Origin of the sequence: Halomonas sp. 11-S5 (genome assembly GCF_029889825.1) — a bacterium.
Classification (GTDB): domain Bacteria; phylum Pseudomonadota; class Gammaproteobacteria; order Pseudomonadales; family Halomonadaceae; genus Halomonas.
Genome location: NZ_JARANW010000001.1, coordinates 57,672 through 169,923, shown reverse-complemented (window position 1 = coordinate 169,923; position 112,252 = coordinate 57,672). Strand labels below are relative to the sequence as shown.

Genomic DNA, 112,252 nt, shown 5'->3' with positions numbered 1-112,252 from the left:
TCCAGACCACCCTGATCACCGGGCTGATCGGTTTTCTGCTGGTGGTGGCCGTGGGACTGGTGATCCGCAACTATCTCTCCTACCTGAACCTGCTGCTGGTGGCGCGAGTGACGGCGGTGATCATCACGGTCATCGCCATCATCTCGGTGTTCTCGGTGCTCTCCTACCGCTTCGGGCTCAACGCCGGCCTGACCATCACTTTCTTCCCGATGATCATCCTCTCCTGGACCATCGAGCGGATGTCGATCCTCTGGGAGGAGGAAGGTCCCAAGCAGGTGCTGATCCAGGGTGGCGGCAGCCTGCTCACCGCGGTACTGGCCTACCTGGCGATGAACAACCCCTGGATCCGCCACATCACCTTCAACTTCCTCGGCGTCCAGCTGATCCTGATGGCGCTGATCCTGCTGCTCGGCAACTACACCGGCTATCGCCTGCTCGAGCTGCGCCGCTTCAAGCCGGTCACGGAGGACTGACACCATGTGGACGACCCCTGCCCGCCTGCATGCCAAGGGAATCATTGGCATGAACCGGCGCAACATCCGCTACATCGGCCGCTACAACAACCGTCGGCTCTACCCGCTGGTGGACGACAAGCTCAAGACCAAGCTGCTGGCCCAGGAGTACGGCATCACCACACCGGCGTTGATCGGCACCGTGACCACCCAGTTCGGCGTCAAGCATATCGGTCCCATGCTCGTCGGCCACCACGGGTTCGTGATCAAGCCGGCCAAGGGCAGCGGTGGCAAGGGCATCCTGGTCATCGAGCGGATCGAAGGCGATCGCTACATTAAGCCTAGCGGCGCCCAGCTGACCCTCGGCGACGTCGAGCGCCATGTCTCCAATATCCTCTCCGGGCTCTATTCCCTGGGGGGGTCGCCTGACGTGGCCCTGATCGAGGCACTGATCAACTTCGACGCATCTTTCTCCGAGTATACCTACGAGGGGGTGCCGGACATCCGGGTCATCGTCTTCAAGGGCTACCCGGTGATGGCGATGATGCGCCTCTCCACTGCCGCCTCGGACGGCAAGGCCAACCTGCACCAGGGGGCCGTGGGCGTGGGCATCGACATCGCCAGCGGCACCGCGATCCGCGGGGTGCAGTTCGACCGCACCCGCCACGACCACCCCGACACCGGGCACGAGCTCGCCAGTCTGCAGATCAGCGACTGGGGCACCCTGCTGCGGCTGGCCGCCGGCTGTTTCGAGATGACCGGGCTCGGGTATCTCGGCACCGACATGGTGCTCGACCGGGACCATGGTCCCATGCTGCTGGAACTCAACGCCCGTCCGGGGCTGGCGATCCAGATGGCCAACGGCGAGGGGCTGCGCTCCCGGCTCGACCTGATCGAACGCCAGTCCGAGGGGGTCGCGCCCGAGGAAAGGGTTGCCTTCTCCCAGCATCATTTCGCCCGCTCCAGCGAGCTGCGCGAGACGGCCTGAAAGGCGTGAGGGTATTGCAGATTGCAGAATTGCTTGGGCTGATCCGGCGGCTTGCCCCCGGCGCCCCACAGTGCGGACGGCTGGCCCCTCGCCGGCCCGGCGCGTAGAATGTTGCATCCTCCCCGCCATCGCCCCGGGTGCCATGACCGATCCCCGCGACATGATCCGACAGGCCGAACGGCAGTGCCAGCAGCGCGGCGCGCGCTTCACGCCGATCCGTCGACGGGTGCTGGAGATGATCGCCGCTGCCCCCGGCAGCCTGAAGGCCTATGACCTGCTCGACCGTCTGGCGGCGGAACACGCGGCGGCACGGCCGCCTACCGTGTATCGCGCCCTGGAGTTTCTCATCGACCAGGGCCTGGTGCATCGCATCGAGTCCCTCAATGCCTATGTGGCCTGCCCCTGCCCCGAGCATGCCCACGGCTTCCAGCTGCTGATCTGCCGCCTCTGTGGCCGGGTCGAGGAGCTGCACCTGGACGAGATCAACGACCACCTGGCGCGTCGCGCCAGGGAGCTGGGCTTCGCGGTCCAGCGCCAGACCATCGAGCTGCTGGGCCAGTGTGACGCCTGCCGACAGGCAACCGAGCACCCCGCCGCCCCTGCGGAGATTTCATGAGCGACACCTTCAAGGCCCTCGAGCGGGCCGCCGGCGACAGCCGCTTCCCCCTGGCCGGGATCCTCGACGCCATCCGCTTCAACGCCGACGGCCTGATCCCGGCTATCGCCCAGCAGCACGACAGTGGCGAGGTGCTGATGATGGCCTGGATGAACCGCGAGGCCCTGGAGGAGACCCTGCGTACCGGCCGGGTCTGCTACTGGTCGCGCTCGCGGGGCAAGCTGTGGCGCAAGGGCGAGAGCTCCGGCCAGCAGCAGCACCTGAAGGGCGCGGCGCTGGACTGCGACGGCGACACCCTGCTGCTGCAGGTGGCGCAGACGGGGCCTGCCTGTCACAGCGGCAGGCTCAGCTGCTTCTACGTGGCGCTGGAGGGTGACGAGGCACGCATCGCCAGTGACCCCTTGATCGACCCCGACGCTCTCTACGGCAAGGGCTGAGACGTGCCCTGCCTGGTCGCCGGGATCCATCGCCTGCTGCGCTGGCTGGGCCGGGCCCTCGGCTGGCTGATGATCGCTGCGGTGAGGCTCTACCAGTTCACGCTGAGCCCCCTGCTGGGCCCGCGCTGCCGCTACTGGCCAAGCTGCTCGAGCTATACGGTGGAGGCGCTGCGGGTGCATGGCCCGTTCAAGGGCGGGATCCTGGCGGTGCGGCGAATCGCCCGCTGTCATCCGGGCTGCGAGGGCGGCATCGACCCGGTCCCGGGCGGACCCAGCGAGCGGCTCTGTCGGGAGGATCCGGAGCTTGACGAGCAGTTCCGCTGCCGGACGGACGACCGGCCGCCAGGCGGCCGCTGATCAGGCGGCCGCTTCCGCCTCGGCCACGCGGTAGATCCGCTCCAGCATGGCGTTGAGGCCGTTGCTGCGGGTCGGCGAGAGGTGCTTGTCGAGCCCCAGGTCCTTCATGAAGTGGGGGCTGGTGGTGCGGATATCCGCCGGGTGACGGTCGTTGTAGATGCGCATCAGCACGGCGATCAGCCCGGAGACGATAGCGGCATCGGAGACCGCATCGAAGTGCAGGGTCTCGCCGTCGCGGCGGTGGTGCATCCACACATTGGACTGGCAGCCCTGGATCTTCAGCTCGTCGACCTTCCACTCCTCGGGAAAGGCCGGCAGCTGCTTGCCCATGTCGATGAGGTACTGGTAGCGATCCATCCAGTTGTCGAACATCTCGAACTCGTCGAGAAGCTCCTGCTGGGCCTGTTCGGCGGTGGTCTCGGCAGTCATGGTCTCTCCTGGAAAAGGCGTGTGCCATTATAACGGCTCACGGCCGTCATCTCGATCATCGGTGTGTGCTGCCCTCGCCCGTCCGACCCCCAGTCCGTGCCGCGCCTGCTGGCGATGCCACTCCTCGTCCTCGGCATGCAGGTAGCGCACCGTGGTGTCGAGACGCGAGTGGCGAGCCGTCGCGGCCAGATAGCGCAGTTCCACCCCGGCCTGGGCCTGATGGGTCAGGGCCGTATGACGCAGCCAGTGCGGTGTCGCCCGACGCAGGCGCAGCACCTCACCCTGCGCCGCCTCGCCCGCCTCCCGCTCGAGCGCCTCGGCCGCCTCCCGGAAGCCATCACGGACCAGCCGATAGAGGCGGTTGTCGCCCAGCCCCCGCCGGCCGTCCAGGGCCCGCAGCAGAGGTGAGGCGTCATCCGGCGATGGTTTTCCCACCAGGCCCAGCGACCGGCGCCACGCACCCAGCAGTTCCATCATGTCCGGCGGCACCGGGATACGCGCCACCTTGTCGCCCTTCCCCACTACGTTCCACCACCAGCGCCCCTCGCGGCGCTGGAAGTCGTTCATGCGCGCCGCGCTCATCTCGCCGATCCGTGGGGCCAGCAGGTAGGCAAAGCCGAACACCAGCCGCAGCCGGGTCAGCTCGTAATGCCGCCGGGGCGAGGCGTCCTCCTCCGCCGGCCGGTTGAGCCAGTCCCATAGCCAGTCCCACAGGGGGCGCTCCAGGTAGCGCTCGATGCTCCCCTGGCGGTTGTCCAGGCGCCGGCGCTTGTCGCGCATTAGGCGGAAGGGATTGTGGCGGACCCAGCCCGCCTCCACCAGCCAGGCGAACATGCCCTGCAGGATCACCAGGCTCTGGCGGCGGCTGGCGGGCGACAGCGGTCCGCGGAAGGGACGCCAGCGCGGGTCGCGACGCGGGCGCACCGGCCCGATCCAGCGCTCGGCGGGTCGCGGATCGGCCAGGAAGGCCTCGAAGAGGTCCAGGTCTTCCCGGCGCAGCGCATCGAGCCCCCTGCCCTGCTCTGCCAGCCACAGCAGCAGGCGCTGCGCCTCGCGGCGATAGGCACGCAGGGTCCGGGGGCTGGCCCGGTATTCGTCGAGCCACTGCGCCACGGCTTCGGCATCGCTGCCGGCGGTGATGTGCAGGCCTTGCCGCTCTCCCGTCTCACCGGGCGACAGCGCGAGTCGCTCGAGCGCCGTCGATGTCGCCTCGCGCCTCTCGCCGGGCGCTGCCGGCCACGTCTCACTGTCCATATCCGCTCCTTGCGCCTTGCGCCTTGCCGCTCAGTATCCGGCCTTCCAGGCATGAAAATCAAGATAAGCCGCGTAATCTTGATTTTCTTCTGCATACCGTAAATAAAATTACATCGAACATAAAACGTAATTACCTTCAATATCGAACCGCCCGCGGGTACACTGCCCACGAAAGCCCAGGGGCAGCCCCGGCAGACAACCACGAGGACACGACCATGGCGCGCAGCGGCGTGCGTTACGAGGATGTTCAGCGGGCCATCGATGCCCTGCTGGAGAAGGGAGAGGCGCCCAGCGTGCACAAGGTGCGCGAGGTGCTGGGCACCGGCAGCTTCACGACCATCAGCGAGCACCTGCGGGAGTGGCGGACACGGCGGGAGGAGAACCGCGACCTGCCCCCGCCGCGGGGCATGCCCGAGGCCCTGCAGGAACTCGCCGAATCGCTGTGGGCGAAGGCCCAGGTGTCCGCCAACGAGGCCCTCGCCCACTACCGGCAGGAGGCAGAGGGCCGGGTGGAGACGGCGCGGGAGGAAGCCGGCGAGGCCCTGCGCCGGGCCGAGGACGCCGAACAGCGGGAGTCGGCGCTGGCCGCCCACCTGGCGCGAACCGAGCAGCGCCTCGAGGAGCAGAGCGGCGAACTGGCGCGCCGCGAGTCAGAGCGCGATGTCCTGGCGGAGCGCGAGGCGAAGCTCGCCACCCGGCAGACTCGCCTGGAGGCGCAGCTGGCGAGCCTGCAGCAGGAGCACGAGCGGCAGCAGGCCCTCAGCGAGCAGGCCGCGCACCACCAGGAGCGCCTGGCCCGGGAGGAAAAGCGTCACGAGAGCAGCGAGGCGCGGCTGATGGGGCTGCTCGACGAGGCGCGCCAGGAGCGACAGACCGCCGAGAAACGCCATGCTCAGAGGCTGCAGCAGCTCGAGGCGCGACTGGAGCGGGCTCAGCAGGTCGCGCAGGAGGCACGCGGCGCCCTGGCCGAGGAAGAGAAGCGTCACCGCGAGACCGAGTGGGCGCGCCTCCAGGCCGAGGAGCGAACCCGGACCCTGCAGCATGAGCAGGCCCTGATGCAGGCGCGCATCGACGAGCAGAAGCAGCTGCTGGAGGAGCAGGTGCGTCGCTTGCGCGACCTGGAGACCCAGCTCCATCGCTGCCTCTGGCAGGCGCCGGTGCCTGCCCGGAATCGCGAGGAGGTGCCCGAGAACGACGAAGGCCCCGCGGATGCGGGGCCTTCGGGGGCAAGATGAAAGGGTAAAAAGGACAACGAGTTTCGTGGGAGCGATCTTCAGATCGCGATGGAGGCCGAAGGCTTCCTGAAAGCGGGCGCCTAGGCCAGCAATCGCGCCATGAATTGTGCTCCCGGATGGGAGTCCGAGCGGCCTAGCGGTAGTAGGCGTTTGTGGTGTCCGTATGGTCGGTCACGTCGCGGATCCCGGCGAGCTCCGGGATGCGCTCCAGCAGGGTCCTCTCCACGCCGTCCTTGAGGGTGAGGTCCACCGCGGCGCAGCCCTGGCAGCCGCCGCCGAAGGCCAGCACCGCGAACTGGTCATCGGTGAGTTCGACCAGTTTGATCTCGCCACCGTGGGAGGCCAGTCCCGGGTTGATCTCGCTATAGAGGATGTAGTTGACGCGATCCTCGAGTGGGCTGTCGGCATTGACCTTGGGCATCTTGGCGTTGGGCGCCTTGATGGTCAACTGCCCGCCCATGCGATCGGCGTTGAAGTCGACCACGGCCTCCTCAAGGAAGGCCAGGCTGTTCTTGTCCAGGTAGACACGGATCTTCTCGAGCTCTAGCAGCTGATCGCTGGGCTCTTCTTCGCCGGGCCGGCAGTAGGCCAGGCAGGTCTCGGCGTAGGGGGTGCCCGGCTGGGTAATGAAGATGCGGACTGCAATGCCCTCGACGCTCTGCTTCTCGAGCAGTTCGGCAAGGTAGTCCTGGGCGCTGTCGGTGATCTGGATGCTGTCGCTCATGGTGCTCTCGCTATCGTGACATGTCGCGCCGGGGTGGCGTCGCGACAGGTACAGAAAGTGTGCTGCCCTCAATGGTAAGCGACCCGCGCGGCTGACACAATCCCGACTGAATTGCTGGGTTTTAGCCTGCCCCCTGCCGCAGCGCCGTGGCGTTTGCTAAGATGAGCGCCTTTCCCGGCGGCCTGCCGATGTCCCGGAGTCCGGCAGGACCGCCCCTGGCCCGCAGCGCCTACCTTCGACAAGACGCCCCAGGCGCCCCGCTGCCGGCTCGACCCTTGCCCCACGCTGGAGATTGATTCGACCCATGGCCGCCGCTCCTACCACCCTGACCGCCACGCTCCATGACAGCCTCGCGCGACGCATCCTGATGCTCGATGGTGGCATGGGCACCATGCTGCAGAATGCCGGGCTTTCCGAGCAGGAATTTCGTGGTGAACGCTTCACCGACTGGTCGAGCGACCTCAAGGGCAACAATGACCTGCTGGCCCTGACCTGTCCCGACCTGGTGACGCGCATCCACCGTCAGTACCTGGAGGCCGGCGCCGACATCGTCGAGACCAACACCTTCAACAGCACGCGTCTCTCCCAGTCCGACTACGGCATGGAAGACCTGGTGCCCGAGCTTAATCGGGAATCGGCGCGTCTGGCCCGTGCAGTCTGTGACGCCGTCGCCGAGGAGACCGGCGTGCCGCGCTACGTGGCCGGCGTGCTGGGGCCCACCTCGCGTACGGCTTCCCTGTCGCCGGACGTCAACGACCCGTCCAAGCGCAATGTCACCTTCGACGCCCTGCGCGAGAACTACTACGAGGCTGCCGAGGCGCTGATCGGGGGCGGCGCCGACCTCATCCTGATCGAGACCATCTTCGACACCCTCAATGCCAAGGCGGCGATCTATGCCCTGGAGGAGCTGTTCGAGGCACGCGGCGAACGGCTGCCGGTGATGATCTCCGGGACCATCACCGACGCCTCGGGACGCACCCTGTCGGGCCAGACCACCGAGGCCTTCTGGAACTCGGTACGCCATGCCCGCCCGCTCTCCGTCGGGCTCAACTGCGCCCTGGGGGCGGCGGAGCTGCGGCCCTATGTCGAGGAGCTCGCCACCAAGGCCGACACCTTCGTCTCGGCCCACCCCAACGCCGGCCTGCCCAACGAGTTTGGCGAGTACGACCAGACCACGGAGGAGATGGCGGCGATCGTCGCCGAGTTCGCCCAGAGTGGCCTGGTCAACATCATCGGCGGCTGCTGTGGCTCCACCCCCGAGCACATCGCGGCGATCCACGCCGCCATCCAGGGGCTGGCGCCGCGCCGGGTGCCCGAGCGGGCGCGCGCCTGCCGCCTCTCCGGGCTCGAGCCCTTCAACATCGAGGCCGATGCGCTGTTCGTCAACGTCGGCGAGCGTACCAATGTCACCGGCTCGGCGCGCTTCAAGCGGCTGATCGTCGAGGAGGACTTCACCACCGCGCTGGAAGTGGCCCTGGAGCAAGTGGAGAACGGCGCCCAGATCATCGACATCAACATGGACGAGGGGATGCTCGAGTCCGAGGAGGCCATGGTGCGCTTCCTCAACCTGATCGCCGGGGAGCCCGACATCTCCCGGGTGCCGATCATGATCGACTCCTCCAAGTGGGCGATCATCGAGGCGGGGCTCAAGTGCGTCCAGGGCAAGTCCATCGTCAACTCCATCTCGATGAAGGAGGGCGAGGACGCCTTCCGGGAGCAGGCCACCGCCTGTCGGCGGTACGGCGCCGCCATCATCGTCATGGCCTTCGATGAACAGGGTCAGGCCGATACCTTCGCCCGCAAGACCGAGATCTGCCAGCGTGCCTATCGGATCCTGGTCGACGAGCTGGACTTCCCGCCGGAAGACATCATCTTCGACCCCAACATCTTCGCCATCGGCACCGGCATCGAGGAGCACAACAACTACGCCGTTGACTTCATCGAGGCCACCCGCTGGATCCGTGAGCACCTGCCCCATGCCCTGGTCTCCGGTGGCGTGTCCAACGTGTCGTTCTCCTTCCGTGGCAATAACCCGGTGCGCGAGGCCATCCACTCGGCCTTCCTCTACCACGCCATCCGCGCGGGCCTGACCATGGGCATCGTCAACGCCGGCCAACTGGCCGTCTACGACGATCTGCCGGCGGAATTGCGCGAGGCCGTAGAAGATGTGGTGCTCAATCGCCGCGCCGATTCCACGGAACGGCTGCTGGAACTGGCCGACAAGTACCAGGGCGATGGCAGCGGCCCGGCCAGGAAGGAGGACCTGGAGTGGCGCTCCTGGGAGGTCGAGAAGCGCATCGCCCACTCCCTGGTCAAGGGAATCACCGCCTACATCGAGGAAGACACCGAGCTCGCCCGGCAGCGGGCCGAGCGGCCCATCGAGGTGATCGAGGGGCCGCTGATGGACGGCATGAACGTGGTCGGTGACCTGTTCGGCGCCGGCAAGATGTTCCTGCCCCAGGTGGTCAAGTCGGCCCGGGTCATGAAGCAGGCGGTGGCCTATTTGTTGCCCTACATCGAGGCGGAAAAGAGCGAGCTCTCTACAGAAGGTCAGCAGGCCAAGGGCAAGATCGTCATGGCCACGGTCAAGGGCGACGTCCACGACATCGGCAAGAACATCGTCGGCGTCGTGCTCCAGTGCAACAACTACGAGGTCATCGACCTCGGGGTGATGGTGCCCGCCGAGAAGATCCTGCAGACCGCCCGCGACGAGAACGCCGACATCATTGGCCTCTCCGGCCTGATCACCCCGTCGCTGGACGAGATGGTCCATGTGGCCAAGGAGATGCAGCGGCAGGGCTTCACCCTGCCGCTGCTGATCGGCGGCGCCACCACCTCCAAGGCCCACACCGCGGTGAAGATCGAGCCCGGCTATGAGCATCCGGTGATCTACGTCACCGATGCCTCGCGCGCCGTGGGCGTGGCCGGCAAGCTGCTCTCGCCGACTCTGAAGCCGGCCTACATCGACGAGATCCACGCCGAGTACCAGACGGTGCGGGAACGCAACGCCAAGCGTCGCCCCAAGGCGGCCGATCTCTCCTACGCCGAGGCCCGCCAGCGCAAGCCGGCCATGGACTGGGACGGCTACTCGCCACCGCGACCTGCCATCACCGGGCTCAAGGTGTTCGACGACTATGACATCGAGGAGCTGGTGGAGCGCATCGACTGGACCCCCTTTTTCATGAGCTGGCAGCTGGCCGGCAAGTATCCGAAGATCCTCGACGATGCCAAGGTCGGCGAGGCGGCCCGCCAGCTGTTCGCCGATGCCCGGACGATGCTGCGCAAGTTGATCGACGAGAAGCGCATCCAGGCCCGTGGCGTGATCGGCCTGTGGCCGGCCAACAGCGTCGACGACGACGTCATCGAGGTCTATGCCGACGAGTCGCGCAGCGCGGTGATCGAGCGACTTCACCACATCCGCCAGCAGACCACCAAGAACCGCGACGGTGTTTGCCACAGCCTGGCCGACTTCATCGCGCCTCGCTATGACGCCAACGGAGAACCGAGCGGCACGCCCGACTGGATCGGCGGCTTCGCCGTCACCACCGGGCATGGCGTGGAGGCCCTGGCCGAGCAGTACAAGGCCACCGGCGACGACTACAACGCCATCCTGGTCCAGTCGCTCACCGACCGCCTGGCCGAGGCGTTCGCCGAGCGCCTGCACGAGCGGGTGCGCAAGGAGTTCTGGGGCTACGTGCCGGACGAGACCCTGGGCAACGACGCCCTGATCGCCGAGAAGTACCAGGGCATCCGCCCGGCACCGGGCTACCCGGCCTGTCCCGACCACACCGAGAAGGCGACCCTGTTCCGCCTGCTCCAGGCCACCGACAACGCCGGTATCGACCTCACCGAGAACTTCGCCATGTGGCCCGCCGCCGCGGTGGCCGGCTGGTACTTCTCGCACCCCCGCTCGAAGTACTTTTCCACCGGCAAGATCACCCGGGACCAGGTCGAGGCGCTGGCCAGCCGCAAGGGCATGACCGTCGAGGCGCTCGAGCGCTGGCTCGCGCCGGTGCTCTCCTACGACCCGGCCTGACCCATCTGGTCCGCTGCGGCGGGCCGCCTGCCCTCACCTACCCGGAACACGGATGCTGCCCGAGTCCACCCGACGCCAGACGATCCAGCGCCTCGCCCTGCCGATCATCGCCGGCATGCTCACCCAGAGCCTGCTCAACCTGATCGATGCGGCCCTGGTGGGCTCGCTCGGCGAAGTGCCGCTGGCCGGCGTGGGCATCGGCGGCTACGCCATGTTCCTGATCACCGCCGTGGTCTTCGGGCTCTCCTCCGGCGTCCAGGCGCAGACGGCGCGTCGCCACGGCGAACAGGACTGGGCGCGGTGTGCCATGGCGCTCAACGCCGGCCTGGCGATCGCCCTGACGCTGGCCCTGCCCCTGACCCTGCTCTGCCTGTGGCAGGCGCCGCGCCTGCTGGCGCTGATCAACCAGGACCCGGCGGTCACTGTCGAGGCGGTGGAATACTTTCGCTGGCGGGTCGTCTCGCTGCTCCCGGTGGCGATGATCTTCTGCTTCCGTGGCTACTGGAACGGCATCCAGCAGACCGGCCTCTACCTGCGCATCATCCTGGTGATGCATGCCATCAACGTGGTGGCGAGCATCGTCCTGATCTTCGGGCATCTCGGCCTGCCGGCCATGGGCGCGGCCGGCGCCGGGGCTGGCACTACGCTGTCGCTCTTCGTGGGGCTCGCCATCTGGGCCGGGCTCAGCCTGCGCCACGCCACCGCCAGCGGCTTCCTGGCCGGCCTGCCCCGGCGGCCTACCCTTGCCACCACCCTGCGCCTGGCCACGCCCCACTCCTTCCAGCAGGTCTGGTTTGCCGCCGGCTATGCCGTGCTGTTCTGGATCCTGGGTCAGATCGGGACCGCCAGCGTTGCCGTCGGCCACGTGCTGGTCAACCTCTCGCTGCTGCTGATCCTGCCCGGCGTGGGGCTCGGCATGGCGGCGATGAGCCTGGTGGGCCAGGCGCTGGGCCGCCATGCCCATGGTGAGGCCCATCGCTGGGGATGGGACGTGGTGCGGCTCGCCTGGCCCTGCCTGGCGGTGCTGGCCCTGCCGATGGGACTGTTTCCCGAAGCGGTACTGGGCCTCTTCCTGCATGACCCCGAACTCGTCACCATGGGCACGTTGCCCCTGCGCCTGACCGCCGCGATGATCGTGCTGGATGCCGCGGCACTGGTGTTCGCCCAGGCCCTGCTCGGCGCCGGTGCCCACCGCACGGTGATGGCGACCACCCTCACCCTGCAGTGGCTGCTCTTCCTGCCGCTGGCCTGGTGGGTCGGGGTGGTGCATGACCAGGGGCTGGTCGGCATCTGGTGGGTGCAGCTTGGCTATCGCGTCCTGAACTCGGCCGGCTTCATGCTGATCTGGCAACGGCGGCGCTGGCAGGTGCTGGTCATCTGAGCCGCCGTCATTCCATTTTGCATATAAACTATAAACATTTATTCTTTTCTAGAATAAAAGACAGGCGGTAAGGTAGCGCCATAGTCCGCCACTTCCCAGCATCAGGAATGCGCTGAATGTATCGTTACGACACCCACGACCAGACCCTGGTCGATGAACGCGTCGCCCAGTTCCGCGACCAGATGCGCCGCTATCTCGCGGGCCGGATCAGCGAGGAGGAGTTCCTGCCGCTGCGCGTGCAGAACGGCCTCTACATCCAGCGCTATGCCCCCATGCTGCGCATCGCCATTCCCTACGGCATGCTGGCGTCCTATCAGCTGCGCAAGCTGGGCGAGATCGCCGCCCGCTACGATCGCGGCTATGGCCACTTCACCACCCGCACCAACCTGCAGCTGAACTGGCCGAAGCTCGAGGACGTACCGGATATCCTCGCCGATCTTGCCAGCGTGCAGATGCACGCCATCCAGACCAGCGGTAACGACATCCGCAACACCACCACCGACCAGTTCTCCGGCGTGGCGGCCGACGAGGAGGTCGACCCGCGCCCCTGGTGCGAGCTGATCCGCCAGTGGTCGACCTTTCACCCCGAGTTCGCCTATCTGCCACGCAAGTTCAAGATCGCCGTGACCGGCGCCGTCGAGGACCGCGCCGCCATCCAGGTCCACGACGTGGGCCTGCGCCTGTGGCGCGATCACGATGGCGAGGTGCGCGTCAGGGTGCTGGCCGGCGGCGGGCTGGGCCGCACGCCGATGATCGGCGAGGTGGTTCGCGATGACCTGCCCTGGCAGCACCTGCTGACCTACCTGGAGGCCCTGGTCCGGGTCTACAACCAGTTCGGTCGCCGCGATAACAAGTTCAAGGCGCGCATCAAGATCCTGGTCAAGGCACTCGGCGTCGACGAGTTCCGTCGCCGCGTCGAGGAGGAGTGGGCCCACCTCAAGGATGGCCCCCAGACCCTGACCACCGGCGCCGTCGAGTCCGTGGCGGCACACTTCGTCGAGCCGCCGCGCCGTGAAGTGCCGGCCGAGGCCATTGCGGCCTTCGAGGGGCTGCGCGGCGAGAACCGCGCCTTCGCCCGCTTCGTCACCAACAACGTTAGTGACCACAAGGTGTCCGGCTACAAGGCCGTGACCCTGTCGCTCAAGCGTCGCGAGCACTCGCCCGGGGACGTCACCTCGGAGCAGATGGTGGCCATCGCCGACCTGGCCGACGAGTTCGGCCACGGCGAGCTGCGGGTCACCCACGAGCAGAACCTGGTGCTCACCGACGTGCCGGTGGACCGCCTGGAGGAACTCTGGCAGCGGCTGGAGGCCCTGGGCATGGCCAACCCCACGGTGGGCACCCTGGCCGACCTGATCTGCTGCCCCGGCGGCGACTACTGCGGCCTGGCCAATGCCAAGTCGATCCCGGTCGCCCATGCCATCCAGGAGCGCTTCGAGGATCTCGACTTCCTCTACGACCTGGGACCCCTGGAGCTCAACATCTCCGGCTGCATGAACGCCTGCGGCCACCATCATGTCGGCCACATCGGCATCCTCGGCGTCGACAAGAAGGGCGAGGAGTACTACCAGATCTCGCTGGGCGGTAGTCAGGGCAACGGCACCTCCCTGGGCAAGATCCTGGGGCCCTCGTTCTTCCGCGAGGACGTGCCGGAGGTGATCGACAAGCTGCTGCAGGTCTATGTCGGCAGCCGCCAGCCCGACGAGACCTTCCTCGATACCTATCGCCGCATCGGCCTCAAACCCTTCAAGGAGCGTGTCTATGCCTGAGCAGACCGTCACCCGCCCGCTGATCGTCAAGCGCCGCCTGGTCGAGGACCACTGGATCCGCCACGACGGGGAGACCGCCCCGGCGCAGGGCCCCGCCCTGGTCCCCCTGGCGGTGTGGCAGGCCGCCGGCCGGCGCGAGGACCTGGCCCCCTGGCTGCCCAGCGACACCGAGCTCACGCCGGCGCTGGCCGACGAGCTGATGGCGGCCCCGCTGGTCGGCATCGACTTCCCGAAGTTCACCGATGGGCGGGGCTACAGCATCGCCCGGCTGCTGCGCGAGCGGCATGGCTACCGGGGCCAGATCCGCGCCCTGGGCGACGTGCTGATCGACCAGCTGTTCTACATGTCCCGCTGCGGCTTCGATGCCTTCTCGCTGCGCGAGGACCAGGTCGTCGAGGATGCCCTGCGCGCCCTGGATACCTTCAGTCGCGGCTACCAGCCGGGCACCGACGACCCCGAGCCGCTGTTCCGTCGTCGCCTGCGCGAACTCGGGCAGCAACGCGCGCAACCCGCGCTGGCCTGACGCCCCCTGCCCGTGCGGAGCACGCTGCCGGCCCTCGGGCCGGCAGCGTCGTTTTCCCGAGGACCTCAGCCCCGCCGCTTCTGCTGCCGCTCCCGGTTCGCGGACCTCGCCCGCTCGCTCTTGCGCAGCATCACCCAGGTCGCGCTCAAGCCGCCGTCTGCCTGGCCCGCCGAGACGTAGGCCTGGACCTCGTCGAAGGCGCCGAGCCACTTCGCCAAGTAGGAACGCAGCACGTTGGGCGGGCTGTCGATCTCGCGCCCGCGGCCATGGACGATCAACACCGAGCGCAGGTCGTGGGCGTAGGCCTCGCGGATGAAGGGCGGCAGCAGGCGCCGACACTCCTCCAGCGGCCGACGCAGCAGGTGCAGGCTGGCCTGCACCGGGTAGCCGCCGTGGCGCAGGCGGTCGACCACCGCCTGCTGGATGCCGTCCCGGTGGAAGGCCAGGGGGTCGAAGGGCGGCACAAGGTCGACGAAGTCATCGGAGAGGAAGTCGCGGCCCGCCGCCTCGGCCGCGGCACTCTCGCGCCGAGCCCGCTGGGCCTCGTTGGGCTCGCCACGTGTTCGCCCGGGATCGGCCCGGTTGATGGCGTGGTTCAAGGGCCGCACATCCTCCATCAGTGCCCGGAAATCCACGTCGTCGCGATTCGCCTGGCTCATGGGCACCTCCTCCTGGACGTCATGGGGAGATCCCATCCTAGCAGAGCCGCCCCGGCGGCTTAAGTCGACAGCCCGATCATGGCAGGATGACCCCTTGCCCCATGACAAGGATGCCCCATGCGACCCCTCAAGTGGCTGGGAGCCCTGGCCCTCGGTACTCCGCTGGCGATGGCCGGCTGGCTATGGCTCTCCCTGCTCAGCCCCTGGACCTACGATCGCCCCGACCAGTTGTCCCCCATCCAGCAAGGCCCCCACCGGGTCTTCGTCTATGGCACCCTGACCCATGCACCGGTCCGCTGGCTGGTCTACGGCCGAGTCGGCGACCCCGAGCCCGCCGTGCTGGAGGGCTACCGACGCGTCGACCTCGATCTGCAGGAGGCCCCTCGGGGGCAGGTGGAAGGCCTGGTGCTGACCGTCGATGCCAGAGAGCTGGCCCGCCTGGATCGCTACGAGAGACTTGGCATTCGCTATGATCGCGTCCGGGTGACGCTGGCGGATGGCCGCCGCGTCTGGGCCTATCGACGACGCGATTAGGCGGCTGCACCCGTCGCCCCCCCCGACCCTCGGAAATCGTTTCGGCTCAAGGAGGTGGCATGGAAAGCGAGATCTCGCTGTTCGATATGTTCGCCCGGTTGTGGCGAGATTCGGCCGCAGCCTACAATGAGCCCCTTCACTTCTCTTCTCGACTGATTTCCATCCGCTCGCGGCCCTGCCTCCTCAGTCCCTCAGGAACCCCCATGACCGAACACCGCCCCTATGTGCTGATCCTCTTCTACTCACGTCATGGCGCCACCCGCGCCATGGCCGAGCACCTGGCTGCCGGCGTCGAGTCCTGCCCGGGCATCGAGGCCCGCCTGCGGACCGTGCCACCGGTCTCGGCCAGCTGCGAGGCCGTCGACCCCGAGATTCCCGAGGCGGGCGCCGTCTATGCCAGCCTCGATGACCTGCGCCACTGCGCGGGCCTGGCCATCGGCAGCCCGACCCGCTTCGGCAACATGGCCGCCCCTCTCAAGTACTTCATCGACGGCACCAGCGAGCTATGGCTCGGCGGGGCCCTGATCGACAAGCCGGCCACCGCCTTCACCTCGACCTCCAGCCTGCATGGTGGCCAGGAGACCACGCTGGTCTCGATGCTGTTACCGCTGCTGCACCATGGCATGGTCTATGCCGGCCTGCCCTACAGCGAGATCGAGCTGATGGAGACCACCACCGGCGGCACGCCCTACGGGGCGAGTCACCTCGCCGGCAAGCGCAGCGACCGGCCGCTGGATGAGCATGAGCGCCACCTGGTCTTCGCCCAGGGCAAGCGTCTGGCACGGCTGACCCTGGCCCTCGAGGCCTCGCGCCGGGAGGTCTCATGAGACAGTGGCTGGAAGGACTGGAAGCCCGCAAGGGACTCGACCGGCTGACCGATGGCTCGCGACGGCTGGTACTCGGCAGCTACGGACTGCTGCTGGTGCTGATGATCTATCGTGGCGTGATCGTCACTACCGACGGCAACCCCCTGGTGCCCCTGGTGGCCTTCGTGTTGCCGCTGGTGCTCTTCCTGCCCTCGATCCTCACGCGCCGCCCCCGCGGCCATGCTTGGCTGGCCTTTGTCAGCCTGCTCTACTTCACCCAGGGGGTGATGGTGGCCACCCTCCCCGGCCAGGGACTTCGCGGCAGTGCCGAGGCCCTGGTCGCCCTGGCTCTGTTCGTCGGCTGCACGGCCTATGCTCGCTTTCGCAGCCGGCAACAGCGTGCCGACTAATGTTACGACAAGGAGGTCGACGTTGCGTCACTCTCACGCCTGGCGGGAGGCGGGTGTCACCACCCTGCCCGTGATGTTCGGCTACCTGCCGCTGGGGGCGGCCTTCGGCATCCTCGCCATCGAGGTGGGCATCCCGGCCTGGGGAGCGCTGCTGATGTCGCTGCTCATCTATGCCGGGGCCGGGCAGTTCCTGGCGGTCACGTTGCTGGCCGCCGGCGCCGGCCTGGTGGAGGTGGCCGTGGCCACCCTGATGCTGAACTCCCGCCACCTCTTCTATGGGCTCTCCCTGCTGCGCCGCTTCCAGGGCGCCGGCTGGCGCAAGCCCTACCTGGTCTTCGCCCTTACCGACGAGACCTACTCGCTGCTCACCACCCACGCCAGTGATGCCGGTCTGGACCATGCCCAGGCCTTTCGCGTCAGCCTGCTCAACCAGCTCTGGTGGGTGCTGGGCTCGATGGCGGGGGTGCTGGTCGGCACGACCCTGGCGTTCGACAGCCGTGGTATCGAGTTCGCCCTCACGGCGCTGTTCATCGTCCTGACTCTGGAGCAGGCGCGGCGGCTACGCCAGTGGCTGCCCTTCACCATCGCCCTGGCCACCGGCTTCGGGGCCATGCTGCTGTTGCCGGATCGCCATCTGCTGCTTGGGGCCATCGGAGCGGCCAGCCTGGTGCTGTTGGCCGACTACCGCCATCGACACAACCGGCAGCCCGGAGGTTGCCCATGAACGGCCTCGAACTGCTGGGTTTCATCATGGTCTGTGCCGCGGCGACTCTCGCCACCCGAGTGGTGCCCTTCGTGGCGCTGGCGCGCCAGGCAGAGCACCCGCTGATCCTCCACCTGGGTCGCTACCTGCCGCCGGCGGTGATGATGATCCTGGTGCTTTACGCCCTGCGCGACTTTCAACCACTGGCCGACGGCCACCTTAATGCCGCGGCCGACGGCTGGCCGATGATTCTCGCCTCCCTGGCGGTGGTGGGCCTGCACCTGTGGCAGCGCAACGCCCTGCTGTCGATCATCGGCGGTACCGGCGCCTACATGGCGATGGTGCAACTGGGCTGGGCACCATAAGCTTAGCCGAGAATATCTACCGCCCGCCCTGCCCGGGGTATTGAGCTCGACACGGCGAGCGGCGACCATGGCACAAAATCCGAGGAGAAGGTCATGACACGCAAGATTGCCGACATCCGGCGCGACTATGAAGGCGGCCAACTCGACGAATCCGCCACCCCCGACGAGCCCATGGCGCTGTTCGACGAGTGGCTGACCCTGGCGCTGGAGGCCGAGGGGGACGACGGCAATGCCATGACCCTGGCCACCGCGGACAGCCAGGGCCGCCCTCATGCCCGCATCCTGCTGCTCAAGGGCATCGACGACAAGGGGTTGGTCTTCTACACCAACTACCACAGCCACAAGGGCAGTGAACTGACCAACGTGCCTCATGCGGCCCTGGTCTTCTGGTGGCCGTCGCTCTCCCGCCAGGTGCGGGTCGAGGGGCGTGTGGAGCAGGTCGCCCCCGAGGAGTCGGATGCCTACTTCGCCACCCGCCCGCGCGGCAACCAGCTGGGCGCCTGGGTGGCCACTCAGAGCGTGGTGATCCCGGATCGCACCTGGCTCGCAGAGCGCGAACAGCGCTTCGAGCGCGCCTACGAGGGACAGGATATCCCCCGGCCCATCCACTGGGGCGGCTACCGGGTCGTTCCTGACATGATCGAGTTCTGGCAGGGCCAGCCGAGCCGGCTGCACGACCGCATCCGCTACGAGCGGCGCGATGGCAGCTGGCACCGCTTCCGCCTGGCGCCCTGATCGCGAGCACTAGCCCTCGACGGACGGCCCCGCCGAGTTGCGGGACCGTCGTCCTTCCGACGGCTGGCTCAGTCCGGCAGGCTCTCCAGGCGATGCCGCTGCCAGTCGCTCTCCGGCTCGTTGAGCCGCAGTACCGCATCGACCACCTGCTCCTCCATGTTGTAGCGCAGCTTGAAGCCCAGGTGTTTCATCAGCGCCCGCATCGGGTGGTTGTCGACCATGATCTTGCCGATCATCTCCAGGGTCCCCACGCTCCTGCAGTAGCTGATCATCTTCTTCATCAGCAGGCTGCCGATGCCCAGTCCCTGGAGGTCATCGCGGATGATGACTGAAAATTCCGTGCGAATGTTATCCGGGTCGTTCCATACGCGGGCCACCCCGAGCATCTCCTTGCTGCCGTCATCGCGGAGGTGCTCGGCGATGAAGGCCATCTGCCGGTCGTAGTTGATGTGCGAGAGATTCGACAGATCCCGCTGGGTCAGGTCGGCCTTGTTGTGGAAGTAGCGGAAACGGATACTCTCCTCGGAGAGCTGCTCGTGGAAACGGGTGATCAGCGGCGCATCCTCGGCGCGGATCGGGCGAACCTCGACCCGCCAGCCGTTGTTGAGCGTTACCCACTCGCGAAGCTCCTCGGGATAGGGCATGATCGCGAAACGCGCGGGGGTGCCGAGGTCCATGGCGAAATCCACCGCCACCACCCCATCGCGGTTGAGCAGCAGCGGATTGAGCTCCAGGCCGCGCAGCTGCGGCAGGTCGCTGGCCATCTGTGACAACTTCACCAGCAGCTCGCAGAGCCGTTCCAGGTCGCGTTCGGGATAGCTGGAGTGTTCGCGGATCAGTCGTGCGGCATGGGTGCGCCCTACCACGTCCGCGGCTAGGCTCATGTTGAGCGGTGGCAGCGCCACCTGGCGGTCGGCCAGGATATTGACCTTGTAGCCGCCGATACCGAACACGATCACCGGGCCGAAGACCGGATCACGGGTGATGCCGGCGCACAGCTGCATGGAGTGCTTGCCACGCTGCATGGCTTGCAGGCAGTACTCGCGGACCGCGATGTCCGGAAACTTCTCCTTCACTTTGTCGCCCAGACGGCCCACGGCCTCGGCGACCTGTTCCGGGCTCGCCAGGTCCTGGATCAGGCCGGCGGAGATCTTGTGCGGATGCTGGCGGTAGCGGAAGGGGCGGCAGTTGCCCTCGTGGATCACCTTGAGGGCCATGGGCCCCTCGAAGTCAGCCGCCGCCTCGGCGGCCTCCGCGGCGGTCTGGGGGTAGCGGCTCGGCGCCACCGGGAGCCCGTAGGCCTCCAGCACTCGGGCCGTCTCGGAGTGCGTCAGGCATTCGCGCCCCGCCTCGCGGGCCTCCTCGATCAGCGACCGGCAGTGCCGGCGGATCTCCGGGGTGGTGGCGAAGGGCAGGCTCGGCGGGATTTCCTGGAGCAGTGCCTGCACCCGCTGATAATCGACCATGTGCATGAAGGCCTTCACCGCCTTCTCCGGGGAGATGTAGGTGGGAATGCCGGCCAGGTTGCACTCGTGGCGCGCCGAGAGGGCCTCCTCCAGGCCCATCCAGCTGGTCAAGAGGTTGCGCCGGAAGCGCTTGCGTGCGGCGATGATCGCCTGGGCGGTCACCTTCGACGGGGCCTGGCGGGTCGGGGCATGGACGACCAGCACGGCATCCGCCCCCGGGTCGGCCGCCACGATCTCCAAGGCCTCCACGAGTCGCTCCGGCGTGGCATTGCCGCCCAGGTCCACCGGGTTCTCGCCGGGCTTGCTCATGTCGAAGCCGTCGCGGCGCAGGGCCTCGCGGGTCGCCTCGCTGAAGTGTGCCAGCTTGCCCCCGGCGTTGATCAGTTTGTCGATGGCCAGCATCGCCGGCCCCAGGCCATTGGACACGATGGCCAGGCGGTCCCCTTTCAGGGGCTTCATGCGCGAGAGTGTCTCCAGGGCATCGAACAGCTCGTCGGAATCATCGACCCTCACGACCCCCGCCCGGGCGAAGGCCGCATCGAAGACCTGGTCACGATTGGCGACACCGGGCGTCGGCGGCAGGCCGGAAATATCGGATTCCGCGGTGCGGCCGCTCTTGATGGCCAGCACCAGGCGATTGCGCGAGGCATCGCGCAGCGCGGTCATGAAATGCTGGGCATCCATGATGCGCTCGAGGTGAAGCAGGATCGCCTGGGCGGGCGAAAACTGGTTGATGTAGTCCATCAGGTCGGGCAGCAGGACGTCGACGCTATCCCCCACCGTGAGCAGGTGGGAGAAGCCGATGCCGCGGCCGGCGGCCCAGTCGATCATGGCATTGCCGAGCATTCCCGACTGGCCGAGATAGGCCACGCGACCGGCCTTCACCGGCTGGCTGGCATAGGAGGCGTTGAGCTTGCGTCCCGGGACGATCAGCCCCATGCACTCGGGCCCGAGAACGCGGATGCCCGATGCCCTGGCGGCGCCGAGCATGCGGCTACGCAGCGAGCCCTTGTCGTCACGCTCCTCGTCGAGATGGGCACCACCGGACAGCACCAGCGCGGCCTTGACGCCGAAGCGCCCGAGCGTGTCGATCAGGCCCGGTACCGTCTCCACCGGCGAGCAGATCACCGCCAGGTCCGGCACCTGGGGCAGTTGCGAGACCCGGCTGACACAGGGCATCGCGAAGACCGCGTCGTAGCCCTTGGGGTTGACCGCCCAGACGCTGCCGGCAAAGCCGCCTTCCCGGAGGTTGCGGATCACCTGGCCGCCCATGGAGTGGGGCTTCTCGGACGCCCCGATCACCGCGATGGTGCCAGGCTCGAAGAAGTGGCGCAGGAAGCGGGTGCTCAAGCAGGATCCTCCCTGAAGGGTCGTTGCCCTTCATTGTGTAAGACTTATTGACACTGGCCCGCAAGCGGGCGTCACGATTAAGGTGACCTCAGTCATTTCGGAGCCAGTGCATGATCACCGCTTACATTACTCACCCCGACTGCCACTTGCACCACATGGGCCCCGAACATCCCGAAAGCCCGCTGCGCCTGGATGCCATCCGGGCGAGGTTGATGCTGTCTGGCGTGCTGCAGCAGACCATGCAGTCCGACGCGCGAGAGGCCACCGAGGAGCAGCTGGCCCGGGTCCACCCCCTTCGCCACCTGCGGGCCCTGGACAAGTGCGTGCCGCAGCACGGCATCGTCACCCTCGACAGTGACACCATGATGAACCCGGACAGCCTCAAGGCGGCACGGGTGGCAGCGGGGGCGGTAGTGCGTGGCGTTGACCAGGTATTCCGACACCAGGCCGACAACGTCTTCTGCGCGGTGCGCCCCCCGGGGCACCATGCCGAGGCCAGCGACGCCATGGGCTTCTGCTTCTACAATAACGTGGCGGTGGGCGCGGCCCATGCCAGGGCCAAGTACGGGGCTCGCCGGATCGCCATCCTCGACTTCGACGTCCACCAGTGCAACGGCACCATCGATATCTTCAAGGATGATCCCGAGGTGCTGGTCTGCACCAGCTTCCAGTTTCCATTCTACCCCTGGCGCTACCTGCGCAGCGAATGGCACAACGTGGTCAATACGCCCTTGCCCGCCGGCACCGACAGCGCGGCCTTCCGCCAGGCGATCGAGGACGACTGGCTCCCTGCCCTGCATGCCTTCAAGCCGGAGATCGTGCTCGTCTCGGCGGGCTTCGACGCTCACCGTGATGACCCCCTGGCAGAGCTCTGCCTGGAGGACGAGGACTACCACTGGATCACCCACATGTCGCTGGAGATCGCCGCGCTCTATGCCGATGGCCGCCTGGTGTCGGTATTGGAAGGCGGCTATGACCTGGACTCCCTGGGGCGTTGTGCCGAGGCACACCTCAAGGCCCTGCTCGGGCTGCCCTTCGGCAATTGACCCGATTGTTTCTCGATGCCGGGAAACGGGTGAGCTTGCCACCGGTTACCCCGCTCTCCCGTCGCCCTTTGGCATGACGGGGGCGCTGGCGTGGGGCCGCGTGCGGAGACTGTGGTAGGCTGGGGGAAACCTCGTTTCCGATAGTGAACAGCGCATGACCGCCACCACCGATCAGGACGCCGCCCTGCGCATCGCCGCCGGCCGCAAGCCCTTCGTCGAACCGCTGCGCCTCGGCGAGCGCCTCAAGGAGATTCGCCTGGCCCACCGGTGGACGCTGGAGGACGTTAGCCAGCGTACCGGCCTGGCTCGCTCCACCCTCTCCAAGATCGAGAACGATCAGATCTCCCCCACCTTCACGGCGGTACAGAAGCTGATCAATGGCCTGGGCATCGACCTGCCCCAGCTGCTCTCGCCCCCCCGGGTCCAGCCCCTCACCCTGGGGCGACGCGACCTCACCCGCCAGGGCGAGGGCCAGCGCCACCCCACCCCGACCTACGAGCACGAGCTGCTCAGCTGCGAGCTCGCCCAGAAGCGCATGATCCCCTTCAAGACCATCGTGCGGGCGCGGGCCTTCGAGGAGTTCAGCGAATGGGTGCGCCACGACGGCGAGGAGTTCCTGATGGTGCTCGACGGCGAGATCCTGCTCTACACCGAGTACTACGAGCCGCTGGCCTTGGGCAGCGGCGACAGCATCTACTTCGACAGCGCCATGGGCCATGCCCTGGTCTCGGTCAGCGACGCCGATGCCGTGGTGCTGTCGGTCTGTACACGGGGCGACAGCAGCGCCTGAGACTCACGCCCGCGCCCGGTCCCCCGGGCGCTGCGCGGGAATGGCATCGAGCTCGAGCCGCCCCGCGCCATGGATCGCCTGGAAGTGGCGCCCCTTGGCCCGGGCGATCAGCAGCACGCCGAAGCGCTCGGCCAGCTCCACGCCCTTCTGGGTCACGCCAGACCGCGACACCAGCACCCCGATCCCCATCTGCGCCACCTTGAGCACCATCTCCGAGGTCAGCCGCCCGGTGGTGTAGAAGATGTCGGCATCGCTGCTCTCCGCCTCCGCCAGCCACTGGCGGCCGGCCAGGGTGTCCACGGCATTGTGCCGCCCCACGTCCTCGACGAAGTCCAGCACCGACGCCTGGCGACACAGCGCGCAACCATGCACGGCGCCGGCACTGCGATAGGTCTCGTTATAGGCGCCGAGGTTGTCGAGCAGCCGGTAGAGTACCGACTGGCGCATCACGGTGGCCGGCAACGGGTGCAGCGAGGTCGCCTCGAGCAGCCGGCCGAAGACCGTCCCCTGGCCGCAGCCGGTGGTCACCGTGCGCTGGCCCAACCGCTCCTCCAGGTCCTCCGGCAGGTGGCGGGTGACCACCGCGGCCGCCTCCACCTCCCAGTCCACGTGCACCGCCTGGAGGTCCCGCTGGTCGATGAGCAGCCCCTGATTGCGCAGGTAGCCGACCACCAGGGCCTCGGGGTCGGCGCCCAGGGTCATCAGGGTGACGATCTCCCGCTTGTTGAGGTAGACGGTCAGGGCCCGTTCCGCGGCGATGGCTTGCTGCTTCGCCGCGCCGAACTCGTCGAGCACCTCGATCTCCAGGGTGGCAGGCAGGCGCGCCCGGCTCAGGCTGATGTCGTGCATCCACGGCTCCTCGACACAACGTTGATTGATAATGATGGCATTGTCCTCCCCCTATTGTCTTTACTACAGGGGCACAAGGCCGGAGCACGTCACATGTCGCCAATCAGCAGCTCTCGCTCCCTCAGCTTCGATGTCGTCGGCGAGCCGCTCTCCATCAAGGGCTTCACCACGACCCGCTGGAGGATCATCGACCTCGCCCCCGGGCACGCGGGTCCCTGGACACTCGACCTGCAACTCTACATGACCGAGCGGGCCGCCTACCGTTTCAACCTGACCAGTGCCACCCCCCGCCTGTTCGTGCGGGCCGGTGAGGCTGGCGCCAGGCCGTCACCCACCGCCATCACCGCCAGCCAGGAGGTGGCCGCGGGCTGGCTCGATGGCGAGCATCGGGTGCTGGACGTCGACATGCCGCTGGCGATACAGGCCTGGCTCGAGGGCTACCTCGCCCATCATGGCGAGGCCCCGGCGGAGGGGCGCAAGAAGAAGCGCAAGGGTGCCGGGCGCGCCCGGGAGATCCAGACATGAGCCGATTCGAACGATGGTCCCGTCTCAAGCGCGGCGAGCTTCCGGCGTCACCGGAGGCGCCGTTGCCGCCACGCAGGGCCGAGGCGCAGGAGGGCGATGAGCCAGGCCGGGAGCCGCTGGAAACTGACCTTCTCGAACGGGATGCCGCGCCGTCCGGCTCTCCTGCGCCCGGCAGTCTCGATTATACCCTGCCCGACCCGGACACCCTGCCCGCCGGCAGCGACATCAAGGCCTACCTGGCCTCCGGGGTCAGTAGCGGCCTGCGCAAGCGCGCCCTGCGGCGTCTCTTTGCCGCAGACCATTACGGCATCCGTGACGGTCTCGACGACTACGACGATGACTATCGGAAGAAGCTCCAGCCCCTGGCCGGCGAGGTGGCCGAGCGGCTGCGCAGCTGGACCCGGCGGCAGCCGGACGATGACCAGGCCCCGGAAGCCCCTGCCAGCGAGACATCACGCCCCGATGCCGAGCCGGCTGCCACCGAACAGGCAGTCTCCGAACACGCAGTCTCCGAAGACGATCCGGTCATGGCCTCACCAGACTCTCCAGAGCAAGCCGAGGACAAGGGCCCCGAGGAGCTGGCGGACGACGCCGCTCGCCCGCCCGCCCGGTGCACCTTAGACCAAGGGAGCGTTTGCGCGTGGCGCCGATTCGACCAACACTGATAAATTAGCACTTCACAACAAGAACACGTTCAACCTACGCAACCCGACCGTGAGACTGCATGAACCAGCGAATCGATATCATGCCGGTGGATAACGACCGCAACCGGCAGGCGCGGGAGGCGGCCCGTCAGCGTGTCTCCTGGCCGGTCAATCTCACCCCGGCCAGTGTCGGCTACCACAGCGAGGGGCATGCCCTGGTGCTCGGCAACGAGCGCGATGTCCGGCGTGCCGCCCGGGCGCTGCACGACCGGGGCCTGCCTCTTCCGACCCTGCTCTTCACCGAACCGATGGCCGACGGCGAGACGCACGAGGACGACGAGGCGCTGTTCACCGACACCGTCGACATGACCCACCAGCGGCTATCCCGGGCCCAGTCCCGTACGCTCGAGATCGAGGGCTACCTGGGGCACTTCTCGCTCCGCCTGGCTGGCGAGGATGACACGCTCGACCTGGCACGGGCACTGGCCGATCGCGAGCACTTCGACCTGGTGCTCGACCTGGGCGAAACCCCGGTGCTGGCCCTCGAACTGCCCCCGCCCGGTTATGTCGCCCTCTCCTGGCATGACCCGCAGCGCGACGAGCAGCTGGCGGTGCTCGCCGGCCTGGTCGGCGAGTTCGACAAGCCGCGCTACTTCCAGATCGACAATGCGCTCTGCGCCCACTCTGCCAGCGGCTACACGGGCTGCACTCGCTGCCTGGAGGTCTGCCCGGCCGATGCCGTCACGAGCCACCAGGGGCGTATCGAGGCGTGGATCGAGATCGACCCCTTCCGTTGCCATGGCGTCGGCAGTTGCAGCAGCGCCTGCCCGACCGGGGCGATCCAGTTCCGCCTCCCGGAGACCGCCCGCCAGCAGGAGACCCTGCTGGCCTGGCTCGCCGCCTACCGGGACGCCGGCGGCACGGCACCGGTGGTGCGCTTCGCCGAGGCCGGCGACCTGGCCGCGGAAGGCGACGCCGCGGGCCATGTCCTCGATATTCCCCTCGAGGAGCTGGGGGCCGCCGGTCATGACCAGTGGCTGACCGCCCTGGCCGGCGGTGCCGCCGAGGTGCGCATCCAGTGCCGCCCCGGCATGCCCGACCGCCTGACGGCCTTCATCGACGATCAGCTCGCCCAGGCGCATGCACTGCTGAACGCCCTTGGCCATTCGCCGTCGCGGGTGACGCGCCTGATGGCCGGCGACGAGATTGCCCGTGACGCCCTGCCGGGCGAAGCGCCGCTGGAGGGCACTCCCCTGGCGCTCACCGGCAGCGACAAGCGCGACCGCCTCGATGGCGTGCTGGCCCATCTGGAGCGTCTCGGCACCCCCGATGGCCAGCGCCACGCGATGCCGGCCGGCGCCGCCTATGGCGGCCTGGCGGTCGACGGCGAGGCCTGCACCCTGTGCCTCTCCTGCGTGTCCAACTGCCCCACCCCGGCACTGGCCGCCGGCGACGACCGCCCCCTGCTGAGCCTGCGCGAGGCGGACTGCGTGCAGTGCGGGCTCTGCGCCGAGGCCTGCCCCGAGGATGCCATCACCCTGGTGCCCGGCTTCCTGGCCGACGCAATGCGACGCGAACGCCGGGTCCAGCACGAGGAGGCGGCCTTCCCGTGCATTCGCTGCGGCAAGCCCTTCGCCACCGCGAGTACCGTCGCCACCCTCAAGGCCAAGCTCGCCGACCATCCCTACTTCGCCGGCGATGCCCTGGCACGCCTGGAGATGTGCGAGGACTGCCGGGTCAAGGATGTCTGGCAGGCCATGGCCCGTGACCCCGAAGCGCAGCTGAAGGTATGAGCCCCATGAACGAGTTGAACGAGCGCGACGCCCTGCGAGCCGATGTCTACCGGCTGCTGGCGCGGCTGCTGCGCGAGGCTCCCGATGCCTCGTTGCTCGAGTGGCTGGCCGGGCTGGAGGTCGAGCAGGACGGCACCCTGCTCGCCGAACGCTGGGCGTCGCTGGTCGCCGCCGCGGGCGCGGCCACGGCCGAGGCCCTCCAGCGGGCTCACTTTCGTCACCTGGTCGGGGTGGTGCAGGGCGAGATCACGCCCTACGCTTCCTGGTACCGCAACGGCGAGCTGATGGACGCGGCGCTGGTCGCCCTGCGCCGTGACCTCAAGGCGCTGGGCTTCCAGCGTGCCGAGCACAGTCGGGACCCGGAGGATCACCTGGCCGCCCTCTGCGAGGTGATGGCCATGCTGATCGAGGCCCGCGCCCGGGACGAGGCACGGTTCTTCATGACGCACCTTGCGCCCTGGGCCGCGGACTGCCTGGCGGATCTCGGCCGGGTCGACACCCCCTTCCACGCGCAGCTTGGCCGGCTCGGCCAGGCCTTCATCGAGGAGGAGTCCCGGCGACTCGAGGCCGAGTCGCGCGAGGATCCCGTCAGGATCGTCGAACCCTGACGCCCCACACCGGACCGTGATGCCACCAACACAAAGACCATCACAACAAGGGCCCGGCTAGGGCCACAGACAGCATGAGTAGAGGAGACATCCCCATGCCCAACACACGCAACCCGGAGCGCCGGCGCTTCCTCAAGACGCTCGGTATCGGTACCGCCGCCGCCGGCGCGGCGGCGGCCGTCGGCCACGTGACCCTGGCCCAGGCCGACGCCAAGCCGACGACGAAGGAGGCCAAACCCTCCGGCGAGTATCGGGAAACCCCCCACATCCGTGCCTTCTACGCCACGCTGCGTGACTGACGGCCCCGAGCCAGGAGAGCGATACCATGCGTCTGACACCTAGATCCGATACCCCGAGGGCCGGTGGACTGGGCATTTCCCGCCGCCAGTTCCTCAAGCGCAGCGGGGCCACCACCGGCGGGCTGGCCGCCGCAGGCTTTATGGGCGCCCCCATGATGCAGCGCGCCGAGGCCGCCGAGAAGACTGCCATCTCCGACGCCCCGGTCGAGACCAAGCGGACCGTCTGCTCCCACTGCTCGGTGGGTTGCGGCGTCTATGCCGAGGTCCAGGAAGGCGTCTGGACCAAGCAGGAACCCGCCTTCGACCACCCCATCAACCGCGGTGCCCACTGCGCCAAGGGCGCCTCGCTGCGTCAGCACGGCCACTCGAGCCGCCGCCTCAAGTACCCCATGAAGCTGGTGGGCGGCGAGTGGCAGCGGCTGAGCTGGAATGAGGCCATCGAGGAGATCGGCAGCAAGGTGCTGGAACTGACCGAGGCGCACGGCCCGGACAGCATCTACTGGCTGGGTTCGGCCAAGTTCAACAACGAACAGGCCTACCTGATGCGCAAGTTCGCGGCCCTGGCCGGAACCAACAACACCGACCACCAGGCGCGCATCTGCCACTCCACCACCGTGGCCGGGGTCGCCAACACCTGGGGCTACGGGGCGATGACCAACTCGCTCAACGACATCCAGCACAGCAAATCGATCATGTTCATCGGCTCCAACCCGTCCGAGGCGCACCCGGTGGCCATGCAGCACATCCTGCTGGCCAAGGAAAGGAGCCAGGCGCAGATCATCGTCGTGGACCCGCGCTTCACCCGCACCGCGGCCAAGGCCGACAGCTATGTGCGGATTCGCCCCGGGTCTGACGTCGCCTTCATCTGGGGCCTGCTGTGGCACATCTTCGAGAATGGCTGGGAGGATCAGGAGTACATCGACCAGCGCGTCTACGCCATGGACGACGTGCGCGACGAGGTGGCCCAGTTCCCGCCCAGCGAGGTGGAGCGCATCACCGGCGTCTCCGAGGAGGCGATGCGTGACACCGCTCGGCGCATTTCCGAGAATCGCCCCGGCTGCGTGGTGTGGTGCATGGGCGGGACCCAGCACACCACCGGCAACAACAATACCCGTGCCTACTGCATCCTCGAGCTGGCCCTGGGCAACATCGGCAAGTCCGGCGGCGGGGCGAACATCTTCCGCGGCCACGACAACGTCCAGGGCGCCACCGACCTGGGCCTGATGTCCCACTCCCTGCCCGGCTACTACGGCCTCTCCGAGGGCGCCTGGAAGCACTGGGGCCGCGTCTGGGATCTGGACTACGAGTGGCTGAAGAGCCGTTTCGATCAGGCCGAGTACACTGACGGCCAGCCGATGTATTCCAGCGGCATCACCGTCTCGCGCTGGATCGACGGCGTGCTCGAGCAGGAGGAGGACATCTCCCAGCGTACCCGGCTCAAGGCGATGTTCTACTGGGGCCACGCGGTCAACTCCCAGACGCGCGGTCCCGAGATGCAGAAGGCCATGAAGCAGCTCGAGATGATGGTCATCGTCGACCCCTATCCCACCGTGGCGGGGGTCATGCACGACCGCCAGGACGGCGTCTACCTGCTGCCGGCGGCCACCCAGTTCGAGACCTACGGCAGCGTCACCGCCACCAACCGCTCCATCCAGTGGCGCGACCAGGTGATCGAGCCGCTGTTCGAATCCAAGCCCGACCACGAGATCATGTACCTGCTGGCCAGGAAGCTGGGCTTCGGTGAGGAGCTCGTCAAGAACTACCAGATGAATGGCGACGAACCGCTGATCGAGGACATCACCCGGGAGTTCAACGCCGGCATGTGGACGGTGGGCTACACCGGCCAGAGCCCGGAGCGCCTCAAGGCCCACCAACAGAACTGGCACACCTTCAGCTTCCGTGACCTCAAGGCCGAGGGCGGGCCCGCCGACGGCGACTACTACGGCCTGCCCTGGCCCTGCTGGGGCACCGCCGAGATGGGCCACCCCGGCACGCCGATCCTCTACGACACCAGCAAGAAGGTATCCGAGGGCGGCCTGACCTTCCGCGCCCGCTTCGGCATCGAGCGCAACGGCGAGAACCTCCTCGCCGACAGTTCGTTCAGTGAAGGCTCAGAGCTCGAGGACGGCTATCCCGAGTTCACCGACGCCATGCTCAAGGACCTCGGCTGGTGGGACGACCTGACCGAAGCGGAGAAGGCCGAGGCGGAAGGCAAGAACTGGAAGACTGACCTCTCCGGCGGCATCCAGCGGGTGGCGATCGCCCACGAGTGCGCCCCGTTCGGCAATGCCAAGGCGCGCTGCAACGTCTGGACCTTCCCCGACCCCATCCCCAAGCACCGCGAGCCGCTCTATACCAGTCGCCGCGACCTGGTGGCCGACTACCCGACCTGGGACGACGTGGCCTCCCACTACCGCCTGCCCACCCTCTACAAGACCATCCAGGACAAGGACGTCACCGGGGAGTACCCGATCATCCTCACCTCCGGGCGCCTGGTGGAGTACGAGGGCGGCGGCGAGGAGACCCGCTCCATGTCCTGGCTCGCCGAGCTGCAGCAGGAGATGTTCGTCGAGATCAATCCGGCCCTCGCCAACGACCTGGCCATCGCCGAGGGCGACATGGTGTGGGTCGAGGGCGCCGAGGGTGGCCGCGTGAAGGTCAAGGCGCTGGTCACCCCGCGGGTCGCCCGCGAGGTGGTCTTCATGCCCTTCCACTTCGGCGGCATGTTCCAGGGCGAGAGCCTGCATGACCGCTATCCGGAAGGCTCGGCACCCTATGTGCTCGGCGAGGCGGCCAACACCGCCACCACCTACGGCTATGACTCGGTGACCCAGATGCAGGAAACCAAGTGCACACTGTGTCGCATCGAGAAGGCAAGCTGAGGAGAACACCATGGCCACTATGAAGTTCATGTGCGACGCGGAGCGCTGCATCGAGTGCAACGGCTGCGTCACCGCCTGCAAGAACGCCAACGAGGTGGAATGGGGCGTCCAGCGCCGTCGCGTGGTGACCCTCAACGACGGCGAGCCCAGCGAGGTCTCCATTTCGGTGGCCTGCATGCACTGTGACGATGCGCCCTGCATCGCCGTCTGCCCCACCGAAACCCTGTTCCAGCGCGATGACGGCATCGTGCTGCACGACAAGGACCTGTGCATCGGCTGTGGCTACTGCCTCTACGCCTGTCCCTTCGGCGCCCCGCAGTTCCCGAAGCAGAACGCCTTCGGCGAGCGGGGCAAGATGGACAAGTGCACCTTCTGCGCCGGCGGTCCGGCGGAGACCAAGGAGGAGGAGTACCAGAAGTACGGGGCCAACCGCATCGCCGAGGGCAAGCTGCCGCTGTGTGCCGAGATGTGCTCGACCAAGGCACTGCTGGCCGGCGATGCCCAGGAGGTCGCCGATATCTTCCGCCAGCGGGTCGTCCAGCGGGGACACAAGGATGGCGGCTGGTCGGGGAACCCCAGGGCCGACGCCGATTCGCTGGCCTACGACGCCACCCAGCAGGGGTAAGGAGGTCATATCATGAGCAAATCCACACCCTGGCGGGCGCTGTGGCAACTGCCCCTGCTGGTGCTGGCCCTGGTGGCCAGCCTGGGGCTTGCCCAGTTCGCCCTGGCCCAGGCCGACCCCGATCGCGAGGCGGCCACGGCGGTTCCCGCCCTGGATGCCGATGCCTGGCGGCAGATCAAGAGCGGCGAGACCGGGCCCAACTACCGGGACAGCCGTTTCGACTCCAACTACAACCTGATCAACGCCAGTGGCGAGACCTGGCGGCAGCTCCGTGAGCGTTGGGTCTCCCCCTTCGGCGTGATTGTCGTGGTGGGCATGATCGTAGTGATCGCCGTCTTCTACCTGGTGGTCGGCCGCAAGAAGCTCGACGAGCCGCTAACGGGCCGCAAGCTGCTGCGCTGGTCCTTGGTGGTCAGGTCCCTGCACTGGACGGTGGCGACCCTGTTCATCCTGCTCGCCCTCACCGGACTCAACCTGGCCTATGGCAAGGCCGTCTTCCGCCCGCTGTTCGGTGACGGCTTCTGGGCGGCCATGATGTCCGGCACCAAGCTGATCCACAACTACCTGGGGCCCCTGTTCGGCGTCCTGCTGGTGATCCTGCTGCTGCGCCTGCTGGCCCACAACATTCCGCGCAAGCATGATCTGGCCTGGTTCGCCAAGGGCGGCGGCCTGGTCGGCAAGGAGCATCCGGATGCGGGCTTCGCCAATGCCGGCGAGAAGCTGTGGTACTGGCTGCTCGCCACCGCCGGCATCGCGGTGATCGCCAGCGGCCTGGTGATGGACTTTCCCAACTATGGCCAGGTCCGCGACACCATGCAGTGGGCCAACATCATCCATGCCGTGGGTGCCTTCGGCCTGACGGCGGTAGCGCTGGGCCACATCTACATCGGCACGCTCGGTACCGAGGGCTCCTTCGAGGGCATGGCCAGCGGCTATGTGGACGCGACCTGGGCCAAGGAGCATCACAACCTCTGGTACGAGGAGGTCAAGGACCAGGCCGTTCCCGAGGAGCAGCTGGCCGAGAGCCGCCCGACATCCGAGGGCGACGCACCGGCGCCGCGCTCCGGCTGAGCGTTGGCAGGGAGCCGCCCACTGACACCGCCTACGGGCGGTGTCTTTTGTTAAGCTGGTGCGACAGACGCAATCGCCACCCCGAGGAGACCTCCATGCAGCATCTCGACGACGCCACTCGCACCGAGCTTGAGGCAGCCGCCTTTCGCCGCCTGCTCCGCCACCTGGATGAGCACAAGGAGGTGCAAAACATCGACCTGATGATCCTCGCCGACTTCTGCCGCAACTGCCTCTCCAAGTGGCTGGTGGCCGCCGCCGACGAGCGCGGTGTCGACTTCGACTACGACAGCGCCCGGGAGCACGTCTACGGCATGCCGTACGCGGAGTGGAAGACCAGGTACCAGCAGGAGGCCACCCCCGAGCAGATGGCCGCCTTCGAGGCGCGCCAGGCCGCCAAGCAGGAGCAGAAGGACGGATGAGCGAGCCGATGACTCCCCTCTCCATTGCGGTGCTGACCATCACCGATACCCGCAGCGAGGAGACCGACCGCAGCGGCCAGGCACTGGTCGAGCGCCTGACCGCCGCCGGCCATCGCCTGCACGAGAAGCGCATCGTGCCCGACGACGTCTATCGCATCCGCGCCGTGGTGGCCGGCTGGATCGCCGATCCCGACGCCCAGGTGATCCTGACCACCGGCGGCACCGGCTTCACCGGCCGTGACTCCACGCCCGAGGCGATCTCGGTGCTGCTCGACAAGCAGATCGAAGGGTTCGGCGAGCTCTTCCGACACCTTTCCTGGCAGGAGATCGGCAGTTCCACCGTGCAGAGCCGCTGCCTCGGCGGACTGGCCAACGCCACCGTGGTGTTCTGCCTGCCCGGCTCCACCGGCGCCTGCCGTACCGCCTGGGACGGCATCCTGGTCGAGCAGCTCGACAGTCGGCACAAGCCCTGTAACTTCGCTAACCTGGTGATCCCCGAGCGAGGCCAGCATGGCTGAGCTGCAATCGATCGAGGTGGCACTGGCGGCGCTGCTGCGTGATGTGGCCACCACACCGCCGGAATCCCTGCCCTGTGACGAGGCGGCGGGCCGCGTGCTCGCCGAGGCCATCGAGGCCCGGCTCGACGTGCCCGCCTTCGATAACAGCGCCATGGACGGCTATGCCCTCCACCACCGGGATGCCGGCAAGTGGCTGCCCATCGCCCAGCGCATCGCCGCAGGCTCACCGGCCGCGCCCCTGGCGCCCGGCACCTGTGCGCGCATCTTCACCGGGGGCGAGATTCCCCCGGGGGCCGACTGCGTGGTGATGCAGGAGCGCGTCGAGGTGGCGGCCGGACTGGCCGCGATACCGCCCGACATCCCGGCCGGCGACAATATCCGCCGCCGCGGGCGTGACGTCGCGGCGGGCGCCCCCCTGCTGCCGGCCGGCGAGCGGCTGGAGGCCGCGGCGCTGGGCCACCTGGCCGGTCAGGGCATCACCGAGGTGGTGGTCCGACGTCGGCCGCGGGTGGCGCTGCTCTCCACCGGCGACGAGATCGTCGACCCGGGCCAACCCCTTGCCGCGGGCCAGATCTACAACTCCAACCGGGCGATGCTCAGGCGGTTGCTCGAACGCTTCGGCGCGGAACTGACGCTGGTCACCTCGATTCCCGATGACCCGGCGGGCACCCGCGAGACGTTGAGCGCCGCCGCCCAGGAGGCCGACCTGGTGATCAGCACCGGCGGCGTCAGTGTCGGCGAGGAGGATCACGTCAAGGCGGCGCTGGAGTCGCTGGGCCGGCTGGACCTGTGGCGACTGGCGATCCGACCCGGAAAGCCCCTCGCCCTGGGCCGCCTGCCGGGACCTGCGGGCCAGGACGTGCGCTTCGTCGGCCTGCCTGGCAACCCCGTCTCCTGCTTCGTCGGGGCGTGGCTGTTCCTGCGTCCGCTGCTGGGTGCCCTGCAGGGGTGCCCGGCACTCGCGCAGCTGCCCTGCCTGCGGGCCCGGGCGGATTTCTCCACGCAAACCGGCCCGCGGCGCCATTACATGCGCGTGATGCTCGAGTTCGGCAGCGACGGGATCCTGGCCCGGGCCTTCCGAGATCAGAATTCCGGCGTGCTCTCCTCCTGCATCAGCGCTGATGCGCTGGCGGTGATCCCCGCCGAGAGCCGAATCGAGCCGGGTGATCCGGTCGACTGCCTGTGGCTCAGGGTCGAGTGACCCCTCCCTGGGGTGAGGCAATCCCCAGGGCATCATTGACCGCGGGCCAGAGCCTTTCGAAGTCCACGGCGAGTCGCTCGTAGTCCTCCTCCAGCCAGGGCACCAGCTCGGCCAGGCGGTTGGGACCGGACAGCCGCCGGCCGATGCCCTCGATGGCCCGGCAGGTGAAGGCAAAATCGGCGTAGCGGTTGAGCCAATCCTGCTCCACCAGGACCGGCATCATCGCCGCCAGCCGCGCCGGGGCGGGTTGCGTCCCCAGTACCCGGTAGCAGCGATGAACCAGCCGGCGCCGCTCATCGCCAGGAAGCGACCGAGCCGCGAAGTGGTCCCAGACCAGGTCCAGGGCGATGCCGGCATAGCGGCGTTGCCTGCGAGGGGATCGTGCGAGCACGCCCGAGACCACCGGATGGCCATCGACGAAGGCGTCTACCCGCCGATGGTGGCGCATGCCGGCGGCCTGCTCGGCATTCCAGGCCGACAGGTCCGAGCCCTTGACCCCATCGGCGATCAGGTTGCCGTAGAGGAAGTCATCGTGGCCGCCCCGGGCGAGCCAGCCATGCGCAAGGAAGTTCATGATCGGCGGGTCACAGGCAATGGGTGGGCTTGGGCAGGCCGGCCAGGCGGGCGGCGACCTTGGCCGGGCTGCCCGGGAAGAGTCGCATCAGGTGGATGGAGCGCCCCTTCTCGGGGCCAAGGGCCCGCCCCACCGCCTTGACCAGGGGGCGCATGGCGGGCGCCATCTCATAGCGCGCATAGAAGTCGCGCAGCACCTGGAGGATCTCCCATTGCTCCGGTGTCAGTTCAATGCCCTCTTCTTGCGCCAGGGCCTCGGCGACCTCCGGCGACCAGTCATTCATGTCGACGAGATAGCCTTCCGGATCCAGGCCATATCGCCGTGATCCAACAGGAAGATAACGGTATATTTCTGTCGTTGCCATCAGTACCAGCTCACCGTACGCTCGGCTTCCTCGGTCAGCTCCACGAAACCATCCACATCGACCACCTGCACGCTGGCATCGCAGCGCCCCAGCAGCCCGCGGGACTCCAGGTCCTCCTTCAGGGCAAACAGGCGACCCTCCAGGCCCGTGTAATACCGCACCAGCTGAGGGAGCGCCCCCTGGACCCCATCCTCGATCAACAGCAGGCGATCGTCCGGCGACATGCCGGCCAGGGCCTGCTGATAGACCCGGCTGGTCGCCGGAGAACGGTTCACGACATGCAGCAGCATTGGCGCACTCCTTGCGACAGGCTAGAAGGTCAACACCAGGCGATGTCCGCAGAGGACACGCGCCAGTGCCATGGGCGACAAACACGCCACCTCGAGCATCAAGTCGTCGCTCGAGAGGCCGAGACACGATAGCCCCTGCTCTTCCACCAGCAGGGTCTCGATATCATACATCTCCAGCATCTCCAGCGTTGCGGCCGTGCCCTTCTGCCCCAGGGGGCCCACCTGCTGCCCCGGCAGCAGTGCCGTCACCCCCTCGCCCATGAACAGCAGGGAGACGCGGCGCCCGAAGGCGGCGGCGACCAGGGCGGCATCCAGGCCCTCCCTCAGCCAGCTGCTGCCGTGGGGACCGTGGCGCAGGATGACCAGCAGGTCACTGTCGTCGTGGTGTTCTTGCATCGGGACTCCGTCGAATGCCCTCAGGGGCCGAAGGTGACCAGGCGGTCGCAGCGGGTGCCGAGATCGACCAGTTGGCCCAGCCCGGTCAGCTCGAAGGGCGCCTGAACGCTGACGCCGTCCTTGCCATGCCTTGCCGCTTCCCGTTCGTCCAGCAGGCCGCGGCGCAGCGCGGCGGCGATGCAGACCTGCAACGCGACCCGATGCTCGTTGGCGAGCGCCGCCCATGCATCGACCAGGTGTGGCTCGTCCTGGGGGGGAGCGGCCAGCCGGGCGGCATTGTGCACCCCATCATGGTAGAAGAACACCGCCTCGAGACGGTGGCCCCGTGCCACCAGGGCACGGGCGAAGCGCAGGGCGGAGTGGCTCGCCTGGTCACTGTAGGGGGCACCCATCAGCAGGATGGCATAGCGCATGGGGGTCCTCCTGAAACAGCCTGGCCCCGCCGGAAGGCGGGGCCAGGGATCCGTGATGTGGCGGTGGCCGTCAGTCCTGGCTCATGATCCCCAGGATGGAGAGCAGGCTGATGAACAGGTTGTAGATCGAGACGTAGAGGGTAATGGTGGCGAGGATGTAGTTGGTCTCGCCGGCCCGATGGATAATCTCGCTGGTCTGGTAGAGGATCGCGGCCGAGGCAAACAGCACGAAGCCAGCCGAGACCATCAGCGACAGTGCGGGGATCTGCAGGAAGATGCCCGCCACCATGGCAATGATCAGCACGATGGCACCGGCCATCAGGAAGTTCGCCAGGAAGCTGAAGTCCTTGCGCGTGATCAGCGCCACGACCGAGAGGCCGACGAAGGTCACCCCGGTCATGCCCAGCGCGGTCATGATCAGCTGGGCACCGTTGGGCAGGGTGAGGTAGGCGCTGAGGATCGGCCCCAGGGTGAAGCCCATGAAGCCGGTGAAGGCGAAGGTGGAAAGCAGGCCGAGCGCCGAGTTGGCGGTCTTGTGCACCAGGAACATCAGGCCATAGGCGCCGATGAAGAACACCAGGATGTTCATTCTCTCGATGCCCATCGACATGGCGGCACCGGCCGTCACGGCGGAGAACAGCAGGGTCATCGCCAGCAGGCCATAGGTATTGCGCAGGACCTTGCTGGTACCGACGGCCTGGGTCTGCTGCCGTGTCATCTGCGTGTCTTGGTAAGCCATGGATCCGAAGCTCCCTGTGTGGTTGATCTAGTCACTTGACCTAGCATGCCGCCAGAAGGTTCCCGACGCAAGAGACTGGCTAGTCTGGCTTCAACGCGCTTTCTGCGGACATCGCCTCGGCCAGCACCCGGCGCGCCACGCGAGCGGCCGAGTCACAGACCTCCCCATCGTCCTGCTCGAGTGCCGCGAGGTCCATCCAGCGCAGCTCGGTGGCATCGTCGGCAGCCGCCTCCACCCCGCCCTGCCACTCAAGCTGCACCACCACGATGACGAAATGCATCCTCAGCAAGCCCGCCTCGTCGTGGTCGAACAGGTCGATGGCTGTCAGGATGCGTCGGGGCGCCGCGAGCACACCGGTCTCTTCCATCAACTCCCTCGCCGCCGCCTGCTGGAGACTCTCGCCCGCCTCCACCTTGCCGCCGGGCAGGGCCAGCATACCCACGCTGGGCGGGTTGCGTCGTCGCACCATGAGGATGCGGTCACCCTTGATCACGGCGGCCGAGACGGCAGGGACCGGACGAACCCCGGCGCTCACTGTGGGCTCAAGCATGATGCTCTCCTGCCGTTACTGATTTCTTCATTGTGCCTCACCTCGCCATGAGAGGCCTAACATCTTGATCCCTAGGCGCTCTTGACCCGGCGGGGAAAGCTGGTAGTATACCCACCGGTAAGCCGGAGGGATGGCAGAGCGGTTGAATGCACCGGTCTTGAAAACCGGCGAAGGTGAGAGCCTTCCCAGGGTTCGAATCCCTGTCCCTCCGCCACTTCTTATTAAGAATCAGGCGCCTACGGGCGCCTTTTTCATGGGGCGGACATCCTGCCCATTACCCGGGCAACGCTTGTCATTGTCGTCGCCCTCCTCACCTCAGCAACTCGCGTGCATCGACCAGCGTCAGGCGGCCGGTGCTGAAGGCGCCGGTGTCGAGGTAATGGACGTTGCCCAGGGTCAGCGGCCGCTCCACGATGGTGTGGCCGACGACGACGGCGTCGATCCCCGCCACCGGCGTCGCGTCGCCCCGCTGGATACGCGAGCGCCCCCAGACCAGCGTTTGCGGGTCGGCCGCCTCGATACACGTCCAGTCGGCCGGCGGCTCGGCGTGCACCATGCCGACGCGCTTGCCCATGACCGCGACCTCGCGCGCCAGGGGCAGATGGCGAAGCGCCGCCTGCAGGACCCTTCGCGTCTCGCTCACGCCGCTCTCGACGACCCAGCCACCGCCATTGATCATCCACAACGCCCAGGCACTGCTGCCCTCGCCGTCCCACAGCGCGTTGTGGGCCAGTTCCTCATGGTTGCCGCGCACGGCGTGACACCACGGCATGAAGGCGAGCTTCAGACAGTCGAGCGAATCAGCACCTCGGTCGATGAGGTCGCCAACGCAGAACAGACGGTCCTCCGAGTGGCTGAAGGCGACGCCCTGCAAGGCTTCCTGCAGCAGGCGGTACTGGCCGTGAATGTCACCCACGAAGAAATCGCGGCCCCTGATGTTCGCTGCGTGCTTGGTCAGCATGGTACGACCTCCTTCCCCCGACGACGGCGACCAGGTCATATGTCATGATGGCAGGCCCTATTTCCCAGAAGGGCGAGCGGCTTAGCCACATGGCACTGAAGGCAATGATCCACAAGGTCCAGTTGCAGATCGCCGACATGGACCGGCACTACTATGCAGACCACACCCTGACCGTGGCTCGCCATCCGTCGGAAACCGATGCGCGCATGATGGCCAGGCTGCTGGCCTTCGCCCTGAACGCCGATGAGTCGCTCGCCTTCGGGCGTGGCGTGAGCACCGAGAACGAACCCGACCTCTGGCGCAAGGACCTGACCGGCGACATCGAGCTCTGGATCCAGCTGGGCCAGCCCGACGAGAAGTCCGTTCGCCGCGCCTGTGCCCGCGCCAAGCGAGTGGTTCTGTATACCTACAGCGGCCAAGGCGCCGCGATCTGGTGGGACTCGCTTGCTGGCAAGCTCGCCACCCTCGACAACCTGACGGTGGTCGACGTCTCACCGGTATCGGTCGAGGCGCTGAGCGGGCTGGCGGCGAAAAGCATGACGCTAAGCTGCATCATCGAGGATGGCGGTGTCTGGCTGACCAGTCCAGAGCGAGGGGCTGTCGAGGTGCAACTCGAGGTGCTCAAGGACGCGCGCGCCGGTTGATGCCCGGGATGGCCACGGGTCAGTAGAGCCTGAGCCCCACACGGGTGACCTTGTTGCCGTCCATCTCGCTGACCACCCAGTGGATGCCGTGCCAGTCCACGTCATCGCCCACCACCGGGTGACCACCGACCCGCAGGGAGATGAACTCGGCCAGCGTCATGTCCTGCTCGCCGGGGCTCAGCGTCAGGCCATAGGCATCGGCGATGTCGCGCATCTGGGCCTCGCCGTCGAAGGTGAAGGTACCGAAGAAGGCCCGCTCGCGCTTGAGCTTGGCATCCCCGTTGAACAGGCGGTTGAGCGCCGGCAGATCGTCGGTGCGACCGATCACGCAGATCACGTCACCCAGCCGCAGCCGGGTGCTGCCCTTGGGGTGCAGCATGGCATGCTCGCGGAAGAGCGCCGAGATCAGCGCCCCGGAGGGAAAGCGCAGCAGCCGGATCGGCACGTCCTCGAGGTCGGCGTTCTCGACCTCGTAGACGAACATCTCGTAGTCGTTCTCGGGCAGGATGCCCAGTGGCCCGCGCCGGTTAGGCGTCACGCTGGGTGGCAGCTCGACCCTCATGCGACGCGCCATCCACGGCAGAGTGCCGCCCTGGATCAGCAGCGACAGCAGCACCACGGCGAAGGCGACGTTGAAGTAGAGCGAGGCATTCTCCACCCCGCCGATGACCGGGAAGATCGCCAGCACGATGGGGACCGCCCCGCGCAGGCCCACCCAGGCGATGAAGCCGGTCTCCCGCCAGCGGAACTTGAAGAAGGGCTTGACGGCGACCAGCACCGCCAGCGGCCTGGCGACGAAGATCAGCGCCAGGGCCACCAGCAGTGCCGGCAGCGCGTAATCCAGCATCTCGCTGGGGGTGACCAGCAGGCCCAGCACCAGGAAGAGGCCGATCTGGGAGAGCCAGGCCAGGCCATCGTGTACCGGCAGAATGAAGGCGAGGTGGCGCCCCGGCCGGTTGCCGATCATCAGGCCGGCCAGGTAAATGGCCAGGAAGCCACTGCCGCCCAGCGCACTGGTCAGGCCGAAGATGCAGAAACCCAGGCCCAGTGCCAGCAGCGAATAGAGCCCCGGGGCCAAGTCCAGCCAGCTGAGCAGGCGCGCACTCAGCCAGCCGAAGCCCACGCCGATGACGATGCCCAGGCCGAACTGCTGCACGAGGAACAGCAGGGTCTCGCCTACCCCGCCGATATCGCCGACCAGCACGTCCACCAGCATCACCGTGAGAAATATCGCCATGGGATCGTTGGTCCCGGACTCGATCTCCAGCGTCGCCCCGACCCGCTCGTTGAGATTGACGCCCCGGCCACTGAGCATGGAGAACACCGCCGCGGCATCGGTGGAGCCCACGATGGCCCCCACCAACAGCCCCTGCACCAGGCTCAGGTCGAACAGCCACATGGCAAACACGCCCACCAGCGAGCTGGTGATGAAGACCCCCAGGGTGGCCAGGGAAAGCGCCGGCCGGAAGCCGACGCGGAAGGTCTTGAGGCGAGTTCTCAGGCCACCGTCGAGCAGGATCATGGCGAGCGCCAGGTGGCCGATCAGAAACGCCAGCGAATAGTCATCGAACTGGATGCCGAGCAGGCCCTCCTCCCCGGCCAGCATGCCCAGGCCCAGGAAAATCAGCAGCAGGGGGACCCCGGCCATCGAGGAGAGCCGGCTGGCAAGAATGCTCAGGGCCAGCAGGAAGCCGCTGAGCAGGAAGAGGGTATTGATCGAATCCATGGCATCCTGCCTCGGCTGCGAGAGAACGGATTATCGCATGCCGCGCCGGTCACGGCGATTTGCGTTTGTGGTCATGACTGGCCGCGGCCCGTGGGCAGCGGTTAAGGTTGTGCGGCACCAACGCAAGACCGGATAGCGCGCATGGCAGGAGACCCGTTCCGATGATCACATCCGTTTTTCGGCGGTCTCTTTGCTGGAGCCTGCTGCTGTCGGCAACCGCCCTGCTGGCGACGCTACCCGTCGCAGCCGACCCACCGGCCGCCGCCGTGGAACCGCAGGAGGGCTACCCGCCGCTGGGCACCGAGGTGATGGTGCCCGACCTCAAGGCCCTTGCCGACGAGGCGGCAAGGGCCGCCGCCGAGGCCGCGGCCTGGGCCGAGACCCGCCGTCGCTACCGAGAGGCCCCGACCGGGCCCAGCGTCGACACGCCCTCGCGCCCCAGCGTCCCGGCCATCGCCCTGCGCCCGGCGGAACCGATCGAGCCGCCGCCGGTCACCTCGCTACGCATCATGCTGGACGGCTATCCCAGCCCTCGTCATGCCGCCCTGTTCGTCGCCCGGGAGAGAGGCCTGTTCGCCAGCCGCGGACTCGAGGTGACCCTCGCGACACCGGCCGATCCGGATGTGCCCAGCAAGCTGCTGGCGGCGTCACGGATCGAGCTGGCGGTGGCCCGCCAGCCACTGTTGCACCTCGAGGTCGATCGCGGCATACCGCTGGTCCGCATCGCCACCTTGGTCGCCATGCCCTTGAGCGCCCTGGTAGTGCGCGAGGACGGGGCCATCGAGACCCCTGCCCAACTGGCCGGTTCGCGCATCGGCCATGCCAATATCGACAGCCGTGACGTGCTGCTGGCGGCCCTGCTGCGCGGCGCGGCGATCCGCGACGACGAGATCGAGACCGTGGCGCTGCACTTCCGGCTCGACGATGCCCTGCGTGAGGGGCGCGTGGATGGCGTGATCGGCGCCATGCGCCATCTGCTGCCCCGCCAGCTCGCCGACGAGGGGCTGGCCACCCGGGTAATGCGCGTCGAGGAGTTGGGCATCCCGCTCCATGATGGCCTGGTGCTGCTCGCCAATCGCGACCACCTGGCACCGCAGCGGGACGCCATCCGCCGCCTGGTGGCGGCCATCGAGACGGCCACGGCCTGGATCGCCAACCACCCGGACGAGGCCTGGACGCTGATCGCGAACGCGGAGCCGGCCCTGAACACCGCGGTCAACCGCGAGGCCTGGGAGATGGTCCGCTCGCGCCTGAGCCTCAGCCCGGCGGCCCTGGACCAGGGCCGCTACCGCCGCTTCGAGGACTACCTCTTCGAGGCCGGCCTGATCCGGGAGCGCCACCCGGTATCGCGACTGGCCATCGACCCCGGAGCGCCGCCCCGCTAGCCCTCCACGCGCTCGAGGAAGGCGTTGACCGCCGCCTGAAAGGCCTTGGGCTGCTCGGCATGCAGCCAGTGGCCCGCCTCCAGGGTCTCGATCTCGGCCCGCGGCAGCACCTCGCGCAGCGCCGGCAGCATCTCGTCGGTCACGTAGCGTGAGCGGGCACCGCGCAGCACCAGGGTCGGCCCGTCGAAGGCGCCCTCTCCCGCCGGCTCTCCCATGATCGTCTCGTAGTCGTCCTGGATCGCGTCGAGGCCGATGCGCAGCCGCAGGATGCCCTCGTCGTCGCGCTCCAGGTTGGTGGCCAGGAAGAGGCGCACCGCGGACTCCTCGACATGCTCGGCGAGCAGCGCGTCGGCCTCGCGGCGATTGGTGGGCTGACCCGTCTCGACGCGGCGCAGGGCGGCGAAGACGCTGTCGTGGTCGTGCCCGTAGGCGAGCGGCGCGATATCGGCGACGATCAGCGAGGCCAGGCGGGACGGGGCCAGCCTGGCCAGGCTGATCGCCACCTTGCCGCCCATGGAGTGACCCAGCAGGTGGGCCTTGGCCACGCCGAGCCGATCCAGCAGGGCGAGGAGGTCCTCGGCCATGGCGTCGTAGCCCATCCCCGCGACATGCGGCGAACGACCATGGTTACGCAGGTCGACGGCTATCACCCGATGCCGGCGCTGCCACTGCTTGAGGTGGGAGCGCCAGTTGTCGGCACTGCCGAGCAGGCCGTGGACGACCACCAGCGGGGTCTCGTCGCCCCCGGTATCGATGTAGTGAAGTGCGATGGGCATCTCAGTCTCCTCGGCTGGGGGTAGAGTCAGATTCGGGCCCGTGCCGCGCCGGGCATCAGGTCGGGGCTGCCCGTCACGGCCACCAGGCGGCGGCTGAGCCAGGCCAGCAGCACGCCATACAGGGGCAGGAAGAACGCCAGGCTGATGCCGAGCTTGATGACGTAGTCGACCCAGGCGATCTCCGGCCAGTTGGCGGCCATGAAGGGATCGGGGCTCTCGTGGAAGGCAATGGAGAAGAAGGCGAAGGTATCGACCAGGTTGCCGAGCACCGTGGAGACCGCCGGCGCCACCCACCAGGCCTTCAGGGTGCGCAGGCGGTCGAAGACCTGCACGTCCAGCAACTGGCCCAGCACGTAGGCCATGAAGCTTGCCAGCGCGATCCGCGCGACGAAGAGATTCCCCTCGCCCAGCCCCTCGAGACCGGCAAAGCCGCCGCGCGGAAAGACCACCGAGACGACATAGGAGATCACCAGCGCCGGCAGCATGACCCTCAGCACGATGGCTCGCGCCGGCTCCTTGCCGAACAGGCGCACGGTGAGATCGGTGGCCAGGAAGATAAAGGGGAAGCTGAAGGCGCCCCAGGTGGTATGGAACCCGAACAGGGTGAAGGGCAGCTGGACCAGGTAGTTGCTGGCGGCGATGACCAGGATATGGAAGGCGACCAGCAGCGCCAGGCAGCGCCGATACTGGGCATCGGAAAGCACGAACATCACGGCATCCTTTTTTGGGGAGGGGTGAGGGAACCCTCGTGTCACGGGAGCCGCCCGTGGGGCGGACGGGCCGGGCATTATACGGCCTGACCCGGCGCCTGGCCATGGCTCGCCCTGCCCCGGAGACGCCGCCGCCCTTCAAGGGCGGCGGCGTCTTGCGGTCGAGGTCAGGCGTCGGCGCGGCTGGCGTCAGATCGGGCGGGCCTCGTGGGCGGTACCCACCGAGCGATCCTTCATGGCCTCGTGCACGTCCTGCAGGCTCGCCGGGTCGTCGATGGTCGAGGGCACGCCGAACTCCTTGCCGTCGGCGATGTTGCGCAGCAACTTGCGCAGGATCTTGCCGGAACGGGTCTTGGGCAGGCGGTCGACCACCAGCACCTGCTTGAAGCAGGCGACGGGCCCGATCTTCTCGCGCACCAGGGCGATCAGCTCCTCCTCGAGCGCGACCTCGTCACCGTCGAAGCCATCCTTGGGAATCACCAGCCCCACCGGCAGCTGGCCCTTGAGGGCATCGTGAATGCCGATCACCGCGCATTCGGCCACGGCGGGATGGGCGCCGACGACTTCTTCCATCTCGCCGGTGGAGAGCCGGTGGCCGGCGATGTTGATGACATCATCGGTGCGCCCCATGATGAACAGGTAGCCATCCTCGTCGAAGTAGCCACCGTCACCGGTCAGGTAGTAGCCGGGGAAGGCCGCCATGTAGGCGCTGTGGAAGCGCTTCGGGTCACCCCAGATACCGCTCAGACAGCCAGGCGGCATCGGCTGCTTGATCACCACGCTGCCCTGCTCCATGGCGCCGACCGGCTCTCCTTCGCGATCCAGGACCTGGACGTTGAAACCGGGCACCGGCACCGTCGCACTCCCCGCCTTGGTGGGCATCGGCTCCAGGCCCTGGAGGTTGGCGGCAATCGGCCAGCCGGTCTCGGTCTGCCACCAGTGGTCGATCACCGGCACGTCCATCAGGTCGTCCAGCCAGTGGAAGGTCGGTGGATCCAGGCGCTCACCGGCCAGGAACAGCGCCTTGAGGCAGGAGAGATCGTACTGGGCCATCAGCCTGGCGTCCGGGTCTTCCTTCTTCATGGCGCGGAAGGCCGTGGGCGCGGTGAAGAAGCTCTTGACCCGGTACTCGCTGATCAGCCGCCAGAAGGCCCCGGCATCCGGGGTCTTCACCGGTTTGCCCTCGTAGACCACGGTGGTGCAGCCGCGCAGCAGGGGGGCATAGACGATGTAGGAATGGCCGACCACCCAGCCCACGTCGGAGGCCGAGAAGAAGACGTCGCCGGGAGCCACGTCGTAGATGGTGTCCATGGAATAGCTCAGTGCCACGGCATAGCCGCCGGTATCGCGCACGACCCCCTTGGGCTTGCCGGTGGTCCCGGAGGTGTAGAGGACATACAGCGGATCGCTGCCCTTGACCGGCACGCAGTCGGCCGGTTCGGCCTTCTCGACCAGGGTTGCCCAGTCGTGGTCGATCGCCCCCAGTTCAACGCGATGCTGGTCGCGCTGGAACACCACGCAGGCCTCGGGCTTGTAGCGGCTCTGCTCGATGGCCGCGTCGATGATCGGCTTGTAGGGCAGCACCCGGTCGACCTCGACCCCGCAGGAGGCGGCGACGACGACCTTGGGCTCGGCATCCTCGATGCGCACGGCCAGCTCGTGGGGGGCAAAGCCGCCGAACACCACCGAGTGCACGGCGCCCAGGCGCGCGCAGGCGTACATGGCGACCAGCGCCTCGGGCACCATGGGCATGTAGATCACCACCCGGTCGCCCTTCTCCACGCCCAGCGCCTTCAAGGCCCCGGCGAAGCGGGCCACCTGGTCACGTAGCTCGGCGAAGGTGAGGGTCCGCTTGCTGTCGGTGACCGGGGAGTCCCAGAAGATGGCCGGCTGATCGCCACGGCCCTGCTCGACATGATGATCGAGGGCGGCATGGCAGATATTGAGCTCGCCATCCACGAACCAGCGAGCATGGCCCGCCGCGTCGTATTCGAGAATGGTCGTGGGCGGGGTGAACCAGGGAATGCGCCTGGCCTGCTCGGCCCAGAAGGCCTCGGGGTGATCAATGGAGCGGCGAAACTCGTCTTGGTACATGCTCATCTGCATCCTGTCAGCAATCGAAGGGGCGTTAATTGTTGACACTCTAGAGCAACTTCGCGGTCCTAACCTCATACCATCGGCTAATCATCGACAAAAGTGCAAGGCATCCGGGCTCAATTGTCGACAACAAGGCGGGCGACGCAGCGGATTCGCCATTGATCCAGCGTTGACTCGGCGACAGACGCCAAGCTGGACTATTATTGAGGATAAGCTGAATCAGGATATGCACGAGCAACTGACGCCACCCGCGAACGGCGGGCTCATGGGAAGGCACTCAACAGCGCAGGCAACCGGCAACCGGGATGCCGGACCTGCCCGGCAGGGGACAGATCATGGGCAATACCAGCGGCGCTGCAGCACGCCTCCTGGAAGGCGGCACAGCGGTTATCGACGAGGCCAGCGCCCTGCTCAAGGCGATGGCCAACGACAACCGGTTGCGGATACTCTGCCTGCTCGACGGCACCGAGCTGTCGGTGACCGAGCTCAACCAGCGACTCTCGCTCAGCCAGTCGGCGCTCTCCCAGCACCTGGCGATCCTGCGTCGCGAGAACCTGGTCAGTACCCGCCGCGAGTCCCAGACCATCTACTACTCCTTGCATGGCAAGCGGGCGAGAACCCTCATCGAGGCCCTCGGCAGCCTGGAATTGGGCGGCAGGCCTTAGGAGCCTGCCGATCAGCGCTTCTGCCAACGCCCGGCATCGAGCATCTCCAGCCCCCGCTCGATGCTCTGCTCCACGCCCCGCGAGACCGCCAGGCCCAGACGGTCGCCGAGGCTGTGCTTCTGTTCCAGCTTCAGGCTGATCACCTGCGCCTGCTGCATGCGCTCGACCAGGTAGGCCTCGCTGGTACCCAGGGCATCCACCAGGCCTCTGGCCAGGGCATCACTGCCGTACCAGATCTCGCCGGTGGCCACCGCCTCGATGTCGAGCCCCGGACGCCGCTCGGCCACATGGCGCTTGAAGAGCTGGTGGGTGGTCTCGAGGTCCTCGAGGAACTTCTCGCGGCCCTCCTCGGTATTCTCACCGAAGACCGTGAGGGTGCGCTTGTAGCGCCCCGCCGTGAGCAACTCCACGTCGATGTCGTGGCGCTTGAGCAGGCGATACAGGTTGGGCAGCTGGGCGACCACCCCGATGGAGCCGATCACCGCGAAGGGGGCGGCTCGCAGCTGGTCGGCCGCGCAGGCCATCAGGTAACCGCCGCTGGCGGCCACCTTGTCGACACACACCGTGCTGGAGAGGCCCGCCTGGCGCAGGCGATCCAGCTCGGCGGCCGCCAGGCCGTAGCCATGCACCAGGCCGCCGGCCGACTCCAGGCGGATCACCACCTCGTCCCCCTGGCTGGCCACCGCCAGCACCGCCGAGACCTCCTCGGCCAGCTGCCCGGTGCCACTGGCCTTGATGTCACCATGGAAATCGAGCACCCAGACCGTCGGCGAGGCCTCCCCTTCCTCCTTGCGACCGCGACGCTCATGTTTCTTGTCATCGCGCCGGAAGGCCTTGGTCAGCCGTTTGCGCGCCCCCGGCTGGCTGGCCGCCAGCTGCATGCGCCGACGGCGGTAACGGCGCGTGCCGTTGAGCTCCTCGAGTCGCAGTCGGGTGCGCTCCCCGGTCTCGCCCCTGACCCGCAGGATCACCGCCACCGCCAGGCCGATGACCACCACCAGGGTCAACAGCTGCGCCACGAACATGCCGAATTCCGTCAGCCACTCGTTCACCGTTTTCTCCTCTGTCCTCGCTGTCCCGACATCCTGCCCGCGGCCTTCCCGCCGGCACAAGGGCGCTTGATTAAAACGATCGTTTCAAATACGCTCTGACACCGGACACCCTCCCCTGCGATCAAGGATCCCCATGTCAGACGCCACCATCGACAAGCTCCAGCGTCGCTTCGACGCCGAGGCCGCCAGCGGCATGCATGAAGTCTTCCAGTTCCACTTCTCCGATGCCGACGACCATTATCTGGTCGTGGACGACGGCACGCTGGACGTCCACGAGGGCGAGCACGACGACCCTTCGGTCAGCCTGAGCATGAGCCGCGAGACCCTCATGGGGGTGATGAACGGCGAGATCAACGGCATGAACGCCTTCATGACCGGCAAGCTCAAGGCCACCGGCAACGTCATGCTGGCCACACAGCTGACCCGCCTGTTCCCCGGCCACTGAGCACTCATCCTGGGGTCAGACCCTTCAGCATCCTAGCCCCGAGGCTCGACCTCCCTGAGGTGGGTCTCGATCAGCGCCCGGGAGATGGAGTAGAGCGGCGGCAGCTGGGGCAGGCGCCGCGGGCTGAACCAGGCGGCATCGGCGATCTCGACGCCGTCGATGCGGATGCGCCGGCTGGCCGCCTCGGCAAAGAACCCCAGCATCAGCGAGTGGGGGAAGGGCCAGGCCTGGCTCTTGTAGTAACTGACGCGCCCCACGCTGAGCCCCACCTCCTCGAAGATCTCGCGGCGCACGGCCTCCTCGGCCGATTCGCCGGGCTCAATGAACCCGGCCAGGGTCGAGTAACGCCCCGGCGGGAAGCGCGGACTACGGGCCAGCAGCAGCGACTCGCCATGGGTGACCAGGGTGATGATGCAGGGCGAGATGCGCGGGTAGTTGCGATGGCCGCACTGCTCGCAATGCATGGCGAACTCGGCATCGAGGCGCCTCGTCGGCGCACCGCAGCGGCCACAGAAGCGGTGGTTGTCGAGCCAGGCCGCCACCTGGAGCGCCGTGGAGACCAGTGGGTACCAGGATTCCGGCAGGCGGGCCAGCCAGGCCCGGGCGTCGAGCCAGTCTTCCCCGGGCTGTGCCTCCAGCGAGAGCGCCACCGGCTCCTCCTGCCACCAGCACAGCGGCTGCATCCGCTCATGCCAGGGCTGGAAGGCTTGCAGCGGACCCTCGTCGACCCCGGGCGCGATGCGCCCCCCGGCCAGGCGAATGACCCGCCCGGCCGCCTCTTCGCTGGGCAGTTCTCGCCGCAGCATCAGGGTGACGGCTCACCGACGGGCAGGCCGGGGTGAGCATCCCAGCGACACTCGCCGGCCGCATCGCGGATACGTTCCAGCTTGGCCCGATGGGCCGCCAGTTCCGCCTCGTCGGGTGGCACCACCCGCAGCTGGCCCGGGGAAAGGGACAGCCGGCGGATGGCTAGCCCCTGCGGCTCACCGGCACGCCCTTGCGAGGTCGCCGAGGCGTCCAGGGAGAGCAGGGTCTGCCCCCCGGTCATGGCCAGGTAGACGTCGGCGAGGATCTCGGCGTCGAGCAGAGCGCCGTGCAGGACACGATGCCCGTTGTCGATCTCGTAGCGCTTGCACAGGGCGTCCAGGCTATTGCGCTGGCCGGGATGCTTGTCGCGCGCCAGGGTCAGGGTATCGAGGATCCGGCAGTGGTCGGCCACCGGACCGAGCCGTGGCTCGCCGCGCCGCGTGTTGAGCCTGCCGAGCTCATGATCGATGAAGCCCACGTCGAAGGGGGCGTTATGGATCACCAGTTCGGCCCCCTCGATGAAGGCCCAGAAGGCATCGGCGACCTCGGCGAAGACCGGCTCCTCGGCCACCCGCTCGTTGGTGATGCCGTGCACGCCCACGGCCTCGGCCTCGATCTTGCGCTCGGGGTTGATGTACTGGTGATAGCGATTGCCGGTAAGGCGGCGGTTGACCATCTCCACCGCCCCGATCTCGATCAGGCGATGGCCGTCACGGGGATCGATGCCGGTGGTCTCGGTATCCAGAATGATCTGACGCATGGCAGTCTCTCGTCGGGTCGCAAGGGAAAAGCGGGACGTCAGGCGCGGGCCCGGTGTTCGTCGATGGCCTGGTTGGCCAGCTCGTCGGCCCGCTCGTTGCCGGGATGGCCACTGTGCCCCTTGACCCAGTGCCACTCGATCGCGTGGCGATGGGTCTCCTCGTGGAGCTCTCGCCATAGCTCGGCATTCTTGACCGGCTGGCGGGAGGCGGTCTTCCAGCCACGCTTGATCCAGTTGTGGATCCACTCGGTGATGCCCTTGCGCAGGTACTCCGAGTCGGTCCACAGCGCCACCCGACAGGGGCACTTGAGCTCGCGCAGCGCCATGATCGCCGCCATCAGCTCCATGCGGTTGTTGGTGGTCTCCGCCTCGTAGCCCTTGAGCGCCTTCTCGTGGTGACCACTGACCAGCAGGGCCCCCCATCCGCCGGGGCCGGGATTACCGCGGCAGGCCCCGTCGGTATAGATCGTCACTGTCTGCGGGGGCTCGGCGTGGCGTCTGTCAGTCACCCTTGCGGTTCCTTTCCGGTTGTGGCCCGACCCGCGTGGCGCTGCCCAGCGCCGGCCCGACCAGGGGGCGGGCCAGCTCGAAGTGCGAGCGCTGCGACTGGGCGAGTTGCGCCCGGCGGCGGGCATGAATCATGTAGCTGTCACCCAGCGGCAAATTGTGGCGCCGCCCGAGGGTCTCCAGTACGGTATTGCGCGGCAGGCTGCCGGGCAGATGAAAACCGCAATAGTCTACCCGCTCTATCTCGAAGTCGACAAACGCCAGCCAGTCGCCAAGCCGCCCGGGAGAGCGCCAGTGGCCTCGCCAGGGCATGCGACGTCGTCTGCCCGGCCAGGCCCGCGAGAGCCCACCGGCGCTCAGCGGACACCAGCCGAAGATGATCAGTCGTCCATTGTCGGCGGTGACACGCGCCGCCTCCTGCAGCATGTGGTGCGGTTCGTCCACCACCTCAAGCAGATGGTGGACCACCACCAGGCTCAGGCTATCATCGGGGAGAGGCAGGGCATCCGGGGGGCACACCAGGGTCGCGTCATGGTCGGCCATCTCGCGGCTCGGTGACCAGCCCAGGGCATGGCGGATCGGGCAGATGTCGCTGAGCACGGGGGCCATGCCCAGCTCCAGACTGTGCTGCCCGACGAGGCGTTCGCAGACCGGCCCCAGGCAGGCGCGCTCGGCCCGCCACAGCGCCTGACCGGCCGTTGAGGCCCAGTAAAGCCGTCCCTCACGGACCAGTCGCGTCAGGGTGTGGGGATCCCGCGAATTTGACATAGTGCCGTTTTCCCTCCACAGTGCCGGATTTTGTAAACCCTATCGCAACGAATCGCGGCAGCGTCTGGCAACGCCTCCGTCAAGGACCCCAAGCCCATGTTGAGCGTGACACCGATACCCGCCTTTAGCGACAACTATATCTGGTTGCTGCGCCAGGACACGAGCCAGGCAGTCTGCGTGGTGGACCCCGGCGATGCAACGCCGGTGATCGAGTGGCTGGAGCGCGAGGGGCTGAAGCTGGGCAGCGTGCTGATTACCCACCATCATCACGACCACACCGGCGGCCTGGCGGAGCTGATCAAGCGCTATTCGCCGCGGGTGATCGGCCCGGACAACCCCGAGATCGAAGGCATCGACGAGCGGGTCGGCGACGGCGACGAAGTACGGGTAATGGGCCGGCTGTTCGAGGTGTACGCCCTGCCCGGCCACACCCTGGATCATATCGGCTTCTTCACGCCGGGCATCCCGCCGCTGCTGTTCAGCGGCGACGTGCTGTTCAGTGCCGGCTGCGGCCGGCTCTTCGAGGGCACCCCGGCACAGCTGCATGCGTCGCTGTCGCGCCTCGAATCCCTGCCCGAGGACACCCTGGTGTTCGCCGCCCACGAGTACACCCTGGCCAACCTGGCGTTCGCCCGCGCCGCCGACCCGGACAACCCCGATGTCGAGGCCGCCGTGGCGGAGTGCCAGCGCGCCCGTGAACTCGACCGCCCCACCCTGCCCACCACCCTGGGTCGCGAACGGCGCATCAATCCCTTCCTGCGCTGCGCCTCGGCCGGCGTGCGCCAGGCCGCGGCGGCGCATGGCGACACCGACAGCGATCTGGCGACCTTCACCACGCTGCGCGCCTGGAAGGATGCCTTCTGAACACGCCGTTGTTGGACGACACGAAGCCTGCCCGTGGCGGCAGGCCCCTGCATGACCAGGAGATCACCTTTCGATGACCTACCACACGACACGTCGACGGATCCTGGGCTTCACCAGCTGTCTCGCGCTGATGGGTTCACTGATGGCCACCACCGGCAACAGCCAGGCCTCACCGACACCCCAGCGCGTATTCAAGGACGATTCGGCCAGCCACACGGCCCAGCCTACCCCGCTTCCTCCGAACCAGAGCTTCTGGGATGCCCTGGCCCTCGAGCCCGGGGATGCCTGGTCGCGCCTCGCCGAGGCCTTCCAGTGGCAGGAGGACGCCGATCAGGCACGCGTGCAGCAGTGGATCGACCACTACCGCCAGAGCCCCCACAACATCGTCGAGATCACCGAGCGCGCCCGGCCCTGGCTCGCCTGGATCACCGCGCGGGTGGAAGAGCGCGGCTTGCCCGGCGAGATCGCCCTGATCCCCTTCATCGAGAGTTCCTTCGACCCCACCGCCCGTAGCCACCGCGGCGCGGCAGGCCTCTGGCAGTTCATGCCCGGCACCGGCAACGCCCTGGGGCTGCGCCGCGGCGGCGGCTACGATGGCCGCCTGGATGTAGCGCGCTCCACCCGTGCCGCCCTGGACTACATCGAGATGCAGGCCGAGCAGTGGTACGAGGGTGACATCGCGCTCTCCCTGGCCGCCTACAATGCCGGTGCCGGCACCGTGAACCGTGCCCGCAGCGCCGCGCTCTCCCGAGGGCAGGCCGGCAGCTATTGGGACCTCGATCTGCCGCGAGAGACCATGGCCTACGTCCCCAAGCTGATTGCCATCTCGGCGATCATCGCCGAACCGGAACGCTACGACGTCGAACTGCCCCAGATCGACGCCGCGCCGGCCGTCGCCGAGGTCCCGGTGACCCGGACGCTGAAACTCGGCGAGGCGGCCCGCCTGGCGGGCGTCTCACGCACAGCGCTGGCCGACCTCAATCCCGGCCTGCTCGGTAACCGGGCCGACCCCCGCCACGTCAAGCGGCTGCTGGTGCCCGCCGACAGTGCCACGCGCATGGTGGCCCGCCTGCGCAGCGATACCCCCGGGCGCACGACTGTCGACGACGAGGTCTACGTGGTCCGCCGCGGAGACAGCCTCTCCGCCATCGCCTCGCGCCACGCCGTGGCGCTGGCTGACCTGGCTCGCTGGAACAGCATCGAGCGGCCCGACGCTTTACAACCGGGCCAACAGCTGACACTTTCCGGTAGTTGATGATCGGGGCCACGCCCCCGCCTGCTACAAGGAACCTGATCGATGCGACACGCTGCCCCTGGCCTGGGCCTGCTGCTGGGCACGTTGCTCGGCGGACCGGCCCTGGCGGCCGCCCCGGCCGATGTACCGACCGTGCACGGACTGGCCCTCTATGGCGACCCGCGCCTGCCGGCGGACTTCGCGCACTTTCCCCATGCGAACCCCGACGCCCCCAGGGGGGGCAGCCTGGTGCGCTCAGCCATCGGTAGTTTCGATTCCACCAACCCCTTCATCATCCGCGGCACCCCGGCCACGGGGCTGACCGAGATCTACGATACACTGCTGACCCAGAACCCCGACGAGCCCTTCTCGATGTATGGCCTGCTCGCCGAGGGCGTACGGCTGGATCCCGAGCGGCAGTGGATCGAATTCGACCTGCACCCCGAAGCACGCTTCCATGACGGCGAGCCGGTCACCGCCGAGGACGTGGTGTTCAGCTTCGAGACCCTGACGGAGAAGGGCCAGCCCTTCTACGGCGCCTACTATGCGGACGTCGCGGGAGTTCGCGCCGTGGATGAGGACACGGTGCACTTCGACCTGGCCGACAGCGAGTCCCGTGAGCTGCCGCTGATCATCGGCCAGCTGCCGATCCTGCCGGCCCACTTCTGGCAGGAGCGTGACTTCGAAGCCACCACCCGCGATGCCCTGCTCGGCTCCGGCCCCTACCGCATCGGCGAGGTGGAGCCGGGACGGCGCATCGTCTACCAGCGCGTCGACGACTACTGGGGACGGGACCTCCCGGTGAACCGGGGCCGCCACAACGTCGAACGGCTGGTCTACGACTACTACCGCGACCAGACGGTGGCCCTCGAGGCCTTCAAGGCCGGCAACCTCGACATGCGCATCGAGACCAGTGCGCGGAACTGGGCCACCGCCTATGACTTCCCGGCCCTGGCAGAGGGGTTCGTCAAACGGCTCGAGGTGCCGGACGGCCAGCCCGCCGGGATGCAGGCCTACGTGATGAATCTGCGCCGCGACAAGTTCCAGGACGTTCGGGTCCGCGAGGCCCTCAACCTGGCCTTCAACTTCGAGTGGCTCAACCGCAATCTCTTCTACGGCGCCTACCAGCGCACCGAGAGCTACTTCGCCAACTCCGAGATGGCCGCCGAGGGCCTGCCGAGCGAGGCCGAGCTGGCCCTGCTCGAGCCTCACCGCGAGGCCCTGCCCGAGCGGGTCTTCGCAGAACCCTTGCCCATCGAGCATCCCGAGCAGATGCGTCCACGGCTCGCCAGGGCATTGGAGCTGCTGAACGAGGCAGGCTACGTGGTGCGTGATGGCGTCATGACCCACCTCGATTCCGGTGCGCCGCTGAAGCTGGAGGTACTGCTCTTCGACACCCAGTTCGAGCGGGTCGTGCAGCCGCTGCTGCAGAACCTGGCCAAGATCGGCATCCAGGGTGATATTCGCATCGTCGACGTCAACCAGTACCTCAACCGGCTGCGCAGCTTCGACTTCGACATCATCGTCGGCAGCTTCCCCCAGTCGGCCAACCCCGGCAACGAGCAGCGCGACTTCTGGACCAGCGAATATGCCGAGGTTCCCCAGAGCCGCAACCTGATCGGGCTCAGCAACCCGGTGGTCGACGACCTGGTCGACACCCTGATCGCCGCCGACTCCCGGGAGGCGCTGGACACCGCCGCCCGAGCGCTGGACCGGGTGCTGCGCTGGGGCTTCTACGTGATTCCCCAGTGGCACCTCGGGAAGACACGCATCGCCCTGTGGGACAAGTTCGGCTGGAAGGAGCCCTTCCCCGCGTACAACCTGGACCTGGCCGCCTGGTGGGTGGATCCCGAGCGCGGCGCCGAGATCGAGACCCGTCAGCGCAACCGCTGAAGGTGCATGACCGGTGGCCGGTTCGCCGGCTGCCATCATCCGTGGAGTAAGGATACGCTGTGGCCCGCTATGTACTGCGCCGCCTGCTGCTGATGATCCCCACCCTGCTGGGGATCATGCTGCTCAACTTCATCATCGTCCAGGCCGCCCCGGGCGGTCCCATCGACCAGGTGCTGGCCCGCTTCCAGGGGCTCTCGAGCCAGGCGAGCACCCGCATGGAAGGGGGTGGCGGAGACGTCGCGTCGGGCGGCGAGTCGCGAGGCGCCCGGGGCATTCCGCCCGCCTTCATCGAGAAGCTCGAGGCCCAGTTCGGGTTCGACCAGCCCGCCCATGAGCGCTTCCTCGGCATGATCGCCGACTACGCCACCTTCGATTTCGGCGAGAGCTTCTTCCGCGACGAGCAGGTCACCACCCTGATGCTCGAGCGGCTTCCCGTATCGATCTCGCTGGGGCTGTGGACCACGCTGGTGGTCTATCTGGTATCGATCCCGCTGGGCATTCGCAAGGCGCTGCAACATGGTTCACGCTTCGACGTCTGGAGCTCGGGACTGGTGATCGTCGGCTATGCCATCCCCGGCTTCCTGTTCGCCATCCTGCTGATCGTGCTGTTCGCCGGCGGCAGCTACTGGGACCTGTTTCCGCTGCGCGGCCTCACCTCCCCGGACTTCGGCGAGCTCTCCGCCTGGGGCAAGGTCAAGGACTACCTCTGGCACATCACCCTGCCGGTGATCGCCTCGGCGATCGGCAGCTTCGCGACCCTGACCATGCTGACCAAGAACAGCTTCCTCGACGAGGTCCACAAGCAATATGTGCTCACCGCGCGTGCCAAGGGGGCCAGCGACCGACGAGTGCTCTACGGCCACGTCTTCCGCAACGCCATGCTGATCATCATCGCCGGGCTGCCGGCCGCCCTGGTCGGCATCTTCTTCACCGGCTCGCTGCTGATCGAGGTCATCTTCTCGCTCAACGGCCTGGGCCTGTTGGGCTTCGAGGCGGTAATGCAGCGCGACTACCCGGTGATCTTCGGCACCCTCTACCTCTATACCCTGATCGGCCTGGTCCTGAAGCTGATCTCCGACCTGACCTATGTGTGGGTGGACCCGCGCATCGACTTCGAGACACGGGAGTCCTGATTCGATGTCACTGATCTCGCGCGATCTCTCACCCATCACGCGTCGTCGCCTGGCGGTGTTCCGCGACAACCGCCGGGCCCGGCTCTCGCTGTGGGTCTTCGCGGTTCTCTTCGTCGTCAGCCTGGTGGCCGAGATAATCGCCAACGACCGGCCCATCGTCATGCAGTACCAGGGACAGTGGTACCTGCCGGTCCTGGTGGACTATCCCGATACCGAGTTCGGGGGCTTTTTGCCCAGCCCCGCCGACTACCGCGACCCCTTCGTGCGCGACGAGATCATGGCCAACGGCTGGATGCTCTGGCCGCCGATCCCGTTTTCCTACGAGACCCTGGACATGGCGCTCGACCATCCGGCCCCGTCACCGCCCACTACCCGGCACTGGCTGGGCACCGACGACCAGGGCCGCGACGTCATGGCCAGGGTGATCTATGGCTTTCGGCTCTCGGTGATCTTCGCGCTGGTGCTCACCGCGGGATCGCTGGTGCTGGGGGTGCTGGCCGGCGGCATCCAGGGCTACTTCGGCGGCAAGGTGGACCTGATCGGCCAACGCTTCACCGAGATCTGGTCGGGGCTGCCGATGCTCTTCCTGCTGATCATCCTGGCCAGCCTGGTGGAACCCAACCTCTGGTGGCTGCTGGGCATCATGCTGCTGTTCTCCTGGCTGGGGCTGGTCGACGTGGTACGTGCCGAGTTCCTGCGCGCCCGGAATCTCGAGTATGTGCGCGCTGCTCGGGCCATGGGCCTGCCCTCGCATTTGATCATGTGGCGCCACGTGCTGCCCAATGCCATGGTGGCGACCCTGACCTTCATCCCCTTCCTGTTCACCGGGGCCATCACCACCCTCACCGCTCTGGACTTCCTGGGGTTCGGCCTGCCCCCGGGCTCACCGTCCCTGGGCGAACTGGTCGCCCAGGGCAAGAATAACCTGCAGGCCCCGTGGCTAGGCATTACCGCCTTCGTCACCCTCTCGGTCATGCTCTCGCTGCTGGTGTTCATCGGCGAGGGGCTGCGCGATGCCTTCGACCCCCGGCATATCCAACATGCCGCCAGCCCGAGGACGCCCCGCGATGCCTGAGCCCCTGCTGCGACTCGACGACCTGACCATCGCCTTCGACGACGCCAGCGTGGTCGACCGGCTGTCGATCACGGTGAATCGCGGCGAGACCCTCGCCCTGGTCGGGGAATCCGGTTCCGGCAAGTCGGTCTCGGCGCTCGGCGCCATGAACCTGCTGCCTCCCAATGCGCGGGTCGAGGGCAGGCGCCGGCTGGGCGATACCGACCTCACCACCCTGTCCGACCGGGGCTGGCGAGGCCTGAGGGGCGGCCGGGTAGGCTTCATCTTTCAGGAGCCCATGACCTCGCTCAACCCACTGCACCCCATCGGCAAGCAGATCGGCGAGACCCTGCGCCTGCACCAGGGGCTGACTGGCAGGTCCGCCCGGGCGCGCACCCGGGAACTGCTGGAGCAGGTCCGGCTGCCGCGTGCCGGAGAACTGCTGGATGCCTGGCCGCACCAGATCTCCGGCGGCCAGCGCCAGCGGGTGATGATCGCCATGGCGATTGCCAACGGCCCCGAGCTGCTGATCGCCGACGAGCCCACCACCGCGCTGGATGTCACCGTGCAGCAGGAGATCCTCGCCCTGCTCGCCGAACTGCGCGATGCCCACGGCATGGGCATGTTGTTCATCACCCACGACCTCAACCTGGTGCGCCGCCATGCCGACCGCATCTGCGTGCTGCATGCCGGCCGCGAGCAGGAAACCGGCCCGGTGGCCGAGGTCTTCACCCAGCCCCGCAGCGACTACACCCGGCAGCTGCTGGAGGCCGAACCCGCAGGACGCCCGGCCTTCGTCGCGCGGGTCGCCCCACTGCTGAGCGCCCGGGGGGTCGGGGTCCGCTTCCCGCGCCCGGCACGCCTGTTCGCCCGACGCCCGCCCCCCTTCGAGGCGGTCAAGCCGCTGGACCTCCATGTAGCGCCCGGCGAGACCCTGGGCATCGTCGGCGAATCCGGTTCGGGCAAGACCACCCTGGCCCTCGCGCTGCTGCGCCTGGGCCAGGGCAGCGGCGAGATCGAGTTCGACGGCATTCGCCTCGACCAGCTGACCGGCAACGCCCTGCGACGCCAGCGCCGCAGCCTGCAGGTGGTGTTCCAGGACCCCTATGGCTCGCTTTCGCCGCGGCTGCCGGTCTTCGACATCGTCAGCGAAGGGCTGCGTTTCCATCACCCCGAGCTCACCAGCGCCGAGGTCGACCGCCGCGTGCGCACCACCCTGCGCGAGGTGGGCCTGCCCGAGGCGTGCGCCTCCCGTTACCCACACGAGTTCTCCGGCGGCCAGCGCCAGCGCATCGCCGTGGCACGGGCGATCATCCTCGAGCCACGGCTGGTGGTGCTCGACGAGCCCACCTCGGCGCTGGATCGCAGCGTCCAGAAGCAACTCGTCGAGCTGCTGCGCGACCTCCAGGCCCGGCGTCGACTCAGCTACCTGTTCATCAGCCATGACCTGGCGGTGGTGCGGGCCATGGCCCACCGGGTGCTGGTCCTCAAGGACGGCGAGGTGATGGAACAGGGCGACTGCCTGCAGGTCCTCGAGAATCCCGCCTGCGACTACACCCGGGCCCTGGTCGCGGCCGCCGGGCTTGCCCCGCGCGAGTGAGCCGAACACTGGGCCGCCGATGATGGCCTGGGCAGCGATGCCCCAGCCAAGGTGAGGCTTGCGGCATCTTGCGGCACTCGAGCTCCCTTACTCCCTTACTCCCTTACTCCCTGACTCTGGTCTTTGCTACCAATTGCACAGGAAAGATAACGGTATAAAAAGCGTCGCGCCCGATAAGGTCATATCGCCTGCCGCGGGGCGTTGACAAGGCAGGCATCCGCCAGGGGTTACGCTGGGTTACACTGCCGTCCTGATCCGAGGCCTCAGGACAACATGCGCACACTCCTCTCCTCCCTGCTCGGGACCCTGTTTCTGGCGTTGCTGCTGGCCGCCCCCGCCTGTGCCGGGCCCGCCCCGCTGGCACTCGACGAGGGCTGGGAATATCGCTGGGGGGACTCTACCTTCCAGGCCGACGGCACCCCGGCCTGGGTCGCCGAACCAGCATCGTCGGGCGAGTGGCAGCCAATCGCCTTCCCCTCCAACCCGCCCGGTCGCGGTGGCAGCAAGCACGCCTGGTTCCGCATCACCCTGCCCGAGGGCGAGTGGCGCGACCCGGTGCTCTACATCTACAGCGTCGACCTGATCACCCAGGCCTGGCTGGAGGACGAGCTGATCTATCAGTACGGGCACTTCGATGCTCGCGGAGAAGGGCGATTCGAGGGCTGGCCCTGGCACATGATCAGCCTGCCCGAGGCCTTCGCGGGCAAGACCCTCTACTTCCGCGTCTTCTCCGACTACACCGACATCGGCCTGTGGGGCGAAGTCAAGCTGATGGACCGCCTCGACCTGCTGCACTATATTTTCGAACGTTCCGCCGGCGACCTGGTCGTCAGCGCCTTCCTGCTGCTGCTGGCCCTGCTCGCCTTCATCTTCGCCCTCGTGCAGGCCGACCGGCGAAGCTTCTTCGGTATCGGGCTATTCGCCCTGGCCGCGGGCAGCATGCTGCTGGCCGAGACGCAGGCCAGCCAGCTGCTGCTGGACATCCCCTTGCTATGGGACTACCTGGCCGCCGTCGGCTACTACACCCTGCCGGTGGCCATGGGGCTGATGCTGGAGCACTGGTTCGTCGCGCAACGTCCGACGCTGCTGCGGCGCATCTGGCAGCTACACCTGGGCTACCTGGTGATGGCGCCGGGACTGGCCCTGGCCGGCATCATCGACCTCTCCAGCACCTTCCCGCCCTTCGATGCTCTGCTGCTGGTCAGCCTGCTGGTGATGTTCACGACCATCGTCGTGCACCTGGGCGCCCTCAACGCCGAGCAGAAACTGATCATCACCAGCTATGGGCTCTTCGCCCTGCTGCTGCTGGTCGACATGGCCGTGGCCCACGGCCTGCTGCCCTGGCGCCGTGTTCCCGTGAGTGTCGCCGCGCTGGGCTTCGCGATGGCCATCGTGATGATCTCGCTATGGCACTACCGACATACCCAGCACGAGCTACACCGGCTCAACCTCTCCCTCGAGAAGCAGGTCACCGAGCGCACACGAGCGCTGGAGAAGATGGTCGAGAAGCTGCAGGGCTACTCCTACCAGGACGCCCTGACCGGGCTGCACAACCGCCGCTACTTCGACGAGCTGCTCGAGCACGAGGCGGCGGTCGCGCGCCGACAAGGCACGCCGTTGACCCTGGCGATGATCGATATCGACCACTTCAAGCGGTTCAACGACCGTGAGGGGCACGAGGCGGGAGATACCGTGCTGGTCGGCGTGGGACGGGTGCTGACCCATCACTTCCGCGACGCCGACGTGGTCTGCCGGATGGGCGGCGAGGAGTTCGTCATCATCATGCCGGGGGCCACCGCGGCCATCGCCCAGGCGCGCCTCGCCGAGCTGCTGGAGATCCTGAGCCGGACGCGCTTCCGTCACCGCGACCGGGTGCTCGGGCCGCTGTCGATCTCCTGCGGCATCGCCACCTACCCCGAGCATGCCGGCGACCCGCTGACGCTGATCGGGCTCGCCGACAAGGCGCTCTACTCGGCCAAGCACCGCGGTCGGGCGAGGATCGAGACCTACGCCTGACGCCTCCTCGCACCAACGGGCCGGGCTCAAAACAGCGCCACTTCCTCCTCGCTGAGTTCACGCCACTCGCCGGGTGCCAGCTTGCCGAGGAACAGCGGCCCGATCGACTCGCGGTGCAGGGCCACCACATGGTGGCCGATGGCCGCGAACATCCGCTTGACCTGATGGTACTTGCCCTCGTACAGGGTCAACTCGGCCACGCGGGGTGAGCGCATGGCCAGCTCTGCGGGACGCGTCGGCTTCTCTTCCCCGTCGAGCAGCACCCCCTCGGCGAAACGGGCCACGGCCTCGTCCCACGCGGCCCCGTCCAGCGGCTCGGCGAGCGTGACCTCATAGACCTTGCCGCAGCGCCGCTTCGGCGAGGTGACCCGATGGGACCATTGGCCATCGTCGGTGAGCAGCACCAGGCCGGTGGTGTCGACGTCCAGCCGGCCCACCGTCTGCAGCCGCTCCACATGGGGCAGGTCGACCCGTTCGCGGACCAGCGGGTAGAGGCCGCGACGGGCACTGCATTCGACCCCCTCGGGCTTGTGGAGCATCACGTAGCGCAGGCCGACCAGGGCCAGGCGCTCGCCGTTCCAGGTGACGCGACTGTGCTCGTCGACCTGGGTGGCGGGGTTCTTGATCACCTCGCCGCCCACCAGGACCTCCTCGCGGTGCAGGGCCTTCTTGGCCAGGCTGCGTGTCAGGTCGGTGGTCTCGCAGAGGAAGCGGTCCAGACGCATCAGTAGCCCACCCCGTCGGCGAGGCCGAAGTGGTCGGCGTCGCGCCAGGCGGGAAACTTCTCGCGGAAGCTGCGCAACTCCTCGAGCGACAGGCTGCCGGTCTTCAGGAAGGGGGTGTCCCGGGGCGCGTCGAGCAGCGCCTCCCCCTTGGCATCGACCAGCATCGAATCCCCGGCATAGGTCATGCCCTTGGCATCCTCGCCGACCCGATTGACGCCGATCACCGGGCTGAGGTTCTCGATGGCCCGGGCCTGCAGCAGCACCCGCCAGGGGTGGCGACGCGGCGCCGGCCAGTTGGCCACGCAGAGCAGGGCGTCATACTCGAAGTGCTCGTCGGGCCCCGGCTGCTGGCGCAGCCAGACGGGGAAGCGCAGGTCGTAGCAGACGCTGAGCAGGATCCGGAACCCCTTGAGCTCGACGATTACCCGCTCGTGGCCCATGGCGTAGCGTTCATGCTCCCCGGCCATGCGGAACAGGTGACGCTTGTCGTAGGTGACCAGGCTGCCGTCCGGGCGCGCCCAGACCAGGCGGTTGAAGTAGTCGCCGTGCTCCACCACGGCGACACTACCGGTGACCACGCAGCCCCGGCGGGCCGCCTGAGCCTGCAGCCAGGCCACGGTACGACTCTCGGCCATGGGCTCGGCCATCTCGCGGGAGTTCATGGTAAAGCCGGTGGCGAACATCTCCGGCAACACGATCAGGTCGGTGTCGTCGGCACTCAGCTCGCCCAGGGTCTCCTCGAGCATCCGGCAGTTAGCGTCGGGGTCTTCCCAGCGCAGGTCACACTGCACCAGGGTGGTTCTCAATTCGCTCATAGGGGGACTCCCGTCCAGGTAATATGCCCGGTCACAGCCTACCCCAGGTGCCCCGTCATCGTCAGCCGCCGGGCAGGGCCCATGGCGGCCACGCGAGTAGCCTGCTAATGTCTAGGCGTTTCGCTTCGAGGCCGTCATGTCCCACTACCCCACCTCTGCTCCGCACCAGGAAACCGGCAAGGGCGTCGCCTTCGGCCTGGCCGCCTATGTGGCCTGGGGCTGCTTCCCGCTGTTCTTCGCCCTCTTCCAGGGCGTTCCCGCCTTCGAGATCCTGCTTCACCGGGTGATCTGGTCCTGCCTCTTCCTGGTCGGGCTGGTCACCCTGCTCGGCCGCTGGGCCCCGATCCGCCGGGCCCTTGCCGAGCCGAGGCGCCTCGGCCGGGTACTGGGTTGCGCCCTGCTCATCGCCCTGAACTGGGGGCTCTACATCTATTCGGTGGAGACCCGGCATGTCCTGCAGGCGAGCCTGGGCTACTTCATGACGCCGCTGGTCAACGTGGGGTTGGGCATGCTGGTGTTGCGCGAGCGCATGGCGCGCCTGCAGGGCGTGGCGGTGGGCCTCGCCGCCCTGGCCATCGCGATCCAGCTGGTGATGCTGGGCGAGCTGCCCTGGATCAGCCTGGCCCTGGCCTTCTCCTTCGGCACCTATGGCCTGCTGCGCAAGCAGGTGCCGCTGGACGGCCTGTCGGGGCTGTTCGTCGAGACCCTGCTGCTGCTGCCCCTGGCCCTGATGGCGCTGGGCTGGCTCACCCAGGCCGAGCTCTCCCACTTCCTCGGCGATGGCCGCACCACCGCCCTGCTGGTGGCCAGCGGCGTGATCACCGCCTTGCCCCTGCTGGCGTTTGCCGGGGCCGCGCGCCGGCTGCGCCTGGCGACGCTCGGCTTCTTGATGTACCTCAACCCGACCATCCAGTTCGTCATCGCCCTGCTGGTGTTCCATGAGCCCCTGGCACCGGTGCAGCTCGCCACCTTCGTGCTGATCTGGACCGGGCTGGCCCTCTACTCCTGGTCGGCCTGGCGGTCACGCCCTCGGGAAGCGGGTGCCCCCGCCACCTCGTCGCGTTGACCCGCCCCCGGGGCCGCGGCCTGTCAAGCCGGGCGCCCGTGTCGCCTGACCCGCGCCTTTCCGCTACCATCGCGGAATGACTCCCACACCTCCTCGCGCCGCAAGACCACGCCTGCTGCTGGTCGGCGCCGGGCATGCCCACCTGCACCTGATCCGACATCGCCAGCGTCTCGAGGGCGCCGAGGTCACCCTCGTCGACCCCGGCAGCTTCTGGTATTCGGGGCGGGCCACCGGCATGCTCGGCGCCCACTACACGGCCGCCGAGGATCGCCTGGATCCGACCCGGCTGGCGGCCCGCTACGGCGTTAAGGCCCTGCGGGGCCGCCTGGTGCACCTCGACCCGGAGGCGCGAACCGCCCGGCTGGAGGACGGTCGCGAGCTCGACTTCTCGCTGCTCTCGCTGAACCTGGGGTCGCGCACGCCCTGTCCCGCACGGCGCACGCCGGGTCCGCGTGTCTGGGCGGTCAAGCCGTTCCCGCGCCTGCTCGCCCTGCGCCACTGCCTGGAAAAGGAGTTCTCAAATGGCCTCACCCCTCGGCTGGTCGTCGTCGGGGGTGGCCCAAGCGGCGTGGAGGTGGCCTGCCAGCTGCGCGAACTGGCCAGGCGCCATGCCGCCCGCCCCGAGATCCTGCTGGTGAGCCGCGGCGAGCGGCTGCTGGAGGGCGCCCCCGCCGGGGCCGTGCGCTGGCTGATGCGCCAGCTCGAGCGCCGCGAGATCCGGGTCCGCTTCGGCCTCGACGTCACCGGCCATGCCACCGGCGGCGTGACCTTCGCCACCCAGACCAATGCCTGGGGCGAGGACAGCCTGCAATGGCTGGCGGCGGACCATGTCGTGCATGCCGCGGGACTGGCCCCGCCCGAGGTGGTCGAACGGCTGCGCCTGCCGCTGATTCCCGGGCGTGGCCTGGCCGTGGAGGCCACCCTGCAGAGCCCCGGCCATCCCGACATCTTCGCCGCCGGGGACTGTGCGGCCATGCTCCACCACGAACTGCCGCGCCTGCGCATCCACGGCATCCGCCAGGCCCCGGTGCTGCTCGACAACCTGGCGGCGCGCCTTGCCGGTGCTCCCCCGAGACCTTATGTTCCCCAGCGGCTGGCCCTGGCGATTCTCGACCTGGGCGCCGGCCAGGGACTCGCCATCCGCGGCCACCGCTGGTGGGGCGGTCGCCTGGCCCTGGCCGGGAAGCGGCGACTGGATCGCCGCTTCCTTCGCCCGTTTCGGCCTTGAGGGAGGGAGCCGGCCCCACGGCTCGCTCGTCACTTCCCTTCATGTCCTTCTGTGTTGTCGTGGGTATTCACTATTTCACCCGATGCTAACCAACCCTGAACCCGGCGACCAATATCGTTTAGTCTGGTAGCCACGCCTCGGGGCCGTTCCCGTCGACCCTGCCACCGACATGGCGAGTAAGGATGCTCAAGCGCTACTTCCCGATCCTCACCTGGCTACCCCACTACACCCGGAGACTGGCCGGCGCCGACCTGCTGGCCGGGGTGATCGTCACGGTGATGGTGATTCCCCAGTCGCTGGCCTATGCCCTGCTCGCCGGCCTGCCGGCGGTGGTCGGCCTGTATGCCAGCATCCTGCCGGCCATCGCCTACGCCCTGCTCGGCACGAGCCGCACCCTGGCCGTGGGCCCGGTGGCGATCATCGCCTTGATGAGCGGTGCGGCCCTCTCCGGAGTGGCCGCCCCGGGGACCTCGGACTACCTGCAGGCGGCCCTGGTGCTGTCGCTGCTCTCCGGGCTGATGCTCACGGCGATGGGCCTGCTGCGCCTGGGCTTCTTCGCCAACTTCCTGAGTCACCCGGTGATCGCCGGGTTCCTCTCCGCCTCGGCGGTGCTTATCGCCGCCAGTCAGTCCGTCCATCTGCTGGGCATCGAGGCGAGCGGCTTCACGGCGCTGGCGCTGCTTATCAGCATCGCCGGCGAGCTGGGGCAGACCCACTGGCCGACGCTGTTGCTCGGCCTCGGCTGCCTGGCTTTCCTGATCGGGATGCGACGCTACGGGGAACGGATGTTGCGGGCGCTGAAGTTGCCGAAGGGGCTCGCCTCCCTGCTGGCCCGGGCCGGCCCGGTGATCGCGGTGGTCGTGACGACGCTGCTCAGCTGGTGGCTGGGGCTCGCGGAGCGCGGCGTGGCGGTGGTCGGCGCCATTCCCGGGGGGCTGCCACCGCTGAGCCTGCCGCCGCTGGACCTGCCGCTGTGGCGCGCCCTGCTGATTCCGGCCCTGCTGATCAGCGTGGTGGGCTTCGTCGAATCGATCTCCATGGCCCAGATGCTGGCGGCCAAGCGTCGCGAGCGGATATCGCCCAACCAGGAACTGGTGGGCCTGGGCGGCGCCAACCTGGCCGCGGCCTTCTCCGGGGGCATGCCGGTCACCGGGGGGCTGTCGCGCACGGTGATCAACTTCGAGTCCGGGGCTCGCACGCCCATGGCCGGCCTCTTCGCGGCGCTAGGCATCGGGGCGGCGACCCTGGCGCTGACCCCCTTGCTGCAGCACCTGCCCATCGCCACCCTGGCGGCGACCATCACCGTCTCCATCCTGACCCTGGTGGACATCCCCCTGGTGCGCCAGACCTGGCGTTACTCGCGCAGCGACTTCTCGGCCATGGCGGTGACCATCGTGCTGACCCTGGTGGAAGGGGTCGAGGCCGGCATCATCGCGGGCGTACTGCTCTCCATCACCCTCTTCCTCTACCGCACCAGCCGCCCGCACAGCGTGCTGGTGGGACGCATCGACGGCACCGAGCACTTCCGCAGCATCCAGCGCCACGCGACCGAGACCGTCAGCCACCTGGCCATGCTGCGCATCGACGAGAGCCTCTACTTCGCCAATGCCCGCTACCTCGAGGACACCGTCTACGCGCTGGTGGCGAGCCGTCCGGAACTCGAACACGTGGTGCTGATCTGCTCGGCGGTCAACCTGATCGATGCCTCGGCGCTGGAGAGCCTGGACGCCATCAATGCCCGGCTCGAGGACTCCGGGGTCACCCTGCACCTGGCCGAGGTCAAGGGGCCGGTGATGGACCGGCTCAAACACAGCGACTTCCTCGATGACCTCACCGGGCGGGTCTTCCTCAGCACCTATGCCGCCTGGGTCGAGCTGAAGCGCCCCCCAGAGACGACCTGACCGAGCCGTCAGCCGACCTCCACCTGCTCCTTCACCTTGTCGACGATATAGCGTCCGATGGGCAGGGCCGAGGTGGCCGCCGGTGACGGTGCGTTGCAGACGTTGACGGTGCGCCGCGTGTTGACGAACAGGAAGTCGTCGATCAGATGCCCGTCGCGGGAGACCGCCTGGGCGCGCACTCCGGCCGGCCAGGGCTGGAGGTCATCGAGAGTCAGCTCCGGACAGTAACGGCGCACCAACGCCAGATAACGGCGACGGGAGAAGGAGTTGCGCAGCTCCGCCAGCCCCGGTCGCACATTGCTGGCCAGCATCCGCCACACCCCCGGATGGCTGAAGAGCCGTGCCAGGTCCGGCAGCGAGACATCCGACTTGCGATACCCCTCGCGGGCCAGCGCCAGCACGGCATTGGGGCCAAGGGTGACACCGCCGTCGACCATCGGCGTCAGGTGCACGCCGAGGAAGGGCATGGCCGGATCGGGGATCGGGTAGACCAGGTGCTTGACGATCCCGTCACGCGTCTGCGGCAGGCGGAAGTACTCGCCGCGGAAGGGGCAGATGATGAAGCCGGGATTGCGCCCCAGCATCCTCACGACGCGATCGGCCATCAGCCCCGCGCAGGAGATCAGGTAGCGGGTGGAGAACTCGTCATCGCGGGTCCTGACCACCACCTCGCCGGGGCGCTCGTCGATCCTGGTGACCTCCTGATCGAAACGGACCATCCCACCGCGATGCTCGAACTCCTCGGCCATGGCCAGGGTGACCTTGGAATAGTCGACGATGCCGCTGGATGGCACGAAGAGGGCCCCGGCACCTTTGATCGCCGGCTCACGCTCGCGAAGCGCCTCGGCGGATAGCCACTCCCGCTCGAGACCGTTGGCGCCGGTTCGCTCCCAGAGCCCCTGCATGCGCTGAAGCTCGAGGTCGTTGGTGGCCACCAGCAGCTTGCCGCAGATGCGGGTCTCGATGCCGTGGGCCTCGCAAAACGCCCGGGTGGCCCGGTTCCCCTCGCGGCAGAAGCGCGCCTTGAGGCTGCCGGGGGCATAATAGACCCCGGCATGGATCACACCGCTGTTGCGGCCGCTCTGGTGGCGGGCCGGGCCCGACTCCTTTTCCAGCAACAGGATGCGGCGGTCGGGAAAGCTCTCGCTCAGCTGCATGGCGGTGGACATGCCGAGGATACCCCCGCCGATGATGATGAAGTCGTACAAGGCTCACCTCGGTGATGACAGGCATGTGACCGGAGAATATCCATGATTCCGGCCTCTTTCCATTTTTCGATGTTCCACGGCACGATTCACCACAGTGGCGATGATTAGGTATGATGTCAGCCACATTCGGAACGACAGCGCGCCATGGACATCTCCTCGAAACAGAACCTGGGCATCAGTGCCTATCACTGGCTGAAACGCGACATCATCCGCGGCGACTTCATGCCCGGTGAGAAGCTGTTGATGAGCGGTCTCAAGGCGCGTTACGGGCTGGGCATCGGCCCCCTGCGCGAGGCCCTCTCGCAACTGGTGGCCGAGCGCCTGGTGGTGGCCATCAGCCAGCGTGGCTATCGGGTGGCGCCCATGTCGCTGTCGGAACTCGCCGACCTCTATGACGCCCGGGCCCAGCTCGAGGGGCTGATCCTGGAGCTCGCCATCCAGCGGGGCGACGACGACTGGGAGGCCGACATCCTGGCCAAGGCCCATACGCTGGCCAAGGTGACGGAGGTCAACAGCGCCGAGGAGCTGCTCGACGTCTGGGACACCCGCCACAAGGTGTTCCATACCGCCATCGCCGCCGGCTGCAACTCCCCCCACCTACTGAAGCTCCGCGACAGCCTGTTCGATCAGGTGGAGCGCTACCGCCATCTCTGGCTACGCGAGACCGTCTTCTCCGCTGAGGCCCTGGAGCGCAAGCGGCGCGAACATGCCGCCCTGGTGGAGGTCATCCTCTCCCGCGACGCCCCGCGCGCCGCCGAGATGATGCGCGAGCACTTGATGACGCCGGTCCCCATCATCACCGAAGTCATGCGCCGGCGGGGACTGGCCTGAGGCCGCATCTGCCCTGTTGAGGCCAGGTCTCCCATTGCTCGGCTGACAGCTGTCATACCGCCGTCATCACCAGGCATGAAACTTGCCGTCAGGCATCTCCAGACGACCTGCCAATGTTACACTCAGGATACATTCCATGCGCCCGGGGACCCGGCGCCAGCCCCAGGAGACAGACCATGCCCCACCTGCTGCGATTCCCCCGCGACCTGGAAGCCCGCCTCGAGCGTGCCAGCCACCACACCGGCATCACCAAGGCCGAGTTGATCGAGCGCCTGGTGCAGGACGGCCTGGCCGAGCTGGAGACCCAACTGCTCATCGAGGGTACCGCGACACCCCGCGTCGAGCGCAGCATCGACCAGCTGCTGCGCGAGAGCGGCCTGGGGGCCTGAGGTGCCATCAGCGGGCGAAACCGGCGCGGAAGCGCCGGTAGGCTTCCAGCGCCCGATCGGTCGAAACCGCCTTCAGCCACACCTCCTGCCCCGGCAGGCACTGGGCCAGCCGTGAGCAGGCCAGCGGCGTGAGTGCCCCGAGGCGAGGATAGCCGCCGATGGTCTGGCGGTCATTGAGCAGGGCAATGGGCTGGCCGTCGGGGGGCACCTGCACCGCCCCCAGGCCGATCCCCTCGGAGATCATGCTGGCCATCCGGCAATCAAGCCGCGGGCCGGTCAGGCGCACGCCCATGCGATCGGCCCGATCGTCCACCCGCCAGGGCGCATTGAACGCCAGGAAGAGACTCGCCCCGCTGAACTCGCTTATCTGGGCGCCCGGCAGCAGCGCCAGCTCGGCCGGCCGGCGATAGTCGAACGGCGCCTCCCCGGGGGCCTCGCGGGTGGCGCAAGCGCGACGCGGCGTGACCTGCAGGCAATCTCCCGCGGCCAGCCGGTGTCCCTGGCCATCATGGCCGCCCAGCCCCTCGCGCACCACACAGGCCACACTGCCCAGCACCGGCTGTGCCGCGAAGCCACCGGCCACCGCCAGGTAGGCCCTCAGGCCGTTGACCGGCGCACCGAAGGCGAGCCGCTGGCCCGCCTTGACGGACAGCGAGCGCCAGCCGGCGAGCGGCTCGCCGTCCAGGGTCGCCGACAGGTCCGCCCCCGCCACGGCCAGCACCAGGTCCCGTTCGGCCACGAGCTCGAGGCCGCCGAAGGTCACCTCCAGGGCCGGGGTTCCCCAGGCGTTGCCCGCCAGGTGATTGGCCCAGGCCCAGCCGTGCAGGTCCACCGGCCCGCCCTGGGTCACCCCCAGCCGCCGCACACCGAAGCGCCCGGCATCCTGGAGCAGCGCCAGGGGGCCGGCACGCGTCACGCTGAGGCCATCTATCGCGCCATCTATCGCCTGCGTCATCTATCCTCCTCCATCGGGCGGGTGTCGCCCCCCAGGCGCGCGAACTCGGCACGATCGATGGGCACGAAGCGTACCCGGTCGCCCACCTGGAGCAGGCTGAACCCCTCCCGGTCGCGGTCGAAGAGCACCGCCGGGGTCCGGCCGACGAGGTTCCAGCCGCCCGGCGTGACGGCGGGATAGGCCGCGGTCTGTCGGCCGGCCACGGCCACGCTACCCGCCGGCACGCGCCGCCGTGGCGTCTCCAGCCGGGGCGCCTCGAGCCTGGCATCGACGCTGCCCATGAAAGCGAAGCCCGGCGCGAAGCCCAGGGCGAAGACCCGGTAGCTGTGTTCAGTGTGGCAGGCCACCACCTCCTCGAGACTCATACCCGCAAGCTCGGCCAGTCGCGAGAGTTCGGGCCCCACCGAAGCGTCGTACCAGACCGGCAGCTCCTGAACCGGTGCGTCGGCCGCCTCCTCGTCGGGCTGCAGCCGCTGCAGGAGGTCAACCAGCCATCTTCTGGCCTCGCCTGGCGAGAGTCGCAGCGGGTCGAAGACCACCAGCAGGGTGGTATAGGACGGCACCAGATCGACCAGGTGGTCGCCGAAGGCCGTCTCGCACTCCCTCACCAGGGCGGTGAGCCAGGGCATGTTGGCCTCGTCGATGACGTCGAACAGCCGCACCATCCAGCCGTCCAGCCCGGCGGGCTCGAGGCGCGGCAGCCCTTGCGGAAATCGACCGCTCATGAGGCGCTAGCCAGGCCGTTGAGCGCCTCACGGATCGCCTTGATGGCGGCGATCGACTCGGGGTTGTCGCCATGCACGCAGAGGGTATCGGCGGCCAGCACCAGCGGGCTGCCGTCGCTGGCCGTGAGTGGCGCGCCGCGGGCAATGCGCTGCGCCTGGTCGACGATCACCTCGGGGTCGTGGTGCACGGCCCCCAGCTCTCGCCGGGAGACCAGCCGACCCTCACCGTCGTAGGCGCGATCGGCAAAGGCCTCGAACCACAGGGTCACGCCATGCCGCTCGGCCAGTGCCCGCGCAGCCGAGGTATCCCGGGTGGCCATCGCCATCAACGGCAGGCGTAAATCGTAGGCCACCAATGCGCGCATCACCGCGTCGAGAATCTCCGGGTCGCGCATCATGTCGTTGTAGAGGGCCCCGTGGGGCTTGACGTAACCGACCTCCAGGCCCTCGGCCCGGCAAATGCCGGCCAGAGCACCAACCTGGTAGAGCACCAGGTTCTCGACCTCCTCGGCCGAGCAGGCCATCGAACGGCGCCCGAAGCCGACCATGTCCGGATAGGCGGGGTGGGCGCCCACGGTGACGCCATGGCGCTTGGCTAGCCGCACGGTCATGCGGATCACGTCGGGATCGGAGGCGTGGAAACCGCAGGCCACGTTGGCCAGGTCCACGTGGGGCATCACCTCGTGGTCCAGGCCCATGACCCAGGGACCGAAGCTCTCGCCCATATCGGCATTGAGCAGCAGGGTCTTCATGATGATCCATCTCCTCTGCGTGACGTTTCAGCGAGAATTTATCAAGGTTTTATCAGCAAGACAGCGCGGTTTAGCCTGCATATCGTTGATTCGACATGGGCCGCTCGCCTGACCTTCTTCGCGAACACTCGCTAGACTCCTTGTGGACGGCCCGCTGTCCGACGCCCTGCAGCGACAACCAGACCCCGACTCGAGGAACCGCACATGACTGCCCGTTTCCCCCTCCTTCATCTGACCTCGGCTGTTGCCATTGGTATCAGCCTAGCCACCCTGGGCACCACCGCCCAGGCCGCGACCGAGTGGGACATGCCCACGCCCTACGGCGACATGACCTTCCACACCGTCAACATTCGCGAGTTCGCCGACGACGTGCGCGAGGCCACCGATGGCGAGCTGGACATCACCGTGCACTCCAACGGCTCGCTGATCGGCCATGCCGAGATCAAGAACTCGGTGCGTCGAGGCATCGTGCCCATCGGCGAGCTGATCATGTCTCGCCTGGCCAACGAGAACCCGATCTTCGAGGTCGACTCGGTGCCCTACCTGGCCTCCAGCTACGCGGATGCCCAGACCCTGTGGGAGGCCTCCCGCGAGGTCATCGCCGAGGAGCTTGCCGAACAGCAGCTGCGTCTGCTTTTCGCCGTCCCCTGGCCCCCCCAGGGTATCTACACCCAGCAGGCCCTGGAGGGACCGGACGATCTGAAGAACCTGAGCATGCGGGCCTACAACACCGCCAGCGAAAGGTTCGCCCAGCTCGTCGGCGCCGTGCCGACCCAGGTCGAGGTGCCGGACATCCCCACCGCCTTCAGCACCGGCCGCGTCGACGCCATGATCACCTCGCCGGCCACCGGTGCCGACACCAAGGCCTGGGACTACCTGAGCCACTTCAACCACGCCCAGCTGTGGCTGCCCAAGAACATGGTGATCGTCAGCGAGAAGGCCTTCTCGCGCCTCGACGAGACCACCCGCCAGGCGGTGCTCGAGTCGGCCGCCGCGGCCGAGACGCGCGGCTGGGAGATGAGCCGCCAGGAGACCGACGACGCCCTCGCGGTACTCAAGGAGAACGGCATCGAGGTCAGCGAGCCGACGCCCGAACTCGCCGCCCTGCTCGAAGAGGTCGGCGCGACCATGACCGAAGAGTGGTCCGGCCGCGCCGGCGACCAGGGGGCCGCCATCCTCGAGGCCTACGAGGCCGCGCGCGACTGATCTACCCCTCCCTGCCGGGGCGAGGCGCCCCTGCAGCCACCTATGGACCCCGCCATGACCTATCGCCTCAGAACGCTCTACCAGCTGGGCGGCTATCTGGCTGCCCTGTGCCTCTGCCTGATCTGTACCCTGATCACCGCCCAGATCCTCGGGCGCATCGTCGATCGCATCGCCACCGGGATCGGCGGCGACCGCATCGGCCTGGCGATTCCCGGCCTCGCCGAAATCTCCGGTTTCCTGCTGGTCGGCGCCAGCTTCCTGGGGCTCGCCTACACCTTCGTGCATGGTGGCCATATCCGCGTGACGCTGCTGATCGGACGGCTTCCCCCCGCCCCGCGCGCCTTCGTCGAGCTCTTCTGTCTGAGCATCGCCCTGATCCTCAGCCTCTATCTGGGCTGGTACCTCTACTGGCTGCTGGACGACAGCATCGCCTTCAACGAGACCTCCTACGGACTACTGAGTATCCCGCTGTGGATCCCCCAGTCGGCCATGCTCATCGGCGTGGTGCTGTTATGCCTGGCGCTGGCCGAGGCCTGGCTGGCGACGCTGGTGACCGCCGTGACCCGACCGTCCACCTTCACCATCGATGACGGCGGCCCGCAATGAGCCCGGGAGACACCGCATGCTCGTGATGATGACGATCCTCTTCGCCACCCTGCTGCTGCTGCTCGGCAGCGGCGTCTGGGTGGCCTTCTCCCTGCTGGGGCTGGGCTGGCTGGGGCTCTCGCAGTTCACCTCGGTGCCGACCGGCGACGTGCTCGCCTCGAATGTCTGGGGGGACAGCTACAGCTGGGAGCTCACGGCCCTGCCGATGTTCATCTGGATGGGCGAGATCCTCTTTCGTTCTCGGCTCGCCGACGACATGTTCACCGGCCTGTCGCCCTGGATGCAGCGCATTCCGGGGCGCCTGCTGCACACCAATGTGGTGGGCTGCGGCCTGTTCGCCGCCGTCTCCGGCTCCTCGGCGGCCACCTGCGCCACCATGGGCAAGATGACCATTCCCGAGCTCACCCGCCGCGGCTATGACGAACAGCTGGTCATCGGCACCCTGGCCGGCTCGGCGACGCTTGGCCTGCTGATCCCGCCCTCGATCATCCTGATCGTCTACGGGGTGGCCACCGATCAGTCCATCGCCCGGCTGTTCATGGCCGGCATCTTTCCCGGCCTGCTGCTGATCTCGCTGTTCGCCGCCTACCTGATGCTCTGGTCGTGGCGCTTCCCGGACAAGATCCCGCCCGCCGAGGCCGACCTGCCGCTGGGCGAGAAGCTGCGCCGGGCGCGCCGTCTGCTTCCCTTGCTGGCGCTGATCGTCGGGGTCATCGGCTCGATCTATGCCGGCCTGGCCTCTCCCACCGAGGCGGCCGCCGTAGGGGTGGTGCTCTCGCTGCTGCTGGCCCGGGTCCAGGGCACCATGGATCGCAGGGTGTTTCGCGACGCCCTGCTCGGGGCGGTGCGCACCGCTACCATGATCGCCTTCATCCTGGCAGGCGCCTCCTTCCTCACCGCCGCCATGGGCTTTACCGGCCTGCCTCGGGAGCTCGCCGCCTGGATCGGCACCCTGGGACTGTCGCCCGTCATGCTGCTCGCGGCCCTGACCCTCTTGTTCATCCTGCTGGGCTGCTTCCTGGACGGCATTTCGGTGGTAGTGCTGACCACCTCCATCATGCTGCCCATGGTCGAGGCCGCCGACATCGACCTGATCTGGTTCGGCATCTACCTGGTGATCGTGGTGGAGATGTCGCAGATCACCCCGCCGGTGGGCTTCAACCTCTTCGTGCTGCAGGGCATGACGGGGCGCAATATCCTGTCGATCGCCTGGGCGGCCATGCCGTTCTTCTTGCTGATGATGCTCGGGGTGGTGCTGATCAGCCTCTTCCCCGGCATCGTCACCTGGCTGCCACAGGCCATGGGCAATTGATCATGGAAAGGCGCGGCGCCGTGCCCGAGAAAGAAAGAGAATGATCTCTGCGCCGCGCTGATCGCGCTACTCGGCGGCCTGCCGAGGATTGCGCGGATAGAAGCGCTCCGGCTGGCGCTCGATATGGGCGAAGAAGCGCGTGTCCTTGTAGGGCATCTTCATGAAGCCCGACACCCCGAGCCCCTCGATCAGCCCCACCGCCTCGAGAATATCCTCCAGGCGGCGCCGGAACTCCGCCTCCCGGGAGGGGTCGAGCAGCCGGTAATGACTGTGGATCTTGAGGTGCTCGGGCAGCGCCTCGAAGATGATCATGCCGGTGTGATGGATCTCGTTGAGGGCCTCCAGCGAGGTGATGATCGCCTCGGGAAGGACCAGGAATTCCTCCGGGTCCGGACCATCCTCGAAGTAGCTGTGCAGGCGCGAGCGGTCCTCGAGTTCGGGCACGGCGCTGACCTCGTAGTGCAGCCGCATCCCGGGCAGGATCTCGAAGGGCTGATCGACGCTCGCCCGGTCCAGGTGCAGGGTGTCGCGGGCATTGAACAGGCAGCTCTTGAAGATGCCGCGACGGTGGATCGCCCGGGCCAGGGTCACCATGTTGTTGACCGCGGCGATGAACGCCTGCTTCAGGGCCGGATCGTGCAGGTTGAGCGAGGTGTCGATATAGGCCCCTTCGGCCTCCCAGCGCACCGCCAGCCCGCCCACCACCGGGTACTTGCCGAGCCGGCTCACCGCCGCCAGGAAGGCCTTCTCGGTCTCGCCCATGTTCTGCATGAAGTTCTTGTAGTAGCGATCGAGCTGGACGTCATTGACGTCGTTGAGGGTCTCGCGCCCGCCCTCCTCGCGCAGGAAGGACTTGCGCGAGCTGTACACGACGGTATCGATCTCGCGACCCGCTGGCCGGCTCCACACCGGCACCAGGGGGGCCTCCTGAGGCGTGGGCAGGTCGAGCATCACCAGGCGGGCGAGCCGGGGCATTTCGCGGATGAAGTGGTCGCCGGCGCGCATGCGGGTGCGCAGGTCGGGATCGAGCATGCCGTCGAGCATGCGCGCGAACTCCATGGGCAACCCCAAAGAGGTAGCGGGAATGGCCCGATGGCCGAAGCGACAGGACTGCGCCGAAGCCAGGGCGTAGAGCGTGGCCGCCGCCCCCTGCTCGTCGAAGCGCGGTGACGAAAGCGCCCCGTTGAGCTGCTCCTCGCCGATGAAATAGACATCCCCCAGTCGCGCGTTGGTCTGCTGCAGGTTGTCCGACATCAGCTCCATGACGTTGGTCGCCACGAACTGCAGGCTGGCGTCGAGCTGGGCGAACACCGAGGAGCCCCAGTCGATCAGCGCGATGGTCTCGTGGGCAGCATCGAAGACCAGATTGGAGGGCTTGATGTCGCCATGCACCACCGGCTTGCCGGCCGGTCCGCTCTCGCGGCGCAGGGTGCGCAGGATATCGGCCAGCTGGTCGGCGATGCGCACCACCAGGCGTGGCGACAGTCGCCCCTCGCGCAGCGAGACCTCCTCCATGTTGAAGCCCGGGGCGCGCTGCATCACCAGGATCGACTGGCTGCGCACCCGCTGGAAGACGATCAGCTTGGGCACCCGGGGGTGGTCGACCTGCTCCAGCATGAAGGCCTCCTCCTCCAGGCGATCCTGGAGGTGCTGGGGCAGGTTGACGCGGGTGAACTTGAAGACGTACTGCTCGCGGGGGCTGGAAACGCCAGCGGTGAGCCCGGCGAAGACGAAGCCGTAGGCGCCCTTGCCGATCAGCTCGATATTCCGGTAGCCCAGCTGTTCCAGCTGGGCCTGGCACAGCGACACCCACGCCTTGAGCTTGCGGGCGTCGTCGTGGCTGAGCAGGTAGATCGACTGCTCTTCCGGAATGTAGAACTGCTGCAGGGACGCCTGGGTCATGGTGGCGCGCTCATGGCTTATCCAAGGTGGAGGAGCATGGTCTCCGGCGCTTCGAGATAGCCCTTCCAGGCATTGCAGAAGCGCGCGATGGTGCCGCCATCGATCAGGCGGTGATCCCCCGCCCAGGTGACGGTCATGATCGCCCGCTTCACCACCGCATCGTTGCTGTCGAAGCGCGGCAGCCACTGGGTCTTGCCGATGGCGACGATGGCCACCTCCGGGGCATTGATGATCGGCGCCGCATAGGTCCCGCCCAGTGCCCCGATGTTGGAGATGCTGATGGTCCCGCCCTTCAGGTCGGAAGCCGCCACCCTGCCCTCGCGGGCCCCGGCCGTCAGCCGCTGGATCTCGCCGGCGATCTCCAGCAGGGTCAAGCCCTCCACCCCCTTGACGTTGGGCACCATCAGTCCCGCCTTGCCGTCCACGGCCATGCCGATGTTGCAGGACGGCAGGTAGTGGATCTCGTCGCCCGACTCGTTGAGGCGGCTGTTGAGGATCGGGACGTCGCGGATCGCCAGCGCCATGGCCTTCATGAAGAAGGGCATCAGCGTCAGGCGCGCATCGCGTGCCTGGGCCTCGGGCTTGAGGCGCTCGCGCAGCGCCAGCAGCTCGGTGACGTCGAGTTCCTCGCCGTACTGGAAGTGCGGGATCGTCGAGGCCGAGGCGACCATCTTGCGCGCCATGGCGGCGCGAATGCCGCTCATCGGCTCCACGCGCACCTCGCCCCGGGCGCTGGAGCGCGCGGGCGCCTGGGGCTTCTCGGCGGATGACGCCGCGACGGGTGACGCCTCTGCGCCGGCCGTCTCGCCGCGCGCCAGGAAGGCCTGGACGTCCTCCTTCAGCACCCGTCCCTGCTTGCCGGACCCCGGCACCTGTTCGAGGCGCAGCCCATGCTCGCGCAGCAGGCGGCGCACCGCCGGGCTCGCCGGGATGCGCCCATAGGGCCCCAGCCCACCGGCCGGCGGGGTCTCGGCCCTCGAGGTCGCAGCCGGACGCGGGGCAGGTTCGGCGGGCGCGGGCGCGGCCTTGGCGGCCTCCTCCGGTGCTTCGGCGTGTTCCGGGGCATAGGCGAACAGCGGCGCATGAACGCGGGCAATCTTGCCCTTGGCCACATGCAACCGGGTGACCTGCCCCGCCTCGGGGGCGGTGATCTCCATCATGGCCTTGTCGGTCATCACGTCCACGACCGGCTGGTCCTCCTCGATCTCGTCGCCCTCGGCGATGCGCCACTCGACCACCTCACACTCGACGATGCCCTCGCCGAGGTCCGGCAGGATAAAGTCCTTGCTGGCACCCTTCGATGCCGACGACACGGCGGTGTCGTCGGGTTCCCCGCCCGCTTCACCGGCAGGAGTCCCGCGGCGGGAGCCGGCCTCATCGGACGCCTCGCCCTCGGCCTCGTAGGCAAACAGCGGCGCGTGGACCTTGGCGATCTCGCCCTTGGGCACATGAAGCCGGGTGACCCGCCCCGCCTCCGGCGCGGTGATCTCGACCAGCGCCTTGTCGGTCATCACCTCGACCACCGGCTGGTCCTCCTCGATGACGTCACCCTCCTTGATGCGCCACTCCACTACCTCACACTCCACGATACCTTCCCCGATATCGGGCAGCTTGAAATCTGTCATCTTGTCTCTCCTGTCCTGAACCCGGTCGTCAGAAATTCACACTGGCGCGGATGGCCTCGACGATCTTCAGGTGATCCGGCAGGTACTCCTTCTCCAGCGTCAGCGGGAAGGGCGTATCCAGGCCGGTCACCCGGGCAATGGGCGATTCCAGGTACAGGAAGCAGCGCTCCTGGATGACCGCGGCGATCTCGCCGGCGAAGCCCCCGGTGCGCGGCGCCTCGTGGGTGACCACCAACCGGCCGGTCTTGAACACCGACTCGGCGACGCTGTCCTGGTCCCAGGGCAGCAGGCTGCGCAGGTCGATCACCTCGCAGGAGATGCCGTCCTTCTCGGCCAGCTCCACGGCGCGATCGATCACCTCCATCTGAGCCCCCCAGCCCACCAGGGTCACGTCGCTGCCCTCCTTGGTCACCTCGGCCTCGCCGATGGGCAACTGGTAGTCCTCCTCCGGCACCTCGCCGACGGCGGCACGGTAGAGGCGCTTGGGCTCGAAGAAGATCACCGGGTCGGGGTCGCGGATCGACGCCAGCAGCAGGCCCTTGGCCTGGTAGGGGTCGCGGGGTACCACGACCTTGAGACCGGGCGTATGCGCGAAGTAGGCCTCCGGCGACTGGGAATGGTAAAGGCCGCCGGCGATACCGCCGCCGTAGGGCGCGCGGATGGTCAGCCCCCCGACGTTGAACAGATCGCCGGAGCGGTAGCGGAACTTGGCCGTCTCGTTGACGATCTGGTCAAAGGCCGGAAAGATGTAGTCGGCGAACTGGATCTCCGCGACTGGCACCGAGCCCTGGGCGGCCAGGCCGTTGGCGAAGCCGATGATGCCCTGCTCCACCAGCGGGGTATTGAAGCAGCGCGCGCGCCCGTACTTCTCCTGCAGGTGGCTGGTGGCACGGAAGACGCCGCCGAAGCTGCCCACGTCCTCGCCGAAGCAGAGCACCTTGTCGTCCTCGCCCATGGCGATGTCCAGGGCGTTGTTGATGGCCTGCAGCATGTTCATGGTCGGCATCTCACTCCCCTCCCTTGGCAGCGACGTCGTCACCGGCACGCACGTCCGGGTCCAGGGAGCGCGCACCCTTCGGGTAGGCCTCCGGGTACAGACGGATATGAGTCTTCAAGGCGTCGAGCTGACGCTGCAGCTCCGGGGTGACGTCGGCATAGACATCGGTCACCAGGCTGTCCAGGGGCGGCGGCGGACGCTTCTCGGCGCGCTTCATGGTCTCCAGCACCTCGCGGCGCAGGCTCTCCTGAAGGGCCTTCTCCTCCTCCTCGCTCCACCAGTCCAGGTCGATCAACCAACGCTGCATGCGCAGGATGGGATCCTTCTCGCGCCAGGCCTCCTCTTCCTTCTTCGAGCGATAACCGGAAGGGTCGTCCGAGGAGGAGTGGGCGGCCAGACGATAGCTCATGGCCTCGATGAGCACCGGCTTGTTCTGCTCCACGGCGATCCGGCGCGCCTCGCGGGTGGCCGAGTAGACCGCCAGGATATCGTTGCCATCCACGCGGATGACATGCATGCGATAGCCGAAGGCCCGCGGTGCCACGCCATCGGCGGCGAACTGCTCGATGGACGGCGTGGAGATCGCATAGCCGTTGTTGCGGCAGAAGAAGATGACCGGCACTTCGTGCACGGCGGCCATGTTCAGGGCGGCGTGGAAGTCGCCCTCGGAGGCGGCGCCCTCGCCGAAGAACACCGTGGTGCACTGGCCATCGCCGGCGAGCTTCTGGCCATACGCGTAACCAGTGGCCTGGGGAATCTGGGTGGCCAGCGGCGAGGAGATGGTCATGTAGTGGAGCTTGCGCGACCCGTAGTGGATCGGCATCTGGCGGCCCTTGCCGTAATCCAGCTCGTTGCCGAACAGCTGGTTCATGAACTCGTCGAAGGTGAAGCCGCGATAGACCAGGGCGCCCTGCTCGCGATACTGGGCCATGATCATGTCGGCATCATCCAGCGCCGCCGTGGCGCCGATCACGGCGGCCTCCTCGCCGGTGCACTGCATGTAGAACGAGAGCCGCCCCTGGCGCTGCGCGGCGAGCATCCGCTCGTCGAGCACGCGGGTCGCCACCATGGCGCGATAGATGGCCAGCGCCTTGGCATGCTCCAGGTCGGGGGCTCGGGCACCCTCGTGGAGGGTGCCGTCCTGCTTGAGCAGCCGAAAGGTGGGAATGCTGAACTCGTCACCGGCCAGAAAGGTCGGCTCGTGGATATCCGGTGTTGTTGTCATCGTCATGGTCCTGTGCCCCTTTTGAGGGCAGTGTTGTCCTTAATAGGCCGCTCCGCCAGAGGGTCACCCCGGCAGCGGTCAACGCAACAGCATTGACGTTAACGTAAACTGATGGCGTTGACCAGACACCCGATACCGCAAAGGGAATCATGACTCACTGTAGGAGCGCTGCTCGCAGCGCGATTCGCGACGGGCACCCCCATCAGCAAAACCGCTAATCGCCGTGCAAGTCGAGGCGTCGAACCGACGGCTCCGACAAAACCTCCTTGCCCAGCCTGGCTCCGGAGACACCTTGTGGGGGTTCCACCTCAGCAGCGGGAACCGGCCAGCGGCAAGCGGCTGAACAGGCTGTCCACGCTGATCGCCAGCAGCCCGATCAGCAGCGCCCCCTGGACGACATAGGCGGTATTGCCGTTGACGATCCCCGAGATGATCGGGTCGCCCAGGTTGCTCGCCCCCACGGTGGCGCCGATGGCTGCCGTGGCGATGTTGATGGTGACCGAGGTACGGATCCCGGCCAGGATCACCGGGGCGGCGAGCGGCAGCTCCACCTGGCGCAGGATCTGGCCGCCGCTCATGCCCATGCCACGGGCCGCCTCCATGACGCCGGGGTCGATGCCCTCGAGGCCGGCCAGGGTGTTGCGCACGATCGGCAGCAGGCCATAGAGCAGCAGCGCCACGATGATCGGCAGGGTGCCGAAGCCCAGCACCGGTACCGCCAGCGCCAGCACCGCCACCGGCGGGAAGGTCTGGCCGATGGAAGCCAGCTGGCTGACCAACGGCAGGAAGTCCCGCCCCCAGCGGCGAGTGGCGGCGATGGCGGCCCCCACGCCCATCAGTATGGCCAGCACGGCGGCCACGCTCACCACCAGCAGGTGGCGACCCAGCAGGGTCAGGAAGTCGGCACGCTCGTAGATCACCTGGCGGCTGTCGGACTCGATCCAGCGAAACAGCCCCTCCAGTTGCCCCATGCCAAGCGTTGCCGCCAGCAGCAGCGCCAGCCAGCCCAGCGGCGCGGCCCAGCGGCGCCACTCAGTCATCGCTGCGTGCTCCCACCAGGCGACGCAGGGAGAGCTCGCCCACCGGCAGGTCGTCGTCGTCCACCACGGTGAGCCGTTCGGCGTGCCGCCACAGCATCAGCGACAGCGCCTCGCGCAGGCTGGCCCGCTGGCCGATCCGCTCGCGCGCCAGCAGGCGCGGTCCCAGCGGCAGCATCCGCTGGCTGACCGGCAGCAGCGCCGCCTCCTTCAGGCCACGGTCCTCGCCCCCCAGCAGCGACTCGACGAAGTCATCCGCCGGCTCGCGCAGCAGCTCGAGGGGCCGGCCCTGCTGCACGATGCGCCCCTGATGCATCACCACCAGGTGATCCGCCAGGCGCAGCGCCTCGTCCATGTCGTGGGTGACGAAGACGATGGTCTTGTGAAGCCGGGCCTGCAGCTCGCGCAACTCGTCCTGCAGACTTTCCCGGGTGATCGGATCCAGGGCGCCGAAGGGCTCATCCATCAGCAGGATATCCGGATCGGCGGCCAGCGCCCGGGCCACCCCCACCCGCTGCGCCTGGCCACCGGAGAGCTGGTGGGGATACTTGCCGGCAAACGCCTCCATGGAGAGCCCCAGCAACGCCATCAATTCCTCGACCCGTGCCTGGATCCTCGTGGCCGGCCACTTGAGCAGCCGCGGTACCAGGCCGATATTGCGGGCCACCGTCCAGTGGGGAAAGAGCCCGGTGCTCTGGATCGCATAGCCCATCCGCCGACGCAGGGTCTCCTCGCGGAAGCGGCGAATCTGCTGGCCATCGATGTGGATCTCACCCTCGCTGTGCTCGATCAGCCGGTTGATCATGCGCAGCGTGGTCGACTTGCCGCAGCCGGAGGTCCCCACCAGCACGCAGAGCTCACCCCGGGCCACGCTGAGCGAGATATCGTCCACCGCGGTAGCGGCGCCGAAGCGCCTGGTGACATGGATCAGGTCGATCATTCGGCCCCTCCCGGGCGCAGGATGTCGGTCAGGGCGCCAAGCAGGGCATCCACCAGCAGCGCCAGCAACAGGATGGGGAGCGCCCCCAGCAGCACCAGGTCCATGGCAGCCTGCCCGAGCCCCTGGAAGATGAAGGTGCCGAGGCCGCCGGCACCGATCAGGGCGGCCACGGCGGTCAGCCCGATGGCCTGTACCGTGGTGATGCGGATGCCCTCGAGGATCACCGGCATCGCCAGCGGCAGGCGCACCTGGCGAAGCACCTGGCCCCGACTCATGCCCATGCCGCGCGCGGCATCGATCACCCCGGCGTCCACCGCCTCCAGGGCGACGAAGGTGTTACGCACCATGGGCAGCAGGCTGTAGCCCACCAGTGCCAGCAGCGCCGGCGCCCGGCCGATGCCGCTGACCCCCAGTGCCGCCAGCCAGTCGACGTTCGCCGACAGCCAGGCGAGCGGCGCCAGCAGCAGGCCGAAGAGCGCGATACTGGGAATCGTCTGCAGGACATTGAGCACGCCGAAGCCGGCCCTCTGCACGCCGGGCCAGCGGCGCATGGCCAGCGCCAGACAAACGCCGAGCGCCAGGCTCGTGCCCACCGCCACCCCGACCAGCAGCAAATGCTCGCCGACGGCGCTCAGGAACTGGCCGCTGCGGCCGCGGTACTCCTGCCACAGCGCCAGGGGCTCGAGCCAGCGGGCGAGGCAGAGCCCCGCGCTGGCCACGGCGGGCAACACCAATGCCCAGCCGACAAGTCGCGACAGGTCCAGGCGACGGCGCAGCTCGATCATGGCCAGCAGCAGCAGGAAGAGCACCACCCAGATGCCGGCGCCGATGCCCAGCCGGGCCTGGGCGCTGTCGACCAGGGTAACGGCCGACAGCGACAGCCAGGCCGGCAGGGCCGAGAGCATCAGCACCACCAGCGTGAGTGCCAGGGCGAGGCGGCGTCGGGCGGGGCGCCAGGCGAGCCCCGCCAGCGCCAGCCAGGGCAGGCTCGTGGCCAGGGCGCCGCCCACCCCGATGACATCAAAGACCCGATAGCCGGTGCCGGGCACGATGCGGTTGGCCGCCAGGCTGACCGTGTCCAGTCCCAGCCAGGCCGCCAGGGCGACCAGCGAAAGCGTCAGCAGGACGACGTTGGGGCCGGGCGTGTCCGGGCGCAAGGCGGCCTCAGTCGTCCAGGGTATCGAGGAAGTCGATGGCAACTGCCGCAGGATCCCGGCCGTTCACCGCCACGTCACCATTGAGACGTTGCAGGGTCTCGAGGTCCAGGGCCTGGAAGACCGGCTCGAGCAGCGACGCGATCTCGGGATAGGTCTCGAGCACGTCCTCGCGCACCACCGGAGTGGGCTGGTAGACCGGCTGCACCCCCAGGGTATCGTCCATGACCACCAGATCCAGGGCCTGCAAGCCCCCGTCGGTGCCGTAGGTCATGGCCGCATTGACGCCGCTGGTCTGCTGGGCCGCGGCGCGCATGGTGGCCGCGGTATTGCCACCGGAGAGCACCAGCAGCTGCGCCTCGGAGAGCGTGAAACCGTAGGCCTCCTGGAAGGCCGGCAGCGCTTGGGGCGACTCGACGAACTCGGCGCTGGCGGCCAGCTTGAACGCCCCCCCGTCGTCGAGGTAGGCCGCCAGGTCCTCGAGGCTTGCCAGGTCATGCTCGCGGGCGAACTCGCCGCGCACGCTGATCGCCCAGGTGTTGTTGGCCTCGGCCGGCGTCAGCCAGACCAGGCCGTTGGCCTCGCGATCCTTCTCGCGCACCGTCTCGAGGGCCTTGTCGGCATCGTTCCATACCGGGCTGTCGGCCATGTCGAAGAAGAAGGCGCCGTTGCCGGTGTACTCGGGGTAGAGGTCGATCTCGCCGGCGATCAGCGCCTCGCGCACGATGCTGGTGCCGCCCAGCTGGAGGCGATCCTCGACCTCGATACCGCCCTGTTCGAGGCGCTGCAGGATCAGCTGCCCAAGCACCGAGCCTTCGGTATCGATCTTGGAGGAGACCACCACGGGGTCCTGCGCCTGGGCCGAGAGGGCGATGAGGGTACCGGCGGCCAGCGCCGCGCAACGAGACACAGGGCTGGAAATCAGCGTACGGATCATCATGTTCACCCGGTTCCTTGTGAATGTATGCTGAGTATAAGGCCTGTACAGCTTGGCTGTCAGACCCCCCATCAACGTCTGGACATCAGCATGGCCCTATCCGCAAGCGGATGCCTCGAGCATTGCCACCACCCGCTGGTTCGCGACCTGGCGTGGATCCTGCTGGCCCCTGACCTGATCGCGATGCCCTGGCCGGGGCGTCCGTCGCGTGGCGAGCTGGGCCTCGCCGATGACGGCCAGCTGGCGGCCTGGCTCGATGCGCTGGAAGCAGCACCCGACGCCCTGGAGGCGCACCTGGCCCCGGCCCTCAAGGGGCGCATGGGGCTCTACCACGAGCGGCTCTGGCAGTTCCTGCTCGCGGAGGCGCCCGGCACCCGGCTGCTGGCCCACAACCTGCGCATCCATCAGGGCAAGCGCACCCTGGGCGAGCTGGACCTGCTCTACTCTCGACGCGACGACCCCAGGCCGGTGCACCTGGAGGTCACCATCAAGTTCTACCTGGGCCTGCCGCAGGGGCCGGGGTCGGCGAATAGCCAGGCCCGCTGGATCGGCCCGGGCGGGGCCGACAGCCTGGCCGCCAAGCGCGAGCACCTGCATCGCCACCAGCTCAGGCTCGCCGGCTCCCCCGAGGCTCGCGTGGCCCTGGCACCGCTGCTGTCGCCCCACTCGCCCCAGTCGCCCCCTGGGCGGGAGGGGGCGGCGGCGCCCCTCGCCGTGCGGCTGGCGATCCCCGGGGTGCTCTTCTACCCCTGGCATGCATCGCTGCCGGCCCCGTGGGAGGCCACACCCGACCACCTGCAGGGTCGCTGGCTGTTCGCCCGGGACTGGCACCGGCTACGCGACGGCCTGCCCCGGGACACGCGCGGCGCCTGGCTGCACAAGCCCCACTGGCTTGCCCTGCCCCGTCGCGACGCCCTGCAGTCGCTGCGCAACCTCGAGACCCAACTGGCCCAGCACTTCAGCGAGCCGGCCGCCCCCGTCCAGTTGGCCCTGTGGCACCTCGACATGGGCTGGCGCCGGGTGGTTGTCGTCGCCGATGACTGGCCGCGGCAGATTCCCCTGCCGCCGCGATCATAAGGCTCGCCGCCTCGAGAGGGAGGGCCGGGATTAGCCGACACGCAGGTCGCCGAGCAGGATGTCAATCAGTTGCTCCTCATGAACCGCCCTGCCCCGTGCCGCCAGGGCAGCGTGCAGCTCGGGATCCCAGCGGGCCTCCAGCGGCCGTCCCGCCAAGGGCGTGCCGCCGAGATCCGCGTACCCCAGGAGCTCACCGGCCCCCATCCGCCAGGGCCGCATGCCGAAGCGCTCCAGCAGGGCGTTGGCGATGCTGATACCCGCCCAGTCGAAGTCGCCGTGGTAGTGGAGCACGGCGCCGGCGGCCTCCAGCTGCTCCAGCAAGGTGAGCACGGCGGCGCCGGGCCGGCCCCAGGTGGCGACCAGCGGGGCGCAGTCGGCCCCTAGCCGCTCGGCGGCCTCGGCCAGCACGGCGGGATTCTCGCAGACGAAGACATCCCGCCCCGCACAGTCCCACGCCGGGGGATGCCGCAGCAGTTGCCGCAGGGTCAGCCAGCTCGGCTCCGCCTGTTGGCAGTAACAGGACAGGGCTTCATCCAGCGCCTGCCCGGGGCGCACGGGAAGCCGCAAGGTCAACACCGCGCTGGTGATATCACCGCCCATCAGCACCCCGGCATGGGCCCAGATGCTGCGCTCATCGGGATCCACCCGGGCGACCCCGCCCCGCCAGTGACGCGCCAGGGCCCGACGCACCAGGGCGGCCACCGGCCTGCCGGCATCCAGGCCATGGGCATCGCCCAGGCACTCGGCCGCCAGGGCGCTCAGGCTCAGGCCCTGAACCGGCAGGCGCTCCAGCACGCCGAGTGCTTGTTCGAGAAGCCTCTGGCCCTGGGATTCATTGCCCCTTGCCAGCCGCTTCAGCAGCCCGCCGGCCTGCAACGCCTCGAGCCACTCTCCCAGTTCGACGGCATCTGTCCGCCGGTGATAACCGGCGATGAGTGCGGCCCAACGACGACTTGCCTCCTCTCGACGAGCGCGATCATCGACCAGCGGCCCGTCCAACGTTTCCAGGGCGACGCGGAGATTCTCGGCCACCCTGGCGCGTGACAGCGCCTGGGACAGGACGTCCAGATCCACGCTCAGCGACTTGCCCTGGCGGGGAGATCGACCGGTCAGGCGCTCCACGGCGGCCCGTTCGGCGTCGCTGACCCGGCTCAGGGAGAGCCGCCCGCCGCCATCACGCAGCAGCTTGCGCGCCAGCTTGTGGCGCAGGCGGACCAGTTCGGGGCCGCCCAGAAGACGCTGCAGGCGTTCAGGATCCATCAGAACAGGCTGTCCATGCCGCCACCTGCTGTTTCATCAACCGCCAGGGGAGCAGACTCGCGTGCCTGGGATACCGGCTCCTCGTCGCGCACCCGGCGGCGACCATCCCACTGCCAGCGGGTGACGTGGACCGCCTCGACCCCCTCGCGACGCACCAGCTGGGCGATGGCCAGGCCCGGCACGTCCGGATAGCAGCCCCACTCGCGTTCCGAGGTCATGATGGCGTCCAGGTCGAACTGGGCCAGCAGCCCCATGCTCTTGGCCCGGGCGTCGTCATCGATGCCGGCGAAGACCTCGTCGAGCATCACCATTCGCGGTGCAAGGTAATGCGCGCTGCTGTAGTGGCTGGCCGCGGCGGCGAACAGCGGCAGGGTGATCACCAGCGCCCGCTCCCCGCCGGAGGCAGGTCCATAGGCCGGACGCCACTGGCCGTTCTGATGGCGGTCGACCACGAAGCGGTGCCAGAAGCGGTAGTCCAGGGCACGCTCGAGGATCTCCTGCAGGGCACCGCCCTCGTCGCTGGCCCGGGCCTCCTCGATGCGCCGGCGCAGGAAGTCACCCACCACCTCGCGATCCTCGGGGGACCAGGCGTCCAGAGCCTGGCGGCGCAGCCGCTGGCAGACATCGGCCAGCCCCGCGGGGGCCGTCAGTCCGCCGGCGCTCTGGCCTTCACTCAGCGGCTCCCAGCGGATGCGCAGGCGCATGCCGGTGCTGGTGGGGCGACTCTCCAGCTCGCGGTTCATTCTCATGACGTCGCGCTCGGTAGCGGTGATGCGCTCCTGAATATGGCTGGCCACCTCGTCGATCAGGTAGTTCTCCAGCAGCTCGCGCTCCCGGGCATTGAGCAGTGCCTGACGCTGGGTGATCTCCTCGCTCAGCTGACGCCCCAGGGCATCGGGGTCCTGGCGCCGCCCCTGGAAGACGATGCGCACCAGCAGCAGGTCGTCACGCGCCTCGGCCAGGCAATCGTGGCCGCCACGCGACAGGACGTCGGTGAGCAGCTTGATATGCTCGTGCAGCCTGCCCTGGTGGGCATGCCAGCTGTCATCGTCGGCATTCAGGTGGTTTGTGGCCTGGGCGGCGGCCCGGGCCAGGCGCACGGCGGGATCCGGCGCCCAGGAGGCGGGCATCTCGCGCTCGACGAAGGCCTCGGGGGCGGCGACGCGCAGCAGCCCCTCGTCCACCAGGGCGCGGAAGGCGTCGATGGCCTCGACACGTCGCCCGTCCAGCTCGGCCAGGCGTTGCTCGTCGTTGTCGACCTTCTCCTCGAAGCGCGCCACCTTGCCGAGCAGCTCGCTGTGGCGCTGCTCGAGCGCACGCTGCTCGTGGGCCAGCCGCTCGCGCTCCAGGCGAATCGCCTCCAGCTGGTGCTCCAGGGCCTGCACCTCGGCCCCCATGGACTCGCGCAGGGTATCCCGGCGCACCTCGGCTTCCCTGGCCTGCTCGGCGGCTTCGGCGTGCTCCCACGTCGCCTGTTGCAGCGCTTCCCGGGCGGCCTCGGTCTCCTCGTCTCGCTCGCCATGGCGTCGCCGCGCCTCGTCATTCGCCCTGAGCGCCTGGAACAGCTCGCCGATGGCCAGCCGGTAGTCGCCCAGGGCAGACTCGATCCGCCCCAGTGCCTCACGCTCGGCGGGCAGGCGCAGATCCTCGGCGGCCTGGTAGAGCTCGCCGCGCAGCGCCTCCAGCGCCTCACGGGCACTATCCAGCGCCTCCCGGGCCCGCTCCAGGCGTTCGGCCTGCAGGTCCCGGGCACGGCGCGCCGCCGCCTCACCGGCATGGGCGTCGCGCAGCGCCTGGGCGGTGGGCCGCTGCCGCCACTCCTGCTCGGCCGCCGCCAGGCGCTCTGCCAGGGCCTCGAGCTCGGCAGCGATCTCGGCCCGCTGGCGGGCCAGCGCGGAGAGCTCCTCCTCGATGGCCGCCAGGCGCCGCTGTCGGGCGGCCTCTCGCGCCGCATGGCCGATATGCACCGCCGCCGGCTTGCCCCACTGGCCGCGCAGCGGCCCCAGCCGCCAGTGGCCAGTCTCGCTTACCCAGGCGAAGGCCACGGAGTCGCCTATCCCGATGCTCGCCAACAGGCGCTCGACCACCTCACGGGCCACCGGCGGCTCGCCATGAAGGTCCGGGCAGAGCACGTTCGCCAGGCTGGTGCCCGACGCCTCGGCCTCGGGCACCAGCAGGCTGTCCCAGGTCTCGGCCGCGAGCAATTGGCCGTCGGGCATCAGCCAGGCGTCCAGCAGGCCGGCGGCCTCCAGGGCCGCCTCCAGGCCGGCACGCGGCGCGTCGGCCAGCTCGGGCGCGAAGTCCACCAGTTGCCACAGCGGCGCGCCCGGCCGCCCCTCGCGCGCCGCCTCGCCCCGGGTGTAGGGCGCGGGCGGTGCGGACTCGCCACCGGCGTCCAGGCGAGCGCGCTCCTCCTCGAGTTCGTGGCGCGCCGTCTCGATGGTGTCGTGCGATTGCTGCAGGGTGAGGCGCTGCCGGCCCAGGCGTTCGCGCAGCGCATCCCGCGCCTTGGAGAGCCCCGCCTCGGCGGGATCAGCGTCGCCCAGGTGATCGCACCAGCCCTCGAGCTCGGCCAGCAGCGCCTCCGTGTCCTCCGGTGCCAGCTCGGTCAGCCGTTCCAGGTGACGGCGCCATGCCGACTGCAGCGACTCGGCCGCCTCGCCCCGGGCCTCGGCGGCCTCCTGCAGATCGTCCTCGCGGTTGGCCAGGGTCTCCTCTTCGCGACGCGCCTCATGCTCGGCCTGGTGAAAGCGCCGCTCGGCCTGCTCCACCTCCGTGAGACGCCCCTGCAGGTGCTGGACGCCCGCCAGACGACGACGCTGCAGCTCACGCAGCGCCTGCTGCAGCGCCTCGCTATCGACAGCAGTGTGCGCCTCGAGCTCGCCGGCATGCCGGTGATGCTCGGCGGCAAGCCCGGCGGCCCCGGCCACCTCGGCACTCTCCGCACACCGCTGGCGCAGGGTCTCGGCGGCTTCTTGCTGCGCCTGCTCGGCCTCCTGCAGACGGGCCTCGGCCCGCTCGCTATCGCGCCGCGCCCTTTCCCACAGCGTCGCCTGCTTCTCGGCGTGCTGGGCGCGCTGACGGGCCTGCTCGTCGGCATTGGCAAGCGCCTCGGCGGAGCGCATGGCCTCGCTGGCCTCCAGGGTCCGCTGCCGTGCCGCGAGGTCCCGCAGCGTGCCCTCCTGGGCCTGCCGGGCCTCGGCCAGGGTGTCGCGTTCGGCCTCGGCGGCGTGAAGTTCCTGGCGATCCTTGCCCAGCTGCACGCGATTGCGCTCATGCTCGGCGTGGGCGCCGGTCAGGGTATCGGCGCGGCGTCGCACGGCGATGCCGGCATAGTGGCGATAGTGCCCCAGGAAGGCCTCCACGGCGCGGGCGGTCTCCTCCAGGCCCTGAATCTCCTCGCGATAGGCGTCCAGGCTGCGGTAGGCCTCGGCGACCTCGCCGATCAGGCCGCGACCCAGCGGCGGCAGGGCATCGCTGAGCGCCAGGGAGAGGCGGTTGGGATCGGGCTTCTTGGCCAGCTGCGGTTGGCGCAGCTGCAGCAGCAGGTCGAGCAGGGCGCCGTAGCGCTGCTCACCCAGGTGGAACAGCGCCTCGTCGATGGCACGCCGATAGTCGGCGGCGCGATCGAAGAGCTGTCCCTCGCTGCCCAGCGCCTGGATCAGCCGGTCGCGGCTGAGGCTACGCCCATTCTCGACCAGGAAGAGGTCGCGCCCGACGCGCTGCGGGGTGGTGAAGAACCAGGAACGCACGGGGCGCCCCGCCACCGCCTTGAGGCCGCAGCCCACCGTGAAGGTCTCGGGCCCCGCCTCGCCCTGGCGGCCGAACTCCAGCCAGGTGTAGCCCAGCCGCTCCTGGTACTCGCCCACCAGCAGGTTCCACTCCATGCGCTTGGCGCTGTCGCCGTCGGGTTCCACCCGGGAGGGGATCAGCTGGCCATCGAGCAGGAACGGCAGGGTCAATGCCATCACCTTGGACTTGCCGGTGCCGTTGTTACCGCGCAGCAGCAGGCGGCCATCGTGGAAATGGAAGGTCTCCTCGTCGTAGTAGAAGATCTCCACCAGGCCACAGCGCAGGGGCTGCCAGCGCTGGCTGCGCGGTTCGGGAAGCTCACTCATCGCTCAAGGGGTCCGCCAGGTCGGGTTGTCGGGTCGGTTGTCGCGTCGTTTGCCCGGAAAGTTGCTCGCCATCGTCGTCGGGCCTGGCCGCCGGCTGGACGCGGAAGCGCCCCAGGGCCGGCAGGGGCAGGATACGCTCCCCCCGGCGCGCCACCAGGCGCAGCGACGCCAGGCGCACCAGGGTCTGTCGGCATAGGCCATGCGCGGCGCCCGGCTCGCAGGCCGACTTGCGCCAGTAGCGGCGATAGTCCTGCTGCCAGCCCCGGATCCAGGCTTCCGCCTCGTCCAGGCTGACGCCGTCGGGACCTACCGCGGCCAGCCGTTCGGCCATCAGCAGCGCCAGGTGCCCCTCGGTGCCTTCCGCCGGGATCTTCTCGTCGGTCAGCTCGCCGTCGGGATCGACCAGTGCCACCCCTTCGGCCCGCGCCTCGGGCACCAGGCCGGTGGCCTGTTGGAGGCGTCGCAGCATGACGCCGCGCTGGTTGGTCAGATAGGCCGCCTCGTCCTCGTCGAGCTCCTGCCAGTAGACCACGGGGTCATCCAGCAGGCGGCGCGCCAGTCGGTGGCGCAGCTCACGGTTGCGACCCTCCGGGGTGTCGGGCACGAAGGTCTCGGCCAGGGCGTGCAGTCGCGCCTCCAGGTCGAGCTCGCTATCGGCGCCATTCAGGGCCACCAGCGAAGGCCCCCGCGCGGTGACCAGCAGGGCCGACAGCACGCGCCGATCGACGTCATAGAGGACGTCGCCCTCCAGGCCGCGGCGCAGGAACTGCTCTTCATCGCCGGCCACCCGCACCAGCACGCCCAGTTCCATCAGCAGACGCACCACGACCACGAGATCGCGGCGCGCCTCCTGATGATCCAGGGTGAAGGCCAGGCCGCGTTCGGCGAGTGCCGGGTCGCTCACCGCCTGGCCCAGCCCCTCCCCCAACCGGCCCAGGGTGATCTGGGCATCGCCACGCTCGAGGTCGGCCAGCAGCAGGCAGAACAGCGCATAGCGCCGGCGGTTGAAGGTCTTGCGCTGGGTGCCGCGGCCGACCCGGGCCGGGCGGGTGGCATCGCGCCTGTCGGCGGGACGCTTGTGCAGGCGCACGAAGTCGCGCTCGCTCTGCAGGTGCCAGCCGGTCTCGCGGGCCAGCCAGTCGCGCAGCGATGCGGCATGGCGGCGCACCAGAGGAAAGGCCGAGTCGTCGGCACGAATCAGCGGCCTGGCCAGCAGCGCCCTCAGGGCACGGCGCTGCTCCTCCAGGCGCTGGCGCTCCAGGGTATCGCTCAGCTCGATCATGCGCTCGCCTCCAGATCGACGATCTCGAGGCGATAGTCACGGCCACTCAGGGCGCCGGCGGGGGTGACGATGGTGGCGGAGGACTCCGGCCCCAGCGGGCTCAAGGTGATGCGCAGGCCGCCATCCGCGGTCGTGGTGGTGACCGGGGCGTCATCGCCCTGGCTGGCCGCCAGGGCATCTCCCAGCAGGTTGAGCAGCAGGCGAAAGGCGCCATCATCCAGCTCGCCCAACTCACCCAGCTCGGAGAGCCGCTCGGCGCCTCTCTCCACCAGCTGCCGACGCGCGGCTCGGGCGGCACTGGCCTCCTCGGCCAGTTGACGGGCCAGAAGCTCGCGCTCCCGTGTCCGGCGGTACAGCTTGGGCGGGGGGCCGGCCTTCTGATAATTGCCGGTGGCGCGCAGGCGGGGCTGCACCTGGATGCCGGGCGCCTCGGCCCAGGGCGTGCTGGCCGGCACCGGCTCCTGCTGCCAGCGCTCGCTGGTCTCGGCATCGATGACCAGATGACGCGCCGGGGTCAGGCCGAAGGCGGTGCGCCACAGGCGGTGGGCCTCGCCGTCGTCCTGGCATTCCAGGAACCAGCGCGCCAGGGTGCGAAAATCCGCCGAGCGGTCGCTGCGCGCCATGCGCCGCTCGTTGAGTCGACCGACCATCTCCAGCAGCTGGGTCACCGCCCGTCGCGCACTGCTGCGCAGCAGCCGGGCCTGGGCCTGGCGCCCCGGTTGATCGAGGAACCAGGCGCGCAGCCCGTCCCAGTGGCCGTGCCAGCGCCGCCAGGCCTCGGCAAAGGCGCGCTCGCGCTCTTCGCCGTCATCCGGCGACTCGCCAGGCGCCAGATCGGCCAGTTCCCGCTCGGCGGCCTGGCGAAGCAGCCGATCCACCGGCGCCTCGCGGTGCTCTCGGTCGCCATCACCGTCGCCGCTCAGGGTGCGGATCAGCTCGGCGATCTCGCCGGACGCGGTGGTCAGATCACCGAGAAAGCGCTCGATATAGCCGATCACGCGCTCCTTGTAGAGCAGGAAGGCATCGGCATCGCTGTCCTGACTCTCCAGGGAGCGGTTCAGGCCGGTCATGAAGGCGCGGGCATTCTCGGCCAGATCGGCGAAGACACCGGCCAGGTCGCGCAGCAGCAGCTGGCTCTGGGTGGCATCCGGCGCCTCGCTCTGGGCCAGCGTCAGCAGCGCCCGCAGGCGGGCGCGGATATCCTCCAGCGCCACGCTCTGCAGGGCGCCGCGCCGGCCCAGTTCCTGGTCATAGGTGGCCAGCGCCGCCTCCACCGCCTCGCCGTGGCGGGTGATCTGGTAGACATAGAGGGCGCGGTAGTAGTCCTCGACACTGGTGACCCGAGCATTGTCGCGCTCGGCGTCCAGGTTGCCCCAGGTGACCAGCTGCGTCAGCGCCGCCTGCACCGTCGCCAGCTCCGGCTCGCCGAGCTGCTGCTGGACATCCTCCGGGCGCAGGTGCACCAGGAAGTGTGACTTGGCCTCGACGAAGGTGCGCATCACCTCACGATAGAGGTCGGCCTTCTCGGCGGTGACGTAGCTGAAGGGGGTGTAGTCCACGTGGGCTCTCGTTCAAGTTACTTCATTAAAACGGTGCTTGAGAAACATTGTGCCCATTGCGGGGCATATCGATACCTACCACGTTTCGGATCGGCGGCACTGCTTGACGATATGGTGACGCTGCTGCTGAAGCCTGCGCCAGCCACGCTCGTTCATGCCGGCCTCCATCAGGGTACGCGGCAGGTCATCTGACGCCAGAAGCGCTTCCACCCGTTGCGCGAGTGCCCTTATCTCACGCCTTACGAGCGCATAACTGAATCGGCACTCCCTGGCAAAAGCCTGCCAGTCTCGCGGCAGGAGCTGCTGCGAGTTGGCTTGCTCACCGACGGTGAAAGCCAGTTCCGGATGATAGCCCAGTACCAGGGTGCCCACGAGATCATAGGCCGGAGCTACCCGCCAGCGACCTCGATCATCCTGTAGGAGAGAGAGATTCTTGGCATGCCCATCGGTGTTTCCCACCAGAACGTTGAAGGCCTGCCAGCGTATCAGATGCAGTATCGAGGCGGCACTCGGCCGGCAGGCGTGTCGAGCCGTTGCGATGCAATGCGCGAAGCGCGGCCCGCTGGGCACCTGATACTTGTCGATGCGCGAGTAGCCCATGGCCTGGCAGAAGTCCTCCTGGTGGATTCGGCGCAGCCCGGGGGTACCGATACCTTCCCGGTCGTAGCGCTCCACGAGGAGATACCAGTGTCCTTCTATCTCGCCCGCCGTGGTGACAGGACACTCCAAGCCGGCAAGCCGTGCCAGGGTGTTCAGAAAAAGTTCGTTAAGGATGACCAGGTCTCGGCCATCGACGGCGAACTTCAGGATATGGGACGAGGGCGTGCTCCCGACGGGCAGCTTGATCTCGCCCTCCTCGATCAGCACCGGAATCTTGTCCTGGGCGCCCGCGCCTGCTCCTCCGGCAGCAGGTTGCCGAACCAGCGGTGAGCGGTTTGGTCTTCAGGCAACCATGTCTGCTGTTCCAGCGGCAAGCTGAAGGAGATGGCATGCTCGCTATCACGCCAGACCTGGTCGTACTCGAAACCGATCAGGCGCTCACCTTGGCCCCGCCACAAGGTGCCGACCAGGCGCTCCTCTCGCCAGACGTGTAACACATCCTGGCGCTTCAAGGCTCCAACCCCTCGGGCGGCCGAGCCGCCAGCTCGATACCCAAGGCGTCCAGCACCCAGAGCACGCGCACAAGGCTGCAGGTTTCACGCCCGTTCTCGAGCTCGCTGAGGAAGCGAATGCTCAGTCCGCATAGGCCGGCCAGGGTCTCCAGCGTCAGTCCCTGCTGCTTTCGCACCCGGCGAATGAGCCGTCCCAAAACGGCTGAATCGCGAATTGGAATGGTTGGCTCTTTGGCGGCGCAAGTATCCATGGTGGGCATCCCGAATTTTCCCTGACGGGAAAGATAGCCGACCCATTGCCAGTCATGCCAGTCTTTTATCCCGATAGGGATAATTTTTGACCCAGCATGGGCTCAGCCCGGGAACTTTCCCTATCGGGAAAATCAAAAAAAGCACCTGGCTCACCTTGCGGCGGGCCGAGCGTGTGGGAGGTATTGGGCAGGCAGCCTCAGGCTTCCGGCGTCTCGAACACCCAGCTCGTACCCTCGCGAGCATCCTTGAGCATGATGCCCAGCGCCGCCAGCTCGTCGCGAATGGCGTCGGCGGTAGCGAAGTCCCGGGCCTTCTTGGCGGCAGCGCGCTCACTGATCTTGGCCTCTATGTCTTCCTCGGAAAGGGGCAGCGCAGCGCCCCCGCCCTTGAGGAAGGCGGCCGGGTCCTGCTGCAGCAGTCCCAGGGTGCCGCCCAGGCGCTTGAGTTCGGCGGCCAGCGCCGGCGCCTGCTCGGGCGCCTCCTTCCGGGCGCGGTTCAGCTCGCGCGCCAGATCGAAGAGCACCGAGAGCGCTTCGGGGGTATTGAAGTCATCGTCCATGGCAGCCGTGAAGCGCGCCTCAAAATGCGAGTCGCCCCCGGTGATGGACGCCTCGGCCTCGATCGTCTCGTTGAGCATCAGGCCTTCCAGTGCCGTGTAGAAGCGTTCCAGCGACTTGCGCGCCTCGGCCAGCGAATCCGGCGCGTAATTGATCGGGCTGCGGTAGTGGCTGGCCACCAGCAGGTAGCGCACCACCTCGGGGTCGTGATGCTCGAGCACCTCGCGGATGGTGAAGAAGTTGCCCAGCGACTTGGACATCTTCTCGTGGTTCACGCGCACCGCCCCGGCGTGCATCCAGGTATTCACGTAGGCATGGCCGGTGGCCGCCTCGCTCTGGGCGATCTCGTTCTCATGGTGAGGGAACATCAGGTCCGGCCCGCCCCCGTGGATGTCGAAGGTCTCGCCCAGGCAGCAGGTCGACATGGCGGAACATTCGATGTGCCAGCCGGGCCGCCCCTCGCCCCAGGGCGAGGGCCAGCTGGCCTCGCCGGGCTTGGCCGCCTTCCACAGCACGAAGTCCAGCGGGTCTTCCTTGTGCTCATCCACCTCGATGCGCGCCCCGGCACGCATCTCGTCGGGGTCGCGGTTGCTCAGCCGGCCATAGCGTTCGAAGCGACGCACCCGATAGTAGACGTCGCCGTTGTCGGCAGCGTAGGCGAAGCCCTTGTCGATCAGCGTCTCGATCATGGCGACGATCTCGTCGATATGCCGAGTCGCGCGGGGCTCACGATCCGGGGGCAAGACGCCGAGGCGCGCCTCGTCCTCGTGCATGGCCTCGATCATGCGTTCGGTGAGCGAGGCGATCGACTCGCCGTTCTCCTCGGCGCGCTTGAGGATCTTGTCGTCGATGTCGGTGACGTTGCGCACGTAGGTGACGTCATAGCCCCGGGCCCGCAGGTAGCGGGTGATGACGTCGAAGGCCACCATCACCCGGGCGTGGCCCAGGTGGCAGTAGTCGTAGACGGTCATGCCGCAGACATACATGCGCACCTTGCCCGGCTCGATGGGCGTGAAGGGCTCCTTGCGACGGGTCAGGGTGTTGTAGATCTGCATGTCGGTGCTCACCTTCACCCCTTCTTCCTGTCTTGTTCTTTCTTCTGGGCTTCTTGCTTCTGAACCTTGGCCCAGCTGTCCTTGAGCCCCACGGTGCGGTTGAACACCAGCCGGCCATCACGGCTGGCATGGCGGTCGGCGCAGAAGTAGCCCACCCGCTCGAACTGGAAGCGGCTCTCCGACTCGGCCTCCGCCAGGCTCGGCTCGCCGATGGCCTGCACGGTGACCAGCGACTCGGGATTGAGGTGCTCGAAGAAGTCGGCATCCTTGCCCTTGTCGGGCTGCTCCTCGAGGAAGAGGTTGTCGTAGAGGCGCACCTCCATGGGCACGCCATGCTCCGCGCTGACCCAGTGGATCACGCCCTTCACCTTGCGGCCCTCGGGGTTCTTGCCCAGGGTGTCGAAGTCCACGGAGCAGCGCAGCTCGCTGATCTCGCCGGCGGCGTCCTTGATCACCTCGTCACAGCGGATCACGTAGCTATTGCGCAGGCGCACCTCCTTGCCCGGCGCCAGGCGGAAGAACTTCTTGGGCGGCTCCTCCATGAAGTCATCGTGATCAATGTAAATTTCACGAGTAAACGGCACCTTGCGCACCGTCATGTCCTCGCGGGCCGGATGGCCGGGCACATCAAAGACCTCCTCGTGACCCTCGGCCACGTTGGTCAGCACGACCTTCAGCGGCTTGAGCACGGCCATCGCGCGAGGGGCGTTGTCCTCGAGATCCGAGCGGATGGCGTGGTAGAGCATGGCGATATCCACCAGGCCGCCGTCGGCGCGGGTGACGCCGATCATCTCGCAGAACTTGCGGATCGAGGCCGGCGTGTAGCCACGGCGCCGCATGCCGGAGATGGTCGGCAGGCGCGGATCGTCCCAGCCGTCGACGATGCCCTCGTCCACCAGCAACTTGAGCTTGCGCTTGGACGTCAGGGTGTAATTGACATTGAGCCGCGCGAACTCGATCTGGCGCGGCGTCGCCGGCACCGGCAGGTTGTCCAGGAACCACTCGTAGAGCGGACGATGATCCTCGAACTCCAGGGTGCAGATCGAGTGGGTGACCCCCTCCAGGGCGTCCGACTGGCCATGGGTGAAGTCGTAGGAGGGGTAGATCTTCCACGCGTCGCCGGTCTGGTGGTGGCTGGCGTGGCGGATGCGGTAGAGGATCGGGTCACGCAGGTTGATGTTCGACGCGGCCATGTCGATCTTCGCCCGCAGCACCTTCTCGCCCTCGGCGAACTCGCCGGTGCGCATGCGCTCGAGCAGGTCGAGGTTCTCGGCCGCGCTGCGTTCACGATAGGGGCTCGGCGTGCCCGCTTCGGTCAGAGTGCCCCGATACTCGCGGATCTCGTCCGGCGAGAGGTCGTCGACATAGGCCTTGCCCTCGCGCACCAGGTGCTGCGCCCAGGCATAGAGCTGGTCGAAGTAGTCCGAAGCGAAGCGCACCGGCCCCGCCCACTCGAAGCCCAGCCAGTGAACGTCCGCCTTGATGGCGTCGATGTAGGCCTGCTCTTCCTTGGCCGGGTTGGTGTCGTCGAAGCGCAGATGACAGTCGCCACCAAAGTGCTCGGCGAGCCCGAAGTTCAGGCAGATCGACTTGGCGTGGCCGATATGCAGAAAGCCGTTGGGCTCCGGCGGGAAGCGGGTGACGATCTTCCCGCTATGGCCGGCCTCGATCTCCTCGCGGATCTGGTTGCGGATGAAATTCGGCGCGCTGGTGGTATCGGTGGACATGTCGAAAAAAACGACCTCTGGTTTGGGAGGGGCGGATCGGTGCTGCAAGAAAAGCCTGCACCGCTCGGGGCTGATCCGGCGACAAGCCCCGGGGTGCCGGACCATCGAGGAGGCGCTGTGAACCCATCCCTGGGCGCTACCGACGCCATCCCTGGCGTAGGACCTCCTCTTCGGCTTATCCCCGGCGCCCCTCGCCGCAGGCCTCCAGGAACACTTCCGGTTCGAGTGGCCTCGCTTCGCGCATCGAAGCAAAACCGGTATTATAGCGCCACAGCCATGGGCAACGCCAAGGCAACTCCCCTTTACCGTACAGGAACTTATCGATGATCGTTCTGCAGACCAATTTCGGTGACATCACCGTCGAGCTCAAACACGAGAAGGCGCCCAAGACCACCGCCAACTTCGAGCAGTACGTCCGCGAAGGCTTCTATGACGGCACCCTCTTCCACCGCGTGATCCCGGGCTTCATGGTCCAGGGCGGCGGCTTCGACACCGACTTCAACCAGAAGCCGACCCGTGACCCGGTCGAGAACGAGGCCGACAACGGCCTGAAGAACACCACCGGCACCCTGGCCATGGCCCGCACCCAGGACCCGCACTCCGCCACCGCGCAGTTCTTCATCAACATCGCCGACAACGACTTCCTCAACCACAGCGGCAAGAATGTCCAGGGCTGGGGCTATTGCGTGTTCGGCGAGGTGGTCGAGGGCATGGACGTGGTCGAGAAGATCAAGGCGGTGCCCACCACCCGTCGCGGCATGCACGCCGACGTACCCGCCGAGGACGTGGTCATCCAGAAGGCCTACGTGAAGGGAGAGTGATGAGCACCCTGCTGATTTCCGACCTGCACCTGCACCCCGGCGCCCCCCATATCACCGAGGGCTTCCTGCACTGGCTGGACGAGCGTGCCCGGGGCTGTGATGCCCTCTATATCCTCGGCGATTTCTTCGAGGCGTGGATCGGCGACGACCTGCTCGACCTGGGCGAGCAGGACCCCACCGGCAACGCCACCCTGGCGGCGCGCATCGCTGATGCCCTCAAGCGCCTGGCCGATGGCGGCACGGCCATCTACCTGATGCACGGCAACCGCGACTTCCTGCTGGGTGAGCGTTTCGCCAACGAGGCCGGGGCTTCGCTACTGCCCGACCCGAGCGTGGTCCAACTCGGTGGCAAGCGGGTCCTGCTGATGCACGGCGACAGCCTCTGCACCCGCGACGAGGCCTACCAGGCCTTTCGCGCCCAGGCACGCCACCCGCTCTGGCAGCAGCAGGTGCTGTCGATGCCGATCCAGGAGCGCATCGCCCTGGCCAGGCAGTTGCGCGAGCAGTCCTTTGATTCCAACTCCAACAAGGCCGAGGACATCATGGACGTGACCCCGGCCGAGGTGGTGAAGGTGATGGCCGAGCACGACGTCACGACCTTGATCCACGGCCACACCCACCGCCCCGCGGTGCATGACCTCGAGGTCGATGGCCGGCCGGCAAGGCGCTATGTGCTGGGCGACTGGCAGCCCGAGAAGGGCTGGGAGATCGACGTCGGGGATAGCAGTGAGCCGCGGCTGCAGGCCTTCCCGCTCTCCTGAATCGCGCGGCAAGTCGAGACGTCGAACCGAGCGCTCCCACAAAGCTTTCATCACCGACTGTCCGTGCAGTCGGCGGTGAAGTGTGTGTTGCTCCCTTGCAAAAGCAAACCCCGAGGTCTTGGCCTCGGGGTTTGCTTGTAGCTCGGCGCTTGTAGCTCGGCGCTTGTAGCTCGGCGCTTGCAGCTCGGCGCTCGGCGGCTCCTACAGCCGCTTGATCTCCGCCTCCTCGCGCAGGTCGTCGAGCAGCCCCTGGATGGCAGCCTGGGCACGAAGCCGTTCCGCCATGCGGGCCACGAAGGACTCGATCTGCTGGTTGGGCTCGCCGGGCTGCACCTCGTCCAGGGTGATCAGTACCACGCGCTGGCCGTCCACGACATGGCCATAGACCGGCGAGTCACCCTCGGGATGCGGCAGGCGGAAGGCGGCCTCGATCAGCGCATCGGAGAGGTCGCTCCCGCCCTGGCGGCTGACGGCCTCGGCCTGCTGCCACGCGATCTCCAGGGAGCCGCCGGCGCGCAGTCGCTCGACGCGTTCCGCGGCCAGCTCGAGCAGCGCCTCGCGGGTCTTCTCGCGGCGCACCGCCGCCTCGAGCTCGTCACGCACCTCCTCCAGGGGCAGGGTGGTCGCCTCGCGATGCTCGGCCACCCGCAGCACCAGGCGACGGTCCTCGTCGAGCTCGATCACCTCGCTGTTGTAGCCCTCCTCCAGCACATCGTCGCTGAAGGCCTGCTCCATCACGCCCGGCTCGGAGAGCACGCCGTCGGCGCTGTCGCGACCGACCCAGTCGCCCTGCTGCAGCTCCAGCCCCAGGTCCTCGGCCACGCTGGCCAGGTCCTCGGCGGCGAAGCTGTCATCGATCAGGCGCTGGGCCTTCTCGTTGAAGGCATCGGTCACCTGCTCGCGGGCCAGCTGCCGACGCAGCGGGTCGCGGCTCTCCTCGAAGGCGGGACGGTCCAGCTCGGTGACCTTGACCAGGTGCAGGCCGTTGTCGGTCTCGACGATCTCGGACACCTCGCCCTCGCCCAGGGAGAAGGCCGCCTCTTCGAACGCCTCGCCGAAGAAGCCGCGGGAGATGACGCCCAGATCGCCGCCGTCGTCGCTGGTGGAGCTGTCCTCGGAGACCTCGGTGGCCAGCTCGGCGAAGGCCTCGCCCTCGGCGAGGCGCTGCTGCACCTGCTCGAGAAGGGCCTCGGCCTCCTCGCGGCTACGCGCGTCACCCCCGTCACTATCGCCATAGGTCACCATGATGTGCGACACCCGGCGATCGGCCTCGGCGGTGCCGTCCTGCCAGGCCGCGCGAAGTGCCTCTTCGCTGACCTCGGCGTCCTCGGCCATCTGCTGGCGGTCGAGGACCACATAGTTCAGCCGGACCTGCTCGGGGCGCCGGTAATCCGCCTGGTGGGCGTCGTAGTACGCTTGCAGCGCCTGCTCGTCGACCTCGGGCGGTGTCTCCAGGTCCGCCGGCACCAAGGCATGGTGGCGGAAACTGCGGGTCTGGCGCTGCAGGGTGGCGAGGCGCTCGCGCTCCTCCTCCAGGGTGAAGTCACTCACCGCCAGGCCCTGCTGGAGCTGCTGGCGTTTCACGTCGACGCTGAGCTGCCGGCGAAACGACAGCGGCGTGAAGCCGGCGCTGGCGAGACGGTTGCGGAACAGCTCACGGTCGAAGCGACCGTTGGCATCCTGGAACTCCGGCAGGTTGACGATCAGCTGATCCAGCTGTTCCTCGGAGACATGCAGGCCACCCTCCTCGGCATACTGGGTCAGCAGGCGGTCGGTGATCAGCATGTCGAGCATCTCGGCCCGCAGGGCGCGCTCCTGATCGGGCGGCACCTGCCCGCTGCGGATCGCGCGCTGAACTTCCATTTCCAGCTGCTGGCGGGTGATCGCCTCGCCGTTGACCTCGGCGACCTCGTCGCCACTGTTGCCCAGCAGCCCGACCAGCGATTCCACGCCGAAGAGTGCCAGGGTCACGACCACGGCACCGATGATGATCTTCGCGCCCCAGCTCCTGGAGCGGTCACGAATACTTTGCAGCATGCAGGCCTCTGCGGATCAAGTGAGTCGGGTCGCGCCACATTATACGCATCACCGGGCATTACGCGACGCCGGCGGCGATGCGGGTGGCCGAAAAAGGGATAACCGACAAAAGAACAGGCGCACCGCCGGGGCGATGCGCCTGATATGGAACCAACCGTCAGTGGTGCGGCAGGCGCCGTCGACTCAGTTGACGGAGTCCTTGAGCGCCTTGCCGGCCTTGAAGCTGGGGACCTTGGCAGCGCTGATCTCGATCGGCTGACCGGTCTGCGGGTTACGGCCGGTGCGGGCAGCGCGCTCCTTCACCTGGAAGGTACCGAAGCCCACCAGGGAAACGCTGTCACCCTTCTTGAGGCTGTCGGTCACGGTCTCGACCATGGCATCCAGTGCACGAGAAGCCGCTGCCTTGGGAATGTCGGCAGACGCGGCAATGGCTTCGATCAGCTCGGATTTGTTCACACTTCACCCCTTGACGTTTTCGTAAATTGGCTCTAATCGGCAAGACTTTCGGCTGACTGACGCGATCACAGCATGGCGGTAGTTTATAGCAATGCGGTGAAAGACCTGTCAAGCAACCTTCCTTGCCAAACCCCGCCATACCGGGATTCTGGCACCGGTATGGCGAGGAAATTATCGTTAGTGCGTACTGACCATCGACGCCGAGGAGGTGGAATCTTCCGCTCGCGGTTCCTCCTTTTTCGGCGCCGGTTTGTCGGCCAGGGCCACCTCAAGAACATCATCGATCCAGCGAACCGGCCGAATATCGAGGGCCTCCTTGATATTGTCCGGAACCTCCTTGAGGTCGCGGCGGTTCTCCTCGGGTATTAGCACCGTCTTTATACCACCGCGCCTGGCAGCCAGCAATTTCTCCTTCAGCCCGCCGATCGGCAGCACCTCCCCGCGCAGGTTGACCTCGCCGGTCATGGCCACGTCGCAGCGTACCGGACGCCCCGTGTAGGCCGAGACCATGGCCGTGACCATGGCGATGCCCGCGCTGGGACCGTCCTTGGGCGTGGCGCCCTCGGGCACGTGGATGTGCAGGTCCTCCTTCTCGAAGCGCTCCGGGTCGATGCCCAGCGCCAGGGCCCGCGCGCGCACCACCGTCTGGGCCGCGCTCACCGACTCCTTCATCACGTCGCCGAGCGAGCCGGTCTTGTCCAGACGCCCCTTGCCGGGCGTGATCACCGACTCGATGTTGAGCAGCTCGCCGCCCACCGAGGTCCAGGCCAGGCCGGTCACCCGGCCGACCTGGTCCTCCTGGTCGGCCAGGCCGTAGCTGTAGCGGCGCACCCCGGCATAGGGCTCGATGTCGGCCGCCGAGAGCAGCACCGGCGCCTGGGCGCCCTCCTGGCGCTCCTTCTCGAGGCGCTCGCGGAGCACCTTGCGGCACACCTTGGCGATCTGGCGCTCCAGTTCGCGCACCCCGGCCTCGCGGCTGTAGTAGCGGATCAGCTCGAGCAGCGCGTCGTCGGAGAACGAGAGCTCGTCGTCCTTGAAGCCGTTGGCCTTGAGCTGCTTGGGCACCAGGTAGCGGCGGGCGATGGCGAGCTTCTCGTCCTCGGTGTAGCCCGGCAGGCGGATCACCTCCATGCGGTCGAGCAGCGGGCCGGGGATGTTCATCGAGTTGGCGGTGCAGATGAACAGCGTCTCGGAGAGATCGTAGTCCAGCTCCAGGTAGTGGTCGCTGAAGGTGTCGTTCTGCTCCGGATCCAGCACCTCGAGCAGCGCCGAGGAGGGATCGCCGCGGTGGTCCATGCCGATCTTGTCGACCTCGTCGAGCAGGAACAGCGGGTTCTTGGCCCCGGCCTTGGCCATGCGCTGGATCAGCTTGCCCGGCAGCGAGCCGATGTAGGTGCGGCGATGGCCCCGGATCTCGGACTCGTCGCGCACCCCGCCGAGCGCCAGGCGCACGTACTTGCGGTTGGTGGCCCGAGCGATCGACTGCCCCAGCGAGGTCTTGCCCACCCCGGGCGGGCCCACCAGGCAGAGCACCGGGCCCTTGAGCTTCTTGACCCGCTTGTGCACCGCCAGGTACTCGAGGATGCGCGCCTTGACCTCCTCGAGGCCGTAGTGATCCTCGTCGAGCACCTTCTGGGCGTGCACCAGGTCATGCTTGATGCGGGTGCGCTTCTTCCACGGCACCGCCACCAGCCAGTCCAGGTAGGAGCGCACCACCGTGGCCTCGGCGGAGTTCGGCGACATCATCTTCAGCTTGCCCAGCTCCTGGAGCGCCTTGTCGCGCGCCTCCTTGGGCATGCCGGATCCCTCGATGGCCCGCTCGTACTTCTCGGCCTCGTTGGGCACGTTCTCGAGCTCGCCCATCTCCTTCTGGATGGCCTTCATCTGCTCGTTGAGATAGTACTCGCGCTGGGACTTCTCCATCTGGTCCTTGACCCGCGAGCGGATGCGCTTCTCCACCTGCAGCAGGTCGATCTCGGACTCGATCAGCGCCATCAGGTGCTCGATGCGATCGCGCACCCGGTCCATCTCCAGCAGCTGCTGCTTGTCGTCGATCTTCAGCGACAGGTGGGCACAGATGGTATCCACCAGGCGGCTGGGGTCCTCGATGCCGGAGAGCGAGTTGAGCACCTCGTTGGGCACCTTCTTCGACATCTTCACGTACTGCTCGAACTGGGTGAGCAGCACGCGCACCAGCGCCTCCTGCTCGCGCTCGCTGAGCGGTTCGCTCTCGCGCAGGCTCACCTCGGCACGGCTGTAGCCGCCATCGACGGCGATGATCTCGCGGATATCGGCCCGGGACTCGCCCTCGATCAGTACCTTCACGGTGCCGTCGGGCAGCTTGAGCAGCTGCATGATCTCGGCCACGGTGCCGATGGCGAACATGTCCTCGTTATCGGGATCGTCCTTGCTGGCCTCGCGCTGGGCCACCAGCAGGACGCGCTTGTCGGCCGCCATGGCGGCCTCGAGCGCCTGGATCGACTTCTCGCGGCCGACGAACAGCGGGATGACCATCTGCGGATAGACGACCACGTCCCGCAGTGGCAAAAGGGGCAGACTCAGGGTCTGTTCGGCGTTCTGCTGCATCGCAGACGTTCCTCACACGAAATCGGATGGATACCCAAGGAGTGGGGGCGAAGCGGTGGCATTGCAAGGCAACCCGTGCCGGCGCGCAAAAGAAGGGGAGCGGATCCATCGCCCGAGGCTCCTAAACACCTCGCGGATGAAGCCGCTCCCTCATCGGGGCGCGTGGCGCCCGGTGGTTCAGCCGCCGGTACCGTCGCTCCGCTGCGCTTCCTGCTGGGAGTAGATCAGCAGCGGCTCGCTCTCGCCGGCGATGACCGAGGCATCGATCACCACCTTGGAGACCCCCTCCAGAGAGGGAATCTCGTACATGGTATCGAGCAGCACCGACTCGAGGATCGAGCGCAGGCCGCGGGCGCCGGTCTTGCGCGCCATGGCCTTGCCGGCCACCGCCCGCAGGGCGTCCTCGCGGAACTCCAGCTCCACGCCTTCCATCTCGAACAGCCGGGCGTACTGCTTGATCAGCGAGTTCTTCGGCTCGGTGAGGATCTCGATCAGGGCATCCTCGGTGAGCTCGGTCAGGGTAGCGATCACCGGCAGGCGACCCACGAACTCGGGGATCAGGCCGAACTTGACCAGGTCCTCGGGCTCCACCTCGAGCAGCAGGTCACCGACGCCCTTGGTCTCGTCCTTGCTCTTGACCACGGCGTTGAAGCCGATGCCGCCCTTCTCGGCGCGATCACGGATCACCTTGTCCAGCCCGGCGAAGGCGCCGCCGACGATGAACAGGATGTTGCCGGTATCGACCTGCAGGAACTCCTGCTGGGGGTGCTTGCGTCCGCCCTGGGGCGGTACCGAGGCGGTGGTGCCCTCGATCAGCTTGAGCAGCGCCTGCTGCACGCCCTCGCCCGAGACATCACGGGTGATGGAGGGGTTGTCCGACTTGCGCGAGATCTTGTCGATCTCGTCGATGTAGACGATGCCGCGCTGGGCCTTCTCCACATCGTAGTCGCACTTCTGCAGCAGCTTCTGAATGATGTTCTCCACGTCCTCGCCGACGTAGCCCGCCTCGGTGAGGGTGGTGGCATCGGCGATGGTGAAGGGCACATTGAGCAGCCGCGCCAGGGTCTCGGCGAGCAGCGTCTTGCCGCTGCCGGTGGGGCCGATCAGCAGGATGTTCGACTTGCCAAGCTCGACGTCGTCGTCCTTGGCGCCGAAGCGCAGGCGCTTGTAGTGGTTGTAGACCGCCACCGACAGCACCATCTTGGCGCGGTCCTGGCCGATCACGTAGTCATCGAGGGTGTGACGAATCTCGCGGGGAGCGGGCAGGCGCTCCTCGTCGGTCTCGGCATCGGCATCGAGCACCTCCTCGCGAATGATGTCGTTGCAGAGGTCGACACACTCATCGCAGATATACACGGACGGACCGGCAATCAGCTTGCGTACCTCGTTCTGGTTCTTGCCGCAGAACGAGCAGTAGAGCAGCTTGCCGCCTTCGTCCTTGCCTTTGCCGTCGGCCATTCGCGTACCTCTTTCATAGTGACGCCCCCCACAGTATGGCTCATGGGGCGTCGGGTTCACCACGGCGGCCTCGGCCGCCGGGAAACGTCTCAGTGCATGAAGGTCACTCGGGTGAAATTCACGCTATCAGGATGTCGGCCGCTGTTCCAGCACCGCATCGATCAGGCCATACTCGGCGGCCTGGGGGCCGTTCATGAAGTTGTCGCGGTCGGTATCCCGGGCGATGGTCTCGATGTCCTGGCCAGTGTGATGGGCGAGGATCTGGTTGAGCTTGTCGCGGATGCCGAGGATCTCGCGGGTGTGGATCTCGATGTCCGAGGCCTGCCCCTGGTAGCCGCCCAGCGGCTGATGGATCATCATCCGCGAGTTGGGCAGGCAGTAGCGCTTGCCTGCGGCACCGCCGGCCAGCAGCAGCGCGCCCATGCTCGCCGCCTGGCCGATGCACACCGTGGAGACGTCGGGCTTGATGAACTGCATGGTGTCATAGACCGACATGCCGGCGGTCACCGAGCCACCTGGAGAGTTGATGTACAGGTGGATGTCCTTGTCCGGGTTCTCGGACTCCAGGAACAGCAGCTGTGCCACCAGCAGGTTGGCCATGTAGTCTTCCACCGGGCCCACCAGGAAGATCACGCGTTCCTTGAGCAGGCGAGAGTAGATGTCGTAAGCCCGCTCGCCGCGCGCGCTCTGCTCGACCACCATGGGCACCAGGCCGCCGGCGGATTGGGGTTCGAACGGATTGCTCATCTGGGTGATGTCCTTGGATCCGATGAATGGAAGCGTGGGATAACGCCCTGCCCGGCCACGGGGCCAGGCAGGGTGCGCCGCAGCGCGATCAGGCCTGCTTCTCTTCGCCCTGGGGCGCTTCACCCTGGGTCTCGGCCTCGGCCTCTTCGCCTTCCTCGTCGGCTTCGCCCTGCTGCTGGGCCGCGGCGAGGGCCTCCTGATAGCTCATCTCCACGTCCGTGACGCTGGCCTGCTCGAGCAGGACATCGACGGCCTTCTCTTCGAGGATAGCCGACTGGACCTGGGTCTTGAGCTGATCGTTACCCATGTAGTACTCGACCACCTGCTCGGGGTCCTGATACTGCTGGGCCAGCTCCTCGACCTTGGCCTTGATCTCGTCATCGCTGGCCGCGACCTCGTGGCGCTTGATCACCTCGGCCAGCAGCAAGCCGACCTGGACGCGGCTCTTGGCCTGCTCGGCGAACAGCTCGTCGGGCAGCTGGCTGACGTCGAAGTCCTCACCGAGGCCGAACTGCTGGGCCGCCTGGCGCTTGAGGCCTTCGGTCTCCTGCTGCACCAGCGCCTGGGGCACCGGGATGTCGTTGGCCTTCTTGAGCGCCTCGAGCACCTGCTGCTTGACGCGATTGTCGACGGCCTGGGTGGCCTCGCGGGTCATGTTCTTCTTGATCTCGGCGCGGAACTTGTCCAGATCGCCGTCCTCGACGCCGAACTTCTCGATGAACTCGGCATCCACCTCGGGCAGCGCCTGGCCCTGCACGGCGTGGACCTTGACCTTGAAGGTCGCTTCCTGGCCGGCCAGCTGCTCGGCCTGGTAGTCCTCGGGGAAGGTGACCTTGAGCTCCTTCTCCTCACCCGCCTTGGCACCGATCAGCTGCTCCTCGAAACCGGGGATGAAGCTGCCGGAACCGATCACCAGCTCGTGGCCCTCGGCGCTGCCGCCCTCGAAGGGCTCGTCGCCCAGGAAGCCCTGGAAGTCGATCTTGACCTGATCGTCCTGCTCGGCGGCACGCTCGACCTCTTCCCAGCCGGCGCTCTGCTTGCGCAGGGTATCGATCATCTCGTCGACGTCGGCCTCGGTCACCTCGACCACCGGACGCTCGACCTCGGTGCCCTCGATGGACGAAAGCTCGACCTCGGGGTAGATCTCGAGGGTGGCGGTGAACTCCAGGTCCTTGCCCGCCTCGTTGATGGTGGCCTCGATCTGCGGATACCCGGCCGGGTTGAGCTCGTGCTCGGAGATGGCACGCACGTAGCGCTCGCGCATCACTTCGCCCACCACCTCGTCGCGCACGCTGCGTCCATAACGCTGGCGGATCACCGACATCGGGACCTTGCCCTGGCGGAAACCGTCCATGCGCACGTTCTTGGCGGCATCCTTGAGACGGGCGGCAACGGCCTCGTCGACCTCGGCGGCCGGCACCTGGACCTTGATGCGGCGTTCAATCTGGGAGGTCGTATCGACGGAAACTTGCATGAAATGTCCTCTACCGACTGGGGCGTTCTGTGAAAGCGTGAAAAGGGTCAAGGGGGAGATTCTAAGAATCCCGCCCGGTACTGGCAAGCGCCGTGCCTGAACAGATGGGGGCCTGACGGCACATTACAAGGGGCATGACCGGGATTTTTCCGTGCTGGCTGCTGCCGCAGGAGGCAACGGGACGACGGGCGCCATGGCACCGAAAAGGCATTAGGGGGATGAATCGAAAGAAGCGGGACCTGCTGAGGGAGGCAATGGGGTGGATGATGGGGATCGAACCCACGACCACCGGAGCCACAATCCGGGGCTCTACCACTGAGCTACATCCACCACTGCCTGGAGATCATGTCGAGATGGGGTGGATGATGGGGATCGAACCCACGACCACCGGAGCCACAATCCGGGGCTCTACCACTGAGCTACATCCACCACGACGACACGGGTCTTGCTGAAAGCTCAAACGCGTCGGCCGAACCGCTACCGGCCACCCCATGGAACACATGGCGCGCCCAGCAGGAATCGAACCTGCAACCTACGGCTTAGAAGGCCGTTGCTCTATCCGGTTGAGCTATGGGCGCATTCTACGTCTCAGAGCGCCTGACCGCAACCCGAAATGAGAAATAAAACTTCCCAATCAACAGGTTGTGGTCGGGGTGGAGGGATTCGAACCCCCGACATCCTGCTCCCAAAGCAGGCGCGCTACCAGACTGCGCTACACCCCGCCGGCTCTTGCACGGCCCTGACGCCACCGCAGGGGCCTCGTCAAGCGCTGCGTATTCTACGGAACTTTCCCCTCGGGTCAAGCGAGAAGCGCGCCACTGCCGACCGGCCGCTTTGCCTTGGGGCCCGGGCATGCGAAAATCTCCCGCCCCGTCCACCCACCCACCAGCAGAGGGAAGTTCGATGACCGCCCAACTGATCGATGGCAAGTCCATTGCCGCCCGAGTCCGCCAGCAGGTCGCTCGCCAGGTGCAGGCACGCCGCGAGGCCGGAGGGCGCATTCCCGGACTGGCCGTGGTCCTGGTGGGCGAGGACGCCGCCTCCGCCGTCTATGTGCGCAACAAGCACCGCGCCTGCGAGGAGGCCGGCATCCGTTCCTTCAAGTACCCGCTGCCGGCGGATACCCGCCAGGAGGAACTCGAGGCCCTGGTCGACCAGCTCAACGGGGATCCCCGCATCGACGGCATCCTCGTGCAACTGCCGCTTCCCGAGCACCTGGACGCCCGCCCGATACTCGAGCGCATCCTGCCCCACAAGGATGTCGACGGCTTCCATCCCTACAACCTCGGCCGCCTGGCCCAGCGCCTGCCGCTGCTGCGCCCCTGCACCCCCAAGGGCGTGATGACCCTGCTGGAAGCGAGCGGCCTCGAGGTCCGCGGCCTGGATGCCACCGTGGTCGGCGCCTCCAACATCGTCGGCCGCCCCATGTCACTGGAACTGATGCTCGCCGGCTGCACCACCACCGTCTGTCATCGCTTCACGCAGAACCTGGAGGCACATGTCCGGCGCGCCGACCTGCTGGTGGTCGCGGTGGGCAAGCCCGGCCTGGTCAAGGGCGAATGGATCAAGCCCGGCGCCATCGTCATCGACGTCGGCATCAACCGCCAGGAGGACGGCCGCCTGATCGGCGACATCGACTTCGCCCCGGCCGCCGAGCGCGCCAGCTGGATCACCCCGGTCCCCGGCGGCGTCGGCCCCATGACCGTAGCCACCCTGCTCGAGAACACCCTGCAGGCCGCCGATATGCATGACGCCGAGAAGGAGCAAGGAGCAAGGGGACTATTGTAGGAGCGGTGCTTGCACGGCGATGGCTGCCGGAACCCGTTGTAGGAGCCGTGCTTGCACGGCGATGGGTGCCGAGCTAAGCAATTCGCGGTGCAAGCACCGCTCCCACATGCACCGTATCGCGAATTCCGCTAGAATCGCGCCTCCATTTTTCCCGACTCGCGAGGTCGCCCGATGACCGACCAGAAGATGAACGTCGAAAGCTTCAACCTCGACCACACCAAGGTGAAGGCCCCCTACATCCGCCTTGCCGACATCAAGACCGGCGAGCACGGCGATACCATCCACAAGTACGACATGCGGATCTGCCAGCCCAATCAGGACCACATGGAGATGCCCGGCCTGCACTCCCTGGAGCACCTGATGGCCGAACTTTCGCGCAACCACTCCGACAAGGTCGTCGACATCAGCCCCATGGGCTGCCAGACCGGCTTCTACATCGCGATGATCAACCACGACGACTACGACAGCGTGCTCGATCTGGTCGAAGGCACCCTCAAGGACGTGCTGGTGGCAGACGCGGTGCCCGCCTGCAACGAGATGCAGTGCGGCTGGGCGGCCAGCCACAGCCTGGAGGGCGCCCAGCAGATCGCCCGCGGTTTCCTGGCCAAGCGTGACGAATGGTCCCGGGTGTTCGCATGAAGCGCATCGGCATCATCGGCGCCATGGCCCAGGAGGTCGCCGCACTCGCTTCCCAGCTGGAGGATCGCCGCACCCGCCAGCACGTGGGCTGCACCTTCCACCTGGGCAAACTGCATGGCGTCGAGGTGGTGATCCTGCAGTCCGGCATCGGCAAGGTGAATGCCGCCATCGGCACCACCCTGCTGCTGGACGTCTACCATCCCGAGGCGATCATCAACACCGGCTCCGCCGGCGGCTTCGGTGAGGGGCTCGAGATCGGCGACGTGGTGGTCTCCAGCGAGGTGCGCCACCACGACGTGGACGCCGTGGTGTTCGGCTACGAGCACGGCCAGGTGCCCAACATGCCCGCCGCCTACTTCCCGGATGCGCGGCTGGTCACCATGGCCCGGGAGTGCGTCGAAGCGCTGGACGAGGTCAAGGTCGTGGAGGGCCTGATCGCCACCGGCGACGTCTTCATGGCCTGCCCCGAACTGGTGGCGACGACCCGCTCGCGCTTCCCCACCATGCTGGCCGCCGAGATGGAGGCCGCGGCGATCGCCCAGACCTGCCATCACTATGGCTGCCCCTTCGTGGTCATCCGCGCGCTCTCCGACATCGCCGGCGGCGGCGACAACCACCTCTCCTTCAGCGAGTTCCTGGAGAAGGCCGCCGACCACTCCACGCGCATGGTCACGGCCATGGTCGACCGCCTGGCATGCATGGAATCTGCGCCCTATCCTGAGGTCGAACAAGCGACTTGATCGCAGTCAGGAGTCTCCATGCTACTCGATGAACTACACGAGAAGCGCCATGCCATCATCAATGCCGCCAGGGCTCACGGGGCCCATGGCATACGGGTATTCGGTTCCGTGGCTCGGGGGCAGGAAGATCAGGGCAGTGATATCGACTTTCTGGTGGATTTCGACAAGGGCTATGACCTCTTCACTCAACGCATGGCGCTTGCAGAGAGGCTTGCTGAGATTACGGGTCACGACGTCGACTTGATTCCCCTCCACGAACTCAACCATCACATCAGGGACGCTGTTCTC

At 67.7% G+C, this 112,252-nt stretch carries 107 protein-coding genes and 5 tRNA genes (2 of these 112 only partly in view); 56 read left to right on the top strand and 56 right to left on the bottom strand.

Annotated features, from left to right (window positions below; translation table 11 throughout):
- The 5 genes from OP497_RS00805 to yidD form a co-directional block, all read left to right on the top strand.
- Nucleotides 1-473, top strand: partial view of a UUP1 family membrane protein gene (locus OP497_RS00805; RefSeq protein ID WP_280545853.1) — the 3' end only. 1,033 nt of this gene lie to the left of the window's left edge; the window shows 473 of its 1,506 coding nt (coding positions 1,034-1,506); its start codon lies beyond the left edge, outside the window; its stop codon occupies nt 471-473.
- A gap of 4 nt (nt 474-477) precedes the next feature.
- Nucleotides 478-1,440 (top strand): alpha-L-glutamate ligase-like protein, encoded by a 963-nt coding sequence (locus tag OP497_RS00800; RefSeq protein ID WP_280545852.1) that lies wholly within the window; start codon nt 478-480, stop codon nt 1,438-1,440.
- A 142-nt stretch (nt 1,441-1,582) separates the two neighbouring features.
- Nucleotides 1,583-2,056: a transcriptional repressor gene (locus tag OP497_RS00795; protein ID WP_280545851.1), complete on the top strand. Its 474-nt coding sequence runs from the start codon at nt 1,583-1,585 to the stop codon at nt 2,054-2,056.
- Nucleotides 2,053-2,493, top strand: coding sequence for a phosphoribosyl-AMP cyclohydrolase (gene hisI, locus OP497_RS00790; protein WP_280545849.1), 441 nt, complete (start codon nt 2,053-2,055; stop codon nt 2,491-2,493). The genes OP497_RS00795 and hisI overlap by 4 nt, the downstream gene beginning before the upstream one ends.
- A 69-nt stretch (nt 2,494-2,562) precedes the next feature.
- Complete coding sequence (gene yidD / locus OP497_RS00785) at nt 2,563-2,850, top strand: membrane protein insertion efficiency factor YidD (RefSeq protein ID WP_280546023.1); 288 nt, start codon at nt 2,563-2,565, stop codon at nt 2,848-2,850.
- On the opposite strand, the gene OP497_RS00780 is transcribed toward yidD, so the two are convergent.
- Together OP497_RS00780 and OP497_RS00775 are read right to left on the bottom strand one after the other, a co-directional pair.
- Nucleotides 2,851-3,279, bottom strand: a complete 429-nt coding sequence (locus OP497_RS00780; protein WP_280545848.1) for a SufE family protein — start codon at nt 3,277-3,279, stop codon at nt 2,851-2,853.
- Between the two features lie 27 nt (nt 3,280-3,306).
- Nucleotides 3,307-4,533 (bottom strand): site-specific integrase, encoded by a 1,227-nt coding sequence (locus OP497_RS00775; protein WP_280545847.1) that lies wholly within the window; start codon nt 4,531-4,533, stop codon nt 3,307-3,309.
- A gap of 215 nt (nt 4,534-4,748) precedes the next feature.
- On the opposite strand from OP497_RS00775, the gene OP497_RS00770 reads away from it, so the two are divergent.
- Nucleotides 4,749-5,768: a DNA-binding protein gene (locus OP497_RS00770; RefSeq protein WP_280545846.1), complete on the top strand. Its 1,020-nt coding sequence runs from the start codon at nt 4,749-4,751 to the stop codon at nt 5,766-5,768.
- 133 nt (nt 5,769-5,901) lie between these two features.
- On the opposite strand, the gene nfuA is transcribed toward OP497_RS00770, so the two are convergent.
- Nucleotides 5,902-6,492 (bottom strand): Fe-S biogenesis protein NfuA, encoded by a 591-nt coding sequence (nfuA, locus tag OP497_RS00765; RefSeq protein ID WP_280545845.1) that lies wholly within the window; start codon nt 6,490-6,492, stop codon nt 5,902-5,904.
- A 304-nt stretch (nt 6,493-6,796) separates the two neighbouring features.
- Here nfuA and metH point away from each other — a divergent pair, with 304 nt between their 5' ends.
- The 4 genes from metH to OP497_RS00745 all read left to right on the top strand — a co-directional run bounded on the left by metH (nt 6,797) and on the right by OP497_RS00745 (nt 14,201).
- Nucleotides 6,797-10,528 carry a methionine synthase gene (metH, locus tag OP497_RS00760; protein ID WP_280545844.1) on the top strand — a complete coding sequence of 1,244 codons (3,732 nt, stop codon included), beginning with the start codon at nt 6,797-6,799 and terminating at the stop codon, nt 10,526-10,528.
- Between the two features lie 52 nt (nt 10,529-10,580).
- Nucleotides 10,581-11,909, top strand: a complete 1,329-nt coding sequence (locus tag OP497_RS00755; RefSeq protein WP_280545843.1) for an MATE family efflux transporter — start codon at nt 10,581-10,583, stop codon at nt 11,907-11,909.
- 116 nt (nt 11,910-12,025) lie between these two features.
- A complete protein-coding gene (locus OP497_RS00750) occupies nt 12,026-13,678 on the top strand; it encodes a nitrite/sulfite reductase (protein WP_280545841.1) in 1,653 nt (550 codons plus the stop codon).
- Nucleotides 13,671-14,201, top strand: coding sequence for a DUF934 domain-containing protein (locus OP497_RS00745; protein WP_280545839.1), 531 nt, complete (start codon nt 13,671-13,673; stop codon nt 14,199-14,201). The genes OP497_RS00750 and OP497_RS00745 overlap by 8 nt, the downstream gene beginning before the upstream one ends.
- Before the next feature lie 65 nt (nt 14,202-14,266).
- Here the strand turns inward: OP497_RS00745 and smrA are convergent, their stop codons facing one another.
- Nucleotides 14,267-14,860, bottom strand: a complete 594-nt coding sequence (smrA, locus tag OP497_RS00740) for a DNA endonuclease SmrA (protein WP_280545837.1) — start codon at nt 14,858-14,860, stop codon at nt 14,267-14,269.
- 117 nt (nt 14,861-14,977) lie between these two features.
- Between smrA and OP497_RS00735 the strand changes: the two genes are divergently transcribed.
- From OP497_RS00735 to pdxH, 6 genes are all read left to right on the top strand, one after another.
- Nucleotides 14,978-15,394, top strand: a complete 417-nt coding sequence (locus OP497_RS00735; RefSeq protein WP_280545835.1) for a gamma-glutamylcyclotransferase family protein — start codon at nt 14,978-14,980, stop codon at nt 15,392-15,394.
- Between the two features lie 203 nt (nt 15,395-15,597).
- The gene (gene wrbA, locus OP497_RS00730; RefSeq protein WP_280545834.1) at nt 15,598-16,221 is read left to right on the top strand and encodes an NAD(P)H:quinone oxidoreductase; all 624 of its coding nucleotides are present in this window, start codon (nt 15,598-15,600) and stop codon (nt 16,219-16,221) included.
- Complete coding sequence (locus OP497_RS00725; RefSeq protein WP_280545832.1) at nt 16,218-16,610, top strand: DUF2069 domain-containing protein; 393 nt, start codon at nt 16,218-16,220, stop codon at nt 16,608-16,610. Before wrbA ends, OP497_RS00725 begins: the two co-directional genes overlap by 4 nt.
- A gap of 22 nt (nt 16,611-16,632) precedes the next feature.
- Complete coding sequence (locus OP497_RS00720) at nt 16,633-17,334, top strand: AzlC family ABC transporter permease (protein ID WP_280545830.1); 702 nt, start codon at nt 16,633-16,635, stop codon at nt 17,332-17,334.
- Nucleotides 17,331-17,678, top strand: a complete 348-nt coding sequence (locus OP497_RS00715; protein WP_280545829.1) for an AzlD domain-containing protein — start codon at nt 17,331-17,333, stop codon at nt 17,676-17,678. Before OP497_RS00720 ends, OP497_RS00715 begins: the two co-directional genes overlap by 4 nt.
- A gap of 93 nt (nt 17,679-17,771) precedes the next feature.
- A complete protein-coding gene (gene pdxH / locus OP497_RS00710; RefSeq protein ID WP_280545828.1) occupies nt 17,772-18,413 on the top strand; it encodes a pyridoxamine 5'-phosphate oxidase in 642 nt (213 codons plus the stop codon).
- 68 nt (nt 18,414-18,481) lie between these two features.
- Here pdxH and OP497_RS00705 read toward each other — a convergent pair whose 3' ends face one another.
- Nucleotides 18,482-21,229: a bifunctional acetate--CoA ligase family protein/GNAT family N-acetyltransferase gene (locus tag OP497_RS00705; RefSeq protein WP_280545827.1), complete on the bottom strand. Its 2,748-nt coding sequence runs from the start codon at nt 21,227-21,229 to the stop codon at nt 18,482-18,484.
- 110 nt (nt 21,230-21,339) lie between these two features.
- Between OP497_RS00705 and OP497_RS00700 the strand changes: the two genes are divergently transcribed.
- Nucleotides 21,340-22,275: a histone deacetylase family protein gene (locus OP497_RS00700; protein ID WP_280545825.1), complete on the top strand. Its 936-nt coding sequence runs from the start codon at nt 21,340-21,342 to the stop codon at nt 22,273-22,275.
- A gap of 154 nt (nt 22,276-22,429) precedes the next feature.
- Nucleotides 22,430-23,065, top strand: a complete 636-nt coding sequence (locus OP497_RS00695) for an XRE family transcriptional regulator (protein WP_280545824.1) — start codon at nt 22,430-22,432, stop codon at nt 23,063-23,065.
- Nucleotides 23,066-23,068: 3 nt separating this feature from the next.
- Here the strand turns inward: OP497_RS00695 and OP497_RS00690 are convergent, their stop codons facing one another.
- The gene (locus OP497_RS00690) at nt 23,069-23,914 is read right to left on the bottom strand and encodes a formate dehydrogenase accessory sulfurtransferase FdhD (RefSeq protein ID WP_280545823.1); all 846 of its coding nucleotides are present in this window, start codon (nt 23,912-23,914) and stop codon (nt 23,069-23,071) included.
- Between the two features lie 93 nt (nt 23,915-24,007).
- Here OP497_RS00690 and OP497_RS00685 point away from each other — a divergent pair, with 93 nt between their 5' ends.
- From OP497_RS00685 to glp, 11 genes are all read left to right on the top strand, one after another.
- Nucleotides 24,008-24,439, top strand: coding sequence for a DUF3305 domain-containing protein (locus OP497_RS00685; protein WP_280545821.1), 432 nt, complete (start codon nt 24,008-24,010; stop codon nt 24,437-24,439).
- On the top strand, nt 24,436-25,104 hold the full coding sequence (locus OP497_RS00680) for a DUF3306 domain-containing protein (RefSeq protein ID WP_280545820.1): 669 nt from the start codon (nt 24,436-24,438) through the stop codon (nt 25,102-25,104). Before OP497_RS00685 ends, OP497_RS00680 begins: the two co-directional genes overlap by 4 nt.
- 59 nt (nt 25,105-25,163) lie before the next feature.
- Nucleotides 25,164-26,876 (top strand): 4Fe-4S binding protein, encoded by a 1,713-nt coding sequence (locus OP497_RS00675; RefSeq protein WP_280545819.1) that lies wholly within the window; start codon nt 25,164-25,166, stop codon nt 26,874-26,876.
- Between the two features lie 5 nt (nt 26,877-26,881).
- Nucleotides 26,882-27,484 carry a molecular chaperone TorD family protein gene (locus tag OP497_RS00670; protein WP_280545818.1) on the top strand — a complete coding sequence of 201 codons (603 nt, stop codon included), beginning with the start codon at nt 26,882-26,884 and terminating at the stop codon, nt 27,482-27,484.
- Between the two features lie 95 nt (nt 27,485-27,579).
- Nucleotides 27,580-27,783: a twin-arginine translocation signal domain-containing protein gene (locus OP497_RS00665; protein ID WP_280545817.1), complete on the top strand. Its 204-nt coding sequence runs from the start codon at nt 27,580-27,582 to the stop codon at nt 27,781-27,783.
- Nucleotides 27,784-27,809: 26 nt separating this feature from the next.
- Nucleotides 27,810-30,665, top strand: a complete 2,856-nt coding sequence (locus OP497_RS00660; protein ID WP_280545816.1) for a molybdopterin-dependent oxidoreductase — start codon at nt 27,810-27,812, stop codon at nt 30,663-30,665.
- Between the two features lie 10 nt (nt 30,666-30,675).
- Nucleotides 30,676-31,290: a formate dehydrogenase FDH3 subunit beta gene (gene fdh3B / locus OP497_RS00655; protein WP_106231288.1), complete on the top strand. Its 615-nt coding sequence runs from the start codon at nt 30,676-30,678 to the stop codon at nt 31,288-31,290.
- Between the two features lie 12 nt (nt 31,291-31,302).
- Nucleotides 31,303-32,361, top strand: a complete 1,059-nt coding sequence (locus tag OP497_RS00650; RefSeq protein WP_280545814.1) for a formate dehydrogenase subunit gamma — start codon at nt 31,303-31,305, stop codon at nt 32,359-32,361.
- 95 nt (nt 32,362-32,456) lie between these two features.
- Complete coding sequence (locus OP497_RS00645) at nt 32,457-32,780, top strand: DUF1244 domain-containing protein (RefSeq protein WP_280545813.1); 324 nt, start codon at nt 32,457-32,459, stop codon at nt 32,778-32,780.
- Entirely contained in the window at nt 32,777-33,298 is a 522-nt protein-coding gene (gene moaB, locus OP497_RS00640; protein WP_280545811.1) for a molybdenum cofactor biosynthesis protein B, read from the top strand. The genes OP497_RS00645 and moaB overlap by 4 nt, the downstream gene beginning before the upstream one ends.
- On the top strand, nt 33,291-34,499 hold the full coding sequence (glp, locus tag OP497_RS00635) for a gephyrin-like molybdotransferase Glp (protein ID WP_280545810.1): 1,209 nt from the start codon (nt 33,291-33,293) through the stop codon (nt 34,497-34,499). Before moaB ends, glp begins: the two co-directional genes overlap by 8 nt.
- On the opposite strand, the gene OP497_RS00630 is transcribed toward glp, so the two are convergent.
- From OP497_RS00630 to OP497_RS00600, 7 genes are all read right to left on the bottom strand, one after another.
- Nucleotides 34,486-35,073, bottom strand: a complete 588-nt coding sequence (locus tag OP497_RS00630; RefSeq protein WP_280545808.1) for an ACP phosphodiesterase — start codon at nt 35,071-35,073, stop codon at nt 34,486-34,488. The two genes, glp and OP497_RS00630, sit on opposite strands and share 14 nt — an antisense overlap.
- Nucleotides 35,074-35,083: 10 nt before the next feature.
- Nucleotides 35,084-35,437: a TusE/DsrC/DsvC family sulfur relay protein gene (locus OP497_RS00625; RefSeq protein ID WP_280545805.1), complete on the bottom strand. Its 354-nt coding sequence runs from the start codon at nt 35,435-35,437 to the stop codon at nt 35,084-35,086.
- Nucleotides 35,437-35,727, bottom strand: a complete 291-nt coding sequence (tusB, locus tag OP497_RS00620; protein WP_280545804.1) for a sulfurtransferase complex subunit TusB — start codon at nt 35,725-35,727, stop codon at nt 35,437-35,439. The genes OP497_RS00625 and tusB overlap by 1 nt, the downstream gene beginning before the upstream one ends.
- A gap of 21 nt (nt 35,728-35,748) precedes the next feature.
- A complete protein-coding gene (gene tusC / locus OP497_RS00615) occupies nt 35,749-36,123 on the bottom strand; it encodes a sulfurtransferase complex subunit TusC (RefSeq protein ID WP_280545803.1) in 375 nt (124 codons plus the stop codon).
- A 20-nt stretch (nt 36,124-36,143) separates the two neighbouring features.
- Nucleotides 36,144-36,536, bottom strand: coding sequence for a sulfurtransferase complex subunit TusD (tusD, locus tag OP497_RS00610; RefSeq protein ID WP_280545802.1), 393 nt, complete (start codon nt 36,534-36,536; stop codon nt 36,144-36,146).
- A 70-nt stretch (nt 36,537-36,606) separates the two neighbouring features.
- Nucleotides 36,607-37,275, bottom strand: a complete 669-nt coding sequence (locus tag OP497_RS00605; RefSeq protein ID WP_280545801.1) for a Bax inhibitor-1/YccA family protein — start codon at nt 37,273-37,275, stop codon at nt 36,607-36,609.
- A 79-nt stretch (nt 37,276-37,354) separates the two neighbouring features.
- Nucleotides 37,355-37,825 carry an NUDIX hydrolase gene (locus OP497_RS00600; RefSeq protein ID WP_280545800.1) on the bottom strand — a complete coding sequence of 157 codons (471 nt, stop codon included), beginning with the start codon at nt 37,823-37,825 and terminating at the stop codon, nt 37,355-37,357.
- 124 nt (nt 37,826-37,949) lie between these two features.
- On the opposite strand from OP497_RS00600, the gene OP497_RS00595 reads away from it, so the two are divergent.
- Nucleotides 37,950-38,039, top strand: a tRNA-Ser gene (locus tag OP497_RS00595).
- A 96-nt stretch (nt 38,040-38,135) separates the two neighbouring features.
- On the opposite strand, the gene OP497_RS00590 is transcribed toward OP497_RS00595, so the two are convergent.
- The gene (locus OP497_RS00590) at nt 38,136-38,786 is read right to left on the bottom strand and encodes a metallophosphoesterase (RefSeq protein WP_280545799.1); all 651 of its coding nucleotides are present in this window, start codon (nt 38,784-38,786) and stop codon (nt 38,136-38,138) included.
- Nucleotides 38,787-38,875: 89 nt separating this feature from the next.
- On the opposite strand from OP497_RS00590, the gene OP497_RS00585 reads away from it, so the two are divergent.
- On the top strand, nt 38,876-39,430 hold the full coding sequence (locus OP497_RS00585; protein ID WP_280545798.1) for a YaeQ family protein: 555 nt from the start codon (nt 38,876-38,878) through the stop codon (nt 39,428-39,430).
- 19 nt (nt 39,431-39,449) lie between these two features.
- On the opposite strand, the gene OP497_RS00580 is transcribed toward OP497_RS00585, so the two are convergent.
- Nucleotides 39,450-41,156 carry a potassium/proton antiporter gene (locus OP497_RS00580; RefSeq protein ID WP_280545797.1) on the bottom strand — a complete coding sequence of 569 codons (1,707 nt, stop codon included), beginning with the start codon at nt 41,154-41,156 and terminating at the stop codon, nt 39,450-39,452.
- Between the two features lie 161 nt (nt 41,157-41,317).
- On the opposite strand from OP497_RS00580, the gene OP497_RS00575 reads away from it, so the two are divergent.
- Nucleotides 41,318-42,541 carry an ABC transporter substrate-binding protein gene (locus OP497_RS00575; protein ID WP_280545795.1) on the top strand — a complete coding sequence of 408 codons (1,224 nt, stop codon included), beginning with the start codon at nt 41,318-41,320 and terminating at the stop codon, nt 42,539-42,541.
- On the opposite strand, the gene OP497_RS00570 is transcribed toward OP497_RS00575, so the two are convergent.
- The 3 genes from OP497_RS00570 to OP497_RS00560 form a co-directional block, all read right to left on the bottom strand.
- Nucleotides 42,538-43,317 (bottom strand): alpha/beta fold hydrolase, encoded by a 780-nt coding sequence (locus tag OP497_RS00570; protein ID WP_280545794.1) that lies wholly within the window; start codon nt 43,315-43,317, stop codon nt 42,538-42,540. The two genes, OP497_RS00575 and OP497_RS00570, sit on opposite strands and share 4 nt — an antisense overlap.
- Before the next feature lie 26 nt (nt 43,318-43,343).
- Nucleotides 43,344-44,027 (bottom strand): 7-cyano-7-deazaguanine/7-aminomethyl-7-deazaguanine transporter, encoded by a 684-nt coding sequence (locus tag OP497_RS00565; RefSeq protein WP_280545793.1) that lies wholly within the window; start codon nt 44,025-44,027, stop codon nt 43,344-43,346.
- A gap of 189 nt (nt 44,028-44,216) precedes the next feature.
- Nucleotides 44,217-46,127, bottom strand: a complete 1,911-nt coding sequence (locus OP497_RS00560) for a propionyl-CoA synthetase (protein ID WP_280545792.1) — start codon at nt 46,125-46,127, stop codon at nt 44,217-44,219.
- A 332-nt stretch (nt 46,128-46,459) separates the two neighbouring features.
- On the opposite strand from OP497_RS00560, the gene OP497_RS00555 reads away from it, so the two are divergent.
- On the top strand, nt 46,460-46,789 hold the full coding sequence (locus tag OP497_RS00555) for a metalloregulator ArsR/SmtB family transcription factor (protein WP_280545791.1): 330 nt from the start codon (nt 46,460-46,462) through the stop codon (nt 46,787-46,789).
- An 11-nt stretch (nt 46,790-46,800) separates the two neighbouring features.
- On the opposite strand, the gene sohB is transcribed toward OP497_RS00555, so the two are convergent.
- The gene (gene sohB, locus OP497_RS00550; protein WP_280545790.1) at nt 46,801-47,841 is read right to left on the bottom strand and encodes a protease SohB; all 1,041 of its coding nucleotides are present in this window, start codon (nt 47,839-47,841) and stop codon (nt 46,801-46,803) included.
- 133 nt (nt 47,842-47,974) lie between these two features.
- Here sohB and OP497_RS00545 point away from each other — a divergent pair, with 133 nt between their 5' ends.
- A complete protein-coding gene (locus OP497_RS00545; RefSeq protein ID WP_280545789.1) occupies nt 47,975-48,286 on the top strand; it encodes an SCP2 sterol-binding domain-containing protein in 312 nt (103 codons plus the stop codon).
- Nucleotides 48,287-48,318: 32 nt separating this feature from the next.
- Here the strand turns inward: OP497_RS00545 and nudC are convergent, their stop codons facing one another.
- Genes nudC through OP497_RS00525 form a run of 4 tightly spaced genes read right to left on the bottom strand, consistent with a single transcriptional unit; the run spans nt 48,319 to nt 51,128 of the window.
- Complete coding sequence (nudC, locus tag OP497_RS00540; protein ID WP_280545787.1) at nt 48,319-49,092, bottom strand: NAD(+) diphosphatase; 774 nt, start codon at nt 49,090-49,092, stop codon at nt 48,319-48,321.
- Nucleotides 49,092-49,853, bottom strand: coding sequence for a DNA polymerase III subunit epsilon (gene dnaQ, locus OP497_RS00535; protein WP_280545786.1), 762 nt, complete (start codon nt 49,851-49,853; stop codon nt 49,092-49,094). The genes nudC and dnaQ overlap by 1 nt, the downstream gene beginning before the upstream one ends.
- 38 nt (nt 49,854-49,891) lie before the next feature.
- Entirely contained in the window at nt 49,892-50,362 is a 471-nt protein-coding gene (rnhA, locus tag OP497_RS00530) for a ribonuclease HI (protein ID WP_280545785.1), read from the bottom strand.
- The gene (locus tag OP497_RS00525) at nt 50,355-51,128 is read right to left on the bottom strand and encodes a methyltransferase domain-containing protein (RefSeq protein ID WP_280545784.1); all 774 of its coding nucleotides are present in this window, start codon (nt 51,126-51,128) and stop codon (nt 50,355-50,357) included. Before OP497_RS00525 ends, rnhA begins: the two co-directional genes overlap by 8 nt.
- A 96-nt stretch (nt 51,129-51,224) precedes the next feature.
- Here OP497_RS00525 and gloB point away from each other — a divergent pair, with 96 nt between their 5' ends.
- The 7 genes from gloB (at nt 51,225) to OP497_RS00490 (ending at nt 60,922) form a co-directional block, all read left to right on the top strand.
- Entirely contained in the window at nt 51,225-51,992 is a 768-nt protein-coding gene (gene gloB / locus OP497_RS00520; protein ID WP_280545783.1) for a hydroxyacylglutathione hydrolase, read from the top strand.
- Between the two features lie 73 nt (nt 51,993-52,065).
- Nucleotides 52,066-53,247 (top strand): transglycosylase SLT domain-containing protein, encoded by a 1,182-nt coding sequence (locus OP497_RS00515; RefSeq protein WP_280545782.1) that lies wholly within the window; start codon nt 52,066-52,068, stop codon nt 53,245-53,247.
- Nucleotides 53,248-53,289: 42 nt separating this feature from the next.
- Nucleotides 53,290-55,119, top strand: coding sequence for an extracellular solute-binding protein (locus OP497_RS00510; RefSeq protein WP_280545781.1), 1,830 nt, complete (start codon nt 53,290-53,292; stop codon nt 55,117-55,119).
- 59 nt (nt 55,120-55,178) lie between these two features.
- Nucleotides 55,179-56,252, top strand: a complete 1,074-nt coding sequence (locus tag OP497_RS00505; RefSeq protein WP_280545780.1) for a microcin C ABC transporter permease YejB — start codon at nt 55,179-55,181, stop codon at nt 56,250-56,252.
- Nucleotides 56,253-56,256: 4 nt separating this feature from the next.
- Nucleotides 56,257-57,327, top strand: a complete 1,071-nt coding sequence (locus OP497_RS00500; RefSeq protein WP_280545779.1) for an ABC transporter permease — start codon at nt 56,257-56,259, stop codon at nt 57,325-57,327.
- Nucleotides 57,320-58,906, top strand: coding sequence for a dipeptide ABC transporter ATP-binding protein (locus tag OP497_RS00495; protein ID WP_280545778.1), 1,587 nt, complete (start codon nt 57,320-57,322; stop codon nt 58,904-58,906). Before OP497_RS00500 ends, OP497_RS00495 begins: the two co-directional genes overlap by 8 nt.
- A gap of 273 nt (nt 58,907-59,179) precedes the next feature.
- Nucleotides 59,180-60,922: a GGDEF domain-containing protein gene (locus tag OP497_RS00490; RefSeq protein WP_280545777.1), complete on the top strand. Its 1,743-nt coding sequence runs from the start codon at nt 59,180-59,182 to the stop codon at nt 60,920-60,922.
- Between the two features lie 26 nt (nt 60,923-60,948).
- On the opposite strand, the gene OP497_RS00485 is transcribed toward OP497_RS00490, so the two are convergent.
- Both OP497_RS00485 and OP497_RS00480 read right to left on the bottom strand, forming a co-directional pair.
- On the bottom strand, nt 60,949-61,647 hold the full coding sequence (locus OP497_RS00485; RefSeq protein WP_280545775.1) for a pseudouridine synthase: 699 nt from the start codon (nt 61,645-61,647) through the stop codon (nt 60,949-60,951).
- The gene (locus OP497_RS00480) at nt 61,647-62,462 is read right to left on the bottom strand and encodes an amidohydrolase (protein WP_280545774.1); all 816 of its coding nucleotides are present in this window, start codon (nt 62,460-62,462) and stop codon (nt 61,647-61,649) included. The genes OP497_RS00485 and OP497_RS00480 overlap by 1 nt, the downstream gene beginning before the upstream one ends.
- Nucleotides 62,463-62,598: 136 nt before the next feature.
- On the opposite strand from OP497_RS00480, the gene rarD reads away from it, so the two are divergent.
- The 3 genes from rarD to sulP all read left to right on the top strand — a co-directional run bounded on the left by rarD (nt 62,599) and on the right by sulP (nt 66,657).
- Entirely contained in the window at nt 62,599-63,528 is a 930-nt protein-coding gene (gene rarD, locus OP497_RS00475; protein WP_280545772.1) for an EamA family transporter RarD, read from the top strand.
- Between the two features lie 76 nt (nt 63,529-63,604).
- Nucleotides 63,605-64,756, top strand: coding sequence for an FAD-dependent oxidoreductase (locus OP497_RS00470; protein ID WP_280545770.1), 1,152 nt, complete (start codon nt 63,605-63,607; stop codon nt 64,754-64,756).
- Nucleotides 64,757-64,938: 182 nt separating this feature from the next.
- The gene (gene sulP / locus OP497_RS00465) at nt 64,939-66,657 is read left to right on the top strand and encodes a sulfate permease (RefSeq protein ID WP_280545769.1); all 1,719 of its coding nucleotides are present in this window, start codon (nt 64,939-64,941) and stop codon (nt 66,655-66,657) included.
- Between the two features lie 8 nt (nt 66,658-66,665).
- On the opposite strand, the gene lhgO is transcribed toward sulP, so the two are convergent.
- Nucleotides 66,666-67,865: an L-2-hydroxyglutarate oxidase gene (gene lhgO, locus OP497_RS00460; protein ID WP_280545768.1), complete on the bottom strand. Its 1,200-nt coding sequence runs from the start codon at nt 67,863-67,865 to the stop codon at nt 66,666-66,668.
- Between the two features lie 144 nt (nt 67,866-68,009).
- On the opposite strand from lhgO, the gene csiR reads away from it, so the two are divergent.
- Both csiR and OP497_RS00450 read left to right on the top strand, forming a co-directional pair.
- Nucleotides 68,010-68,696, top strand: coding sequence for a DNA-binding transcriptional regulator CsiR (gene csiR, locus OP497_RS00455; RefSeq protein ID WP_280545767.1), 687 nt, complete (start codon nt 68,010-68,012; stop codon nt 68,694-68,696).
- Between the two features lie 176 nt (nt 68,697-68,872).
- Complete coding sequence (locus tag OP497_RS00450) at nt 68,873-69,085, top strand: hypothetical protein (protein ID WP_280545766.1); 213 nt, start codon at nt 68,873-68,875, stop codon at nt 69,083-69,085.
- Between the two features lie 7 nt (nt 69,086-69,092).
- On the opposite strand, the gene OP497_RS00445 is transcribed toward OP497_RS00450, so the two are convergent.
- From OP497_RS00445 to OP497_RS00435, 3 genes are read right to left on the bottom strand one after another with little or no spacing between them, the layout of a single operon-like run.
- Nucleotides 69,093-70,040 carry a biotin-dependent carboxyltransferase family protein gene (locus OP497_RS00445; protein ID WP_280545765.1) on the bottom strand — a complete coding sequence of 316 codons (948 nt, stop codon included), beginning with the start codon at nt 70,038-70,040 and terminating at the stop codon, nt 69,093-69,095.
- On the bottom strand, nt 70,037-70,765 hold the full coding sequence (gene pxpB, locus OP497_RS00440) for a 5-oxoprolinase subunit PxpB (protein WP_280545764.1): 729 nt from the start codon (nt 70,763-70,765) through the stop codon (nt 70,037-70,039). Before pxpB ends, OP497_RS00445 begins: the two co-directional genes overlap by 4 nt.
- Nucleotides 70,762-71,517, bottom strand: coding sequence for a 5-oxoprolinase subunit PxpA (locus OP497_RS00435; protein ID WP_280545763.1), 756 nt, complete (start codon nt 71,515-71,517; stop codon nt 70,762-70,764). The genes pxpB and OP497_RS00435 overlap by 4 nt, the downstream gene beginning before the upstream one ends.
- 204 nt (nt 71,518-71,721) lie before the next feature.
- Here OP497_RS00435 and OP497_RS00430 point away from each other — a divergent pair, with 204 nt between their 5' ends.
- From OP497_RS00430 to OP497_RS00420, 3 genes are read left to right on the top strand one after another with little or no spacing between them, the layout of a single operon-like run.
- The gene (locus OP497_RS00430) at nt 71,722-72,723 is read left to right on the top strand and encodes a TRAP transporter substrate-binding protein (protein ID WP_280545762.1); all 1,002 of its coding nucleotides are present in this window, start codon (nt 71,722-71,724) and stop codon (nt 72,721-72,723) included.
- Nucleotides 72,724-72,777: 54 nt separating this feature from the next.
- Nucleotides 72,778-73,329, top strand: coding sequence for a TRAP transporter small permease (locus OP497_RS00425; RefSeq protein WP_280545761.1), 552 nt, complete (start codon nt 72,778-72,780; stop codon nt 73,327-73,329).
- 16 nt (nt 73,330-73,345) lie between these two features.
- Nucleotides 73,346-74,641: a TRAP transporter large permease subunit gene (locus tag OP497_RS00420; protein ID WP_280545760.1), complete on the top strand. Its 1,296-nt coding sequence runs from the start codon at nt 73,346-73,348 to the stop codon at nt 74,639-74,641.
- Between the two features lie 66 nt (nt 74,642-74,707).
- On the opposite strand, the gene OP497_RS00415 is transcribed toward OP497_RS00420, so the two are convergent.
- From OP497_RS00415 to OP497_RS00380, 8 genes are all read right to left on the bottom strand, one after another.
- Nucleotides 74,708-76,543, bottom strand: a complete 1,836-nt coding sequence (locus OP497_RS00415; protein WP_280545759.1) for a protein kinase — start codon at nt 76,541-76,543, stop codon at nt 74,708-74,710.
- 17 nt (nt 76,544-76,560) lie between these two features.
- Nucleotides 76,561-78,168 (bottom strand): dihydrolipoyllysine-residue acetyltransferase, encoded by a 1,608-nt coding sequence (locus OP497_RS00410; RefSeq protein WP_280545758.1) that lies wholly within the window; start codon nt 78,166-78,168, stop codon nt 76,561-76,563.
- 28 nt (nt 78,169-78,196) lie between these two features.
- Entirely contained in the window at nt 78,197-79,174 is a 978-nt protein-coding gene (locus OP497_RS00405) for a transketolase C-terminal domain-containing protein (RefSeq protein WP_280545757.1), read from the bottom strand.
- 1 nt (nt 79,175) lies between these two features.
- Complete coding sequence (locus OP497_RS00400; protein ID WP_280545756.1) at nt 79,176-80,396, bottom strand: thiamine pyrophosphate-dependent dehydrogenase E1 component subunit alpha; 1,221 nt, start codon at nt 80,394-80,396, stop codon at nt 79,176-79,178.
- Between the two features lie 302 nt (nt 80,397-80,698).
- The gene (locus OP497_RS00395) at nt 80,699-81,430 is read right to left on the bottom strand and encodes an ABC transporter permease (protein WP_280545755.1); all 732 of its coding nucleotides are present in this window, start codon (nt 81,428-81,430) and stop codon (nt 80,699-80,701) included.
- On the bottom strand, nt 81,423-82,367 hold the full coding sequence (locus OP497_RS00390; RefSeq protein WP_280545754.1) for an ABC transporter ATP-binding protein: 945 nt from the start codon (nt 82,365-82,367) through the stop codon (nt 81,423-81,425). Before OP497_RS00390 ends, OP497_RS00395 begins: the two co-directional genes overlap by 8 nt.
- Entirely contained in the window at nt 82,364-83,524 is a 1,161-nt protein-coding gene (locus OP497_RS00385) for an ABC transporter permease (RefSeq protein WP_280545753.1), read from the bottom strand. Before OP497_RS00385 ends, OP497_RS00390 begins: the two co-directional genes overlap by 4 nt.
- Nucleotides 83,525-83,531: 7 nt before the next feature.
- The gene (locus OP497_RS00380; RefSeq protein ID WP_280545752.1) at nt 83,532-84,461 is read right to left on the bottom strand and encodes an ABC transporter substrate-binding protein; all 930 of its coding nucleotides are present in this window, start codon (nt 84,459-84,461) and stop codon (nt 83,532-83,534) included.
- Nucleotides 84,462-84,548: 87 nt separating this feature from the next.
- Here OP497_RS00380 and OP497_RS00375 point away from each other — a divergent pair, with 87 nt between their 5' ends.
- A complete protein-coding gene (locus OP497_RS00375; RefSeq protein ID WP_280545751.1) occupies nt 84,549-85,535 on the top strand; it encodes a DUF1853 family protein in 987 nt (328 codons plus the stop codon).
- A gap of 30 nt (nt 85,536-85,565) precedes the next feature.
- Here OP497_RS00375 and OP497_RS00370 read toward each other — a convergent pair whose 3' ends face one another.
- From OP497_RS00370 to OP497_RS00330, 9 genes are all read right to left on the bottom strand, one after another.
- Nucleotides 85,566-86,795, bottom strand: coding sequence for a TIGR02679 family protein (locus OP497_RS00370; RefSeq protein WP_280545750.1), 1,230 nt, complete (start codon nt 86,793-86,795; stop codon nt 85,566-85,568).
- On the bottom strand, nt 86,795-90,913 hold the full coding sequence (locus OP497_RS00365) for a TIGR02680 family protein (protein ID WP_280545749.1): 4,119 nt from the start codon (nt 90,911-90,913) through the stop codon (nt 86,795-86,797). Before OP497_RS00365 ends, OP497_RS00370 begins: the two co-directional genes overlap by 1 nt.
- Complete coding sequence (locus OP497_RS00360; RefSeq protein ID WP_280545748.1) at nt 90,906-92,195, bottom strand: TIGR02678 family protein; 1,290 nt, start codon at nt 92,193-92,195, stop codon at nt 90,906-90,908. Before OP497_RS00360 ends, OP497_RS00365 begins: the two co-directional genes overlap by 8 nt.
- Complete coding sequence (locus OP497_RS00355; RefSeq protein ID WP_280545747.1) at nt 92,192-93,754, bottom strand: TIGR02677 family protein; 1,563 nt, start codon at nt 93,752-93,754, stop codon at nt 92,192-92,194. Before OP497_RS00355 ends, OP497_RS00360 begins: the two co-directional genes overlap by 4 nt.
- Nucleotides 93,755-93,829: 75 nt before the next feature.
- Complete coding sequence (locus tag OP497_RS00350; RefSeq protein WP_280545745.1) at nt 93,830-94,621, bottom strand: HipA domain-containing protein; 792 nt, start codon at nt 94,619-94,621, stop codon at nt 93,830-93,832.
- On the bottom strand, nt 94,615-94,866 hold the full coding sequence (locus tag OP497_RS00345; RefSeq protein ID WP_280545744.1) for a HipA N-terminal domain-containing protein: 252 nt from the start codon (nt 94,864-94,866) through the stop codon (nt 94,615-94,617). Before OP497_RS00345 ends, OP497_RS00350 begins: the two co-directional genes overlap by 7 nt.
- Nucleotides 94,863-95,126, bottom strand: a complete 264-nt coding sequence (locus OP497_RS00340; protein ID WP_280545743.1) for a helix-turn-helix domain-containing protein — start codon at nt 95,124-95,126, stop codon at nt 94,863-94,865. The genes OP497_RS00345 and OP497_RS00340 overlap by 4 nt, the downstream gene beginning before the upstream one ends.
- Nucleotides 95,127-95,314: 188 nt before the next feature.
- Nucleotides 95,315-96,730 carry a cysteine--tRNA ligase gene (gene cysS, locus OP497_RS00335; protein ID WP_280546022.1) on the bottom strand — a complete coding sequence of 472 codons (1,416 nt, stop codon included), beginning with the start codon at nt 96,728-96,730 and terminating at the stop codon, nt 95,315-95,317.
- 14 nt (nt 96,731-96,744) lie between these two features.
- Entirely contained in the window at nt 96,745-98,457 is a 1,713-nt protein-coding gene (locus OP497_RS00330) for a glutamine--tRNA ligase/YqeY domain fusion protein (RefSeq protein WP_280545742.1), read from the bottom strand.
- A 323-nt stretch (nt 98,458-98,780) separates the two neighbouring features.
- Here OP497_RS00330 and OP497_RS00325 point away from each other — a divergent pair, with 323 nt between their 5' ends.
- Both OP497_RS00325 and OP497_RS00320 read left to right on the top strand, forming a co-directional pair.
- Nucleotides 98,781-99,278, top strand: a complete 498-nt coding sequence (locus OP497_RS00325; RefSeq protein WP_280545741.1) for a peptidylprolyl isomerase — start codon at nt 98,781-98,783, stop codon at nt 99,276-99,278.
- A complete protein-coding gene (locus OP497_RS00320; protein ID WP_280545740.1) occupies nt 99,278-100,039 on the top strand; it encodes a UDP-2,3-diacylglucosamine diphosphatase in 762 nt (253 codons plus the stop codon). Before OP497_RS00325 ends, OP497_RS00320 begins: the two co-directional genes overlap by 1 nt.
- A gap of 201 nt (nt 100,040-100,240) precedes the next feature.
- On the opposite strand, the gene OP497_RS00315 is transcribed toward OP497_RS00320, so the two are convergent.
- The 10 genes from OP497_RS00315 to OP497_RS00270 form a co-directional block, all read right to left on the bottom strand.
- Nucleotides 100,241-102,076: a SurA N-terminal domain-containing protein gene (locus tag OP497_RS00315; RefSeq protein WP_280545738.1), complete on the bottom strand. Its 1,836-nt coding sequence runs from the start codon at nt 102,074-102,076 to the stop codon at nt 100,241-100,243.
- A 183-nt stretch (nt 102,077-102,259) separates the two neighbouring features.
- Nucleotides 102,260-102,532, bottom strand: coding sequence for an HU family DNA-binding protein (locus OP497_RS00310; protein ID WP_106231210.1), 273 nt, complete (start codon nt 102,530-102,532; stop codon nt 102,260-102,262).
- 177 nt (nt 102,533-102,709) lie between these two features.
- Complete coding sequence (gene lon / locus OP497_RS00305; RefSeq protein ID WP_280545737.1) at nt 102,710-105,118, bottom strand: endopeptidase La; 2,409 nt, start codon at nt 105,116-105,118, stop codon at nt 102,710-102,712.
- A gap of 177 nt (nt 105,119-105,295) precedes the next feature.
- A complete protein-coding gene (gene clpX / locus OP497_RS00300; RefSeq protein WP_280545736.1) occupies nt 105,296-106,576 on the bottom strand; it encodes an ATP-dependent Clp protease ATP-binding subunit ClpX in 1,281 nt (426 codons plus the stop codon).
- A 126-nt stretch (nt 106,577-106,702) separates the two neighbouring features.
- Nucleotides 106,703-107,323: an ATP-dependent Clp endopeptidase proteolytic subunit ClpP gene (clpP, locus tag OP497_RS00295; protein ID WP_280545735.1), complete on the bottom strand. Its 621-nt coding sequence runs from the start codon at nt 107,321-107,323 to the stop codon at nt 106,703-106,705.
- An 88-nt stretch (nt 107,324-107,411) separates the two neighbouring features.
- Complete coding sequence (gene tig, locus OP497_RS00290) at nt 107,412-108,797, bottom strand: trigger factor (RefSeq protein WP_280545734.1); 1,386 nt, start codon at nt 108,795-108,797, stop codon at nt 107,412-107,414.
- A 255-nt stretch (nt 108,798-109,052) separates the two neighbouring features.
- Nucleotides 109,053-109,127 (bottom strand) — tRNA-His (locus tag OP497_RS00285).
- A gap of 24 nt (nt 109,128-109,151) precedes the next feature.
- Nucleotides 109,152-109,226 (bottom strand) — tRNA-His (locus OP497_RS00280).
- 72 nt (nt 109,227-109,298) lie between these two features.
- A tRNA-Arg gene (locus OP497_RS00275) sits at nt 109,299-109,375 on the bottom strand.
- A 67-nt stretch (nt 109,376-109,442) separates the two neighbouring features.
- Nucleotides 109,443-109,519, bottom strand: a tRNA-Pro gene (locus tag OP497_RS00270).
- Nucleotides 109,520-109,700: 181 nt separating this feature from the next.
- Between OP497_RS00270 and folD the strand changes: the two genes are divergently transcribed.
- The 4 genes from folD to OP497_RS00250 form a co-directional block, all read left to right on the top strand.
- Complete coding sequence (folD, locus tag OP497_RS00265) at nt 109,701-110,585, top strand: bifunctional methylenetetrahydrofolate dehydrogenase/methenyltetrahydrofolate cyclohydrolase FolD (protein ID WP_280545733.1); 885 nt, start codon at nt 109,701-109,703, stop codon at nt 110,583-110,585.
- A 171-nt stretch (nt 110,586-110,756) separates the two neighbouring features.
- Nucleotides 110,757-111,224 (top strand): S-ribosylhomocysteine lyase, encoded by a 468-nt coding sequence (locus OP497_RS00260; RefSeq protein ID WP_280545732.1) that lies wholly within the window; start codon nt 110,757-110,759, stop codon nt 111,222-111,224.
- Nucleotides 111,221-111,964, top strand: coding sequence for a 5'-methylthioadenosine/S-adenosylhomocysteine nucleosidase (mtnN, locus tag OP497_RS00255; RefSeq protein WP_280545731.1), 744 nt, complete (start codon nt 111,221-111,223; stop codon nt 111,962-111,964). The genes OP497_RS00260 and mtnN overlap by 4 nt, the downstream gene beginning before the upstream one ends.
- 18 nt (nt 111,965-111,982) lie before the next feature.
- A protein-coding gene (locus OP497_RS00250) for a nucleotidyltransferase domain-containing protein (protein WP_280545730.1) crosses the window boundary here: on the top strand, nt 111,983-112,252 show its 5' portion. It continues 21 nt past the right edge of the window; only the first 270 of its 291 coding nucleotides appear in the window; the start codon lies at nt 111,983-111,985; its stop codon lies beyond the right edge, outside the window.

Bases quoted from the DNA above. Each gene is read 5' to 3' on its own strand.
- OP497_RS00325 (WP_280545741.1), top strand. From the start codon at position 98,781: ATGATCGTTCTGCAGACCAATTTCGGTGACATCACCGTCGAGCTCAAA.
- OP497_RS00630 (WP_280545808.1), bottom strand. From the start codon at position 35,073: ATGAACTTCCTTGCGCATGGCTGGCTCGCCCGGGGCGGCCACGATGAC.
- OP497_RS00575 (WP_280545795.1), top strand. From the start codon at position 41,318: ATGATCACATCCGTTTTTCGGCGGTCTCTTTGCTGGAGCCTGCTGCTG.
- OP497_RS00585 (WP_280545798.1), top strand. From the start codon at position 38,876: ATGGCACTGAAGGCAATGATCCACAAGGTCCAGTTGCAGATCGCCGAC.
- cysS (WP_280546022.1), bottom strand. From the start codon at position 96,730: ATGCAGATCTACAACACCCTGACCCGTCGCAAGGAGCCCTTCACGCCC.
- dnaQ (WP_280545786.1), bottom strand. From the start codon at position 49,853: ATGCGTCAGATCATTCTGGATACCGAGACCACCGGCATCGATCCCCGT.
- OP497_RS00315 (WP_280545738.1), bottom strand. From the start codon at position 102,076: ATGCTGCAAAGTATTCGTGACCGCTCCAGGAGCTGGGGCGCGAAGATC.
- OP497_RS00780 (WP_280545848.1), bottom strand. From the start codon at position 3,279: ATGACTGCCGAGACCACCGCCGAACAGGCCCAGCAGGAGCTTCTCGAC.
- folD (WP_280545733.1), top strand. From the start codon at position 109,701: ATGACCGCCCAACTGATCGATGGCAAGTCCATTGCCGCCCGAGTCCGC.
- rarD (WP_280545772.1), top strand. From the start codon at position 62,599: ATGTCCCACTACCCCACCTCTGCTCCGCACCAGGAAACCGGCAAGGGC.
- OP497_RS00375 (WP_280545751.1), top strand. From the start codon at position 84,549: ATGGCCCTATCCGCAAGCGGATGCCTCGAGCATTGCCACCACCCGCTG.
- OP497_RS00755 (WP_280545843.1), top strand. From the start codon at position 10,581: ATGCTGCCCGAGTCCACCCGACGCCAGACGATCCAGCGCCTCGCCCTG.
- OP497_RS00415 (WP_280545759.1), bottom strand. From the start codon at position 76,543: ATGACCCAGGCGTCCCTGCAGCAGTTCTACATTCCGGAAGAGCAGTCG.
- OP497_RS00480 (WP_280545774.1), bottom strand. From the start codon at position 62,462: ATGAGCGAATTGAGAACCACCCTGGTGCAGTGTGACCTGCGCTGGGAA.
- OP497_RS00400 (WP_280545756.1), bottom strand. From the start codon at position 80,396: ATGACGATGACAACAACACCGGATATCCACGAGCCGACCTTTCTGGCC.
- OP497_RS00795 (WP_280545851.1), top strand. From the start codon at position 1,583: ATGACCGATCCCCGCGACATGATCCGACAGGCCGAACGGCAGTGCCAG.
- clpX (WP_280545736.1), bottom strand. From the start codon at position 106,576: ATGGCCGACGGCAAAGGCAAGGACGAAGGCGGCAAGCTGCTCTACTGC.
- OP497_RS00700 (WP_280545825.1), top strand. From the start codon at position 21,340: ATGATCACCGCTTACATTACTCACCCCGACTGCCACTTGCACCACATG.
- OP497_RS00665 (WP_280545817.1), top strand. From the start codon at position 27,580: ATGCCCAACACACGCAACCCGGAGCGCCGGCGCTTCCTCAAGACGCTC.
- OP497_RS00380 (WP_280545752.1), bottom strand. From the start codon at position 84,461: ATGATGATCCGTACGCTGATTTCCAGCCCTGTGTCTCGTTGCGCGGCG.
- OP497_RS00590 (WP_280545799.1), bottom strand. From the start codon at position 38,786: ATGCTGACCAAGCACGCAGCGAACATCAGGGGCCGCGATTTCTTCGTG.
- OP497_RS00735 (WP_280545835.1), top strand. From the start codon at position 14,978: ATGCGACCCCTCAAGTGGCTGGGAGCCCTGGCCCTCGGTACTCCGCTG.
- OP497_RS00770 (WP_280545846.1), top strand. From the start codon at position 4,749: ATGGCGCGCAGCGGCGTGCGTTACGAGGATGTTCAGCGGGCCATCGAT.
- OP497_RS00405 (WP_280545757.1), bottom strand. From the start codon at position 79,174: ATGCCGACCATGAACATGCTGCAGGCCATCAACAACGCCCTGGACATC.
- OP497_RS00525 (WP_280545784.1), bottom strand. From the start codon at position 51,128: ATGTCAAATTCGCGGGATCCCCACACCCTGACGCGACTGGTCCGTGAG.
- tusB (WP_280545804.1), bottom strand. From the start codon at position 35,727: ATGCTGCTGCATGTCGTGAACCGTTCTCCGGCGACCAGCCGGGTCTAT.
- OP497_RS00750 (WP_280545841.1), top strand. From the start codon at position 12,026: ATGTATCGTTACGACACCCACGACCAGACCCTGGTCGATGAACGCGTC.
- metH (WP_280545844.1), top strand. From the start codon at position 6,797: ATGGCCGCCGCTCCTACCACCCTGACCGCCACGCTCCATGACAGCCTC.
- OP497_RS00500 (WP_280545779.1), top strand. From the start codon at position 56,257: ATGTCACTGATCTCGCGCGATCTCTCACCCATCACGCGTCGTCGCCTG.
- OP497_RS00725 (WP_280545832.1), top strand. From the start codon at position 16,218: ATGAGACAGTGGCTGGAAGGACTGGAAGCCCGCAAGGGACTCGACCGG.
- OP497_RS00390 (WP_280545754.1), bottom strand. From the start codon at position 82,367: ATGATCGACCTGATCCATGTCACCAGGCGCTTCGGCGCCGCTACCGCG.
- OP497_RS00555 (WP_280545791.1), top strand. From the start codon at position 46,460: ATGGGCAATACCAGCGGCGCTGCAGCACGCCTCCTGGAAGGCGGCACA.
- OP497_RS00365 (WP_280545749.1), bottom strand. From the start codon at position 90,913: ATGAGTGAGCTTCCCGAACCGCGCAGCCAGCGCTGGCAGCCCCTGCGC.
- OP497_RS00510 (WP_280545781.1), top strand. From the start codon at position 53,290: ATGCGACACGCTGCCCCTGGCCTGGGCCTGCTGCTGGGCACGTTGCTC.
- OP497_RS00485 (WP_280545775.1), bottom strand. From the start codon at position 61,647: ATGCGTCTGGACCGCTTCCTCTGCGAGACCACCGACCTGACACGCAGC.
- OP497_RS00515 (WP_280545782.1), top strand. From the start codon at position 52,066: ATGACCTACCACACGACACGTCGACGGATCCTGGGCTTCACCAGCTGT.
- tusD (WP_280545802.1), bottom strand. From the start codon at position 36,536: ATGCGCTATGCCATCCTGCTGATGGGTGCCCCCTACAGTGACCAGGCG.
- OP497_RS00685 (WP_280545821.1), top strand. From the start codon at position 24,008: ATGTCGCCAATCAGCAGCTCTCGCTCCCTCAGCTTCGATGTCGTCGGC.
- mtnN (WP_280545731.1), top strand. From the start codon at position 111,221: ATGAAGCGCATCGGCATCATCGGCGCCATGGCCCAGGAGGTCGCCGCA.
- OP497_RS00260 (WP_280545732.1), top strand. From the start codon at position 110,757: ATGACCGACCAGAAGATGAACGTCGAAAGCTTCAACCTCGACCACACC.
- OP497_RS00690 (WP_280545823.1), bottom strand. From the start codon at position 23,914: ATGCACGACATCAGCCTGAGCCGGGCGCGCCTGCCTGCCACCCTGGAG.
- lon (WP_280545737.1), bottom strand. From the start codon at position 105,118: ATGCAGCAGAACGCCGAACAGACCCTGAGTCTGCCCCTTTTGCCACTG.
- fdh3B (WP_106231288.1), top strand. From the start codon at position 30,676: ATGGCCACTATGAAGTTCATGTGCGACGCGGAGCGCTGCATCGAGTGC.
- OP497_RS00625 (WP_280545805.1), bottom strand. From the start codon at position 35,437: ATGGCAACGACAGAAATATACCGTTATCTTCCTGTTGGATCACGGCGA.
- pxpB (WP_280545764.1), bottom strand. From the start codon at position 70,765: ATGAGCGGTCGATTTCCGCAAGGGCTGCCGCGCCTCGAGCCCGCCGGG.
- OP497_RS00675 (WP_280545819.1), top strand. From the start codon at position 25,164: ATGAACCAGCGAATCGATATCATGCCGGTGGATAACGACCGCAACCGG.
- csiR (WP_280545767.1), top strand. From the start codon at position 68,010: ATGGACATCTCCTCGAAACAGAACCTGGGCATCAGTGCCTATCACTGG.
- OP497_RS00660 (WP_280545816.1), top strand. From the start codon at position 27,810: ATGCGTCTGACACCTAGATCCGATACCCCGAGGGCCGGTGGACTGGGC.
- OP497_RS00580 (WP_280545797.1), bottom strand. From the start codon at position 41,156: ATGGATTCGATCAATACCCTCTTCCTGCTCAGCGGCTTCCTGCTGGCC.
- OP497_RS00650 (WP_280545814.1), top strand. From the start codon at position 31,303: ATGAGCAAATCCACACCCTGGCGGGCGCTGTGGCAACTGCCCCTGCTG.
- OP497_RS00600 (WP_280545800.1), bottom strand. From the start codon at position 37,825: ATGCTTGAGCCCACAGTGAGCGCCGGGGTTCGTCCGGTCCCTGCCGTC.
- yidD (WP_280546023.1), top strand. From the start codon at position 2,563: ATGATCGCTGCGGTGAGGCTCTACCAGTTCACGCTGAGCCCCCTGCTG.
- OP497_RS00605 (WP_280545801.1), bottom strand. From the start codon at position 37,275: ATGGCTTACCAAGACACGCAGATGACACGGCAGCAGACCCAGGCCGTC.
- OP497_RS00560 (WP_280545792.1), bottom strand. From the start codon at position 46,127: ATGAGCATGTACCAAGACGAGTTTCGCCGCTCCATTGATCACCCCGAG.
- OP497_RS00545 (WP_280545789.1), top strand. From the start codon at position 47,975: ATGTCAGACGCCACCATCGACAAGCTCCAGCGTCGCTTCGACGCCGAG.
- OP497_RS00645 (WP_280545813.1), top strand. From the start codon at position 32,457: ATGCAGCATCTCGACGACGCCACTCGCACCGAGCTTGAGGCAGCCGCC.
- pdxH (WP_280545828.1), top strand. From the start codon at position 17,772: ATGACACGCAAGATTGCCGACATCCGGCGCGACTATGAAGGCGGCCAA.
- OP497_RS00745 (WP_280545839.1), top strand. From the start codon at position 13,671: ATGCCTGAGCAGACCGTCACCCGCCCGCTGATCGTCAAGCGCCGCCTG.
- OP497_RS00445 (WP_280545765.1), bottom strand. From the start codon at position 70,040: ATGACGCAGGCGATAGATGGCGCGATAGATGGCCTCAGCGTGACGCGT.
- OP497_RS00450 (WP_280545766.1), top strand. From the start codon at position 68,873: ATGCCCCACCTGCTGCGATTCCCCCGCGACCTGGAAGCCCGCCTCGAG.
- OP497_RS00340 (WP_280545743.1), bottom strand. From the start codon at position 95,126: ATGCCCACCATGGATACTTGCGCCGCCAAAGAGCCAACCATTCCAATT.
- hisI (WP_280545849.1), top strand. From the start codon at position 2,053: ATGAGCGACACCTTCAAGGCCCTCGAGCGGGCCGCCGGCGACAGCCGC.
- OP497_RS00695 (WP_280545824.1), top strand. From the start codon at position 22,430: ATGACCGCCACCACCGATCAGGACGCCGCCCTGCGCATCGCCGCCGGC.
- OP497_RS00775 (WP_280545847.1), bottom strand. From the start codon at position 4,533: ATGGACAGTGAGACGTGGCCGGCAGCGCCCGGCGAGAGGCGCGAGGCG.
- clpP (WP_280545735.1), bottom strand. From the start codon at position 107,323: ATGAGCAATCCGTTCGAACCCCAATCCGCCGGCGGCCTGGTGCCCATG.
- OP497_RS00490 (WP_280545777.1), top strand. From the start codon at position 59,180: ATGCGCACACTCCTCTCCTCCCTGCTCGGGACCCTGTTTCTGGCGTTG.
- OP497_RS00425 (WP_280545761.1), top strand. From the start codon at position 72,778: ATGACCTATCGCCTCAGAACGCTCTACCAGCTGGGCGGCTATCTGGCT.
- OP497_RS00320 (WP_280545740.1), top strand. From the start codon at position 99,278: ATGAGCACCCTGCTGATTTCCGACCTGCACCTGCACCCCGGCGCCCCC.
- OP497_RS00670 (WP_280545818.1), top strand. From the start codon at position 26,882: ATGAACGAGTTGAACGAGCGCGACGCCCTGCGAGCCGATGTCTACCGG.
- tusC (WP_280545803.1), bottom strand. From the start codon at position 36,123: ATGCAAGAACACCACGACGACAGTGACCTGCTGGTCATCCTGCGCCAC.
- OP497_RS00800 (WP_280545852.1), top strand. From the start codon at position 478: ATGTGGACGACCCCTGCCCGCCTGCATGCCAAGGGAATCATTGGCATG.
- OP497_RS00565 (WP_280545793.1), bottom strand. From the start codon at position 44,027: ATGTTCGTGCTTTCCGATGCCCAGTATCGGCGCTGCCTGGCGCTGCTG.
- OP497_RS00495 (WP_280545778.1), top strand. From the start codon at position 57,320: ATGCCTGAGCCCCTGCTGCGACTCGACGACCTGACCATCGCCTTCGAC.
- sulP (WP_280545769.1), top strand. From the start codon at position 64,939: ATGCTCAAGCGCTACTTCCCGATCCTCACCTGGCTACCCCACTACACC.
- OP497_RS00370 (WP_280545750.1), bottom strand. From the start codon at position 86,795: ATGGATCCTGAACGCCTGCAGCGTCTTCTGGGCGGCCCCGAACTGGTC.
- moaB (WP_280545811.1), top strand. From the start codon at position 32,777: ATGAGCGAGCCGATGACTCCCCTCTCCATTGCGGTGCTGACCATCACC.
- OP497_RS00680 (WP_280545820.1), top strand. From the start codon at position 24,436: ATGAGCCGATTCGAACGATGGTCCCGTCTCAAGCGCGGCGAGCTTCCG.
- OP497_RS00470 (WP_280545770.1), top strand. From the start codon at position 63,605: ATGACTCCCACACCTCCTCGCGCCGCAAGACCACGCCTGCTGCTGGTC.
- OP497_RS00330 (WP_280545742.1), bottom strand. From the start codon at position 98,457: ATGTCCACCGATACCACCAGCGCGCCGAATTTCATCCGCAACCAGATC.
- OP497_RS00420 (WP_280545760.1), top strand. From the start codon at position 73,346: ATGCTCGTGATGATGACGATCCTCTTCGCCACCCTGCTGCTGCTGCTC.
- glp (WP_280545810.1), top strand. From the start codon at position 33,291: ATGGCTGAGCTGCAATCGATCGAGGTGGCACTGGCGGCGCTGCTGCGT.
- OP497_RS00570 (WP_280545794.1), bottom strand. From the start codon at position 43,317: ATGCCCATCGCACTTCACTACATCGATACCGGGGGCGACGAGACCCCG.
- OP497_RS00715 (WP_280545829.1), top strand. From the start codon at position 17,331: ATGAACGGCCTCGAACTGCTGGGTTTCATCATGGTCTGTGCCGCGGCG.
- gloB (WP_280545783.1), top strand. From the start codon at position 51,225: ATGTTGAGCGTGACACCGATACCCGCCTTTAGCGACAACTATATCTGG.
- OP497_RS00430 (WP_280545762.1), top strand. From the start codon at position 71,722: ATGACTGCCCGTTTCCCCCTCCTTCATCTGACCTCGGCTGTTGCCATT.
- OP497_RS00395 (WP_280545755.1), bottom strand. From the start codon at position 81,430: ATGACTGAGTGGCGCCGCTGGGCCGCGCCGCTGGGCTGGCTGGCGCTG.
- wrbA (WP_280545834.1), top strand. From the start codon at position 15,598: ATGACCGAACACCGCCCCTATGTGCTGATCCTCTTCTACTCACGTCAT.
- OP497_RS00435 (WP_280545763.1), bottom strand. From the start codon at position 71,517: ATGAAGACCCTGCTGCTCAATGCCGATATGGGCGAGAGCTTCGGTCCC.
- nfuA (WP_280545845.1), bottom strand. From the start codon at position 6,492: ATGAGCGACAGCATCCAGATCACCGACAGCGCCCAGGACTACCTTGCC.
- tig (WP_280545734.1), bottom strand. From the start codon at position 108,797: ATGCAAGTTTCCGTCGATACGACCTCCCAGATTGAACGCCGCATCAAG.
- smrA (WP_280545837.1), bottom strand. From the start codon at position 14,860: ATGAGCCAGGCGAATCGCGACGACGTGGATTTCCGGGCACTGATGGAG.
- nudC (WP_280545787.1), bottom strand. From the start codon at position 49,092: ATGCTGCGGCGAGAACTGCCCAGCGAAGAGGCGGCCGGGCGGGTCATT.
- OP497_RS00360 (WP_280545748.1), bottom strand. From the start codon at position 92,195: ATGATCGAGCTGAGCGATACCCTGGAGCGCCAGCGCCTGGAGGAGCAG.
- OP497_RS00410 (WP_280545758.1), bottom strand. From the start codon at position 78,168: ATGACAGATTTCAAGCTGCCCGATATCGGGGAAGGTATCGTGGAGTGT.